This is a genomic window from Ruegeria sp. BI7, assembly GCF_056537925.1.
On the sequence record NZ_JBQFSK010000004.1, the window covers coordinates 1 to 113416 of the forward strand.

The window sequence follows — 113416 nt, forward strand, 5'->3', positions numbered from 1 at the left end:
CTCTCCTGAGCGTCTCCGCCGTCTCCAGCGTCCCAACACCGCCTCAGCAGCGCCGGTGAAGGGGGTTCTAAGGTTTACCCAAACAACCCGCAAGTGGAAAATTGCATCTTGCGTGATTTTTTTGCGGATTGATTTTTTTCACTTATATTTCAAATGATTAAGATGCACCCAACGAAGCCACATACACCGCTCACGCAGTAGGCACACGCAGTTGCCCCACCATGAGCAATCGGTCAACCACCCGCATACCCTATATATAGTGAGTTCCTAGCCGACATCCACAAGACCCAACCGAGTCGCATCATCTGATCCGAGCCAATTTTGAGCCCGTTTCCCCGACTCGCCACCAAACAGGGCACTGAAAAAGGCACAACGCGCGCGCCGGGTCTTGCGCATTAACCTCGGATACTGTCACCTCGCCGGAAAGAGACAGCCAAACGCACAGTAATATGACAGCTACACACGCGCATCCCTTTCCTTGCATACGGACGGTTGGTCAGGACGGTCTATTGGTCTCGTTTGCTGACACGATGGCTGAATCCTCGAACCGGGCGGCGCTTGCATTTCGCAATGCGGTCGACCTTCTTGGATGGGAAGGTGTAATTGAGACATCGGCGTCTCTGGCCTCGGCCTATGTTCGGTTCGATCCCCTTGCCCTGCCGCACACAGAAATCCACGGGCGGATCGAAGAGATGCTGCATCAGCAAGACTGGTATCGGGCACCGCTTCCTGCAGGTCGCCGCTTGTGGCAGGTACCCACTGTGTACGGAGGTGAATTAGCACCGCAATTGGACGAAACCGCAGCGGCAGCTGGGCTGACACCAACCGAAGCCATACGACGCCTGAGTGAAACCCGTGTTCGCGTACTGACCATCGGCTTTGCGCCCGGCCTACCATATCTTGGACCGCTAGGGCCTGAGTTCAACATTCCACGCCTCAAGAAACTCACTCCTATGGTGCCGGAAGGAGCGCTGATCCTGGCGATATCGCAACTTGTGCTGTTTTCCAGACCCAACCCGACAGGATGGCGACATGTCGGCCAAACCGCTTTTCGCTGCTTCCGTCCCGAAGCCGAACAGAGCTTTGTCCTGCGCCCCGGCGACGAGATGCAATTTCTGCCGGTCTCACGCGCAGAACTGGAACAGATACGCGAAACCAATGATGGTCTAGGCGGGGCGACCCGAGAGGAGATCCCGGCATGAGCCTGCTGGTACATCAGATTGGCCCGGCCTGCACCATTCAGGATCAGGGGCGTTCGGGATATCTGGATCAGGGACTTTCACGGTCAGGGGCGGCAGATCAACTCGCGTTACATGAGGGTGCCGCGCTGCTGGGTCAAAGCCCGGACTGCGCAGCCCTGGAAATGGCGGGAATGGGCGGCACGTTCGAGGCCACGCAACCGGTCAGCATCGCCCTGACCGGCGCGCCAATGCAGGCCAGTATCGATGGCGTCCCGATTGTCTGGAATGCCTCTTTCTCTTTGGAGGCAGGTCAGAAGCTGACGATCGGCGCCGCCAATCAGGGCAACTATGGCTATTTGCATGTTGGTGGCGGATTTGAATTACCGCTGTTTCTGGGTTCACGTTCCGCCCACCTGACAGCGAATGTCGGGCGTGCCGTGCAGGCCGGCGACCGACTGCCCGTCGGTCCCTATTCAGGCAACACCGGTATGAAACTGCGCCCCGATGACCGATTTTCCGGGGGCACCCTGCGCGTGTTGGCAAGCTTCCAGACCCCGCTGTTCGATCCAGAAACGCTGGACCGTTTTACCGAAACCGCGTTTCGGCGCGGTGCGCGGGCCAACCGAATGGGCATGCAATTGGAAAACGATGGCGAAGGCTTTGCCGCAAAGGGTCAATTGAACATTCTGTCAGATGTGATCACCCCGGGCGACATCCAGATGACCGGCACCGGAAACCCCTTTATCCTGCTGCCCGAGTGCCAGACGACCGGTGGTTACCCTCGTATCGCCACTGTCCTGCCCTGCGATCTGCCCCGGGCGGCGCAAACCCCGGCCGGCGGGCAGATAAAGTTTACATTTGTGTCCATGGACGAGGCCGTCGCCCTGCACGCCACTTACCTGTCCGATCTGTCGCGATTGCGCGCGCGGGTCGAGCCCTTGGTCCGCGATCCGCACGACATCCCCGACCTGTTATCCTATCAATTGATCAGCGGAATGATCTCTGGCACCGAATAAGGAGTTTGCCGATGCCCAGCGTCGATTTGAATGCCGATATGGGGGAAAGCTTTGGCCCTTGGAATATGGGCGATGATGAAAGCCTGCTGAAGATCATCACCTCGGCCAATATCGCGTGTGGTTTTCATGCGGGCGATCCCGATGTCATGGCGAAAACGATGACGTCGGCTGCCCAGAACGATGTCGGCATCGGCGCGCATCCCGGCTTTCCCGATCTGCAGGGATTTGGCCGCCGCAATATGAAGGTGCCCCACGAAACCCTGCGCAATCTGGTCCGTTTTCAACTTGGCGCGGCGATGGGCATGGCCAAGGCGGTTGGTACGAAGGTCCGGCATCTGAAGCTGCACGGTGCTTTGGCCAATATGTGTTCGGTCGATATCGACATGGCACGAGCTTGTTATCAGGGCGCGCTGGACGTGGACCCGGACATTATTGTCATGGTGCTAGCTGTTACCAAGCAGGAAGAGGCCGTGCGCGAATTGGGTTGCAAATGGGTGGGAGAAATTTTTGCCGACCGCGCCTATAACGATGACGGTACGCTTGTTGATCGCAGCCTGCCCGGCGCGGTCATCCACGACCCCGAACTGGCAGGACCACGCATGCTGAACATGGTCCGCGAAGGTGCAATCATCACCGAATCCGGCAAGCGGTTGGAAACCTCAATCGACACGATCTGCCTGCATGGGGATGGGCCGACCGCGGTGCAGATCGCCCGGTCCGTTCGCGAAAACCTGATCGCAGGTGGTGTCGAGGTGACAAAATTCACCCGATAGACATCCGGGCGTAAGGTCTGCGCCCCACCTTCTTACTGTTGCCCAGTTGGATTTCTGACCCTAGCATGCCTGCAAGTGCATGTTCTGATTATTGGAAATCCAGGCAACGCCGGGTCCGGAGCTCTCTGGGCCCTCGCAAGGAGGGAAATTTATGTCTTTCGATTTGATGTCTTATGAACCGCGCGGGGACAAGAAGAACTCGGACTTCTTCGGTGAGTATCTACCCAAAATTTATGAGCGGCGCAGCAGCTCTGGTGTTGCCGATCAGGTCGGGCCGATGCGGGCGATTGTCCAGCAAGTGGAAACCACAGCGCTGTTCGATACGCTGATCGAATTGTATGTGATGACCCCTTATCGCCACACGGCCACCTATTTGGGGCAAACGCATAAGTTTTCGGTCCTGCATTCGCACGCCGACTACCCGGCGTTGGTCGTGACGGCGCCGCTCAGCCCAAGCTTTGAGGATTTCATTCCCCGCATCAATCGCATGTACCCGCTGGCGCGCAATACCCCGCAAACCCGCTATGTCGGCGAGATTTACGGCGCGATCGACTTGCAGGCCCTCACCAAGACGCTTGAGGATCAGAATATCCGCTTTGAATATGAAGGCGATACCGAAAACCCGTTCTACACGCTGGATGGGTTCCGGTTCACCACCCCGTCGGATTTCACTTGCAACCGGGTCGGTTATTCCGCACTGGATTTCAATGACCCCGACAGCCTGGGTCTGGGTGACCGCGTGTTGCTGAGTGATGCAGAGCAGGCGCAGTTGGATCAAGCTGCGGCTTTTGGCTCTGACAGCAAAATCTCACCCTTGATGCTGGGGGTCGACCACCTTGCCACACGTATTCTGGCTGGTGAGCGCGAGGACGCGATCCTCGAGTTTCTGACCATGGTGCCTTATTACTTCTGGGGTGCGTACAACATCTTTGACATGAATTCGTCGACCAACGTGAACCGAAACCCGAATGTGGATGATGACAAGAAATCGCCCGCCAAGGTCTTCACCGCCAACAACACCCCTTCCTTCATCAATTCATTTGAGCAACTGCCGATGCCGACCGAGGATTTCGTCCGAAATTTTGGCCGTCGCCTGCATCACATGGCCATCGAAATTCAGGACGGTGATCACAACGCCGGTGAGAAAAACGTCGATTTCGTGGTTAATACGCTCAAGGATAAAGGCGTGCCGTTTCTGGCCCATGTGGTGGGTGAATGCAAAGACGATCCGAACCTCAAGCAGATTTTCTCGAAACACTCGAAGAATACGCTGCTGATCACGGAATATATCGAACGCTGCCACCACTATGACGGGTTCTTCACCAAGGACAACGTGGCGGCCCTGACAGCCGCCGCCGGGCAGGACGAACAATACCAGCATGGCCACGTGTTCGACTAAAACGCCCTGACAAAAAAGGGCTGCGAGTTTCCTCGCAGCCCAGATCCATCCAGGAGAGTATATGTCGGATCTTATGACGGCCCGATCATGAAACAGGTGACATTCCGGGCCTGAAGCCTGCGGCAGGCCAAATCGGCCTGTTCGCGGGTCATGCCCTGGAATGTCGCGTCAAAGCCGCGCGAGCTTTGGTTCACCTTGCGCAGCGTGCCTTCCAGAGTGGTCATTTCCGACAGGGCGGTTTTCAGCAAAACCTTTTCCGCCTCGTATCGGGTGGTATAGCGGCCCACGTTGACGCCCCACAGGTGCCCGCCGGACGTGGACAGACGGGTGACAATTTCCGGTTCGGGTTCCGGCTGCACGGCCGGATCGGTCGACGCCAGAACCAGATCATCCGGACGCGCAGCGGGGCGCGCTGTGTCGCCGGTAGGGGTTTGGATATCCGCAGCGGCCATGGCGGCTGCAATACCGTCCTGAATACGCGCGCCGTTCTTGGCCGCTGTCGCAGCAACCGTGCCCGCAACCTGTACTGCAGACCCTGCCGTTGGACGCAGTACCGGACGGAGGCTGGAATTTGGTGCACCGGTCAGAGCTGCAACCGTCGCGCCCAATCCGGCATTCCCGGCATAGGCCGGGCGCGCCGGTTTACGGATCGGTGCCCGAGACGGGGCGCGGCGGAAGCCCATGTCCAACAGCTCGGCCACTTTGGCGTTGCGCGATGCGCCCGACTTGCCGCCAAAGACGGTGGCGATGATACGTTCATCTTTGCGCTTGGCCGAGGCCACAAGATTGAAGCCCGCAGCCCGGGTGTAGCCTGTCTTGATCCCATCAGCGCCCTTATAGGCGGCCAGCAGGCGGCGGTTGGTGTTGGGAACGGTCTTGATCCCCGCATGTGTCGATTGGCGCGAGAACAGATTGTAGTATTGCGGGTAATCATACAGCAGATGACGGCCCAAAGTGGTCATATCGCGCGCGGTCGACAGGTGGCCTGATTCCGTCAAACCATGCGCGTTCTTGAAGGTTGTGCGGCTCATGCCCATCGCCTTGGCAGTACGGGTCATGCGGCGGGCAAAGGCGGCCTCGGACCCGCTGATCGCAATACCGATGGCGGTAGCTGCGTCGTTCGCCGATTTAACCGCCGCGGCACGGATCAGATAGCGGAATGCAATTCGCTGACCGGATCGCAAGCCCAGCTTTGACGGCGGCTCGGACGCGGCCTTTTTGGTGATGCGCACCTGGGTATCCAGATCGATCTCACCGTTCCGCACCGCTTCGAACGCAATATAAAGCGTCATCATCTTTGTCAGCGAAGCCGGATGCAGCCGTGTGTCGGCATTGCGCGAATGCAGCACCTCGCCGGTGCGTGCATCGATCACCATCGCCGCATAAGGAGCAGCCACCCCTTGCAACGGCGCAAAGGAGAGCAGCCACAAGAATGCTATAAGGAATAAGCCCATTCGGGCCGGAACTGTCCGCCGAACCTGCACGATCTTTGCCTCTGTCTACCTCGGGCCGCCGGGTTTTCCCGGTCGGCTAAATAATTATTTTATTATTGATCAGGCTAACACAGAGACCCAGTGAAAGAAACAAAAAGCTCGTGAATTCGCGGTTTCTTGAGCTTGCCACGGACACACCACATGTGGTCAGGCGCACCCTTGTCACCACCAAATCCATGAATATGACCAGAACTTGCCGACGCTGGGCGTCGATTTTTCAGGACTGAGACCATTCGGCCACATCAGCTGAGTCGCTGAACAAGATTGGCAAGCTGACCCAAATCCTGAAGCTCGCGGTATCGCGGGTTATCCGCCGGGGTTTCGGCCTGTTCGATTTCCCAAACCAGACCGTGCGGCACATACACGCCCCAGCACCCGGCCTGTATCGGGGCCACCACGTCCGAGCGCATCGAATTGCCAACCATCATCGCCGATGCAGGCCCGTCACCGTATTGGCCAAAGATGAGCCGATAGGTCTGGGGCGTTTTCTCGGACACAATCTCGACCCCGTCGAACAGCTCACCCAACCCCGACTGGGCCAGTTTCCTCTCTTGATCAATCAGATCGCCCTTGGTGATCAGCACCACTTGATGAGTCGCCGCCACGCTTTCAATCGCCGCGCGTGCATGGGGCAACAGCTCGATCGGATGGGCCAGCATCTCTTGCCCGGCTTCTATCAATTGCCGAATGACCGAGGCGGGAACCCGGTCATCCGTCACCTCAATCGCAGTTTCGATCATCGATAGGGTGAAACCTTTGATTCCATATCCATAGTGCCGGATATTGCGTTTTTCTGCGGCCAGCAGACGCTCCATCAGGTGACCCCTTTCGGCGTGATCCGCCAGAAGATCGGCGAAATAAGCCTGCGTCAGCTGAAAAAACCGCTCATTGTGCCACAATGTATCATCCGCATCGAAGCCGATTGTGGTAAGATTTTGGCCCATGGCTATTACGTCCTGCTGGCTCTTTTCTCTGGCTGGTTCGACGTTATATAAGCGCAAAGACAAACCGAAGCCTGAATCGGACAGTAGAACGCGATGCTTGAACACCAATGGATGATGTCTGACAAATCGGACGACGACGATGCAGATGCGTCTGTCCTGGTACAGACGCGCACCAAGACCAAGCGTCCGCCGCTGTACAAGGTTCTGCTGCTGAATGACGATTACACGCCGATGGAATTCGTTGTGCATGTACTGGAACGGTTCTTTGGCATGACCCACGCGCAGGCGTTCGAGATCATGCTGACGGTGCATAAAAAAGGCGTGGCCGTCGTTGGCGTGTTCAGCCACGAGATCGCCGAGACCAAAGTGGGCCAGGTCATGGATTTCGCCCGCAGGCACCAGCACCCCTTGCAATGCACCATGGAACGGGAAGAGTAAGACCAGACCGGTCTTACGGAATCGCTTATGTCCCCTCGCCTTGATCTTGCGCTGCAAAGCGGTCTGACCTTGTTGCAACCACTGACTGTACTGGGGCCAACAACGGCCAGTGACCTGTCTGATTTGCCGCGTGAAACGCAAGTGGTGCAGCCGTTTAAACCCTTTCACGACCATTTCACCCAACAGGGCTTCGCGGTTGTACCTGTGGCGCAAGATCCCTGTCAGGACGCCATCGTAATCCTACCTCGCGCTAAGGCATTGGCCCGGTCGATGGTGCAGCAGGCCTGCACCCGCGCGAATGGCGTGATTGTCGTTGACGGCGCCAAGACCGACGGTGTGGACAGTTTGCTGAAGGACATCCGCAAGCGGGTCGCGGTTGAGGGGCCGATTTCAAAGGCGCATGGCAAGATCTTCTGGTTCCAGTCCGATCCGCATGCTTTTGCGGATTGGGCCGCGCCCGCCCATCAGACCGCGGACGGTTTTAAAACCGCGCCAGGCGTATTCTCGGCCGACGGCATTGATCCGGCCTCGGCCCTGTTGCGGGCCGCGCTGCCGGACAAGCTGGGCGCTCGGGTCGCCGATCTGGGGGCTGGTTGGGGGTATCTTTCCGCCGGGCTGCTGCAGGCGCCGGGCCTGAAATCCTTGCACCTGGTCGAGGCCAACCATATTGCGCTGACCTGTGCCCGCACCAATGTGACTGATCCCCGCGCTCAGTTTCACTGGGCCGATGCGGTGACATGGCGTGCCGACGAACCCATCGACACCGTGGTGATGAACCCACCGTTTCACACTACGCGCAACGCCGATCCGGCACTGGGGCAAGGCTTTATCACATCCGCCGCAAAGAACCTGACCCGCAATGGCACATTGTGGATGGTGGCCAACCGCCACCTACCCTATGAGCTTACATTGACCGACACGTTTGCGCATGTCGAAGAAGTGACCGGCGACAATCGGTTCAAGGTGTTCCATGCCTCTCGCCCTCGGCGGTGATCCCAGTTAACCTGCGCCGAAATTCAGGAGGAAGCGCATGTCCTTTTCCATAGCAGGCAAAACCGCAATCGTGACCGGCGGCGCCAACGGAGTCGGCCTGGCCATCGGGCGCCACTTTGCCGATGCCGGGGCAAATGTGATGTTCGCCGACATGGACGAAAAGCGGCTGGCCGAAGAACTGGGCGAGCAGGCCGATGACAGCAATATCCGTTTCTTTGCTGGCGACCTGCGGGAAAAGCTGACAATTGCCAACCTGCTGTCGGCCACAATCGACGCCTTCGATCAGGTGGATATCCTGATCAACGGCGCCCGTCAGGTGATCCCTTCTGATCCGCTGGATGCCGAAGACGATTCAGTCCGCACCCTTCTGAATCAGAACCTAATGCCCGCCCTGCGGTTAAGCCAGTTGGTCGCCAAACGCATGATCAAACAAGCCGGAGATGACGAGGAAAACATTGCAGGCTCGATCATCAATCTGTCTTCGATTGCAGCGCGACGAACCCACCCTGACCTGATGGCCTATTCCGTCTCGACCGCCGCGCTGGATCAGATGACCCGATCCTTGGCTGTCGCGCTGGCCCCCAACCGTATTCGGGTAAATTCCATCGCATTGGGATCCGTGATGAGCGCCTCATTGCGCTCCACCCTGAAAGAGAACCGCGACTTTCGGGACGATATTGAAAAACACACTCCGCTGGCCCGCATTGCTGCGCCGACCGAACTGACCGAAACAGCACAGTTTCTGGCCTCGGACGCCGCAGGTTTCATCACCGGACAAATTCTAACCATTGACGGCGGCCGCACCCTGCTGGACCCCGTTGCAGCCCCAGCGCACTGACACATATGTTCGACACCGAAAAATCCACCGCTTCTGCATGGTTCCGCCAATTGCGGGACCAAATCGTCACCGCCTTTGAGGCTCTTGAAGACAGCCACGACACCGGGCCGTTTTCGGACGCCAGACCTGGACGGTTCGAAATCAAGGAAACCACGCGCCAGTCCGAAGATGGCACGGATGCGGGCGGCGGATTGATGTCGGTGATGCGCGGTGGCCGCGTGTTCGAAAAGGTCGGCGTCAATATCTCAACCGTCTACGGGACACTTGGCGCACGCGCGCAGCAGGCGATGGCAGCGCGCAAAGGCATTCCGGGCATGACCGAAGACCCGCGCTTTTGGGCCTCGGGCATTTCGCTGGTCGCGCATATGCAAAATCCGCATGTTCCGGCGGTGCATATGAACACTCGCATGTTCTGGACCCCACATGCATGGTGGTTCGGCGGTGGGTCCGACCTGAACCCTTGCATAGAATATGACGAGGACACGGCCCATTTCCACGCCACGCAAAAGGCGCATCTGGACCCGCACGGGCCAGGTCATTACCCACGCCTGAAAGAATGGGCGGACGAATATTTCTATATCCCGCACCGCAAACGCGCCCGCGGGGTTGGCGGTATCTTCATGGATGATTACTGCACCGGCGATTGGGCTGCGGATTTTGCGCTGACACAAGATATCGGCCGTGCCTTTCTTCCGGCCTTTTTACCCCTGGTCGAACAGCGCCGCGTGCAAGGATTCAACGATGCTGACAAGAATACCCAGCTTGTGCATCGGGGCCTCTATGCCGAATACAACCTGGTTTACGACCGGGGCACCAAGTTCGGGCTGGAAACCGGCCACGATCCGGATGCTGTGCTAATGAGCCTGCCGCCGATGGCCAAATGGGTTTGATCTGCCCTCAGAAGTCGAAATCCATAAAGTTGTCGTAGCAACGGCTTTGCGCCCCGGATGCCGACATACTTTCGCCCACGCGGCTGACGGTGATCGAATAACTCTTTTTGGTGCTGCCACCTTCAGGCTCAGCAAACGAAAACTGCACCGTCCGTGTCTGCTTTTCATAAGCTCTCGAGACATAAATCTGCTGCGTTGTCGGCAAGCCGAGGGTGCGGATGGCGAAGTCACCGATACCGCACCAATAGGCCACCGCCGCTGACGATCCATGCGTGGCCACTTGATAGTTGCCATTGTCCAATGGCGTCACTGTCGTGCGAAAGCCGGGATTGAAGCCATACCTAAACCCAAACCCGGTCGCTTGCGCCAGGGCTGGCACCAACACCAGAACGCTTACGCTCAATAATTTGAATAATTGCATGGCAAAACTCCTCTAACCAAAATACGGCTTTGCTTGAAATGATAGGGATTAGGCTCGATGAGTAAAGTTAACGATAGGCGGCGCAATTCTCACCATTCCGCAACGGAAGCGCGCCTATGTGACCAAAATGGTATCATTTCAGGACTTTAGAGGGTAACCTCTGATCGTCGGTCATTTGCATGAGGCACGGGTTGAGCAAGGCATTCCCAAAGGACTGGTTCGACATTCCGCCCGAAAAATATGCGGATTTCGGCGCGCTGTTCTATCTGGCGTCGCTGACAACACCGCATAGGGATCGCAGTCTGGCGCAGGTGCTTTATGCCTTTGAAACACCATTCCGGTTGGGCCAGTATCACATCTTTCGGCAAAACAGTTTTCCACGCGGATTTGTGACTTTCGCTGGCCTCAGCCCCGAGGCCGAACACCGATACGCCATTCAGGAAACTCCGTTGACCGAGGCCGATTTCACCAGCGGGTCGTCGTTCTGGATCGTCGATCTTGTCGCCCGGTTCGGGCAGACCAATCAGATTGTAGAGATGCTGAAAAAGAGCATCCCCCATCCTAGGGTTCGTACGAACCGCATGGAAAGTGATATGTCTCAAAACCGGATCGTGGAATGGACGCGTGATGACACGGGCGCGATTCATATGCAGCTGTACCGCAAGCAGGAGTTCGCACAGGTTCTGGCGGCAGAGGGCACGTGACATGGTTTCGATAGCAATTACGGGTGAAATAGCTGGCGATGTGACCGGCAACCCTCCGAACCAGGCTATGGGCGATCTGGATCTGGACAGCAACGTCCCCATTTTGTCGGAAACATGGGTTATCACTTCGCCTCCGGCTTTTGGAACAGCCAGCGTCGACCCGAATACTGGGGAATGGACTTATACAGTTGACCCGGCGTTTTTTGACAGTCTGGACGACAACCAAATCGTCACCGATACCTTCACCATTCAAGTGACCGGTGAGTTCGGCACTTTTCTTGGGCCTTTCCCTTTCGACCTGCAGCAAGAGATCACGATCACCATCGAAGGGGTGTGTTTTACCGCTGGCACGCTGATCGAAACCCCGGGTGGTGCGCAACTAATCGAGGCCTTATCAGTTGGCGATAGGGTGCTGACCGCAGATCACGGCCCGCAACCGATCCGATGGATCGAAAGCAGCGTACTGCCACCCGAGCGATTACGGGAAAATCCCGCCATGCGGCCTGTCAGGATCAGCGCGGGCAGCCTTGGCCCAAATACGCCCAGCCGGGATTTGCTGGTGTCGCAGCAGCACCGCGTTCTGATCCGCGGTCCCAAGGTCGATTTGCTGTTCGGCACGCCCGAGGCGCTGGTCGCGGCCAAACATCTGTGTTCCTGGCCAGGGATCGATATTGAAACCTCTGACGCGGCCGTCAAGTATTTCCACATTCTGCTGGACGAACATGAAATCCTGACCGCCGAAGGCGCATCGGCTGAAAGCCTGTTTCTGGGTGAGGAATCCTTGTACACGCTGTCATCCGAGGCATTGCAGGAATTGGCGGCGATATTCCCCGATACCGCGACCCCTGATGGGAATGGCTTCGGTCGCGCCGCCCGTTTGGTTCTGCGTGAATTCGAAGCGCGCGCGCTGGTTTAAGACGGGGTCAGCCTGCCGCCCACATCCTGCGGCGCCAGGGCAACGGTCTTGATTACCGCAAAACAGGACTTGCCCGGTTCCAACCCCAAAGCCGCAACAGAACGGCGGGTCACGCGCGCCAAGATCGGCCCTGCGGACGTTTGCAATGAGACGATGGCGCCCGGCCCGCCGCCCGCGCGGATGGTGTCAACCGTCCCTTCCAACATGTTCAACGCCGACAATCCATCAGGCCGTTTGCTGGACAGGATCACCTCTTGCGCGGGAATACGGATGCGAAGGTCTTCCCCTACCTGATGCGGGATACGTGGCAGGAACAGGCGTGCACCGCCGGCCTCCAGCTCGGTCAACCCATCCGCATGATGTTCCTGAACCCGCACTCTCAGCACCGCGCCCACAGCGCGAACCCCGGCTGGAGCCACGGACGGGTCAGCCATAACTTCTGAGGCAGGGCCATGCCGCACTACTTTGCCATCCTGCAAAGCGACGACGGAGGTGGCCAGCCGTGCGACCTCGGCCGCGGAATGGGTGACGTACAGAATGGGCACTGAAACCTCATCCCGCAGCCGTTCGAAATAGGGCAGGATCTCAGCCTTGCGCGCATCGTCCAGCGCGGCCAGCGGCTCGTCGGCAAGGATCAGGCGCGGGCTGGCCAATAGTGCACGCCCAATGGCGACTCGCTGCTTTTCTCCGCCCGACAAGCCCGCTGGACGGCGATCCAGCAGATGCCCGATGCCCAGCATTTCGATCACCTTGTCCGGGTTCTCGCGGCGCGCGCGCTTTGGTGCGAACCAGCGACCGTAGGCCAGATTTTGGCGCACAGTCAGATGCGGGAACAGGCGACCTTCCTGAAAGATGTAACCCAATCGCCTACGATGCGGCGGTAACCAGAGGTCCTGTTCGGTATCAAACAGTTCCCACCCATCAACGGCAACACGCCCGGCTTTGGGCCGCAGAAGTCCCGCCACGGCATTGACCACGGTGGTCTTGCCCGACCCCGACCGCCCGAACAGAACCGTCACTCCCAAGGGCGCGTCAAAGCTGAGGTCCAGCTTGATATCGGGCAGGTCATGCTGCAGGCGGACAGACAGCCTCATGACCCCGACACCCGAGCGGCGGCGCGGCGACCAATATATTCCGACAGTAGTAGCGCGCCCATGGCAATGATGATCGAAATCACAACCAGTCGGGTCGCTGCCCCCTCACCGCCGGGCACCTGCAGGAAGGCATAGACGGCTGACGGCAGGGTCTGTGTCTGGCCTGGGATGTTTGAGACAAAGGTGATCGTGGCGCCAAATTCGCCCATTGCCTTGGCGAAAGCGAGAATACTTCCGGCGATCACACCCGGCAGGATCATCGGCAGGGTCACGGTCGCAAAAACAAAGGGCCGCGACGCGCCCAAGGTCGCCCCAGCCTGTTCCAGCTTGGGGTCTACCGCCTCGATTGACAGACGAATGGCGCGCACCATCAGTGGAAAGGCCATGATCCCCGCCGCCAGCGCCGCCCCGGTCCAGCGGAAGGCGACCACGATGCCGAACTCCCCCAGTAGCCTGCCCATCGGCCCCTGAATCCCGAATGTCAGCAGCAGCAGATACCCGGTTACAACCGGCGGCAGGATCAGCGGCAGATGCACCAACCCGTTCAGCAACTGACGACCGGGAAACCGCCAACGCGCCAGCGCATAGGCCACGAAGATGCCAAAGGGCAATGTCACCAGCGTCGCCCAAAAGGAAACGCGCAGCGACAATCTCAGCGCTTCAATCTCTGCAGGTCCCAACCATCCCATGCGTCAGTTGCCCGGCAGGGCAAAGCCCTGTTCTGTAAAGATGGTTTGGGCCGTGTCCGATTGCAGGTGGTCTAGAAACAAACGCGCCTCAGGCGGTGCTGATGTAGTTACAGCAGCGGGATAAATGATCGGAGGGTGAAGCTCTGACGGGAACGAGGCTACGACCTTCACCCGATCTTCAACCTGCGCATCGGATTGGTAAACGATCCCCAGTGGCGCCGCCCCTGCCGCGACCAGCGCGAGCGCCGCGCGCACGTTGTCAGTCTGGGCGATCCGAGGTTGCACGCCCTCCCACAGCCCCAGGTTTTGCAGGGCCGCCTTGCCGTAGATACCCGCAGGCACCGCATCGACCAGCGCCATGGCCAGATGCCCGCTGCCCAGCCTTGCAATCAAATCGGTGTCCGCCTGAATATGCCCGATCTGCGCCTGATCCGACCCACCGATCAGAACCAGCCCATTGCCCAGCAGATCCACGCGCGAGGCCACGTCGATCAATCCCTGATCCTGCAGAACATCCATCCAATCCACATTGGCGAAAATGAACACATCTGCGGGCGCGCCCAACTGAATCTGCCGCGCCAACACTGACGAGGCCGCATAGGACACCGTCACCTGATGCCCTGTTTGCTGCTCGAATATCGGTGCGATCTCATCCAACGCGGTTTTCAGACTGGCAGCCGCAAACACCAAAACTTCTGCCGCGCTGACCCGGAGCGGTGCCAGCGTTACAGTGCCAAGCACCAGGGCCGCGATTGCGCATCGGCGGGCAAGGGACAGGATCATATGCTCTCGCGTCAGGAAGGTTGCGTCCCTTCGGAGATATCTGAGGCAACCGGGGACACGCAAGCGTCTTTCCCATACGATCAGGGCCAGCCTGCGGAAAATGAACAAGACTACCGGGGCCTGCGATGCACTGGGGCGGATTATCCGGTATTGAGGTAAAGAAATTGTGCCGGACCCTCTTGCACCCGCGCGCAGGCTTGGCTACATGCAGCATCACGGGTGATTAGCTCAGTTGGTAGAGCGCTTCGTTTACACCGAAGATGTCGGGAGTTCGAGTCTCTCATCACCCACCATTCTCCCTCTGCTTCCACAAATACCACGGACACGGTGTTATTTGACTCTCGGCCTTGCAACCGATTGCAAAATATAGCTGTTGGCGCATACTATCTGTTTCATGAAATTGCTGATCAGCTTCCCCCCTAACCGTGGGCGCCAGTCATGAGTGTCACCTTGAAAGATGTTGCTGCCCTAGCGGGTGTGTCACGCTCGGCCGTGTCGCGGACCTTTACCGAAGGTGCCTCGGTTTCGGCAAAGACCCGCAGCAAGGTCGAAAAAGCCGCCAAAGAATTGGGCTACAGCCCGAACGCACTGGCGTCGTCGCTGACAACCGGGCGGACCAAGCTAATCGGGCTGATTTCCAATAACTTTCACAACCCGATCTTCCTTGAGGTTTTCGACCAGTTCACCCGCGCCCTGCAGGAGCGCGGGCTACGACCCCTGATCGTCAACCTGACGGACGAGACTGAACCGGCCAATTCGGTGCGGATGCTGCGGCAGTATTCTGTGGATGCCGCCATCGTCGCCTCATCGACCCTGCCGCCCAGTTTTGCCAAGGCGTTCCATGATGCTGGCGTGCCGGTGGTGCATACGTTTGGCCGCTCAGCCACGTCGCCCGAAGTGCATGTGGTCGGAATCGACAACGTCGAATGCGGGCGCATGGCGGCGCGGGAATTGCTGGCGCGCGGGTATCGGCGCGTGGGGTATCTGGGGGGGCCAAAAGATGCGACCTCGGCCATGGACCGATATCGCGGCTTTATGGAAGAGGTCGAAAAGCACCCCGAGCTTGATGTGTCCCACTCATTCGCGGGGGCCTATTCGTTCGAGGCCGGACGTGCCGAGATGTTGCGACTGCTGGCAGGTGCCCCGGCTGATGGGTATTTTTGCGGTGACGACATTCTGTCGGTTGGGGCGCTGTCCGCCCTGCGCGACCACGGGCTGAAACCCGGCGAAGATATCGGCATCATTGGCCTGAACGACATGGAAATGTCGCGTTGGGAGAACATTGACCTGACCACCATTCATCAGCCGATCAAGCAGATCATCACCTCGTCCGTCGATCTGGTTGAAGAGATGCTGAAAGATCCCAAACGCTATCCCGAAGCGCGGATTTTCCCCTGCCGGGTGATCGAGCGGGGCACATTGCGGCCCCGCCCCTGATTATCGGAACATCGGCGGGCGCGCATCTTTCCACGCGCCGTCTTCTTTGCCTGATGCGACTGCCGCGTGGACGGCAGCAATCGAGCGGACCCCGTCTGAAGCGCCGGGCAGGCCGTCACGGGTTTCTCCGCGGATCGCATCGGCCAGATCGCAATAGATATTGGCGACGGCCAGGGGGAACCCTTCGGGATGCGCAATCGCCACGCGGGACAGGCGCTGCACCTCATCGTGCAATCCACCCTCACCCTTTTCAATGATCTGAGTACGCCCCCCCACGGGTGTATAAATCAGCTGATTGGGCTGTTCCGAGTGCCACCGCACTCCCCCGGTTTCGCCAAACACCTGAATGTCGAACCCGTGCTGCCGCCCGATTGCCACGGATGAGGTCCACAGGCGGCCGACTGTGCCGCCCTCCATTCGGAAATTCACCATGGCATCGTCCTCCAGTTCCCGGCTTGGGATGGTCGAGGCCATATCGGCGGACAGTGTTTTGACCTCGTCATCGCAGATGAAACTGGCCATATGCAGCGCGTGGATACCGCAATCGGCGAATTGGCCGGACACCCCCGCCATGGCCGGATCATACCGCCAACGGACGCGCGGGTTGTCGGCATCGGTGGCGTCTCCGTGGTGGCCGTGGCTGAAATTGGTCACCACTAGGCGCACTTTCCCAATGTCGCCGGCCCGCACCATTGCACGGGCCTGCCGCACCATCGGATAGGCGGAATAGCAATAATTCACTGCACAGATCTTGCCCGAAGCCTCGGCCACGTGGACAATCTCTTCGCCCTCTTCCACGGTCATGGTCATCGGCTTTTCGCACAGCACATTGAATCCGGCTTCAAGAAACGCCTTGGCAATCTCGAAATGGGTTGAGTTTGGCGTGGCAATTGTCACCAGATCAATCCGGTCCTCGCGTCCTTTTTCACCCGCCAGCATTTCCTGCCAATCGCCATAGGCGCGGTCCGCAGCAACACCCAGCCGTTGCGCATATTCCCGACCCACATCGGGGCGGTGATCCAGCGCGCCCGCGGCGAGTTCGAACATCCCGTCCGCCAGCGCTCCCAAACGGTGCGCAGGCCCAATCTGGCTGCCTTCGCCACCACCGATCATGCCCCATCTCAGCTTTGCCATGGTTCTTGTCTCTCTTCAGGTTTTACGGTTGCGCGATCAGAAATCGCTTATGTCTTGCCATTGCCGCCGCTCGGACGAGGCCAGCGCTGCAGCCAGCACCCGGTTGACCTCATGCCCGTCTCGGAATGTGGGCCAGATCGGTTGGCCGGCATGAATGGCTTCAAGGAAATCCTTGGCCTCAATGATAATCTGATCCTGATATCCAGTGCCATGGCCAGGGCCCTGACAGAAGGGTTCGTAATCCGGATGTGCAGGACCGGTCAGGATCTTTGTGAAACCGCGATGCGCTTCGGGGCCTTCGCGACGATAGAACCACAGGGCGTTTTGGTCTTCCTGATCGAAACGCAGCGCGCCTTTGGTGCCCGAAATCTCATACGCATAGCCCATTTTACGCCCGGTTGAGATGCGGCTGACATAGATATTGCCCATCGCGCCATTTTCGAATCGGCACATGATCTGAGCATGGTCGTCATTGGTGACTTTTCCGCCGGGACGGGTTTCGTGGACGGTTTCAACCTCGGCCATCACTTCGGCAATCGGCCCCATCAAGGCCAGCGCCCCATTGACCATATGTGGCGCTAAATCGCCAATGGTGCCGTTGGCCATACCCGTTGTGCGCCACGTGGCCGGGGCATCGGGGTCGGCGTAGAAATCCTCGGTATGTTCACCCCGAAACCAGGTGACCTCGCCCAATTCACCGTCGGCAATCAGTTTCCTTGCAAATTGAGTGGCAGGCGTGCGGACGTAGTTGAAACCAACCATGTTTGTGACACCAGCCGCTTCGGCCGCGGCAACCATGGCATCTCCATCAGCCATCGACGCGCCAAGGGGTTTTTCGCACAGAACCGGCTTGCCCAATGCAAAGGCCGCCTCGGCAATCTGACGGTGGGTTTCCTGAGGCGAGGCGATGACCACGGCCTCGACCGCCGGGTCCTTGACCAGCGCCTGCCAATCCCCAGTCGCGCGCTTGAATCCATAGGCCGCCCGATAGCGTTCGGCGCTTTCAGGGCTTGAGGCACAGATCATTTCCAGACGCGGACGCAATGCGGTGTTGAACACCGCACCTACTGCTGACATCGCGACGGAATGAGCCTTGCCCATATAGCCGCCACCCACAATTCCAATTCCGATTTCAGGCATCTGTCACGGCTCCGAACATACTATTTGCAACCGGTTGCAAAATGAGTATCGTGTGAATCGATTCAACGCAAGGTCCAAACTTTGCCGACCCCACTTTGCCGGAGGACATGACGTGAGCGCTTTGATAGACGGTATCAAAGGTAACCGCTTTGCCGTATTGGGGCGTGCAGGCATGGACCTGTACGCAGATCCCATCGGTGTCAAAAGCGAAGATGCTGATAACTTTCACGCCGATCTGGGCGGGTCTTCCGCAAATATCTGCGCCGGTCTGGTCAAGCTGGGCAGTCAGGCCTCGCTGATCACATCAGTCTCGGATGATGCGGTGGGGCGGTTCTGCCTTAACAAGCTGCGCGATTACGGCGTGGACACATCCTATATCCGCGTTCTGGGCGGTGAATACCGCATGTCGCTGGCCGTCTATGAAAGCCGAATCGAGAATTTCCAGAACGTTATATATCGCAATGGCGCAGTCGATTTTCAGGTCACCGACGAAGATATGGACAGGGTTGATTTCTCGGCTTTCTCTGCTGTGATTTCGGCTGGAACCGTCTTTGCCGCCGAACCTTCGCGCAGCGCCACGTTCCGCGCTTTTGACAATGCCCGCGCGGCTGGTCTGCCGATCATCTTCGACATCGACTATCGCCCATACAGCTGGCCTTCGGCTGAGGTTGCCGCGGATGTGCTGTCGCGCGCGGGAGACGCCAGCGACCTAATCGTCGGCAATGACGAAGAATTCGGCTTCATGGCTGGCGGTATCGAAAAAGGGCTCGCAAAAGCCAAGGAACTGGCCGAAAAACCCGGCCGGATCGTCATCTTCAAGATGGGCGAGAAAGGTGCCGTCACGCTGGTAGACGGTCAGGAAATTGCCACCGGCATATACCCCGTCACCGCCGTCAAACCCAACGGCGCGGGCGACAGTTTTATGGCTGGCCTGCTGGCCTCGATCGCGGCGGGGCATTCACTGAAAGACGCCGTGATGCGCGGCTCGGCTTGCGCATCAATCGTGGTTTCGCAACCCGGTTGCGCCCCCGCCATGCCCACAACACCCGAGCTGGAGGCATTCCTTGCCGCCCATCCCGGCCCGACCACATAGGAGACCCCAATGCATATCGCGCCCTATGACAATCAGAACAAACCCATCGTCGATGCCGACGACCCTACGGTGCCTTTGAACTATTTCAACATCGTCAAACTGAAAAAAGGTGAGGTGTTCGAATATCAGGTGCCGGGGTATGAAACCTGCATCGCCCCCGCCACCGGCAGCGTGGATGTCGACGTTGAAGGCGTACAGTTCCCCAAGCTCGGCAACCGGGGTGAAGACGTCTGGGATGGCGAGCCCGAGGGCGTCTATGTCCCCGTCGGCACCAAGGCTCAGATGGTCTGCGTCTCGGACGAGGCCGAAATATTCATCGCCGGGGCCAAATACGACAAGGTACTGGACCCGTTCGATGTGCGCGAGCATGACCTTGTGCAATACGGCAGCGATGACACCAAAACCCATCGCAAGATCAAGCACATCCTCGGTCAAAAACAGCACGACAAAGTAGGTCGTCTGTTGGTCAGTGAGCTGTTCACTGTGGGTCAAGGCGGTTGGTCCGGATTCCCCAGTCACAAGCACGACACCAACCGCCTGCCGGAAGAGTCGCGCCATGACGAGACCTATAACTTCCGCTTCAAGCCCAATTGGGGCTCGGGCCTGCAGATGTTGCAACGCGAAGATAACAAACCCGGCGATGCTTATCACATCGTCGACGGGTCCACGATTTGCATCGACAAGGGCTATCACCCTTGCTGCGTCCTGCCGGGGTATGAGATGTACTATTTCACCATTCTCGGCGGTCTCAGCCAGAGGTCTCTGGTGCAGTACTTCCAACCAACCCATGCCTACCAGATCGAGACTATTCCGGGCATCAAAGACATGATTGCAAAGTTCAAATGACCCTTGTCACGCTGAAAGACGTTCTGTCCCCTGCTTATGAACAAGGTTATGCCGTGGGTGGCCTGGTTACGCTGGGCTGGGAAGACATGCGCGCCTATGTGGCCGCGGCCGAGGCTGAAAATGCGCCGGTAATCCTGCAAGCGGGCCCCAGCTGCCGCGAACACACGCCGTTGCCTGTGCTGGGCAAGATGTTCCGCCATCTGGCCGAAAACGCCTCGGTCCCCGTCGTCGCGCATCTGGACCACGGCTATACGTATGAGGACTGCAAAATCGCGCTGGACAGCGGGTTTACATCGCTGATGTTCGACGGGTCGCGCAAGCCACTGCGGCAGAATATCGACGAGACCGCCGCGATTGCCGAAATGGCCCACGCGGCGGGGATTTCATGCGAAGGTGAGATCGGCTTTGTCGGCTATTCCGGTGGCGAAGGGTCAAATGGTACCGACCCGGCCGAGGCCGCGCAGTTCGCACGTGAAAGCGGTGTGGATGCGATAGCGATTTCTGTCGGTAACGTCCATCTGCAGCAGAACAAGGAAGGCGGCCTAGACGAAGACCGCATCCACCAAATCGACGCCGTGACAGACGTGCCCTTGGTCATTCATGGTGGTTCCGGCGTGCCGGTTGAACAGCGCACCCGCCTGGCCCGCGGGACCTCGATCTGCAAATTCAATATCGGGACCGAGCTGCGCATGGCCTTTGGCGCCGCCCTGCGCGAAGCCGTAAACAGCGACCCCGAAAGGTTCGACCGCGTCACCATTCTAAAAGAAACCCACGACCCGGTCGAAGCCGCCGCACGGCTCGTGATCCGGGCCTTCGGAGCGCCGCCGCAAAGTTAATACCAGAGCATCTAACATATTACTTCAAAAAGAGAATTTTACACTCCATGAATAATCCTGTTATTCGTGAGGTATGCAGCAAAACGCCGAACGCTTCCTCAATAAGCTCTTGCGGGGCATTTCAACTGACCACATAGAAACTGTTAGGGATGCATGGCGGGCATTACTCTCTGATCAGGAAGAGGCCGTCCCGGTCATAAAGAAAAAACTCAACTCCAATGCCTGGAAAAACAATCCTCCGGGTCCTTTACCAAAGTACTTTGGTATCCTGTTGGCGCTGCTAAGCGAGATGGACGGCGACGCGTTCCGGCAGGAAGTCATGCGGCTGGGACCGATCAAACTGTATCCAGTTCATCGCAGAACGCTGAACCTTTTGGCAAAACGGCTGGAAGATGCACCTTCAACCTATTTGGCCGAAACCGTTCCAGTATTCATTGCCGATGACGTCGCAAATTCGCGTCGCGTCATTCGTAACCTTCAGCGTTGGAGCAAAACCAAAGGATTGTCGTTAAAGGACGTAACCCGTATCGACGTTATCGCCGAGCGGCCTGAGCTTGACTATCTGGGCAGGTACAACCTGTTCTTCTCTGGCATTGTGCTGACCCAACCAACAATCCAACTCAAAGGTTTGATTAGTTGGATTGAAACACTCAACAATGAAGTCACCTTTTACCACGAGGTCGGCCATCACGTTCTTGGGCACAGTGAGGGTGGACAGGTGGCCGAGCAAGAAGAGGAAGCCAACGCCTATGCCCGGTCCATGATCCGCGTGTCGAGACCGGTTTTCTTTTTCGTTGTGGACGTGTTCAAAAAGCCACTGAAGCTGGTCCTCAAACCCTTATTTCCGCAAAGCAAACGTAACTCAAAGCGCGCCACGTAGACCGATCGGACCTACCCGTCGCGCTCCATGATCCATTCAACTTCGGGAGCGGGTACAAAACGCCACTTGCGTAAAGGTCCGGCCATGACGTTCAGATAGTACATCTCAAACCCATAAGGTGCGCCGCACGGGTGATGGCCGCGCGGGACGGTCACGACGTCGCCGTCTGAGACTGCCATCGTCTCATCCAATTGACCGTCATCGGTATAGACCCGCTGAATGCCAAAGCCGTTGGCCGGGTTCAGGCGGTGGTAGTAGGTCTCTTCCAAATAGGTGATCCGCGGGTAATCATCTTCGTCATGTCGGTGGCTAGGATAAGATGACCAGTGCCCGTTCGGCGTAAACACCTCGGTCACCAGCAGACTGTCAGCATAATCCTCGGCTTCCATCGCGATGTTGTTGATATAGCGCGTGTTCACCCCTTTGCCGCGTTCGGTCAGAGTGATGCCGTCGGGCCCGATCCGCCGCGCCGCGTGCCCGCCCTGGCCGGGGGCGGTGCAGACGGCGATGACGCAATCGGTTTCGGCGATGGCCTGCCACTCAGTTCCGTTTGGCAGATACAGGCAGTGCGGCGGGGTCTTCTCAAAGACATTCATCCGGTCTCCCAGAACACCCCAATCCTGGCCGCCACCAGTGATCTGCGCCTTGCCCTCGACCATGACCAAAATGACCTCGCGCTCACCAGTGGCCTCAGCCGCCTTATCCCCTGCGCGCAGATGATAGAGGCCGAACCCGACATACTGCCAACTCGCACTGGCCGGGGTGATGTCATGGACCTTGCCACGGGTACCGAAGGGTTTCTTAAGCAGGTCTGCCATTTTAGCCTCCTTGATGTTCTTGCTTCAGGCAGCTTGCCTTGTGTGCAGGGCGGATAGCGCCTCGGCCAGAATTGTTTCGGTCCAGCCCTCGACCACGGCCCTTCGCAGGATATCGGCCTGACTTTCCGGCGCGTTGCCTCCGATCGGAGGATCCGTGTCCAGATTTGTCGGAAACGGGTAGCCTTCCGCTGTGGCGGCGATGGCGGCGTCCAGTTCTGCTCCTGCCAGCTCGCCGCGCTGTTTCAGGGCAACAAGAGACGGGAAAACCTCCAGCGCCATGGCGCGGCGATCCACCGCCTCCATCGCACGCCCGAACGCGGATGAGATTTGCAGCAGGTTGGCCATCCTGTGGATGTCGGCGCTGCTGTTTTCACCCGCCGCGTGAAACAGCGCCGGGTTGAAAAACACTGCATCACCTTTTGCCAGTGGCAGTTGAACATAATTGTCTTCGAAATGATCCTGATGGGCAGTATCGTGAAACGCCAGATATCCTGATGGGTAAAGCTGTGAGAACGGCAACAGCTTTGTCGGCCCACTTTCCACTGGCATATCACAATGGGCAATCGCCCCCTGTAACGTCAGCGACGCAGTCACAAGATGGGCATGGGCCGGGTACTGGGCGGCACTGTCCGCGCTTTGAAACCCAAGGTGGTAATCCCGATGCGCCTGCTGCGCCTTACCGCCGGGACGCACCTGATTGACCTGCGCGGTGAGCTGATAGTTCGGGCCTAACCATGCCTCGCACGCTGCCGCAATCGCGGTATTCCCGAAATACAGCGCAAAGCCTTCGGGGTCGCGAAGGCACTGTTTTTGCAGCGCGTTCCAGATCCGATCATTCGCGCCCGAGACCGCAAAGTGATCGCCCTCGCCCGCCCCGCTTTGGCGTTCCTCGTCAATAAGCTCTCGGAAGATTTCGGTGGCGCGGTCGATGATAGAAGTATCCGCATACGCCCCCTTGAGGGCGATCACGCCAGCGGACTTGTCCAGCACCCAAGCCCATTCCGCCAGCACTGCCCGGCGTGTATCGGGCCGTTCCAATGCCGGGCGCAACGCCTGCATGTCATAGACAGGAATGTTCTTTTCAACCGACGCGGCAAGGGGCACCGCGTCGGCCAAAAGACTTTGCGAGGTCAACACCTTAAATTCATCCAGATCGCAGGATTCCCGGTCGAAATAGCCGACATATCCGAGGTCTTGATTTACCATGACTTTTTCCTTTCTCATGGCTTTTGGTGTTGCTCTCTTGGGCGGCGTGTTACGCCTTGATCTTCAACCCTGCCGTTCCGCACACGTCCACAATGTGGTCGTAACCCATCTTGGAGTATTCATAGGGTGGCGCCTTGGCTGGGTCCTGTTCCGCCTCGACCACGATCCAGCCGTCGTAGTCCATCGCCTTCAGCGCGTTTGCAATCGCCTGGAAATCAATGCAGCCGTCGCTGGGCACGGTAAAAGCCCCGGCGATAACGGCATCCAGAAAACTGCGGTTTTTTTCGCGCGTATCCTGTACCACGGCGGGCCGGATATCCTTGAAATGCACATGATGCACCCGGTCGCCCCAGCGGTTCAGGGTGGCCAGCACATCGCCGCCGCCAAACAGCAGGTGGCCGGTGTCAAAGCACAGCTTCACTTCGGGGCCCGACCCCTCCATCAGCCAGTTCACCTCATCTTCGGTTTCGATGATCGTGCCCATGTGATGGTGATAGGCCATCGTCATGCCCTGATCGCCCATCCACTTGGCCAGATCGGTGATCTTAGCCGCATAGGCCATAACCTCATCTTTCGACAGTTTGGGGCGGTGGTTGACCGGCGTTCCAATCTGCCCCTGCACGGTGTTCGAACACTCGGCGTAAACGATGCACGGACTGTTCAGGGCTACGAATTGCTCGACCTGCGCGCGCACAGCGTCGCGTTCAGTTGCAAAGTCATTGACCAGCGACGCGCCCGAGCACCAGCCACCGCACAGCGCAATGTCGTTGCCGTCGAGATAGGCGCGCAAACCTTCGGTATCGCTGGGCATTCGCTGGCCCCGTTCGACGCCTGTATAGCCGATCTCACGCGCCTCTTTCAGCGCCTGCTCCATGGTGAAGGCCGCAGTAATGTCCGGCAGGTCATCATTCTGCCAGGCGATCGGAGAGATTCCGATTTTCACGCTCATTTCGTGTTTCTTTCCTTGATAGCAACCTCGTAGGCCGCCCGTTTTTCATTCACTTCGGGGCGGATGCTGACCTCGGGAACGGCCACTTCCCACCATGTTCCGCCATGTTCGGTCGAGGGGTACGGATCAGTGTCGATAACCACCACATACGGCCCTTTGATCTCGCCGCGTTTAGCCAGCGCGTCCTCAAGCTCGGCAATCGAGCTGACCTTGACCGAAGTCGCCCCCATCGCCGCCGCATGGGCGGCAAAGTCGATGGCAGATGGCGTTTCGTGCACTGCATGATCCAGCAGGTTGTTAAACTCGGCCCCGCCCGTGCCCATCTGCAGCCGGTTGATACAACCAAACCCGCGATTGTCGGTGATGACGACCGTGAACGAAATTCCCATCATCGCTGCCGTCGCCATTTCCGAATTCGCCATCATATAGGTGCCGTCGCCGGTAAAGCAGATCACATCACGTTCCGGCTGAGCCATCTTGATCCCCATTGCACCAGCGATTTCATAGCCCATACAGCTGAACCCGTATTCCATGTGATACGAACCCGGGCGCGGCGCTTTCCACAGCTTGTGCAACTCACCCGGCATGGTGCCCGCCGCACACATTACAACGGTGTCGTTGTGCGAGGCGCGTTGAACCGCACCCACCACCTGCATGTCGGTCGGCAGAGCGTTGCCTTCCCCCGGCGCATCGGTCAGCTTATCGACCTTGCCAAACCATTCAGCCTTCAGCGTGTCGGCCACCGGATCGACACGGTATCCTTGCAAGGCCGTGCCCAGCTCTTGCAGCCCGACTTGCGCGTCGGATTGCAGTGGCATGGCGCCGTGTTTTTCGGCGTCATAGGCAGCTGTGTTCAGGCAAATCGTCTCACGTTCGGGATTCGAGAACAGGCCCCATGAACCTGTGGTGAAATCCTGCAACCGCGTGCCGACTGCCAGAACCAGATCGGCGGCGGCACAAACGTCATTGGCGGGCTCACCGCCAGTGACGCCAACCGGCCCTAGATTCAAAGGGTGATCCCAGGCCAGGGCCGATTTACCAGCCTGCGTCTCGGCAACGGGGACGTTGTGCGTCTCAGCAAAGCTTTGCAGTGCATCGGTCGCGCCCGAGTAATGCACCCCACCCCCGGCAACGATAACCGGACGCTTCGCCGCTTTGATGGCCGCGACGGCACGGGCCAGTTCGCCTTCATCCGGGCGGATACGGCGCTGGTACCAGACCCGCGGCTCAAAAAAGCTTTCGGGATAGTCATAAGCTTCGGCCTGCACATCCTGACAAAAGGCCAATGTTGCCGGTCCGCAATCGGCCGGGTCCGTCATGGTGCGGAAGGCGCGCGGCAGTGCGGTCAGCAGATGTTCGGGGCGCGAGATACGGTCATAATAGCGGCTGACCGGGCGGAAACAGTCATTGGCGCTGACGGTGCCGTCGCCAAAGCTTTCGATCTGTTGCAATACCGGATCGGGTCCACGCGTGGCGAATACATCACCGGGGACGATCAGAACCGGCAGGCGGTTCACATGCGCCAGCGCGGCCGCTGTCACCATATTGGTCGCGCCCGGCCCGATCGACGAGGTCACCGCCATCGCCTGGGTACGCCGCATCTGCTTGGCATAGGCAATCGCGCAATGCGCCATGGTCTGCTCGTTATGGCCGCGATAAGTGGGAAGGGTGTCTTTGACAGCGTGCAGCGCCTCACCCAGACCTGCCACATTGCCGTGGCCGAAAATGGCCCAGACACCAGCGATGAACGGCTCTCCGGCCTCGTTCATCTGCGCACCCAGATAGCGCACCAAAGCTTGCGCTGCGGTCAGTCGGACTGTTTTGCCCATTGTGATCCCTTTCAACACAAGGCCGATTTGGCCAAGCCTGCAATTTTGTTTGATGTCGGGCCTTGGGCCCAATATGGGGGAACGGAGTTAAACCGTTCCGCCCAAGGACCCTTCCAGTTCGGCCAGTTCCTGACCGCCTGCCATCAGGTCCTGCAACTCTTCTGGCGTGATTTCCCCGCGCCGTGCAGTGCCCAGCGTCTTGCCCCGGTTCAACACGGTAAAGCGGTCGCCCACAGCCAGCGCGTGACGCACGTTGTGGCTGATGAAAACAACGCCTACGCCTTGACTGCGCACCTTGTCGATGGTCGCCAACACGTTCGAAGTCTGCCGCACACCAAGGGCCGAGGTCGGTTCGTCCAGGATCAGAATCTTGGCGCCGAAATGAACCGCCCGAGCAATGGCCACCGTCTGACGTTCACCGCCCGACAAGGTACCCACGGCCTGATCGGGACCACGCAAGTTGATGCCCATTTTTCGCATCTCTTCCATAGTGATTTCATCGGCCAGTTTCTTGTCGAAGAAATTGATCCCCGCGACTTTGCGCGTTGGTTCATTCCCCATAAAGAAGTTCCGGCTGACGCTCATTAGTGGGATCATCGCCAGATGCTGGTGTACGGTGGCAATTCCCGCTGCAATCGCATCACGCGGATCTTCGAAATGCATCGGCTTATCTTCAAAGAAGATCTCGCCGGCGGTGGGCTTGTGTACGCCCGACATGGTCTTGATGAAGGTCGACTTGCCCGCGCCATTGTCGCCCAGCAAACAGTGGCATTCGCCGGAACACAGATCAAAGCTGACACCGGCCAGCGCAATCACCGAACCGAAATGCTTTTGAATGTCGACCATCCGAATAATCGGTTTCTTGGCCTGCGCGTCGCCGTGGTGGAACTTGGTGTCTTCGGTCATCTCAGCGTTCTCCTGTGATGATGCGACGGATGTAGGTGTTCAGGATCACAGCACCCAGAAGGATGACGCCCAGGAACACCCGGAATAGCGAGCTTTCGACACCGGCAAAGAACAGACCCTGCTGCACGACGCCAAAGATCAACGCGCCCAACGCCGCCCCAAGGACCGAGCCATAGCCACCGGTTAGCAATGCGCCGCCAATGACCACGGCGATGATCGCCTCGAATTCTTTCAGCAACCCGCGATCCGCACCGGCCGAACCAAACTCCATCACCTGACAGGTGGCGAAAACCGTGGCGCAAAAGGCAGTGAACATGAACATCAGCACCTTGACCCGATTCACCGGCACGCCTGAGTTCCGGGCCGCTTCGGCGTCACCACCGGCAGCAAAAATCCAGTTCCCGAATTTAGTCTTGGTCAACAGCACATGGCCAAAGATGATCAGCCCGATTGCCCAGATCAGCAACATGGGAATTCCATCGACGACCGGCTGCCCTTCACGTGTACCACGTGAGAACGTTTCGATCAGGCCATTGTTGCCCAGCCAGACAAAGAAGCCTTGAAACACCTTGCCGCCAAACACCCACGCCAACCAATCGCCCTCGGCCACGTCCTTGATGCCGCCAATGATGGTTTTGCGTTCGATAGTCTGCGGCAGGTAGATCGTGAAACCGCGCAAGATGAACAGAAATGCCAGCGTGACGATAAAACTAGGCAGCCCCGTTCGTATGACGATGTAGCCGTTCAGCGCGCCGATAGAGACACACAGGGCAAATGTCACCAGGATCGCCATCCAGACCGGCCAGCTGAGCGTGACCGAAAAGATTGCGATCATCATGCCCGCGAAACCAATCATCGAACCGACGGACAGGTCAAATTCACCCGCGATCATCAGCAGGCAGGCCCCTACCGCGATGATCATGAATTGCGCCGAGACAATGGACCAGTTCATGATGCCCTGGCTATTGAACATGCCGCTGTCAAAAGCAAAAAGCAGGAAAAAGGTGAAAACAGCAACTGTCCCGACCATGCCGCCCAATTCGGGGCGGATCAGGGCGCGACGCAGTGGCGAGATCTCTTTGATCCGTTCGTCACCGCCTGCCGTGGATTGAACTGTCTCAGACATTGTGGTTCTCCCTCGCGCGGGTTTCCGAGTGTTGGAGTGGGCGGCGGGCGCACTCCTCTTGCGCCCGCCGCATTGTTAAATCAGCGGTATTCGCCCGCGAACTCTTCGATTTTTGTCAGGCCGTCCGCTGTTACAAAACCGGGACCCGAGTTGATATTGTTGCCCGGCAGGACGCCATAGCGGTGGTAATTGGCCAGAACCACAACCGGCAGATAGGCCTGCAGGAACGGCTGCTGGTCGATACCCCACTGGATGGTGCCGTCCTTGATGCCTTTGACGATTTCACCGCCCAGATCGAACGTGCCGAAATAAATGTCACCGGCCATTCCATTTTCCTGCAGCGCCAGAATGGTCGGGTCGGCCGATGTCGGACCAAGCGTCAGAACAGCGTCGGTTTCAGGGTTGGCGGAAAGATAGGCCAGAACCCGGTTCTTGATTTCAGCGGGGTCCTGACCGGCGTCGATCATCTGCTCGCCCAGTTCCACACCCAGACCATCGGCAAAACCTTGGCACCGCTCTTGGCTTGAGGGTTGAACGATATAGTGGTTCACACACAAGAAGGACCCGATCCCGTCCGCCTTGGCCCGCTGACCGGCAGCCAGACCCGCATCATATTCAGGCTGCCCCACATACATCAAAGCGCCAACTTCACGCGCCTTTTCGGGCGTGCCGGTGTTCATGATGATCACGTCGATGCCGGAATCCACCGCTGCCTTGATTGGACCTTCCAGAATGTCCGGGTCGGCCAGCGTGGTAATGATGCCATTGGGGCCAGACGCCGCTGCCTGGTCGATGATCCGTGCCATGTCAGCCAGGTCACCTGTGGGCGGATTGCGGTATTCAACCTCGACACCCATCTGTTCGCCCGCCAAGGCGATGCCATTTTTGATTGTGTTCCACCAGCTGTCGCTGTCAGGGGCGTGGCTGACTAGAATGTATTTCTCACCCTCAGCCGCAACGCCGGTAGCGGTGACCAGCGCCAGCGCGCTGGCAGCCAGGGCGCTTTTTACGAACTTATTCATTTGGTTTCCTCCCATAAAAACAGTTTGTCTTTATTGCCGGGGCAGCAGCCCCAGTCATTCGGACCGGCCGAATCTCCTCCGCTCCGGGAATCTGGCGGAGCTTTCCCCAGTTTCCGGATATCCGCTCATTTTGCAACCGGTTTCAAAACATCGGCCATTGCAACAGGCTGCCCTGATTGGGCCGAACGGTTCGCAGCTTCGGCCATGGCCAGGGCAGCAACCCCGTCTTCCAGCGTCACTGGCATTGACGAACCGGACTGCACCGCCTGCACAAACGCATCCCATTCTGCGCGGTAGGCAGGCATATAGCGTTCCAGGAAAAAATAGGTCGGCTTCGCCCCAGTGATGCCGTCGGCTGTTGACTTGACCACCGCGTTTTCCAGAATGTTATGGGCCTGCAACAGCCCGCCCGACCCAAGCATTTCGATCCGCTGGTCATAACCGTAGACAGCACGCCGCGAATTCTTGATCACCGCAATCTGACCGCTTGCATAAGTCATTGTTACAACAGCTGTATCCACATCGCCCGCCCGTCCGATTTCGGGATCGACAATCGAGGTGCCGAAGGCCGAAATCTGCGCTGGCAACTGCCCCATCAGATAGTTCGCCATGTCGAAATCATGGATCATCATGTCCCGGAACAGACCACCCGAGACCTTGATGTAGCTGACGGGTGGAGGGGCCGGATCGAAAGACGTAATCGACAACAACTCGGGCGCGCCAATTTCACCCTGATCGGCTGCGGATTTCAGAGCTGAAAAGCTGGGATCGAACCGGCGGTTGAACCCAACCATCACCGGTCGGCCGGTTTCCGCCGCAACGGCTTGACAGGCAAGTGCCCGTTCTAGGCTGAGATCGACGGGTTTTTCACACAGAACGGCCTTGCCCGCCAGCGTAGCGGCCTCGATCAGGTCAGAATGGGTGTCAGTCGGCGTCGCGATCAGGACCGCATCAATAGACGGGTCCGCTATGATCTCCATCGAGTCGCGCGCCGTCGCCCCCTGTTCAGTGGCAAGGCTTTCAGCCGCATCGGAAATCGCGTCAGAGACAGCGCACAGCTGGCTTTGCGAATGCGCAGCGATGGCCTGTGCATGTACGCGACCAATGCGTCCGGCACCAAGCAATCCGATTCTGAGCATGCAGGCCTCCCGATTCTTTAATTCGAGGATACCATGATTTTCTTTGCAACCGGTTGCAAGATATTTTTCAACTTACTTGATACGATGAGGCTTAAAGGGCTCCGCCCCACGTGAGCGGGCCCCAGTAAACCGCCGTCCATTTCAAGTGGTGCGATCTTTGCCCTACCCGCGCTCTTGCGCTGCCACCAGAGCCAGCCCCTCGGCCACGGCGGTAAAGACAGAGGCAAAGGAATGCTCGGCCGAAGGGAAAACGCCACGCATCGTTTCGGGCACGACGCCCATCAGGCTAGAACCCCCTACATAGACGACGCGGTCGATCTGCTGTGCAGTCAGATCAGCCTGGCGCAGAACTTCGCGTGCCCCCGTGTCCAACTGCGCGGCATACGCGGCAAGGCTTTCGGCCACCAACACATCACTGAGTTGCGCGGTCAACCCCGTCTCGAGCATGTTCAGCGTGATGGCCGGATCATTCGCCCCTGAGTTCACGGCTATTTTTCCGCGCTCCACCGCAAAGGCCAGTTCGTGACCCAATTCGTGTTCAAGCACTGTTGCAAGCCGCGCTAACCGATTGGGGGACTCGGCCAGCTTCAGCATATCGCCCACCATGCGGCGGTTCTGGGCCGTGTACAGAAAGGGGATCATTTCCCAAGTCGCAAGGTCATTGAAGATCGCGTTGGGCGTCTGCGACATGCCTTTGCCAAAAACATCTCGAACCATCGACCCTTTGCCCAACAGGGGCATGACCTGATTGATGCTTATTGTACGATCAAAATCCGTACCGCCAATTCGTACCCCGTGGTTGGCCAGAATCTCGACCTCTGCGGACCTAGTGCGGAAAACCGAAAAATCTGACGTTCCGCCACCGATATCCACAACCAATCCAACCGTGTCATCTGGCCCGGCCGCACCGTTCGCAATGGCAGCCGCGGCGGGCTCGGGACAGAACCGGATGTCGGTAAATCCGGCGGTCTCATAACACGCGTACAAATCAGCCTCGGCCTGCGCCTCGCGCGGATCGCCCGAGCCATGAAATACCACGGGCCGTCCCGAGACCACGCGGGTGCAAGACACGCCACGCTCGGCCTCGGCCCGCTCTCGAAGCCTGCGCAAGAAAGATCCGATAATCTCGACGAAAGTCACCCTCTGGTTCAGGATCTGGCGCTTTTCATGCATCAACGTGGTGCCCAGCACGCGTTTGAGGGCGCGCATAAATCGCCCCTCCAACCCTTCAAGCAATGCCTGATTAGCAGGCTCGCCGATCAGGGTTTCGCGGGTTTCGAAATCAAAGAAAAAGGTTGTGGGAAGGGTCGTGGCGGCGGCGTCGAACCGCACCAAACGGGGTGCACCCGCGTCCACATATGCCACCGCCGAGTTCGACGTGCCAAAATCAATGCCAATCCACGGGCTGCTGGGGGCCATGGCGCATGTCTCCGAGATGTCTGAGCAAAGACGACAGGGCCTAGAGCGTTCGCAGCCCAGGGTCAAGGGACAAACTTGACCGGCTGGATCGACTGAAACTGGCGGATATTATTCGCGCTTTTCCGACCATCCTCGTCTGAAGGACGTTGGCGCCTCGCCATAACGCTTTTTGAAACGCACCGTAAGCTGGGTCGCACTGCCAAACCCCGTGGCCGCAGCGATTTCGGTAACGGGCAATTCGGTTTCGCTGAGCAGTGCATAAGCGCGCGCAACTCGCAATTCGATGTAAAACTGCACAGGTGAAACTTCGACATATTTCTGGAACAGGCGCTCCAACTGGCGGCGTGATATCTGAACAGCCTCTGCTATTTCCGAGATATCCAACGGATCCTCCAGGTTCTCATGCATGATCTGCATGGCGTTGATCAGGTACTGGTTGCGGCTACCCAAAGCCACCGAAAAGGCTGATTTCTGGAGGGTTTTGCGGTTGTTCGACCGAAAATGGATGCACATGTCGGAAACGATGACGGCCAAATCCTTTCCGAAATCAGACTCGATCATATCCAGCATCATATCGGTCGCGGCATTGCCGCCGCCGCATGTCATAAGCTCATTGTCGATTTCATACAGGTTTGCAGAAGGTTCCAGCCCTTCAAAATGCTCGATAAAGGCTGGGTGGTTTTCCCAGTGTAAGGTGAACCGCTTTCCGGTTAGCGCTCCGGCTTTGGCAAGTGCAAATGCACCGGTGCAAATACCACCAAGCTTGCAGCCAAAGGCCTTCTGGCGACTGATCCACGACAGTACCTTGGGATTGGTGCTTTCTGCCGGTTCTATGCCAGAGCAGACGAACATCCTTGATAGGCGCGGTAGGTTTTGCAGTGCAGTGTCTGGGGTGATTTCAATTCCGTTTGAGCATTGAACCGGGTTTCCATCTTCGGTGATCAGATACCATTTGTAGAGCTCTCTGTTCGTGACCTGATTGGCGATCCTCAACGGCTCGACAGCTGCGCTAAAGGCCAGCATTGTTAGTTTCGGCAGAAGCAGGAAGTAGATCTCTTTGGCTGGCCCGTCATGGTCTATGCGAAAACTGGCCGCCCCTTTTGGGATGAAGTTCTTGGGGCTCATTCTATTTCCTCCCAATACCAACCGAGATGGGTGAAACGCACCAACACCCAAAGGTGTTGGTGCAGGTTGATCAGGCGTGCCACTCAGCAACCGGCTCGCCGCTGGCTTCCCAAGCGTGGATTTCCTCGTCACTGGCTTTGGGCGAGAAAAGCCCAGTCATAGCATAAAAGATACCGATGACAGGTGACAGCCAGCAAGCAAACGCAAGGGGAATGTATAGCAGGTTTTCAAAATTCCCGTCTGCGATCCCAAGACCAAGTGCGGTGATCACAAAGGCGCCTCCGGCGTTCCAGGGGATCAGGGGCGAGACCAAGGTACCGCCTTCTTCGACAGCGCGTGACAGGTTCAACGGTGAATACCCCATGGCCCGATAGACAGGCGCATACATGCGGCCCGGCAGGGCGATGGAAAGATAAGGGTCACCCGCAACGGTGTTTGTCGCCACCGAAGTCAAAATGGCCGAGGTCTGAATGCCCGCGAAGGTCTTCACCTTCGAGATGACCACATTGATGATCGCCTGAAGGCAGCCAACGCGCTCCAACGCGCCGCCAAACCCCAAGGCAAGCAGCACCAGCGAGATGGTCCACATCATCGACTGAATACCGCCACGGTTCAGCAGCGGGTCGATTTCGGGAACGCCGGTATCAATGGAATATCCGCTGTTGGCGAAGGTGAACGTTTCGTGCAGACCCGCACCCTGGCAAAAGATGGCCATGATGCCACCAACGACGGCCCCTGCAAACAGCGACGGGATCGGAGGCTGTTTCATAACCGCCAGAACGATGACCAGAACCGCCGGGAACAACATGATCGGGGAAATCCAGAATGCCTCATCCAGTGCGGTTGTGATGGCATGGATGCGATCAAACGACACTTGCGATGTGTCGATCAACGTAAAACCGACAACAAAGTAGATCACCAGCGCAATCAACATGGACGGAACCGTGGTGGGTAACATGTTCCGGATATGATCGAACAGATTGGTGCCTGTCACGGCGGGTGCCAGGTTCGTCGTGTCTGACAAAGGTGAGATCTTGTCGCCGAAGAAAGCACCTGAGACGACCGCGCCAGCCGTCCAATACATCGGGATACCAAACCCGGCGCCGATGCCCATCAGGGCCAGCCCGACAGTGCCCGTCGTTCCCCAGGAGGTGCCCAGCGAGACAGAGACGATGGAACACAACACCATACCCGCAGCCAGAAACAGCTCAGGCGACAGTATCTTCAGACCATAATAGATCAGTGTCGGAACCGTGCCGCTTGCGATCCACACACCAATGATCATGCCAACCGTGATCAGAATCGAAACAGACGGTAGTGAAATATTGATGACGTGGAATACGCCCTCTTCGATGCTGGGCCATTTGTGCCCAAGCATAAGACCGACGATCCCAGTAATCGCGATCCCGAAGGCCAGCGGAATATGCGGGGTAAAGTCGCCAAAATAGAAAAGCTGCAGGCCAAGCACGAAAAGGGTCAGCACAATTGGTACAAGCGCCAGCCCCAGACTTGGCTGTCTTATGTGTTCTTCATTCGCAGACATTTGGGTCTCCTCCGTTGGAATGATCCAGAACCGTGATGATCCGCGGAAGAAACCAAGTTTTAGGGAACCGCACCGTCGGTCAAAGCGCACATCCTATAGAAATTTGCGACACGGTTGCGTCGATTTTCGGCCCAGGCCCGACGCGGCGATGCACATGTAAGCACGCATAGTGCAATCAAACATATCCACTGCCGCACGGTTGGGGTCCTTTCGATTCAAGGAGATATGGCTGGATATCGGCGGACCTTTTGGTAACGTGCAGACACATTGATTTGCATCTGCAATAGTTTTTGCGGGACAGATACCGGAGCGTACTTTTGATAATTCCGTTTCACGTTCGTGAGATGCTTCATCGCATCAAGGCTCGATTTGATGCCGATCAGATACCGCAGCAGATGGCGTCAAACGACGCCGAATTTGCGACCTTGCGACCATCGCGCAAGACAACCCCTGAAATGGTTGTGCGGTTTTGGGAAAAGCTGAAACCAACCGCAGGTGATGAAGATCAGGCGCAGATTGCGGACCCTGCAACGCTTGACGCCGCAGAAATTTACAGTGCCAATATCGAAAATTTCATTGGGACGGTTAAGCTTCCTGTTGGAGTTATTGGGCCGTTGCGTTTGAACGGAATGAACGCAAACGGGGATTTCCACGTTCCCCTCGCCACAACCGAGGCGGCGTTGGTCGCCTCATATGCCCGGGGTGCCTATGCCGCCACCCGGTCTGGTGGTATCAGCACGGCTGTTTTGTACGAAGGGGTGCTGCGCACTCCGGCTTTTGTGTTTGAAAGCCTGCTAAAGGCCGGGCAATTCGTGGATTGGGTGGTTTCAAATGTCGAAATGCTCAAATCCGCGGCCGAGGCGACCACCGGCCACGGCAAGCTAGTTTCGCTGGAGCCGTTCATAGACACCAACGTCGTGTTCCTGATCTGCCGATACACCACCGGCGATGCAGCCGGACAGAACATGGTGACCATTGCCACCGACGCGATGTGCCATGAAATTGCAGATAACTGTCCGGTCGAGTTCGAGAACTGGTATGTCGAAGGGAATTTCTCAGGTGACAAGAAAGCTTCGGCGCTTGGGCTGGTGACAGGGCGCGGACGAAAGGTTAGCGCCTCGGTCACACTTCCTGCTGAAATTGTCGAAAAGACGCTGGGCACAACGGTCGAGGCGATGTTGGCCTATGGGCGTGTCGCCAATCTGGGTGCGCATCTGTCGGGTCAGTTTGGCGCACAGGCGCATTATGCCAACGGGCTGGCCGCGTTTTACATAGCAACCGGCCAGGACGCGGCTTGCGTGGCCGAAAGTGCGATGGGCGTCACAAGAATGGAGCCAAGGGGTGATGATCTATTCTGTTCGGTGACGTTGCCAAACATTTTGGTTGGATCAGTAGGGGGCGGCACCGGGTTGCCAAGCCAGATTGCGGCCCTGAATATACTCGGCCTTAAGGGCAACGGGTGTGGCACAGCGTTGGCTGAGGTGGCCGCGGCAACCTGCCTGTGTGGGGAAATATCCATCGTCGCGGCGATCGCGGCAGGGCATTTTACCCGCGCTCATGAAAGTCTGGCCCGCCAAAGATGAGCTTTCAAAGCCGCTTCTGGATTTATCAGACTGAGCGATTTCCGCTGAAGAAAACCGTGCCCCTGCTGCTTGTGTTTTCTGCGGCCAGTATATGTGTGTCCGCCCGTCTGGCGGATAGCCCCCTGCCGGAATGGCCTGCATTTGCCGCCGGTTTTGTCCTTGCCATGGCGCTGTTTTTCCAGATGCGGGTCTGTGACGAATTCAAAGACGCTGAGGATGACCGACGTTACCGGCCCGGCAGGCCAATTCCACGTGGTCTGGTATCCAAGCGAGAAGTATTGGGCTGGGGCCTGTTGACCGTGCCTTTGTCTGTTGCCGCCGCCTGGCTGTGGTACCCGCCGGTCTTGTGGCTATTGGGTTTAGTCTGGATCTGGCTTGGGGCAATGACCGTCGAATTTGGCGCGCCCGCCTGGTTGAAGGCACGACCGGTCCTGTACCTGCTAAGCCATATGGCAATCATGCCTCTGATCGATTTGCTGCTGACCGGCATCGAATGGCTGCCAAAAGGTCAGGCGGCACCCTTCCTGTGGTTGTTTCTGGCGCTGTCCTTCGTGAACGGGTGTGTGCTTGAGATTGGCCGCAAATTGTGGGCACCCGAAAATGAGATCACCGGCGTCGACACCTATTCCGGGTTATGGGGCCCGCCTCAGGCAGGGCGCATCTGGGTGGGTTGCGTTTTAATATCCTATGCGCTGCTTGTGGGCACAGGTGCTGCAACCGGCGTTGGTTGGTTAAGCGCCGTGATCGGCGGGTTGGCCCTGATCCCCTGTTGTCTGGCAGCAAAACGCTATGTTCAGGCGCCGACAGTGAAAGCCCAGGACCGGATGGACACAATCGCCGGCCTATGGGTGTTTTTCTGCTACGCCACAGCTGGTTTCCTTCCGTACCTGATCGGAGCGCTTACATGACCTTCATCGTCGCCCAATCGGATGCAAACGGTGTTTCCGTTGTAGGGGGCAAGGCAGCTGCTTTATCGCATCTTACGCAGCATGGTTTTGCCCCGCCCGCATTTTTTGTCATTACCAGCGATGCATTCCGTATGGGGAAGTCCGGTCCCATTGCTCAAAACGGTCTGCAATCGGCTTTGACTGCCGCGATGAAAACACTCGGAACCGGGCCTTACGCGGTTCGTAGCTCTGGTAAGGCCGAAGATGGTGTGGAACACAGCCATGCGGGACAATATGAAACGGTTCTGAACGTTTCGGGCGGCTCTGTTTTGAAAGCGGCCAAAAAGGTCTGGCATTCCGGCTTCTCTGAGACGGTCGAGACATACCGCGCGGTCAAATCCGGGGGCGAGGCCGAAGGACCCGCGATCATCGTACAGCGCATGATTAATCCAAAATCTGCAGGTGTCGCATTTTCCGCCGACCCGGTTAGCGGTCGTCGCGGTGTGGTCGTAATTTCGGCAATTGATGGTCTGGCTGAGCAGTTGGTTTCTGGTGAGACGGACGGGGAAGATTGGATCATAGGCGCGGATGACGCACCTGAAAGCGCACCGGATAAGCCTGAGTATTTAACGGTGAGTGACGCGCAGTCCATTGCCGCCCTCGCGCGTAAAGCCGAAGAGCTTTTCGGATCGCCCCAGGATATTGAATGGGCCATTGATGCACAGGGGCTTCATATTCTGCAGGCCCGACCAATCACAACGCCATTGCGCCCCGCGGCCTTGGCCGACACAACGCTGACGATTTTCGACAACTCGAACATTGTCGAAAGCTATCCCGGTATCGTTAGCCCGCTGACCTATTCCTTTGCTCTGCACGTGTATGCTCAAGTCTACCGCGCGTTTGTCAGGTTGTTGGGCGTCTCCAAGCGTACGGTCGACCAGAATCCAACGGTGTTCGACAATTTGCTCGGGCGCGTGGATGGGCGTGCCTATTACAACCTGATCAACTGGTATCGGGCCTTGGCCCTGTTGCCGGGGTTTTCGCTGAACCGCAACTATATGGAAACGATGATGGGCGTGTCGGAACCCATGCCGCGCGAGGTCACGGATGCCCTTGCCCCACCACCCTCGGTTGGTTGGCGCAGGATTGTGGAATACGCAAAGCTGGGCAAGGTCGCGGCCGGGCTGATCTGGCAGGCCATCTGCCTGCCACGGACGCGGCGAAGCTTTTATGACAGGCTGAACGGGGTATTGCAGGCGGGGCTGGACGTAGATGCGTCTAATGCGACCCAGCTTGCAGCCGAATACCGCCGCATCGAAAGCACCCTGCTGGATCGGTGGGATGCCCCATTGATCAATGATTTTCTGTGCATGATTGCATTTGGCGGGTCGCGCAACCTGCTGCAAAGGTGGCTTGGTGAAGACGGCCTGACGCTGCATAATGACCTGATGATTGGCCAGGGTGACATCGTGTCAGCCGAACCTGCGCAGCGCATTGCCCGGATCGGTCATCTGGTGCGCACCGCCGGTATCACGGAACAGTTGAAAGCTGACGCGCGGCTGTCCGTTTTGTCCGCGCACCCACAGATCGAGGCTGAAGTTGAATCCTATCTTGAGAAATTCGGAGACCGATGCACCGAAGAGCTAAAGCTGGAAAGCATCCCTCTGCAAGACGACCCGACAAGCCTGTTGCTGGCAATTGCCGCCTGCGCCGATCATCCTCCCGGCGGGCGTCAGGAAGGCCGTGAACCGGATTGGAAGGCACTGTTCCCAGCGAGCCCGATCAAGCGACATGTTGCGAAATGGATTTTGGGTTGGACCAAGGCGCGTGTGCGCGACCGCGAAAACCTGCGCTTTGAACGCACGCGCATCTTTGGCTATGCGCGCCGTGTGTTTTTGGGGATCGGTCGGGAATTTGCCGCGCGCGACTTGCTTGAAACACCAAGAGATGTGTTCTTTCTAACAACGCATGAAGTCCTTGGCGCGGTCGAGGGGTTCAACCTGTCGCCTGACCTGAAAGGCATCGTTGCACGACGCAAAGCCGAAGATGCGGCCTCATCCCAACGCCCCGATCCACCCGAACGGATTGAAATCCAAGGTCCTGCCATCGCGCCTGTCTGGTCTGATTCGATTGAGGCCGAAGCAGATGCCACACGGACAAAGTACGGAACGGGCTGTTCCGCGGGTCAGGTCAAAGCACGTGCGCGGGTGATCCGCGATCCTCGGACCGAGGCGCTGAACCCCGGCGAAGTACTGGTCGCCCGCCACACCGATCCAGGCTGGATCGCCGTTTTCTCGAACGCCTCTGCCATCGTTGTCGAACGTGGCAGCTTGTTGTCCCACTCGGCCATTGTGGCGCGCGAATTGGGTATCCCCTGCGTTGTTGGCCTAAAAGGGGCCACACAATGGATTAAAGACGGAGAAGTACTGTCTGTCGACGGGGCAAGCGGCGCAGTGGAGCGGTGCGATGCGTAGCAGTGAAATCGAAGAAAAGGCGGATTTCGACCATATCCGGTACGCCCAACTGTGGGAGGATGCGGGCGTCCTGACCGCCGCATTGGGTGATTGCACGGGGCGGACACTGGTGTCGATATGTTCGGCCGGAGACAATGCGCTGGCCATGCTGACACTCGATCCCGCGCGTGTTGTGGTGCTGGATTTGTCCCCGGCTCAGATCGCCTGCCTCAAGCTCAGGATCGCGGCGTATAAGGTGCTGACGCATTCAGAGTTCATTGAGTTGACAGGCTCACGCCCAAGCAAGCGGCGACTTGCTTTGCTGAACCGGGTGTTAGAAGAAACCGATGCGGAAACACACGCCTTCTGGCAGACCCTTGCGTCCGAAGTAGACAGACACGGCATCGGCGGCGTCGGTAAGTTCGAGCGGTATTTTCGCATCTTTCGAACCTGGCTGTTACCGCTGGTCCATTCGCGCCGCACCGTCGACGACGTGTTCACCCCCCGAACCCCCGACGCACGCGAGGTTTTTTTCGACACGCGGTTCAACACATTCCGATGGCGGTTGTTGCTGAACACTTTCTTCTCGCGATTCGTGATGGGGCGGATGGGGCGGGACAGCGCTTTTTTCGACCACGTGGATGGAAGCCCGGCCCAACATGTTGCTCGCCGACTGCGCCATGCCGGGGTCGCGACCGATCCATCGCAAAACCCCTATCTGCACTGGATTCTAAAGGGCACCCATGGCGACGCATTGCCGATGGCGTGGCGTCCGGAACATTATGAAACTGTCCGGTCCCGATTGGATCGCCTGGATATTCGCCTTGGCTCGCTCGAGGCCTTCATCTCGACGGGCGAAAAGGCCAGCGGGTTCAACCTGTCCGACATTTTCGAATACATGTCCCCTGAAACGTTCAAGCAGGTCTATGGGGCGATCCTGAGTGCGGCAGAGCCAAATGCACGATTGGTCTATTGGAACATGATGGCGCCGCGCCGTGTACCAGCGGATTACCGGGACAGGATTGAAACCCTGACCGAAATCGAAACACAGCAGAAGGCCCTCGATCTGGCCTTCTTCTATTCGGATTTCGTGGTCGAAGAGGTTCGGCCTTGACCGTTCTCATGCAGATATTGCTGGCGGCAGGGTCGGTTTTGGCATTGCTCGGCGTGATGATGGTCGTCCGCCACCTGGCCAAAGCTGCAGGGCTGAACGCCGAAGTGCAGCGGAAACTGATGCATGTAAGCACGGGGCTCTTTGCGTTGCTGCTGCCCTGGATCTTTCCCGACCGCTGGCCGGTTTACATGCTGATCGCCGCCACAATGCTTGTGATGCTTGTCTTGCGTCTTCCTCGTTTTTCGAAAGGTCTTGGCGCGACCCTGCATGGGGTGGAGCGAACATCCTATGGTGACTTCCTGCTCGCGTTGTCGGTGGGGCTTTGCTTCCTGCTGGCCGGAGACAACCTGTTGTTCTACATCTTGCCGATTGCGGTTCTGACCTTGGCAGACGCCGCCGCCGCGCTGGCCGGAACCGCGTATGGAACGCAGCGGTTCATTGTCGAGGATGGTGAGAAAAGCGTCGAGGGATCGGTCGTTTTTTTCGTGGTTACGATGCTGATCGCGATCGTCTGTTTTCTGTTCATGGCCGCCTTGCCACCGGCGAACACCCTTATGCTCTGCGTTATGGTTGCTGCGTTTGGAACCCTGGTCGAGGCCCAAAGCTGGCGGGGTTTTGACAACCTGTTCCTCCCACTTGGCCTCCTGATTTTTCTGAGCGTACACTTCGACAGTTCCTTGATTGAGTTGGCGACCATAGCCTTGGTTTTTCTGGCCTCGCTCGGCAGTTTCAGCATCCTGGGCGCAAGGCTGGGTCTTACCAAACATGCCACACGGGTTTACGTCATCACCGTTTTCCTCTTGCTGGCGGTCACTGCACTTCAAAATGCGGTCCTGCCTATTTTGGTACTAGCGACGCATCTTTGGGCACGGATATCGACCCCCTGTGACAGCAAATACCCGGATCTAGATGTCGTGGCGTCTCTGGGGTTGTTCAGTTTCGGATGGCTGGCGCTTGGCAATGCGACCGGGTGGAATGCCGTATCATTTTATGGCCTAAGTGCGATGGGGCTGGCCATGGGGTTCAGCGTTCTGGCGCTGCGAGGCAAAATCCTTGCGATCCTTGTGGTGGCCACAACATTATTCTTAGTCAGACACTTTGCTACTGCGCTGAACCCGGAACCTGCACGCTGGGCCGAACCGCTGACAATTCTGGCGCTGCTTTCTTTAATCTGCGTGACGGCCGTACCGTGGATCAGACCGCAGTGGTTTGAAAAAGATCGGGTGCTGAGGTTAACAGTATTGGCCCTTGCCCTTCCGTTGATCTATTACGCGTACTCCGTTGCGGGATCGATCGGTGCTGGTTTTTTTGCCGGAGTCGCGTCATGATCAAAGAGACAATCAAAACCGCTGATGCGAAGCTGACCGTTTACCTGAACGGCCCCAATTGGGAGGGCGTACAAGCGGCAACATTCGGTGACTTTTCATGCAAATCACCCGAAGCCGGTGCCGAAATTCTGGATACGGGTATAGAACTGGTCAGAAACGCAGGCATCGACCGGGTCATTGGGCCGATGTCGGGGGACACCTGGCACAGTTACCGTTTCGTCTCCTACAGCGACGGTTCCTCTCCGTTCCTGATGGAACCGACCAACAAAGCGCATGAACCTGAAGTCTTCCGGTCCGCGGGTTTTTGCGAAATCAGCCGGTATTTCTCGGCCCGTGTAGAGTTGGAGGATACCGACACAGTGGCACCGCCTGAAAACGATGGTTTTGAGGTGGAAGCGTGGGATGGAAATGATCCCGAGGGCTTGTTTCGCCAGGTGTTCGCGCTGTCTGCACAGGCGTTTTCAGAAAACGCGTTTTACAAACCGATTTCCGAGTCCGAGTTCCTAGCCATGTACCTGCCTGTCGTGCCGATGATGAAGCGTGAACTGATCCTGTTTGCGCGTCGCCACGATGGCAATTTGGCGGGTTTTCTGTTCGGCATTCCCAACTATGCCGAAGGGCCCACCCCCAGTTCCGCGATCCTCAAAACCTATGCAAGCCTGGAACCGGGCGCAGGGCGGCATCTGGCCCACAGGTTTCACAAAGCGGCTGCAGAGATGGGGTGCAACACTGCCATCCATGCCCTGATTCACGACGACAATAAGTCCGCTGATCGCAGTGCGGCAGAAGGGGCGACTATATTCCGGCGATACTCTCTGCTTGGACGTAAGCTGAATGGCTGATTTGATAGCACATTTTGCTGCTGCGGTTGAACGGTTTCCGAACAGAACCGCCATAGTGGACGGCAAAGGCCGCCAGATCAGTTTTCAGCAACTGCACTTTCGCATGCAGAAACTGGCGGGCCGATGGCACGCAAAAGGTATCAGGCCAGGAGACCGCGTATTGCTGGCAATGCCCGTCGACGCAGACCTATATGCAAGCCTGGCGGCCCTGTGGTCGTTGGGTGCAACCGTCGTGCTGCCGGAACCGGCAATAGGACTGGCCGGTTTGCGCCACGCTGCACGGGCCACTTCGCCCAAGGCGTTCTGCGCAGCGGGCGCGTACTTTTTGCTCAAGTTTCTAATTCCAGAGCTTTGGAGGCTGCGTCTTCTGACACCCAATAAAGGCCCTGGCTCGCCGCCCAATCATCAGATTCGGGCGGATGACACAGCCTTGATCTCATTCACCTCCGGAACGACAGGCCAGCCCAAGGCCATCCCGCGCTCGCATGCGTTTTTAATGGCGCAACACGACGCCATTGCGCCCCTTCTAGAAAGCGACAAGGCCGAAAGGGATTTGGTGTCCTTTCCGGTGTTCACCCTGATCAACCTGGCCGCAGGGCGCACCACCGTTATGCCAAACTGGCGGCTGAGCAAGCTTGACCGCCTTGCGCCCACCCACTTGGCGGGCTGGATTCAAAAGCAGCAGGTCACCCGTGCCCTCATTCCACCCTCTATTTGCGAAAAACTGACCCAAACCCAAAATACCGGACAATTGAACACGGTCTTCACCGGTGGCGGTCCCGTTTTTCCGGACCTTGTCGACACGTTGCGAACCCGAAAGGGGCTTTCCGTGGTTTGTGTCTATGGATCGACCGAGGCTGAGCCGATTGCCCACCTTGATGCCACAGATATCTCGGAACACGATCACCGACAGATGGCCGAAGGGAAAGGTCTACTTGTGGGGTATCCGGTTCCTGAAATCATACTCCGCATCTGCGACAACGAGATACAGGTCGCCGGGGCGCACGTGAATGACGGCTATCTTGATCCCGCACATTCGGACGAAAACAAAATCAAAGAAGGCGCCGTCATCTGGCATCGCACCGGAGACGCCGGCACGTTGGATGAAGAGGGACGCTTGTGGTTGTGGGGTCGGGTGGGGTCTGAAATAGAAGTGAAATCGGGCCTGCTCTTTCCCTTTGCGATTGAAGTCGCGGCAAGACAATGGCCGGGTGTTGCGCGCTGTGCGTTGATCAACACTGGGACCGGACCGACGCTATGCGTCGAAGGGCGGCGTGATCACCTTCAGGATTGGCGTAAATTCGCGTCTGAATTTGGCGTGCCCAATGTGATTTCAGTTCACAAAATCCCCATGGACAAACGCCACGCATCTAAAGTTGACCGCTCGGAACTTGAACGTATCGTTGCCCGCTAGTGCAACACGGGTCGAAATCATGGCAAAGCACCTTCCCACTGAAATCCAAGTAATCTCCAACAATTGCGACCGACCTTGGTACAGCGACAACGGACGTGTTCAAGATTTCTTTCTTTGGTATTTCGATGATTTGGTGAAATGGCGATCCCTGAAGGACTCGAACCCTCAACCTGCTGATTAGAAGTCAGCTGCTCTATCCAGTTGAGCTAAGGGACCGCTGCGCCCTTCTTGCGGTTTTTACGGGCGGGGTTCAAGACCCAAGCGCATGAAGGCGCTGTTCGGGTCGGCCTCATACCCAAATATCGGTCCGCAATAGGTATATCCCAGCGCCTCATAGAGTTTGCGCGCGGCATCATATTCCGTCAGATGTTCCGCCCCAGTTTCCAGCACCAGGGCCGTCACACCTTCTGAACGGGCAAGGTCAGCCAGGTAGGTCATGATCACTCGCGCCAGACCACGGCCACGGGCGGCGGTCACGACATGCACTGATTTCACCTCAGAGGTGCCATCGGGCAAGGCTTTAAGCGCTCCGCATCCCAGCGGTTTACCCGCTTCATACAATGCCCAGAATCGAATGCCGGGCTCTCGCAATGCATCGACGTCCAGGGTGTGGTTCGAGGTCTGGGGCGTGGCATCCCAGCTATGGGCCAAATGCGCTTGAATGATCGGGCGCATGTCCTGCGCTCCGGGATCCACTTCGCGGATGTCGATCATTCCAAGGGTTTCGGTCAATGGGTCCAGGGTGCCCGACGACCCGGGGCGAAGTTTTCACCATACCCACCCGCGCGTACGTTGGGCTTGCGCTTATGCGGTTCGCTGACCTGCGCATCAATCCCGTTGTCCTTGGCGTAATCCAACGCCTCTTCCTTGGTGTCGAACTTCAGGCGCACCTGGGTCTGCGTGTCGTTGGACGAGGTCCAGCCCATCAGCGGATCAACCTCGCGCGATGACGCGGGGGCGTATTCCAAAACCCACTTGCGGGTCTTGGCCATTCCCGAGGTCATTGCATTTCTTGCGGGCTGGTAAATCCGTGCGCGCATGTCGCCTCTCCGTACTCATTTGGATAGGGATGTTTATGCGTCAGGCAGGCGGCGCGGACAAGTCCGCAATTGTCGCAATTTCGGCATTTGGAAATGCCCCCTTGAACAAGAACAAAAACAGATCAAAATCAGGCGCGAAAGGAATCTCCCCCTATGGCCTATGCTCATTCCGACAAGACCCAGATGAATGCCGAGGATGTCCGCGCCCGCCTGAAGCTGGAAGGCGGCAAGGAATTCGTTATGCATACCGAGTTCGCACCAGCGGGTGACCAACCAACGGCCATCAAGGAGCTGGCCGGGGGTGTGATGGACGGTGAACGCGATCAGGTTCTGCTGGGCGCGACGGGGACGGGCAAGACCTTTACCATGGCCAAGGTGATCGAGGAGACCCAGCGCCCGGCTATCATCCTTGCACCCAATAAGACGCTGGCAGCGCAGTTGTATGGCGAATTCAAAGGCTTCTTCCCCGAGAACTCGGTCGAGTATTTCGTGTCCTACTATGACTACTACCAGCCCGAGGCCTACGTGGCGCGATCGGACACCTACATCGAGAAAGAATCCCAGATTAACGAACAGATCGACAGGATGCGCCACTCAGCCACGCGGGCACTGTTAGAGCGGGACGATGTGATCATCGTCGCCTCGGTTTCCTGCATCTATGGTATTGGTTCGGTCGAAACCTATGGGGCGATGACGCAAGACCTAAAGGTCGGCAACGAATACGACCAACGGCAGGTGATGGCCGATCTGGTCGCCCAGCAATACCGCCGCAACGATCAAGCGTTTCAGCGCGGGTCTTTCCGGGTACGCGGCGATTCCTTGGAAATCTGGCCCGCCCACCTTGAGGATCGCGCCTGGAAATTCTCGTTCTTTGGCGAGGAACTGGAGACCATTACCGAATTCGACCCGCTGACCGGCGAACGCGCCGCTACGATGGAACAGGTGCGTGTCTATGCGAACTCGCATTATGTGACGCCGAAACCGACCATGCAGCAGGCCATCATTGGCATCAAAAAAGAACTCCGCATCCGTCTGGATCAACTGGTGGGCGAGGGCAAATTGCTGGAAGCGCAGCGGCTGGAACAGCGCACCAATTTCGATCTGGAGATGCTTGAGGCCACCGGCGTCTGCAACGGAATCGAGAACTATTCACGCTATCTGACCGGTCGCGCACCGGGCGAGCCGCCCCCAACCCTGTTCGAATTCATCCCCGACAACGCGATCGTCTTTGCCGACGAATCCCACGTCAGCGTTCCGCAGATCGGCGGCATGTACCGGGGTGACTATCGCCGCAAGTTCACGCTGGCCGAACACGGGTTCCGGCTGCCCTCCTGCATGGACAACCGACCGCTGAAGTTCGAGGAATGGGACGCCATGCGCCCCCAATCCGTGTTTGTCTCGGCCACCCCGGCAAAATGGGAGATTGAACAGACCGGCGGCGTCTTCACCGAACAGGTGATCCGCCCCACCGGCCTGCTGGACCCTGAGGTCGAAGTCCGCCCTGTATCTATGCAGGTGGACGACCTGCTGGACGAGGTGCGCAAGGTGGCCGCCGATGGCTACCGCACGCTGGTCACGACCCTGACCAAACGCATGGCAGAGGATCTGACCGAATACCTGCATGAACAGGGCATCAAGGTCCGCTACATGCACTCGGACATCGACACGCTGGAACGTATCGAGATTCTGCGTGACCTGCGGCTGGGGGCGTTCGACGTGCTGATCGGCATCAACCTGCTGCGAGAAGGCCTCGACATCCCCGAATGCGGGCTGGTCGCCATTCTGGACGCGGATAAAGAGGGTTTCTTGCGGTCCGAGACCTCTCTGGTTCAAACCATCGGCCGCGCCGCGCGGAACGCCGATGGCCGGGTGATCATGTATGCCGACAAGGTCACCGGTTCCATGGAACGCGCCCTGAACGAGACCAACCGCCGCCGCGCCAAGCAACTCGCGTATAACGAGGAACACGGCATCACCCCTGAAACGGTGAAGAAGAATGTCGAAGACGTTCTGGCCGGTCTCTACGAAGGCGACGTCGACATGAACCGCGTCACCGCCACCATCGACAAACCGATGCACGGCGCCAACCTCGAGGCCCATCTGGACGGTCTGCGCGAACAAATGCGCAAGGCCGCCGAGAACCTGGAATTCGAAGAGGCCGCCAATATCCGGGATGAGATCAAACGTCTGGAAGCGGTCGATCTGGCCGTTGCCGACGACCCGATGGCGCGTCAATGGGCAGTTGAGAAAGCCTCGGAAGACGCGGTGAAATCGCGCGGACGCTCAACGGCAGGACGGCCTGGGCAGCGGGGCGGGAATGTGAAGAGAAGGAAGCGATGAATGACAACTATAGATGATTTCTCTCAGCAGAAGCCTCTGGTGAGATTTTCAATCTATACGTTAATACAAGCGGATAGCCTTCAAAGAGTAGGACAAAAGCTTTGCAGCTTAAGTCAAGGTTGGCCAGAAGACATTAAAGGCGGCGACTTGAGTGAATACTATGATTTGTTTTGGCTATGGGTCCTAGGCTCTTACGAAGTTTTAAGAACAATGGATCAACACTCGAGTTGCTTCTCAGTAGAAAAGCAAACAGAGATTAAGGATCTGAAGAAAAAGCTGCACAAAATTCGAATACCTTTTGCGAAGCAAGAGCTTCGGGGCCGCGGCGGACCGATTGATAACGAAAACTCAATCGCCAATGTTTCCAGCGGCCTACGCTTTGTAATTGAGGGGCAGCGATTTGAGAGTTGCGACCTTATCCACGAAGTAACCTCATTTTTGAGGTCATTCGCTCCAATGGACATCCGATCATCCATACCAACTCGGTAGTGTTGAGATGCACTAGGCTTTGGCCCTATGCTATTGCTTGTGAGCAAGGCTGGTGAATTGCCACTGCCTCCCACACTCCACCCTTGCAGCCCAGCGCGCACTCCTCCACGTTTGAAATCACAAATTGTGATTCCAAACGGTTGCCATGACGAACCCCAAAAGCCTGCCCAGCACCCATGAGGTCCAAAACGCCATTCACCGGGTGCGCGGCACTCGCGTGGTGCTGGCCGAGGATCTGGCGCAGTTCTATGGAAAGTCCGTCAGCGCCTTCAATCAGGCCGTCTCGCGCAACAAGGACCTGTTCGAGGGCTACCGCTTTCAGCTGACCGATGCCGAGGTCGCCGATTTGCAATCACAGAATGTGATCTCAAAACCCAAGGGCCGTGGCGGACGGCGGGTCAATCCGTGGGTCTATACCGATTACGGTGTGGCCATCGCCTCGGCCCTGTTCAAGGACCCGCGCGCGATCAAGATCACCCGTATGATCACCGAGGCCTTCGTTGACGGCGCAAATGCGCTGGCAGAGACCCCGCGCAGCGTGCCGGAAATCCTGCCGCCCGAGAACGCCCCGACCCCGCTGTTGCCCAATGGTGAGCAGTTGCGCGATCTGGCCGAAAACATCCTCGATTCCGGGCAGCAGAGCCTTGTCGATTACATCGCCAACCCCACCACCAAGCGCCAGCAGGCCGTAGCGGCGATTATGAAAACTCTGGCAGAAACCGCCGGAGAAGAAGTGCGTACCCAGCACGAACGCCTGCGCCTGAACATCGCCCAGCGTCTGGCGATCGGAGATTACGCCGATGATGACGACCGAAAACGTCTGCTGGAATTGCTGCACGCGATGAAAGGTTAGACGCCCAATTCGGCCCGCGCCTTCTTGGTCAGCTTGGCCACGACCAGATCATAGGACGTCACGATATGCTCGCGCAGGGAAGCATCGCTCATTCCGCGTTCCTCATAGACCTGCAGCCACTTCATCCCCCGCGAGGCCAGATAAGGCGCTGGGCGGATGCCGGGCTCATCACCCAGCACCTCAAAAGCCAGATCGGTGGCCTTGAAGGTAAACGCATCACGCCCGTCGTTCCAACCGCAGATCGCAAAGACCTTGCCGCCCACCTTCCACACATCCGCATTGCCCCATTGCACCACATGGCTGGTGGCTTTGAGGCTGGCGCAAAAGCTGTTGAATTCATTACGGGTCATGGCCCGATCTTGGCTTGCAGGATCAACTGAAAGCAAGCGAGAAGATCAATCCTCTCGCTTACTTTCTTGCCATGCGTTTAGTAGCTGACCCACCAATCATGCAAATTGCGTTTGCCGTCAGTGAATCTCAGGTCACGGCCCATAAAATAGACCTTCGAACAGAGTTCACCCTTACCAGAGGTATCAGATTCCCGGCAGAGTTCATTGCCTTTCACCGACCACGTGCCTTTGTCTGTCCATGATCCGTCATTTGCCGTTGAAGACTGTTTTCCGTCTTTTTAAAACGTTAAGGTCCAGTTGGAACTCTTGAGAGTTTTCCCCGAGACGATCTTTTCTATCGACGCCCCGTCCATTTGCTGTGCGCCCATATCCTTAATCTGGGACACCTTGGTCGCCGTCAGGAAATCTTTGGATGTGTCGGCAATGGCCGCACCGGAAAACAGGTTTGCGATCAAAGCCATAGCTGCGCATTTCGAAAAGTTCATTGAACATTCCTCCTGAAAAAGTCTGGTACTAGAGTTGAGAAATTTGGCCCTGAATACGCGGACCTATCCTTTATCCCAATGGACAACCACGTCGAACCCGGCCGGTGATGGCGGGCCTTCTAGGAATTCGGCAAAATGTCCCCAAAGCGCCGCCACTTTGGGGGCGTTGGCGTTCGAGGTTTCCTCGCTTTGAACCACGGCCACAACAAAACCGGTACCGTCCTCATTCATGACATTGGTAAAGCTGTGCATGCCTTCCATGCCCATAATCTGATCTTTAAGCTCGTTCATCTTTGCCTCGGCCGCATCCCGCATTCCGGGCTTCATCTTGAACTGAGTAATACGTGCAAACATGATTTTCCTCGCTATCTGGGCGAAATCCCCCAATGACGGCCAAAACGGCGCGTCCGGCGGAGTGTACCACAGTCACGGGGATTCTGTTAGAATTGGGGTCAAGGCCGCAGGAATTTGGCGTTGCCGACTGTCCGCGATCTGGGCGTTTCAGCTGGTTGCGGCACTGCGCTCTGCCCGGAAATCGACCTTTGCGTTCCGCAGGCCACACCATCGCCATCGGGGTCATTGCGCGGGTGATACCCAGGACCGCCCTCAACGAATGGCCCCGGCACAATGGTTTCAATCGCGCCGCACCCGGCCAGGGCAATCAGGTGAAGCAAAGCTTCTTCGTGCCTATACTCAGACGTCCGCAGATAAACCCCCACGACGATACCCATAATCGTCACCGGCAGCATCAGGACCATGAGGAAAATTCGAACCGGGGATAATGCGCGTTTCCGCTGCGCCTCTGCCCGTTTTTGACGCCGCGAAACCTTCGGGGCAGAAGATTCCGTTTCAGGGGTGGGTTTTCTAAACTGCATGTCCCTCTGTTACCCTCGATTTGTGGCGAAACCGAGACCCCAATTGACCCGTAAACCAGCCCTCGCACAGGGAGGGCATAGGGGGTATCTTTTGCGTGTTTCAAACAGCTAGAAGCACGCACATCATGAGCCAATCCAGCCCATTTCACCCGGTCGATGAGACCGCCCGATGTTTGACTCGTGATCTGATCGAGGGCGCAACCTGTGGTGCGCTTGCCACTTTGCGACCGGACTTAGGGGTGCCTTCGGTGTCGCGCATCGCCCTGGCCACGGATGACGCGGGCAGCCCTATGACCCTGATTTCGACATTGGCGGATCATACAGCCGCCTTGCGTGCCAATCCGGTCTGCGCGTTGCTAATCGGAGAACCCGGTAACACTGGCGACCCGCTGACCCATCCCCGATTGACATTGCATGCCACAGCCACGTTCGTTGCCCGTGAAAACGCCGAACATGCCAGCTTGCGGTCGCGGTATCTGACCTTGCGACCCAAATCGAAACTCTATGTCGATTTCACCGATTTCAGCTTTGTGCGTTTCGCCATTTCAGACGCCGTTCTGAACGGAGGTTTCGGCAAGGCCTGGCGCCTTGCCCCCAGCGATTTGCGGCCTGATCAGCGCACCACGTGAACCGCACAGGCGGCGTGACGAACCACGTGGTTTGTGGTTGAGCCCAACAAGAGATCCTGCATGCCAGGCCGGTGTGAGGCCATGATGATCAGGTCAGGCTTGTGGGATTCCGCCCAGTCCAGAATGGTGCGCCCGGAATGCCCTTCGATCACCACACCCGTCGCATTGGACAGCTTGGCCGCCAACTCATCCAGCTCGCCCTGGACCGCCTTGCGGGCCGCGGTCAGATATTCCGGCGGCATGTAGGAAATCGCGTAGTTCGGAATATGCTCGACCACATGCAGCAGTGTCACCTGAGCATCTGGTGTTGCCAAAATCTCGGCCAGTTTCAGCGGGCCGGAGATATCCCGATCGGCATCAAATGAAATTGGAACAAGAATGTTGTGATACATGGTGAGCCTCTACTTTCTCCAGCCACCATACCCAATTTTACCGATTAAGGCTTTGATGCAGGTCAGGAACTGCCAAAAGTCTCGGCCACGTCATACATCACCGGCTCAAAGCTTTTACACATCTCGTTGATCTTGCGATTGCGATCGCGCATTTCCGGCGTTCGCAACATTGCCAGAAAATCCTCACGACGGTTCCATTGGGAATAGTTGGCAATCCGCGTCTGCGCATCGTTCACATGCAGCCCTGCGGAAACAAATCCCGGCTGTTTCGAGATAAACTCGGCGTAGGCGTCGGTCAACGCATCCAACAGATCGTGGCAGGTACCCGGTGTCATCTCAAAAGTGGTGATGACAGTCTGGACGCTCGCGGTCTTGGAAATCTTCGGCATCTGGAATCTCCCTTTTCTTTTGCAAGCTTAACACATGATTTGGAAAGGTCTTGTGTTTCCTTAAACGACACGCCGCCTTGGATTGGTTTCCAGAAAACAAACAAAACACTAACCAACCGTTAACCATGCTTGCGGAAACTGCGTGCATGTTCCGGATTCTCGCTTTTCTGGTATTGCTGCTTGCCGCAGCCCCGGCTTGGTCCGGCGCATGGCTGCGTGAGAAGGACGCAGCGTTCACCGCGGCCTCGGTCACTGCATTCAAAGACCGTGACGGCAGCTATGATTACAAAACGGCGCTTTATGCTGAATTCGGATACAGGCCGAACCTCACAATCGGGGTAGATTTCGAACAAAGCCGGGATTTCTACGGACACGCCCTGTTGTTTGCCCGGGTTCCCGTGGCCGATTTCAACAAATGGGGGCGTTTCGCGGCCGAGTTCGGGGCCGGTGCCCACCACAGGCAACTGGACGCCTGGGCGATGTACAAACTGACCCTGTCCTATGGCAAAGGGTTTCAAACCGGTTGGGGCAACGGTTGGGTTGCGGTCGACACGGCCCTGGAAATTCGCACACATGACGCGGTTTATCGCAAACTGGATATCACGGCGGGCCTTTCGTCAGATCGATTGCTCAATCCTCTGATCCAGGTGGAAACGGCTTATACCTCTGGACACTCGTTATTTTGGAGGGCCAGGCCCTCGGTCATGATCCGTGCGCGCGACAAAGGGCCCACCTGGGTGCTGGGCCTTGAACGCAACGATGCCCGCAACGATACGGGTTTGAAAATCGCGCTTTGGGAAGAGTTTTGAGACCGGTGAAATGGCCACCCTGCAAAAGGGTGGCCATCCCAGTTGTCAGCTTTCCATACGAATGAGGGTCGAGACTTTTCCGCGGACCGCCTCGGGCCAGCGCAGGTTGATCGCGTTTCTCGACGCACCTTGTTCTAACTGCACATAGGGGGTGGCATAGGTCACCGCGCCGAATGTATTTCTCAAAGCTCCCAATGCCGTAACCGCGTCGCAACTACGCGCATAGCCCCCGAAGGGCAGCTCTCCGGCTGTCTGAACGGACCAGGCTTGCGCTGCGGTTCCTTGCGTATGCTTGACCCGCAATGGGTTCGCAACTTTTTGGTCAACGCCGTGAAAGGTATTGCTTTCAAACATCACATTGCGATGCGCATAGTTGTTCATACTGGCAAATGAGGTATCCACCCGTTCCACCCGCGTGATACCACCGCTTGTTGCGCGGAACTTATTTCCGGTCACGATCACACCGTTCAGGAAGTGTCCTGCACCATGGGGACGAACAATGAGGTAAGTGAACCAGGGCGGGGCCTCGCTGGAATAGAAGATATTGTCGGTAATGGCCATCGAGCTGAAGGAAAACCCGGTTGTGTAAACCGGATCTGCGTCCCGTTCGTTGGTCCACAGGATCGAGCAATTGTCGATATAGTTCCCCGAGATTGTCGAGCTGTTGTAAGTGCCGATCATGACCAGTCCAGGGCTGCGTACACCTTGTGGAATGCTGTCGCCCTGAAAAAAGTGATTGCCGAGGATCATGTTGTTGGTGCCACCCAGAACCGCAAAATGGCGGAACCGTACGGCCCGGTTGTGGCGCAGTTTGACGTCGTTGGCCGTCGCGTTTAGCGCGATCGACGAACGGTCTGGGACGTTAAAGGATTCTTCGGTGGACAGGAATTGACACGTATCGATCAACATGCCCTGACAACCGTTACCGATAGACGTGATTCCGCGATCTTTGGGGCGGCTGACAAAACAGTTCGCCAATGCAAAGGTGCTGCCTGACGGGGCCAGACGGATCGCGCTGCTGCGGCCGTTACATTGGAATTCGATCTGTTCCATTCCAAATTTGCGCAGCGTGCTGAAACCGCTGAAATCCAGCAGATACTTGAAAGACAGGAACGTGAATGTCTGCGTACCAGACGCATCGTAGAGCGGCGCGCTGAGCGTGATTTCACCCGCGCCGTCGTTCTTCGAACGCACGTAAATCTCGCGACCGACCCCGCTCCCCTGTACCAGACAACCAACCGGAATATTGGCCACATTCGCCACGTTCACCAACCGGGTGGGATCGTTCGGGTTGTAGGTCGCGACCGATGTAAAGGTTTCGGTGTCCCAGGCCGTACTGCTTTTGACGTCGAACTGTCCGTTGCGGATCACACGGCGCGTCGAGAATCCGGTTTGCCGGTTCGGAACAGCAGCGGCCATATCGATGGGCTCGGTTACCGATACCTTGCGCCCACCCATATCCAGCGATTCATGGTCAGAATTGTTCAGCAACGCCTGAAACGCCTTTTTAAAGGCCCGCATTTCATCACCAAACGCATTGATATAGGTCGGCAGATCAAAATTCTTGGTCAGCAGCAGCATCTTGTCATCCGGCATCGTTACGGTGCCTTCAAATTCGATCTCGGATGCCACCGACGTGTTTTGCGCCAGCAGATAGGTCCCCTCGGGCACGAAAATACGACGACCATTCGCAGCCTGATCCGCGGTCTCGAACGCAGCTGAGTCATCCGCCACGCCATCCCCGACCGCGCCGAAATCGCGGACATCGACCAGACTGATCAGATTGCGCAGGAACACGCCGGTGACATCCGAAATCTCGATATCATCTACTCGGATCACAGCCCCGTTCGCACCGTCGATGTCCAAGCCGAAATGCCCGTACAGCGCCTCCACACCCCACGGCATGTCTACACCAGGACGCTGGCCGGTGCCGACTATGGCCGTGATCTCGTGCACAGTGCCATAGCCCGAAAGCTGCGTGGCCGGGCCTTGCTCGACCACACCGGTAACCTGAACATCCCCGGCACCGCCAGCCCATCCGGCGATACGTACCTCGGGCAGCGGGCCGCTGATGGCTTTGACCCGAGCCTTGATTTGCAGGTAACAGCCCGGCATCAACGGCGTCTGCCCCATGTAACGCAGGCGCTGGGTGGTGCTGACTTTCAGGATTTCCAGACAGCCCGCAAAATCCGCATCCGCCGGAACAAATGCGCCGGTGCCCGATCCCTCATAGGTAGGCGAGCCGGGCGTCCCGTCGCCGCTGGACCACACGTTCAAACCATTTGCGAAAGCAGGCGGCGTGAACACGATACCGTCGGTGATTGCCTTGTTCATAGAAATCCCTTTCCCAATCGCGCCGCATCAGCGCGCATAAACCCAGTGCCCGGAGACACACGCCCCGAACGCAAAAGCCTGAGTACCGAAAAGGGATTAACCGCCGCTCATATCACCGTGACGGTGGTGTTGCATCAAGCTGCCGGATCAGAATTGCCCAGCAATTGCACGCCATTGATCTTCCAACCGTTGTCCATCTGCACCATCTGATAGTCCAGGATATGCACCCTGCCAGCGTCATCAGTGATCATGACTTTTTGCCACAGCGCCCCGGCCACCTCGCGCAATTCCAGAAAACGAACCTCCGCCGGACGCCAGACCATCGGATAGCCGCGCCTAACCATGACGCCGAAATTCTCGGGCGTTTGAAACAGTTGCTGGATATTGGGGCTGGCAAAGGTAAAGGCGGTGGCAAAATCATCAGCCTCAAACGCCTTAATCTGCGCCGCGATGTTTTTCTCGATCTCGGCGCTTTGGGCAAACGCGCCCGAGGCCAATCCGGCACTTATGCAAAGGGCAAGCAATAAACGGCGCATGGGACCACCTCCTGTTGAAAGAGTAGCCCCAAGCGGTATCAGGTCAAATCAGACCAGCTCTCCGGCCAGCGCCTTATCGATTAGCGCGATGGTTTCCGGTACGCCGTACAGCGCGATGAAGCCGCCAAAACGTGGGCCCTGCGAGGCGCCCAGCAACACCTCATACAGCGCAGTAAACCAACCGCGCATGGGATCGAACCGCTCTCGCCCGATCGAATAAACCACCGATTGCAGCGCTTCATCCTCAATGGGGCCGTCATAAGCTTCCAACGCAGTTTTCAGTGCCTCCAACGCTTCGCGTTCCTGATCCGTCGGGGCGCGGTGCTGACGTGTAGGTTTGACGAAATCGTTGAAATAGCGCACGGCAAAGCCAGCCGCCTGATCCAAATCCGGATGCGTTTCAGCCGTCGCCTCAGGTGCATAGCGGCGGATAAAGCCCCACAGTGCCTCTTTATCCTCAGCCCCCGAAACGGACGCGAGGTTCAACAACATCGCAAACGGCACCATCAGTGTGGATGCAGGAACATCACCACCATGGATATGCCAGACGGGGTTGTTCAACTGCGCCTTCAGCTCCTGCCCCGGATAGGCTCGCAGCTGCTGATGATATTCGTCTACTGCCTTTGGGATCACGTCAAAATACAGGCGCTTTGCCGTCTTGGGCTTTTGATACATGAAATACGACAGGCTTTCAGGCGCGGCATAGGTCAGCCATTCCTCCATCGACAAGCCATTGCCCTTCGATTTGGAAATCTTCTGACCCTGCTCGTCGTTGAACAGCTCATAGCTCAGCGCCTCGGGTGGCTTTTGGCCCAGCGCTCGGCAAATCTTGGACGACTGCGTGACCGAGTCGATCAGGTCCTTGCCCGACATCTCATAGTCCACACCCAGCGCAGCCCAGCGCATCGCCCAATCCGGCTTCCACTGCATCTTGACGTTACCGCCAGTGACCGGAATTTCGACCTTCTCGCCGTCGGGTTCCTGATAGACGATCGTGCCCTTAGCGACATTGCGCTCCAGCGTCGGCACTTGCAGCACGTGCCCGGTTTTCGGGCTGATCGGCAGGAAGCACGAATAGGTCTCGCGCCGTTCCGGCCCAAGCGTCGGCAGCATGATCTCTTGAATTTTGTCGAAGCGCTCCAACGCGATCAACAGCATCTCATCAAACCGACCGCTGGTGTAATAATCCGTGGCCGAGGCGAACTCGTACTCAAACCCGAAACTGTCCAGGAAATCGCACAGCATCGCATTGTTGTGCTGGGCAAACCCGGCATGGGTGCCAAACGGATCGCGCACCTTGGTCAGCGGCAGATGCAGGTCTTCTTTCAGCTCTTCCTGCATCGGCACGTTGGTCGGCACCTTGCGGAAACCGTCCATGTCGTCCGAGAAACAGATCAGCTTGGTCGGGATGTCACTGATTTGTTCAAAGGCGTGACGGACCATCGAGGTCCGTGCAACCTCGCCAAATGTACCAATATGCGGCAGACCCGACGGGCCATAGCCGGTCTGAAACAGCACGTATCCCTTTTCCGGAGCCGCTTTCTGATAGCGTTTGAGCACCCGGCGCGCCTCTTCGAAAGGCCAGGCCTTGGACGCAATCGCGGTTTCACGCAGTTCAGACATTTTTAGACAAGCTCCATCGGGAAAAACAGCGCCGGTCACCCCATGCAACCGACCGGACCCTCCTATTGTGCCGGTGCAGCATGAGTCAATAAAGCGCTGGTTATTTCCTGTATGGAAGGCTGATCTATATGGTCAACTGGTCCAGTTTGGCCGCCCAGATGAAATCATTCTCGCTTAGACCACCAATTTCATGCGTGGTCAGTCTGACATCCACATAACCCCAGCCAAAGGTGACATCCGGGTGGTGCCCCTGCTGATCGGCGAGCCACGCGCAAAGATTGGCCAGATAGGTGGCCTTGGCGAACCCTTTAAACTTGTAGTGACGGCTCAGTTCTTTCGCATCAGCGTCCAGATTCCAATCGGACGAAAGCTCCGCCATGTGCGTGTTCGCCTCATCCCGCGTCAAAGCTGGAACGCCACCTGAACAGGGCACACAGGTTCGGTCCGATAGGCTGCAGGTTTCTCCTGTTAGAGTCATGATCCGTTCACTCCGCTGCGGTTGCCTTTTCCGGGAACTTGTTTGGCAACAATCCCAGGGATTGTGCCTGCCGCACGTCTGCCAGCAAATCGCGGTCGGCGGCGGCAAAAAGTTCCTCGGGTGAGTTTAACACGAAATAGCCCATCTGGTGCATATCGATCCGATAAGGCGTGCGCAGGATCGTCAGCACATCGAACGGATCCCGATCAGGAATGCCGCTTTCGACGGCATAGACAAGTTCTGTCGGCGAGGACGCCAACCCCGACCCCAACGCCTTGATCACACCATCCTGACGACGCAACCCAAATTCGATCGAAAACCAATACAGTCGGATCAGCCAGGCATAGTCCTTGTCATCAGCCTGCACGCCTGCCTTGCCGATGGCATGGCTGAACGCCGCAAAGCGTGGATCGCTCAGCAGCGGGGTATGACCGAAAATTTCATGAAAAATATCCGGTTCCTCAATGTAATCGAAATCCTCGCGTGACCGAATAAAGGACGCAGCGGGAAACACCTTATCTGCCAGCATGCCAAAGAATGTCTTGAACCCGATAAGCGCTGGCACAGGCTGAACCCGCCAGCCGGTCATGTCCAACAGCCGTTCCGAGATATCCGCGCAAGAAGGCACGCGGGTCTTTGGCAAGTCCAGCCTTTCCAACCCTTCAAGATAGTCTCGCGCCATAAAACGCTGCACGTTCTCTGCTTGCGCAGCATAGAGGTCAGCCCAAACGGCGTCCTCTTCTTCTGTATAGGCGATATGGCCGCGTTCATCAGCCACTTTGGCGATGTATTTGGTCGACTTTGGCATCTGCATTCCCTCCGCAGGAAAAGTATAGCCACGCGACTTGAAGGTTTTGATTTGGACAATCGATGGTTTCTAATTATTTTGGCAAATATATATCGAAAGGTGACAATTTGTGAAACAAACCCTCCAACCCGCTGATATCGCCATCCTGCAAGAGCTGCAGACCAATGGCCGCCTGTCTATGCAAGAGCTTGCCGACCGAACCGGTCTTTCCGCCTCGCAATGTTGGCGGCGCGTACGCGATCTTGAGGCATCCGGGGTGGTATCAGGCTACATTGCGCAGGTGCGGGCCAAATCGGTCGGGCTGGACGCCATTGCCTATGTTCACGTCGCATTGCGCGATCATCAAGAGGACAGCATCACCTCATTCCTGCGGTTGGTCGCAACCGAGCCGCAAATCGTCGAATGCGCCTCAATCACCGGGGACCACGACTTTATCCTAAAGGTTTATGCCAAGACGCCCGAGGACCTTGAACATTTCATTATGCAACGGCTGCTGAAATCCGGCCTTGTCCGCGACACGCGCAGCAATTTTGTGCTGCGCCAGACCAAAACACGCGGCCCGTTGCCCATTCTCTGATCGGTCAGGGGCAAAATCCGTTGAACCTGCCCGCCAGCCCTCCTATCGTGCGAGCGCAAAAAGCCCAATCAGGACGACACCATGACCGAACAAGTACCCCACCCGATGTCCCCACAGGATTGCCTGGTTGCGATCATGGTCGCGGTCTCTGCATCGGATGAAACCATTCGCACGGCCGAGCTGGTCAAGATCGAAGGCGCAGTCAACATGTTACCTGTCTTTGCCGAATACGATATCGACCGTACGCGCCGAGTATCTCAGACGGTGTTCGACCTGTTCGAGCAAGAGGACGGGCTGGATGCACTTTTCGGCCTGATCCGCGATAACCTTCCCGAGCGGCTGAATGAAACGGCCTATGCGCTGGCTTGCGATGTGGCCGCTGCGGACGGGTCGCTTGCGGAAACCGAACTGCGCCTGCTGGAAGAAATCCGCTACGAGCTGAGCATTGACCGTCTGCACGCCGCAGCGATCGAGCGCGGCGCACGGGCGCGCCACACGACCTGATCCTAGCTGCCCTGTAACGTTCCCCAACGTTCGATCAATGCGCGTTGCAGCTTGCGCGACCTGTTGTTCCAGCTGCGCGCGCCTTCCGGACGCTCGCGCAGCGCACGGGGAATGGTCGCGCGGTGATCAACGTCAGCGGTAAAGATGGCAAAGGCCAATTCGGAGCCATCCGGTGCAGTTATGAAGCCGCCCAATCCCGACACGAAATTCAGCGTCCCGGTCTTTGCGTCTACTTTGATCGGGTGATCCTTGACCGGCCGTCCCTGACGGTCCGCCAGGGTAAATTTCTTGAGCAAGGGCCGCAGCGCGCCATCTTTGCGCGCCACCACCAGCGCGGTAACCAAATCCGCGGGTGCAACGCGCGACGCATCGCCAAGCCCCGAATGATCCACCATCGCAATCCCGTTCACACCATAGGTCTCGACCGCCCAGCGATTCATTTCAGCGGCGGAATCGGCGAGGCTTTGCATATTTGCTCCGCGGGCTTTCGAAGCCGTCATACCGACCAATTCGGCCGTTATGTTGGTCGAATATTTGAGCATACCGCGCAGAATACTTTCCAGCGGATCACTCTGATGCACCACCAAAACAGTGCCCTGCGGGGTCTGCCGCGTGATCTGTACGCGCCCCAGCACAATGCCATTTGCCCGCGCCAGAGTACGGAAAACATCCCCTGCATAAAGCGCAGGTTTGCGAACGGGCAGCCAACGCGCGCCACCATTGCCCAGCGCACCGCGGGCAACGGTCCAGCGATCCTGCCGCGCACTTGGCTGATAGGTGTATATCGGCAAACTTCGCTTTTCGACCTGCATCGACGCCATATCCACAGAAGGAGTATATCGGGCGGTGCGCGCATCCATACTCACGTCATAACTGGCACCAGCGCGCTTCCATTCGAAATGGACGCGATTGAAATTGAGTGAGATGCCGCTGATTGCCGGGCTGTAACCCAGGTGATCCGGCTGCCCGGGGTCAATGCTAAACACATAGGGCAAAGCTCCATCATAGACCTTGAAGGCCCCGCGCACCTCGGTGATTCCGGCCTCGCGCAGATTGGCGGCCATCGTGGCCAGATCATCTGTGTCCAGCAACGGGTCGCCGCCCCCGACAAGGATCAGGTCACCATTCAACACGCCATTCTCAATCGGCCCGTCCGCCATCAACGAGGTTTCAAACCGATAATCCGCGCCCAGAACATCCAGCGCATAAAGCGCGGTCAGCGCTTTGGCGACACTGGCGGGCGGCAAGCCTTGATCGCCGCCAAACGCCTCAACCTGCGTACCGGTCTCTGCATCAGCGACTGCAAACACAACCTCTCCGCGCAACCCGGCGGACTGGATAAGGCGCTCGGCCCCGCTGGGCAGGTCCCCCCGCAGCTGCGGTCGCAAGGATTGGACAGGAGCATCGGCCAGCGCTGAGCCCGATGCAATCGAGGCCCCAAGGCCCGCAAGAAACAAACGACGCGAAATACGATCAACCATGGGTCAATTAAAATCCCAGAGATCACAGGCAAACAACCACTGAATGTGATTATGCCCGCATGGGGGCTATTCAGGCAACACCCCTCCATCCCAGCCACCGCGTGTGCGAATCTCGGTCGAGCTGACATCGACCATCGGTACATTCACGAAACACCACGCCGGTGCCTGCGCCCGCCCCAGCAAATGCCGCGCTTGGCCGTCAATGCGATATTGAGCGTAAAGCCGCGCCGCAGGCGACATCCGTGCCGAGATCCGATCCCCCGGCCGTGCGACAACCCCCACCGGCACGCTGTCCATGATCAGCCGCCAATCCTTCCAGCGATGAAACTGCGCCAGATTGTCCGCGCCCATCAGCCAGACAAACCGCACCTGCGGATAAAGTTTTTGCAAGGCCGCCAGCGTATCCGCCGTCGCCCGCGTCCCGGTCAGCGCCTCGATATCCGTCACCTTGACCTTGGGGTGCTGCATGACGTCCCGCGCAGCCTTGATGCGCCGCTGTAGCGGGGCAGGTCCACGCGCCTTTAACGGATTGCCCGGAGACACCAGCCACCAAACCCGATCCAGCCCAAACGCCTTCATCGCTTCAAGCGAGACATGCACGTGGCCGCGATGCGGTGGATCAAAAGACCCGCCGAACAGACCAACGACCTGGCCAGGCCGTGCATATGGAATATCGCTTCGCAACATCCTTTGCTGATGTTCAGAACTGAAGCGGCTTGTCAATCAACCGGTTGCACCAGATCGCCCAGCCGGACCCGTCCGGACCTGATGACCTCGGCGCACCATCCCCCGTGCCCACGCACGGCGGAATAGCCGCCCTTGCCCAGCGCCTCCTCCATCCGGCTGCACGGCGCGCAGATGATTGTAAAGCGCAATATAGCCCCGCCAACCTGCACCTCACGCCCCTTGAGCGCCGCCAGATTGATCCCCGACACGACCAAGTTGCGCCGTAGGATGTCGGCGGCAATCGGCCCTTGCCCCAAGTAGGAACCAATCGCCGCCAGATGTTCTTGCTGGATCAGAGTCACAGCCCTTTTGCCAGCGCGACCCCGGTCGCCCTCTAGGCCGTCGGCTGAAATCATAATATTATCAACCGCGCGCATTTCTTTGCAGCGCTCAGGTCGCAATCCAATCCAATCGACACAACCCGGCTTGGCCCAGCCAGCTATCAATTCCGCCAAATTCGACATTTTAGCTCCCACTCAGCGAATAGATCTAACTAAATTCGAGGCCATTAGAAATTCACAAAACCACCAGCTTGCCCCGCCCGCCCCGCTTAGATATCTAGCGTTTCAACCCAATTTCCCCGACCCAAAGGACGCGACATGGCCGCCTATCAATATGTCTACCACATGCAGGGAGTCTCAAAGACCTATCCCGGTGGCAAGAAGTGCTTTGAAAACATCCACCTGAGCTTTCTGCCTGGCGTGAAAATCGGTGTTGTCGGCGTCAATGGCGCGGGTAAATCGACGCTGATGAAGATCATGGCCGGCCTCGACACCGATTTCACTGGTGAGGCTTGGGCGGCTGAGGGCGCCAAGGTTGGCTACCTGCCGCAGGAACCGCAGTTGGATGAATCGCTGTCAGTCCGCGAAAATGTCATGCTGGGCGTGGCTGCGAAAAAGGCCAAAGTCGACCGGTTTAACGAGATCGCCATGGAGATCGCCGAGAATTACTCGGACGAGCTGATGGAGGAAATGACCACCCTGCAAGACGCGATCGATGCGGAAAACTTGTGGGATCTCGACAGCCAGATCGACGTGTCGATGGAGGCGCTGCGCTGCCCGCCGGACGACGCCAACATCGCCAACCTCTCGGGCGGTGAGAAACGCCGCGTGGCGCTGTGCAAACTGCTGCTCGAAGCGCCCGACATGCTGCTGCTCGACGAACCGACCAACCACCTGGACGCCGAGACAATCGCATGGCTGCAACAGCACCTGATCGACTACAAGGGCACCATTCTGATCGTCACCCACGACCGGTATTTTCTGGATGATATCACCGGCTGGATCCTCGAACTCGACCGTGGCCGCGGCATTCCTTACGAAGGCAACTATTCCGCGTGGCTGGAACAAAAGGCCAAACGGTTGGAGCAAGAAGCGCGCGAAGACAAGTCCAAGCAGAAAACCCTGCAGCGCGAGCTGGAATGGATGCGTCAGGGCCAGAAGGCCCGTCAGGCCAAATCCAAGGCCCGGATCAACGCCTATAACGAGCTGGCCGAACAGTCCGAACGCGAAAAGCTGACCCGCGCCCAGATCGTCATACCCAACGGCCAGCGCCTTGGTGGCAAGGTTATCGAGGTAGAAGGCCTGTCGAAACACATGGGCGACAAGCAACTGATCGAAGGTCTGGACTTTGCCCTGCCCCCCGGCGGCATCGTCGGTGTCATCGGCCCCAACGGTGCCGGTAAATCGACCCTGTTCAAGATGCTCACCGGTCAGGAACAGCCCGACAGCGGCACCATCACGCTGGGCGACACGGTTGAATTGTCATACGTCGACCAGTCCCGCGACGACCTGAAAGACAACGACACCGTGTGGGAGGCGATCACCGGCGGTGCCGAGATCATCCAGTTGGGCGACGCGCAGGTCAATTCCCGCGCCTATTGCTCGTCCTTCAACTTCAAGGGCGGCGACCAGCAGAAGAAAGTCTCGCTGCTGTCCGGGGGTGAGCGAAACCGCGTCCACATGGCCCGTCTGTTGAAAGAGGGTGGCAACGTCCTGCTGCTGGACGAACCGACCAACGATCTGGATGTCGAAACCCTGCGAGCGCTAGAAGACGCCCTGGTCGATTTCGCCGGCTGCGCGGTGGTCATCAGCCACGACCGTTTTTTCCTGGACCGTATCTGTACGCATATACTGGCCTTCGAAGGTGATGCCCATGTGGAATGGTTCGAGGGCAACTTCGAAGATTACGAAGAGGACAAGAAGCGTCGTTTGGGACCAGATGCGCTGGAGCCCAAGCGGTTGAAGCACAAAAAGTTTGCGCGATGAACGGTTTCATCGAAGCACGTATAGAAAAATGGATGCGCAGCGTACGCAAAAGGCTGGCCCCCCGGCGTTTGAAGCGCATCCCGCAAAACGCGCCGGAAAATTGCGTCATCGTCGCCAGCAATGGCCGGTCAGGTAGCACAATGACCTTTCTGGCCCTTGCGGATTCGCTAAGAGACGTTGATAGGGAAGCTGCGAAAAAATCGAACTTCATCGCCCGGCTGGACGACGCAACATTTCACGCGCCTTGCGTGTACAAGACACACGATTACCCTCAGCCCCTCTCTTCATGGCCCGAGAACACTCGGGTCGTTTTTTGTTTTGGGTCTGCTAAGGATTCCGCGTTTTCCGTCTATTCCGCGCTGGACAGATACGGCGCAGATTGGATCGACCTGCATTTTCATCACCTGCATGCCACCGGCACCTATGACGAACTGTTTCAGCGCGATGTGCTGCAGCAGGCGCGGCAGATCAAGGAATGGGTGACATATGAAGACGTCCCTGTTCTGTGCGTTCACTATGACGCGCTTTGGGAATATCAGGAAACCATCTCGCGCTTTACTGGATTGGACTTCAGGCCCCCTGAACGGCGCGAGCGTGTGCCAAAAGACATTCCGGCAGAACTCAAAGCTGCAGCCGATCTTGTTTACGATCCGATCGACGAAGTGATCGAACACCTGCCACGGTGTTTTGTTGCGTCAAAACAATACCGAATGACTGTCGAAGAGCTACCGATTTCCAACTGAAGACCGCAGATCAAAGCACCCTGACTGGATGTTCGACGATGCATCACCCAGGTCAGACCAGCTTGGCAATTGGAAAAAAGTGGGTCAGGTTGCAACTGTTGGTCACATCACAGCCGCAGCAGACGAGTAACAAAAGGACAATATTTGTGAGAGTGCTTTTCTCAAAGGGGCTTGTTTTCATATCCAAGCCACGCTGTGGTTCCACATCAATCCGCAGACATCTGGGCCCTTTTCTTTCAAAGGATGACGGTGATTTTGCTGTCGATGTGGCCAAAACGGTCGAGCATTTTCACCCGCATGATACGGCGCCCTATGTCAAAGCAAAGCTGGCAGAGTTGTACCCGGATCACCCAAAGCTGACCTATTTCATGACCATCCGTAATCCGGTTGATATGCTCTGGTCATATTATCGGTTTTTTCGACCTGATGCTGATTGTCTCTACAATTATCAATCCGATTGGAATGAAAACTCGACAATCGACTTTGAAGAATGGATTCAATTCGGCAAAGTTGGCATGAACCCTGCCTGGCAGGAACTTGCGCCCAAATGGATCTCGACCCAGAACCTTTCCCCGCTCAGCCTAGAAGCACATGCCATCGACCGCGCAGGCGTCAACCACGTCAAAAACGTGTTTCAGCTTGAAAACACTGAGAAACTGAACAGGTGGCTAACCAGCAAGCTTGAAAATCGTAGATTCCCAGCTTTGTCCGAGGCTTGGCGGTCTCGCAGACTTAAGCCACTTTCCAGCGCCAAGAACAAACAAAAGGCGCTTCCACACGTTAATCAATCGGATGGGGTTGGAAAGGCCGCAAGTGATCAAAGACCCGCTGTTCTGTCAGACCAAAGTCTGAAGGCGATCCGAACAATGTTTCCTGAGGAAAGCAAGATTTACAAGATTTGACTCGCCCTTAACCGAACGGCCAATTGCCTACTGAAGGATATCGCCTTCAGCACTCTCTTGCCCTGCGCTTGTGCAAATGCCATATCTGACGGGCACACGTTTTTCTATTTCGACCTACTGTCTCCTTCTACGGCGCTCAGTCTATCGATACAGACAACGACGCCGGGCTGCCGCAACACCGTGGGCAGCACTAAACAGGAGACAACGGATATGCCCGCAGGCACCGTAAAATGGTTCAACACCACCAAAGGCTATGGCTTTATCGCACCCGAAGATGGCGGCAAAGACATCTTCGTACACATCTCAGCTGTCGAGCGTTCGGGTCTGACCGGCCTGGCCGACAATCAGAAAGTCACGTACGAGCTGCGCTCGGGTCGTGACGGCCGCGAAAGCGCCGACGACATTCAGTTGGCGTAAGTCAATGAAAGGGCAGAGCATTTCTCTGCCCTTTTCCTTACTGGACGACCACTTTTGCGTTTGACCACCGTCCGCAAGTGTGTCCCGGCGAATACATCACAAACAGGTTACTTCTCTCCGGCGATTGACCAGATCGGCTATCATTCCGACATTAGGGTCAAGATTTTTGTGTTTTGTTGAAGAGAGCTGCCATGTTCACGCGCCGTACTTTCCTGACAGCAACTGCTGCCACCAGCCTTTTGCCCGGTGTTGCAATCGCAAAGCAAAAAGCTGTCGAATACGATCCCACGCCGCAATACGTGCGGATCAAGAAAGAGTTTTTGCCGGGTCAGTTGCTTGTCGTTCCCCGGTCCTTCTACCTCTACTACGTTACCGAACCGCGCAAGGCGGTCCGCTATGGGTGCGGGGTGGGTAAAGCGGGGTTGGAATTCACCGGCACCGCCACGATCGACGTCAAAAAGGAGTGGCCGACCTGGCGCCCGACTGATGAGATGATCGAACGCGAGCCCGTCACCTATGCCAAGTTCAAGGACAATGACTATGTCCAGCCCGGCGGGGGCGACAATCCATTGGGGGCGCGGGCGCTGTATTTGTTCCAGAACGGTGTCGATACCTATTTCCGCATTCACGGCACCACGCAGCCGCAAACCATTGGGCGGGCAGCATCCAACGGCTGTATTCGCATGCTAAATTCACATGTGGTCGATCTGTATGAACGTGTGCCCATCGGCACCGTGGTCACTGTCGTCTGATCACTGACGGGTGGCGTTCACAAGCTCCAACACGTATGGACCTAGGTTCTCAACGATCAAGGTCACACCTGCGGCGTTCGGATGAATACCATCTGATTGCATGTAGTTGCGGGCGGCATCCGGATCGCCCCCGGCTGTCAGCCCGGCAAAGAAACTGGGCGCATAACCCGTTTCATATGCTGTCGCGAGGTCGGGATAGATCGCGTCAAACGCTTCTTTGTAGTCCGCCCCATAATTCCCCGGCGCTTGCATGCCGACCAGCAGGATATCGACCTCCGAGCTGTCTGCCACTTTTACAATTGCCTCAAGATTACTGCGCGACACTGCCGGATCGATCCCCCGCAGCAGATCATTACCGCCTAGCGCCACGATGATACCATCCACGTCCGGCGTCAAAGTCCAGCCCACGCGCGCGGCGCCTCCGGCTGTGGTATCGCCGGATACACCGGCGTTGATCAGGCGTACATCCGCGCCTTGTGCCCTCAACCACCGGTCCAACTGCGGTACAAACCCGTCCTCTTCCGGCAACCCATAGCCTTGTGTCAGGGAATCGCCTAAGGCTGCGATTACGACCTGTTCGGCTGTGGCCCCAAAACCGCAGCAAACAAATATCACCGACATCAAAGCCTTGCGCACCATCAGAACCGCTCCATATCCCATTTGACCGCCTTCATTTGGAAAGACCTATGACGACACCTGTTCTTTCGCTCCAAAATGCCGCTTTGTCGCTGGATGGCAATGCCGGGCGGGTCAATATCCTACATGACATATCCCTGACCGTAGCCAAAGGTGAGACACTGGGGCTGGTGGGGCCGTCCGGGTCGGGCAAATCCTCGTTGTTGATGCTGATGGGCGGGCTGGAATTGGCGACGGCGGGCAAGATCACCGCCCTTGGCAACGATCTGACAGAAATGGACGAAGACGCCTTGGCCCGTTTCCGGCGGGACACGATGGGGGTGGTGTTTCAGAACTTCCACCTTATCCCGACCATGACCGCGCTGGAAAACGTGGCCACGCCGCTGGAACTGGCCGGCCACAGGGATGCGTTCGACAGCGCCGAGGCCGAACTGGAAGCGGTCGGCCTGTCCCATCGGCGCGATCATTACCCGGCGCAATTGTCGGGGGGTGAACAACAACGGGTGGCGCTAGCCCGGGCATCGGCCCCGCGACCGCAGATATTGCTGGCGGATGAACCCACGGGAAATCTGGACGATGCAACTGGTGCCGCCATTGTCGATCTTCTGTTTGGTCTGCGTGACAAACACGGCGCAACACTGGTTCTGGTCACGCACAGCCACAGTCTGGCGCGCAAGTGCGACAGGGTCGTGCGGTTGCGAGACGGAACGATTGCCGAAGACATTCAGCAAGAGGCCGCGGAATGAGCCTGCGGCTGGCTGGCCGTCTGGCCCGGCGCGAGCTGCGCGGCGGCCTGCGCGGTTTTCGGGTGTTTCTGGCCTGTCTTGCGCTGGGTGTTGCCGCCATCGCCGCCGTTGGATCGGTGCGTCAGGCCATCCAGACGGGACTTGCCCAGGAAGGCGCTGCGCTTCTGGGTGGAGACGCCCAATTGGAATTCACCTACCGCTTCGCCAATGAGGATGAGCGTGACTGGATGGAACAGACCGCAACGACTGTGTCTGAGGTGGTCGACTTCCGCTCGATGGCCGTAGTCCAGCAAGGCGAGGAAGCCCAGCGCGCGCTGACCCAGGTGAAATCGGTGGATGCAGCTTATCCGTTGTTGGGCACACCCGTGCTGGACCCTGACCAAACGCTATCCGCCGCTCTGGATGGTGATCAGAACCTGCCCGGAGCGGTCATGGATCCGGTGCTGATGGATCGGTTAGGTCTGTCCGTCGGAGACCGCTTTGCCCTTGGTACGCAAGAGTTTGCCCTGACCGCCGCCCTGATTCACGAGCCGGACGGGGCTGCCGACGGGTTCGGATTGGGGCCGCGTACTTTGGTACGAACCGAAGATTTACAGGCGTCGGGCCTTTTGGCGCCGGGGACGTTGTTTTCCACCAAATACCGGCTGGCTTTGCCACCCGATACTGACCTTGCGGCCTTGTCCACCACAGCACAGCAAAGTTTCGACAGTACCGGTATGCGCTGGACCGATGCCCGCAATGGCGCTCCGGGGATCGCGGAATTCGTCGCCCGCCTCAGCGCCTTTCTGGTTCTTGTGGGACTGTCGGGTCTGGCGGTTGGCGGTATCGGCGTCTCTGCCGCCGTCAGGGCCTATCTGAGGCAAAAGACCGAAACCATCGCCACGCTGCGCACTTTAGGGGCGGATCGCGCGACGATTTTACAAACCTACATGATCCAGATCGGTGTATTGTCCGGTATTGGCATCCTTATAGGCATAACATTGGGTGGGCTACTTCCCCTGCTACTGGCCCCGCTGATCGAAAGCCAATTACCTGTCCCGGCGGTCTTCTCGCTTTATACCCGTCCGCTGGCCGAGGCCGCGCTATACGGGGTTCTGACAGCCTTCCTGTTCACCCTCTGGCCGCTGGCCCGCACCGAAGAAGTGCGTGCCGCGACCCTGTTCCGCGATGCGTTGTCTTCGGCCCGCGCCCTCCCGCGCCCGGTATTCATCCTGGCGACTGGCATCGGGCTGGTCCTGCTGGTCGCATCAGCATCCTGGTTCAGCGGTTCGGCACGTCTGACACTCTGGACCAGCGGAGGGCTGGTCGGCGCGCTGCTTGTGCTGTCTCTGTCGGCTTTGGCAATCCGCAAGTTTGCCCGTTTCGGTGCCAAACCAGCACGTGGTCGCCCGGCCCTGCGATGGGCCTTATCGGCCATATCGGACCCGCGCGAAGGGGCTGCGTCGGTCGTGCTGTCCTTGGGGCTGGGGCTTTCGGTACTGGCCGCCGTTGGCCAGATTGACGGAACCCTGCGCAATGCAATCGCAGGCAATTTGCCGGACGTGGCGCCATCCTATTTCTTCGTCGACATTCAAAAAGACCAGATGCCCGGTTTTACCGAACGGCTGAACGCTGACCCGGCTGTCACCCGTGTTGAAAGCGCACCGATGCTGCGGGGGATCATCACCCAGATCAACGGCCGCCCTGCCCGTGAGGTAGCTGGCGACCACTGGGTTCTAGACGGTGATCGGGGCGTGACCTATTCCGCCGCTCGGCCACAAAAAACCCGCGTCAAGGCAGGCGAATGGTGGCCGGATGACTATTCCGGTTCACCGCAGGTCAGTTTCGCGGCAGAAGAGGCCGAGGAAATGGGCCTGTCCCTAGGCGACGAGTTGACCGTAAATATCCTTGGCCGGGACATCACTGCCGAAGTCACCTCACTACGCGAGGTCGATTTTTCAACCGCCGGCATCGGCTTTATCATGTCGATGAACCCTTCGGCGCTGGCCGGAGCCCCACACAGCTTTATCGCCACCGTCTATGCCGAAGAACAGGCCGAGGCTGCCATTCTGCGCGATCTGGCCGGGCAATATCCGAACATCACCGCGATCCGGGTGCGGGACGCGATTGATCGTGTCTCAGGCCTGCTGGCCGGGCTGGCGGCGGCGACCTCCTATGGAGCGGGTGTGTCTTTGCTGACCGGTTTCTTGGTCCTGATCGGGGCCGCTGCAGCAGGCGAAACCGCGCGCCGCTACGAATCTGCGATCCTCAAGACATTGGGCGCAGACCGGCGGCGCATCTTGCTCAGCTTTGCGCTGCGTTCGATCTTGCTGGGCGCGGCCGCCGGATGTGTCGCCCTGCTGACCGGGATATTAGGGGGTTGGGCCGTGGCCACATACATCTTTGACACCGGGTTCACGGTCATCTGGAGTTCAGCCCTGGGTATCGTGCTGGCTGGAATCCTTGTGACACTGGGCGCAGGTCTGGTCTTTGCCCTGCGCCCACTGGCGGTACGCCCGGCCAGCATTCTGCGCGCCGCTGACTAGGATCAGCGCACGCAGGCCACCGGTTGCAGAATTTGCAACAGCTGTTCGTTGTCACAGACCAGCGCATCCAGCGTGATCTCGTCCAGCGAGGCATAGAAAACCTCGGCAGCGTCGCTAAGCGCCACCCGCAAGCGACACGCATCGGTCAGTGGACAAGTATTGTCGGCATCGGCAAAACACTCGGCGATCGGCAAAGCGCCCTCGACATGGCGAAAAACCGACCCGACGCGAATTTCGTCAGCTGGGCGCGCCAGAGACATACCGCCATTGCGACCGCGCTGGGTGCTCAGATAATTTAGCTGGCTCAATTGATTGATCACCTGTGCCAGATGGTTTTCCGAGATATTGCACACATCCGCAATCTCGGCCTTTGTCACCAATCGATCCTGATGCGCCGCACAATACATCAAAAGGCGCACTGCTATGTTTGTCCGTTTGGTAATCCGCATGTTGGCCTCCCAAATTTCAAGGTGGGACCTTATTGCATGTCTGGCAAAAAAGCGGTTTGACATACATCAATCGCTTCAAAGGACATGACGGCGCATGGCGGACCCTTATTTCTTTGGCTATGGCAGCCTTGTGAACCTTTCGACCCATGATTTCCCCGATCCGCACCCGGCCCGGTTAAAGGGATGGCGGCGCGTCTGGCGGCACACAGACCTACGCCCGGTGGCCTTTCTGACCGCAGTACCGGACCCGGAATGCGAGATTGAGGGGATGATCGCCCATGTGCCGAAAGACGACTGGGCAGCACTGGATGAACGGGAGTGGGCCTATGATCGGGTTCCAGCCACGCAGGCGGTGACACACCCCCTGACCCATGACGTTGAAATTGCCGTCTATGCAGTGCCGCATGACCGTCATACCGCACCCAGCAACCACCACCCGCTGCTGCTCAGTTATATAGACGTGGTTGTGCAGGGTTATCTGCGTGCCTTCGGACCCGATGGAGTGGATCGGTTTTTTGCAACCACCGATGGTTGGGACGCGCCAATCCTGAATGATCGCGCAGAACCTCGGTATCCGCGCCATCAGCAACTAAAACCGGCAGAGACCGAATTGGTGGATGATCGTTTGCAACAGGTTTCGGCACAAGTGCTGCAGACCGGCCAACAAAAAAAGGCAGGCGGTTTGCCTGCCTCATTCGTGTTCTAGGCTGATTAATACCGGATCAGGTACATTCATCCGCGCGCGCGGATCACCTGCAGCAACGGCAGCAAGGTCGCCATTTCCGGACCCCGCTCCATGCCGGTCAGCGCCTTGCGCAGCGGCATGAAAAGGCCCTTGCCCTTGCGGCCGGTGGCCTCTTTCACCGCCTTGGTCCATGCGCCCCATGTTTCACCATCGAAAGGCCCTTCGGGTAGCAGCGCAACGGCTTCGGCGATAAACTCACGGTCCTCATCCGCGATCAAGGGTTCAGCCCCGTCGCGGCACAGCTCCCACCAGCCTTTCAGATCGGCCAGGGTGGTGATGTTTTCGCGCGCCATCGACCAGAACGGCTCGGCCAAATCGGCTGGAACGCCTGCGTCGGCAACGGCGTCGGCCACATCGGCCAGCGGCAGCGATTGCAGATGCTTCGCCGTCAGCGGGAACAGGTCCTGCACGTCGAACTTGGTTGGTGCAGCCCCGAAACGGTTTACATCGAATCCTTCGATCAGTTCAGCCATGTCCGAACGCAACTCAACCGGATCGGACGAGCCCAGACGCGCCATCAGGCTCAGCAGAGCCATTGGTTGCACACCCTGTTCACGCAGATCGCGCAGGGCCAGCGTACCCAGACGCTTGGACAAAGCTTCACCCTGCGGGCCGGTCAGCAGCGAGTGGTGCGCAAAGCGCGGGCAAGTGCCGCCCAGTGCCTTGATGATCTGAATCTGCGTCGCGGTGTTGGTCACGTGGTCCGAGCCGCGCACAACGTCAGTAACGCCCATCTCAGTGTCATCCACCACTGACGCGATCGTATACAGAACCTGACCATCCCCCCGGATCAGCACCGGGTCAGACACCGAGGCCGCATCGATTGAGATGTCGCCCAGAATCCCATCGGTCCATTCGATCCGCTCATGATCCAGCTTGAACCGCCAGACACCATTACCACGCTCAGCCCGCAACGCGTCTTTCTCAGCCTCAGAAAGGTTCAGCGCGGCGCGGTCATAAACTGGCGGCTTGCCCATGTTCAGCTGTTTCTTGCGCTTCAGGTCAAGCTCGGTCGGCGTTTCAAATGCCTCATAAAACCGGCCCATCTCACGCAGTTTGTCCGCAGCTTCGGCATAGCGGTCCAGCCGTTCGGACTGACGCTCGACCCGGTCCCAATGCAGGCCCAACCATTCCAGATCCTGCTTGATCGCATCGACATATTCTTCTTTCGAACGCTCGGGATCGGTGTCGTCGATACGTAGGATAAACGTACCGCCTGCCTTGCGGGCGATCAGATAGTTCATCAGGGCGGTGCGCAGGTTGCCCACATGGATATAACCGGTGGGCGACGGGGCAAAACGGGTGGTGGTCATGGAGTTCTCCTGTTGGCGCGGCTCATGTCACAAAGGCGCGTTTTTGTCCAGCAGGGGTTTCAGGTCGGCTGCACCGGCCAGTGCCGATCCAGGTCTTTCAACCCGGCGCGGATCAGCTCGGAGAGCACATCCAGATCAATATCCGCCAGCTTGTTCACATAGAGGCAGGATTTGCCCAGTTTGTGTTTGCCCAGGCGCGTCAGGATATCCCCGAAATCCGCATAACCGGGCATGATATAGATCGACAGCGCAGATTTACGTGGGGAAAACCCGGTGGCCAGAAAATCACCCTCGCGCCCGGATTTATATCGGTAGTGGTATCGCCCGTACCCGATCATCGACGCCCCCCACATAACAGGTGCAAATCCCGTCGCGTTGCGGAATACTGCATCCAGTACCCGTGCCTCCTCGGCTTTTCGCGTTGGCTGTACCGCCGAAAGGAAACTCTCAACGCTTTGCCCTGTGGGGACGGTTTTGTTTACAGATCGCGCCATGAACAAAATTTAACACGTAATGTTCAACCACACAGCCCATGTCTTGGGTGTATAGAGTGGCAAGTGACCCTCTCCGCCCTACCTAACATCCTGATATTCTGACAGGGAGATCGAAAATGACCATCAAATTGACTCGCCGCGCGGCCCTAGGAGCCGCAGCAGCATTGCCATTCGCATCCGCCGCCGCCCCGGTTCTGGCCGCCGGGACCGAGACCAAGGCCAATTCAACCATCGCCAAATCCTTTAAGTTGGGCGACTTCACCGTCACCACACTGTTGGACGGTAGCCTGCCCCGTGACGGCGCCAAGGATATCTTTGGCGGCGGCGCTTCGGACGAGGATTTCGCCAAGGTCTCAGCCGACAACTTCATCTCGCCCGAGGTGGCGCAGTTCTTTTTTACCCCAACACTGGTCAATACCGGGTCTGAGCTGGTTCTGTTCGACACTGGTCTGGGTCAGGGCGGCATTCAGGCCGCGCTGGCGGATGCGGGCGTGACGCCAGATCAGATCAATACCGTTGTGATCACCCATATGCATCCCGACCATATCGGCGGCATGACCACGAACGACGCGCCGACCTTCCCCAATGCGCGCTATGTCACCGCATCGCCTGAATATGATTTCTGGGCCGCGCAAGACGCAGGCAACCGCGTCGGCGATCTGGTCGCTACCAAAGTGACACCGTTGGCCGAAAAGATGACCTTTGTCGAAGACGGGGGCGAGGTCGCGTCGGGCATCACTGCAGTCGCAGCCTATGGGCATACTCCGGGTCACACGGTTTACCACTTGGAAAGCAACGGGCAACGTCTGGTGCTGACCGCTGATTTGGCCAATCACTATGTCTGGTCTTTTGCCCACCCGGAATGGGAGGTGCGCTTTGACATGGACAAGGCGGCAGCCACTGCATCCCGGCGCAATGTGCTAGGCATGCTGGCCGCCGACAAGGTGCCTATGATCGGCTATCACATGCCGTTCCCGGCGGCTGGCTTTGTCGAAACGCGCGGTGACGGGTTCCGCTTTGTCCCGGTCAGCTATCAGATGATGGGCTAAGCCCTAGTATCCAGGGTCCGGCCATACTATTGAGCCATCCGTGAAACGGGACAGGCGAAAAGCGGCCGGATCGACGCAAGGCGTGGTTTCGGCGACCAGGTCAGCCATCAGACGGCCTGCTGCGGGGGCGATACCAAACCCGTGACCGGAAAAACCGGTTGCAATATACATTCCCGCCATCTCATCCACCCCCGAAATTACCGGCACCGCATCCGGTGTCACATCGATCATCGCCGCCCAGCTTTGTACAATCTCGGCCTGTTCAAGCGCCGGAAACGCATTGCGTGCTTTGGCCCATGCCTTGCGCAACACTTTTGACGACGGCTCGGGGTCCAGCACACGGCATTTTTCGAACGGCGTCACATCGGTTGGCAGCCAGGTCTGATCCTGCTGCGCCTCGGTGCGCCAGCGGCCCGACAATCGAAAGCGCAAAGACCGCCATTCCTGTTTAAAGGCAGGCAGGAACTGTCGGCCCAGACGAAAGCTGTCGGGAACGATATCAACCGTATTCTCGCGACCGGACGCGATGCTATAGCCCCCATCAGCGCGCTTTCGCATGGCAAATTCATCCGCCCAAAGCGCTGATTCAGGACCCTCGACAGATGACGTGCGCAGAACCGTGTTCAGTACCTTCAGTTGCGGCAGATCAATCCCGGCATTCCCGGCAAACAGACGAGACCACGCACCACCGGCCAGAACCACATAGTTACATGCCACCCGACCACGCTCGGTGAACACACCAGAAACGCGGCCATCCCTAAGATCGACACTGCGCGCTGCGCAATTGGTCATCAGCACCGCCCCACGGTCCCGCGCCGCCTCTGCGATGGCGGGTGCGGCCCATTGCGGCTCGGCCCGACCGTCCTGCGGCATAAAAAGGGCGCAATCAAAATCCGCTGCAGTACCGGGCAGCATCGCGTCCAACTCACCCCCGGCCACCAATCTGGCACCGGTTTGCAACCCGTCGACATGGCGTAGCCAGCGTTCCAGATTTCCGCTGCTGCGTTTGCCCGAGGCGCCAAACAGGATGCCTGCACGGGTATAACCTGTCTTGCGGCCGGTCCGCTGATCCAGCCCTTGCCACAGGTGCAGCGCCTCGACCATCAACGGGATTTCCCGCGGGTCGCGCATACCCAGACGCACCCATCCCCAGTTGCGCGAGCTTTGCTCGCCCGCGATCTGCCCCTTTTCACACAGCAGCACCGAAGCACCGCGTTCAGACAGTTCCAACGCGGTGGACGCGCCGATTATGCCGCCGCCAATGACAACGACATCCACGGTTTTGGGCAAGTGCAAATCAGGTTCGACGGGGGTTGGCTTGGGGCCGGGCATCAACCGCTCTTATTTCATGGCTCGAACCGCCATGAAGGCCCAGAGCGAGCGCACAGGCAACGTGCCTTGTGCCGCAGGGGTGATGATTTTCAAAAGCTGTGGCGAACACGCCAATAGACGCGAGAATTTACGCGCCATTCCGTCAGGATTCACCTAGAAATTATGCTGCGCCGCGCAACTCTGCCAATTTCTGGCGCAGGGTCGCCCCCAACCCGCTGTCTTTCGTCTCGACCTCTTCATCCATCTCGGCCTGTTGAGGCAGTTCAGGAAAGACGGTCGGCGCTTTTGTGGATTTCACCTCAGGCTCGGGGTCTTCGGGCTCATCCTCGCGAAGAAGATCCGCGATGGCAGAATCCAACTTAGCTTCGTCCAGAACCCGCGCCTCGGACTCCATTGATTTGTACCTCAACGGCGGGTGAAGCGGTTTGTCATATCCCTCATACATAATAACACCAAATCGTTAACTCAGACATCCAACACCAAGTGCGCCACAATTCGATACTTTCGAAATAAGGTCACACCGCCCCAGATGGGGCGTGAATTAAGCTAAAATGTGGCAAAAAAATGTCTCAATTTCAAGCCATCTATTCCAAGAGAGGCTGGAAAATTAGAGTGTTATCGGAAAATTTGAAACAATGCTCACCTCTCTGGACAAACTAGCCTAGCGAAGGAGACAATCATTTATTCCTTAATTGGTTCCAGAGCAGTTCAGCCTTTGTCCCGCCAGCGATTCACAATCGGATAGCGGCGATCCAGCCAGAAAGCCCGATGTGTCAACCGAGTTCCGGGGGCGGACTGAAAGCGTTTGTATTCGCTAATATAGATCAGATGCTCGACCCGCCGCGCATCAGCCTCGTCAAATCCGGCAGCGACACAATCGGCGATCGAGCCCTCACGATCGACCAGAATATCCAGAATGGCATCCAAAACCGGATAGTCGGGCAGGCTGTCGCTGTCCTTTTGGTCCTCACGCAGCTCGGCACTGGGCGGTTTGTCGATGACCGAAGGGCGGATCACCACACCTGCGGGCCCCATCATCCAGTCGCGGTGGTTTGCATTGCGCCAGCGGCAGGTCTCGAACACACGGGTTTTGTACAAATCCTTGATCGGGTTATAGCCGCCGTTCATGTCGCCGTAGATGGTGGCATATCCCACCGCGACCTCGGATTTGTTTCCTGTGGTCAAAAGCATCTCACCAAACTTGTTCGAGATCGCCATCAACAGCAATCCGCGCAAGCGGGATTGGATGTTCTCTTCGGTCAAATCCGCATCACGCCCAGCAAACAGCGGGGCCAAGGTCTGGGTCACGGCTGCCCTGCTGTCCGAGATCGGCACATAGTCATAGTGAACGCCCAACGCCTTGGCGACGGCTTCGGCATCGTCCAATGACGCCTGACTGGTGTATTCCGAAGGCAGCATCACACAGCGAACATTCTCAGCGCCAATGGCATCCACTGCGATAGCCGCGACCAAGGCAGAATCAACGCCGCCCGACAAACCCAGCAGCGCTTTTTTGAACCCGGTCTTGCCCATATAGTCGCGCAAGGATTGCACCATGGTGCGATAGTCCTGCTCCCATTCGTCGGGCTGCGGCACGATTTCAGCGGGCACGATGCGCCAGCCATCATCGCCACGCTCCAGATCGATCTGCGTCACGGCCTCGTCAAAGACAGGCATCCGAAACGCCAGCTCTCCGCCCGGGTTCAGGCCAAACGTGGCCCCGTCGAAAACCTGATCGTCCTGACCGCCAACCATGTTCAGATAGATCAGCGGCAGGCCAGTCTCGACCACGCGGGCCACCATATGGTTCAGGCGCACGTCGTATTTGTTGCGGAAATACGGCGAACCATTGGGGATCAGCAGAAACTCGGCCCCGGTTTCCTCAAGCGTTTCGGCCACGTCCGGATGCCAGCTGTCTTCGCAGATCGGGCTGCCGATGCGGGTGTTGCCAACCGCATAAGGCCCGCCCAAAGGCCCGGCATCGTACAGGCGCACTTCGTCGAATACGGTTTCATTGGGCAAATGATGTTTCAACGACTTGCTGCTGATCCGCCCGTTCTTGAGGATCAGGTACGCATTGAAAAGATTGCCATCTTCTGCCCAAGGTCCGCCAATCGCCACCGCAGGGCCATCGACGCATTGTTTGGCCAGATCCACGACCGCCGCCATCGCCGCCCGGTGGAACGCAGGCTTCATCACGAGGTCCTGCGTGTTGTAGCCGGTGATGAACATCTCGGGGAACGCCACCAGATCGGCCCCGGCCTCGCGCCCCTGCTTCCACGCGGCCAACGCCTTGGCAGCGTTACCGTCGATATCCCCCACGGTGGGATTGAGTTGCGCCAGAGTGATACGGAAACGGTCGGCCATTGTGCCCTCTTGCCCTCGTCAGTCTTACAGCCATTTAGCAGATCATTGCGCAAGTAAAAGGCAAATGCGGCAAAACCCGTTGCTCTGCCCCCACCGGTACCTTAGTTTTGCGCAAAAGGATGAACACTGGGCAGGCAGGACAGATTATGAACGCTTTTCGCATTTCCATTGCCGCATCAACAATCGCTCTGATCGCTGCTGGCGCCGCCGCGCAGAACGGTCAGGTAATCACCACGGACGATGAAGTTGGCGGCGTCTATGAAGGCACGTTCGAAAACGGCCTGCGCCACGGGACCGGCACGTATCGCCTGCCTAACGGGTTCGAATATAGCGGCGAATGGGCCGAAGGTGAGATTCAGGGCAAAGGGATTGCCCGTTATGTCAACGGCTCGATCTACGAAGGCATGTTTGTCAAAGGGCAACCCGAAGGGCGCGGCAAGATCATCTATGCCGACGGCGGCAGCTATGATGGTGAATGGGCCGACGGGTCGCTCAATGGCGCTGGCATCGCGATCTATGCCAATGGCGCGCGCTACGAGGGCAATTTCAAAAACGCGCGTTATCACGGCAAGGGCGTGATGACGGACCCCAGCGGCTTTAGCTATGACGGGGACTGGGTTGATGGTGTCAAACAGGGCAGTGGCAAGATTACCTATGCCGAAGGCGGTATCTACGAGGGCGAAATCAAGGATGGTCAGCGCCACGGTCAAGGCAGCCTGACCCTGCCCGACGGGATGACTTACGTCGGCGATTGGGTCGAAGACCGCATAACAGGCTCCGGGCGCATGACCCTTGTCAACGGTGACGTCTACGAAGGCGAACTGATCGAGGGTCGGCGGCAAGGCAAGGGCAAGATGATTTATGCCAATGGCGACGTCTACGAAGGCGACTATGCCAACGATCTGCGCCATGGTCAGGGGGCCTATACCGGCACTGACGGATTTGCATACACCGGCGAATGGACCGACGGGCTGCTTGAGGGTTTAGGTGAGATGACCTATCCGGATGGCTCGGTCCATGTCGGCGATTTCAAGGCTGATCTGGCCGAGGGTAAGGGCCTGATCACCTACCCCGACGGCTCGACCTATGATGGCGATTGGATCGCTGGTGTGATTGAAGGTCAGGGTATTTCCACCTATCCCAACGGCACGGTCTACAAAGGACAGTTCAAAAACGCCAAACCGAGTGGCAAGGGCATTCTGACTTCTGCTGACGGGTCCAGCTATGACGGGGATTGGGCCGATGGTCTGCGTCAGGGCAAGGGCTTGTCCACGTATCCCGATGGCACCACCTATTCCGGCGAGTTCAACGCAGGCAAACGCCACGGGCAAGGTGAAATCGTCATGGCCAACGGGTTCAGCTATTCTGGCCAATGGACCGAAGGCAAGATCACCGGTGACGGGATCGCCACATACCCAAGCGGCGATGTTTACGAGGGCAGCTTTGTCGACGCCAAACGGCACGGCAACGGCACAGTGCGCTATGCCAACGGCGAAGAGGAAACCGGTGTTTGGGAAAACGGTGCATTGGCGACATCGAACAGTGCGACCCCTGAGGCGGATGCCACGGACTCAACTGATTCGGACGGCTGAACCTTCACCACGGCACGGGTTTGCCGGCCCAATCGAAAAACCCTCCAGTTTCGGCTGGGGTTAAATGCGCCATCACGGTCAACAGGTTCTCGGCGGCTTCATCCGGTGCAACAGCGGGATGACGCCCCAGGTATTTTCGGGTGAATTCAGTTTTCACGGTGCCGGGATGCAGGGCAACGCAGATCGCTTGCTGGTGGGTACGATGCAGTTCGATCGCCCCCGTATGTACGATCTGGTTCACCGCTGCTTTTGCTGCGCGATAGCTGACCCAACCGCCCAGCCTATTGTCCCCGATGGACCCGACGCGTGCCGATAGCACAGCAAAAATCGCCCGGCGATCCCGCGGCAGCAGGCGTGATGCATGGCCCAGAATCAGCGCAGGTCCGACAGCGTTCAACGCAAACTGGCCCATCATTGTCTGTGCTGTGACCGCACGCATTGTCTTTTCCGGTGCCGCCCCGTTGATTTCTAACGCGCCCGAGGCGACGAGGATCAAATCGAAGGGGCCGGACAACTTGCCCAATACGCTCTCAATACCGGCGGGATCGGTTAAATCAAATCCGTCCGTAGATCGCGACAAGGTGGTCACCGTCACGCCCTGCTGCCTCAGGCGGTGACATACCGCCTGACCGATTCCTCCTGACGCGCCTATGATCAACGCTGTTTTCATCACTAACCACCTAGACGTCCTGTTACGCGGATCAATACGCCACTGTAGAAAGAAACCCCTGCAACAGCTGTTAAGGCGCAAATGGGTCTTTTCATTCTGGGCGGGCTCTGTATAAATTCCGCCCTATGATCAACCGCGCAGATATCCCTTTTGCCGACACCGCCCTGCGCGGTGCGTTTCTGCGTGGCCTACTGATCCTAATCCGCCTCTGAGCGTGCCATCCGGCGCGCCCGCTCAGAGGAGGACGCCCGCGCGCCATAGGCTTTAGGACAGAAGAAGAAAGAGAATCCCATGACCAACGTGACCGACCAAGACCGCGTCTTGATCTTTGACACCACTTTGCGCGACGGCGAGCAAAGCCCCGGCGCAACCATGACCCATGACGAAAAGCTGGAAATCGCAGAATTGCTGGATGAAATGGGCGTCGACATCATCGAGGCCGGTTTCCCCATCGCGTCCGAGGGCGATTTCAAAGCGGTATCCGAGATCGCCGAGCGATCCAAAAACAGCCGCATCTGCGGCCTGGCGCGTGCCAATTTCGCGGATATCGACCGCTGTTGGGAAGCCGTCAAGCACGCCGGAAAGAACCGAATTCACACGTTTATCGGCACCTCACCACTGCACCGCGCCATTCCGAATCTGACACAGGACGAAATGGCCGAGAAAATCCACGAGACTGTCAGCCACGCGCGCAACCTGTGTGAAAACGTGCAGTGGTCGCCGATGGATGCAACGCGGACCGAGTGGGACTATCTGTGCCGCGTGATCGAGATTGCGATCAAGGCCGGCGCTACGACGATCAATATCCCAGACACTGTGGGCTATACGGCCCCGATGGAATCGGCTGACCTGATCAAGCGCCTGATCGAGACGGTGCCGGGTGCAGATGAGGTGGTATTTGCCACCCACTGCCACAACGATCTTGGCATGGCGACGGCGAACTCGCTTGCCGCTGTCGCGGGCGGGGCACGTCAGATTGAATGCACAATCAACGGCCTTGGCGAACGCGCAGGCAACACGGCGTTGGAAGAGGTCGTTATGGCGCTGCGCACCCGCAACGACATTATGCCGTGGAACACCGGCATTGATACGACCAAGATCATGCATATCTCGCGCCGCGTTGCGACCGTGTCGGGCTTCAACGTGCAGTTCAACAAGGCCATCGTCGGCAAGAACGCCTTTGCCCATGAAAGCGGCATCCACCAGGATGGCATGCTGAAGAACCGCGAAAACTTTGAGATCATGCGCCCCGAAGATATCGGCCTCTCGGGCACGTCATTGCCTTTGGGAAAACACTCGGGCCGTGCGGCGTTGCGCGACAAGCTGGAAACGCTGGGCTATGAGGTTGGTGACAACCAGCTCAAGGATATCTTCGTGCGGTTCAAGGATTTGGCTGACCGCAAGAAAGAGGTGTTTGACGACGATCTTATCGCATTGATGACGCTGGATGACGAAGACGATCATCTGCAATTGGTGTCGATGAAAGTGACCTGCGGCACCGGCGGACAGGCAGAGTCGACGGTCGAGTTGGAAGTGGACGGCAAGGATACGATCGCAACCGAACACGGCGACGGCCCGGTGGATGCGACCTTCAAGGCAATCCGCGCGATCTTTCCGAACAAAGCCCATCTTCAGCTGTATCAGGTGCATGCAGTAACAGCGGGCACCGATGCCCAGGCCACGGTGTCAGTCCGTCTGGAAGAAGACGGCATGATCGCAACGGGTCAATCGGCCAACACGGATACGGTTGTGGCTTCGGCCAAAGCCTATCTTCACGCCTTGAACCGCCTGATCGTACGCCGTGAAAAAACCGGCCCCGGGACCGATGCGCGCGAGATCAGCTACAAAGACCTGACCTAGGGGCAAAGGCTCCCGCACCCGCGGCGGCCCGGCTTCGCCGAACCTTCTTGGGTTTTGGGCCCGGCAGCGCGCCAAAGGCGCGCTGCCGGGCCCAACTCGGTTGTCTGCATCTTTGATGCGGGCAAGCGAGGCGGGAGCATTCTGGAATTGACTGCAGACTGTGTTCAGAGCGCCTTGAACAACTTGGTCAACCGGGCGGCTTCGTTTTCCAGACCGAATGGTGCATTGACGATAAACATACCTGAACCGACCATGCGGTGCCCTTCTCGCACCGGATCAAACCGAACCTCGTGGCAAAACGCCTTGGGCAGATTCTGCGCCTGCAGCGCCGAAACCATGGCCCGGTGACGGTCATCCGTTAGAAGCGGATACCACAGGGCAATCACGCCAACATTCCACTTGCGATGCAGTTTGGCGATGATGCCGGGCAGACGATCATATTCCGATTTCACCTCGTAGCTTGGGTCGATCAGCAACATCCCGCGCCGCGGCGTCGGCGGCAGCAGGGATTGCGCCAATTCGTATCCATCCTGCTGATACACTTTGGCTCCATAGGGTGACATCGCCATAACCAAAGCCGCGTGTTCCTGCGGGTGTAGCTCCGCAAAGTGCAAACTGTCCTGATCGCGCAGCAAACTGGCCGCAATCATCGGAGACCCTGGATAGGCCACGCTCCCCTGTCGCTGCTGAACCGCCGCAATTGCCCGGCTCAGTGGATGATCCGCATCGAACCAGTCGGCCTTTTGGGCTCGCCCGATACCCGCCGCCGCCTCGCCCGTGCGCAGTGCCTCAACCGTATCCAGCTTATACAGTCCCCGTCCAGAGTGGGTTTCAAGGTATGTCAGCGGCTTGTCTTTGCGGGTCAAATAATTCAGCACCCATGCCAATAATGCGTGCTTTTGCACATCAGCCAGATTCCCGGCGTGGTAAATGTGTTGATATGAGAGCATATTGCCTTCTAAAGTCCCTCTCAATAAGGCGGAAAGGTGCTGATTGTCGCGGAATCAGCCCTTTAACCGGGCGTATTGGCACCCTATAAGTCATCCGTCCCGGAACCGTCGAGTCGCGGGCAGTAGAAAACCGACATACAGGATCAGGGGAATCATGGGGATCTTTGGCAATCTAGGCGGCCTGTTCACAGCGGACATGGCCATCGACCTTGGGACAGCGAACACGCTGGTTTATGTCAAAGGACGCGGCGTGATCCTGTCGGAACCGTCCGTTGTCGCCTACCACGTGAAAGACGGTGTGAAAAAAGTGCTGGCCGTGGGCGAGGATGCCAAGCTGATGTTGGGCCGGACGCCGGGTTCGATTGAAGCCATCCGCCCGATGCGTGAAGGCGTCATTGCCGATTTCGACACCGCCGAAGAGATGATCAAACATTTCATCCGCAAGGTGCATAAGCGCTCGACCTTTTCGAAACCCAAAATCATCGTCTGCGTTCCACACGGCGCAACTCCGGTTGAAAAGCGTGCGATCCGTCAGTCGGTTCTGTCCGCAGGTGCGCGTCGCGCCGGATTGATTGCGGAACCTATTGCTGCCGCGATCGGCGCTGGCATGCCAATTACTGACCCGACCGGCAACATGGTCGTTGATATCGGCGGCGGCACCACCGAGGTGGCCGTTCTGTCGCTGGGCGACATCGTCTATGCCCGTTCAGTCCGTGTGGGCGGAGACCGGATGGATGAAGCCATCATCTCGTATCTGCGGCGCCAGCAGAACCTGCTGGTCGGTGAATCGACCGCCGAGCGGATCAAGACCACCATTGGCACCGCCCGTATGCCCGATGACGGCCGCGGTCAGTCGATGCATATCCGTGGCCGCGACCTGCTGAACGGCGTGCCGAAGGAAATCGAAATCAGCCAGGCGCAAGTGGCCGAGGCATTGTCGGAGCCAGTTCAGGCGATCTGCGAAGCCGTCATGACCGCACTGGAAACCACTCCGCCCGATCTGGCTGCGGACATCGTGGACCGAGGCGTCATGCTGACCGGAGGTGGCGCGCTACTGGGCGATCTGGATCTGGCCCTGCGCGAACAAACCGGGCTGGCCGTGTCGATTGCAGATGAAAGCCTGAATTGTGTGGCTTTGGGCACCGGCAAGGCGTTGGAATATGAAAAACAGCTGCGCCACGCGATTGACTACGAAAGCTAAGGCGCGCACCCTTTAAGGGACAACACTCGGGCAAGAGCAGCACGGGAAGGTAACCTGTGGCAAAGGACCGATCACAGCGCGACGAATACACCACCCCCCTGCGCCGTCTGCTGTTGGGGATTGTGGTGCTGTGCCTGCTTGCCATCTTTCTGGTCTGGCGGATCGACAGCCCGCGCGTGGAACGGTTCCGCGCGCAGGTCGTGGACCGGGTGGTGCCCTCGATGGAGTGGGCAATGGTCCCGGTCACCGCCGTGGTCAACCTGGCCCGCGATTTCCAAAGTTACCAACGCCTCAGCGAACAGAACCAGGAACTGCGCAGCGAGCTGCGCCTGATGCGCGCCTGGAAAGAAGCCGCGCTGCAACTTGAACAGGAAAACGCCCGGCTGTTGGATTTGAACAACGTGCGTCTCGATCCCCGTCTGACCTATATAACCGGGGTCGTGATGGCCGATAGCGGGTCACCCTTCCGGCAGTCGGTTCTGCTGAATGTTGGGGAACGCGACGGTATCACCGATGGCTGGGCCACAATGGATGGGATTGGTGTGGTCGGGCGCATTTCCGGCGTGGGGCCGGACACGGCACGGGTGATCCTGATGACCGATGCCTCCAGCGCGATCCCTGCCACAATCCAGCCCTCTGGCCAGACCGCCCTGATCACCGGCGACAACACATCCGCGCCCGCAGTCGAGTTTCTGGAGAACCGAGAGCTGGTCCGCCCCGGCGACCGGGTCGTAACCTCGGGCGATGGTGGCGTGTTTCCCGGCGGTTTGCTGATCGGTCAGATCACTGCTGATCCCGGCGGTCGCCTGCGGGTGCGCCTGTCAGCAGATTTTGAACGGCTCGAATTTCTGCGGGTGCTGCGCTATCAATCAGCGCCTCAGATCCGCGATACGGGTGATATCGTCGGTCCACGAAACCCCGAGGCCGCCCTGACCCCGTCCGAGGTCGGCGATGGATAACGCAACCTCACAGCTTTGGTCCAAGCGTGGGCTGTATCTTATACTGGCCGCCCTTGTGCTATTTCTGCACTTGCTGCCACTAGACACGAAACCGGACCGCTGGCCATTTCCCGACTTTTTGATCGCACTGACTTTTGCCTGGGTACTGCGGCGGCCCGAATATGTTCCGACCCTGCTGATCGCCTTCGTCATGCTGATGGCTGATCTGTTGTTTCAACGCCCGCCCGGCTTGTTGGCCGCGCTCGTAGTGTTGGGCTCGGCTTATCTGCGCTCGGCTGCATTTGGAATGCGGGATTCAGGTTTTGTTAGCGAATGGTCCACCGTTGCGGTGGCGATCACGGTAGTTTTCATGCTGAACCGTGTCATTCTTGCTATTGTTTCTGTACAACAAGCGGCATTGGGGCCTGTAGTGATACAAGTGGTTCTGACAATTGCGGTTTATCCTTTGATCGTTCTGCTTAGCCAGAACGCGCTTGGCGTGCGGCGCGCAACCGTGGCCAATACCAATGCCGTAGGGGCACGGGGATGAAACAGCGCAAACCCAAAGCCCCGGGCCTTGCCTATAAACGCCTGCCTCGTCGAGCATTGCTTTTGGGTGGGTTACAGGCCGCCTTCATAGGCGGGCTCGCCGCCCGGATGCGCTATATGCAGGTGGATCAGGCCGATGAATACCGCCTGCTGGCCGAGGAAAACCGGATCAATATCCGCCTAATCCCGCCAACCCGTGGACGGATTTACGACCGGAACGGCGAGATCATCGGCCAGAACTCGCCCTCATACCGTATCGTCATGGTGCGCGAAGATGCCGGTGACGTCGATCAGGTTATCGCCAAGCTTTCAGAGCTGATCCCCCTGACGGCAGATGAGATTGAACGCGCCAAGACCGAAATGCGCCGCTCGGCCCCGTTCCTGCCGGTCACGCTGGCCGATCAGGTCACGTGGGAGGATATCTCGAAGGTTGCCGTCAACGCACCCGCCTTGCCCGGTGTGATCCCCGAAGTGGGACAGACAAGGCAGTACCCGCGCTATGAGGATTTTGCCCATGTCGTCGGCTATGTCGGCCCGGTCAGCGATTATGACTTGAGCCAGATCGAAGACCCTGAGCCGGTCCTACGAATTCCGCGGTTCCAGATCGGCAAGGTCGGGCTAGAGGCCAAGCAAGAGATTGCCCTGCGCGGCAAAGCCGGGGCGAAACGGGTCGAGGTCAACGCCACCGGCCGCGTGATGCGCGAACTGGACCGGCAGGAAGGTGAGACCGGGGCCGACTTGCAGCTTTCTGTCGATGCGGATCTGCAGCAATACGCGCAGGCACGTCTGGCCGGGGAAAGCGCCGCCGCCGTGGTGATCGATTGCGAGACCGGCGATATCCGTGCCATCAGCTCGGCCCCCAGCTTTGATCCGAACCTGTTCGTGCGCGGTATCTCCGTCGGCGACTACCGGACACTGACACAGGACAATTACCGCCCGCTGGCCAACAAGACGGTTCAGGGCACCTATCCGCCGGGCTCGACCTTCAAGATGATCACCGCCATGGCCGCGCTTGAGGCCGGGGTGATCGGGCCATCGAACACAGTCTACTGCCCCGGTCACCTGAAGGTGGGCAGCCGCCGCTTTCACTGCTGGAAACGCGGTGGGCATGGGACCGTTGATCTCAATCTATCGCTGAAACGCAGCTGCGATGTCTATTACTATGACGTAGCTCTGCGCACCGGCATCGACAATATATCAGAGATGGCCCGCATCTTCGGACTGGGCGTCAAGCACGATATCCCGATGTCGGCCGTAGCTGCCGGACTGGCCCCGAACCAAGAATGGAAAGAACGTGTTCACGGTGAAAGCTGGTTGGTTGGTGACACCGCGAACGCGTCTATTGGTCAGGGCTTCATGCTGGCCTCCCCCCTGCAACTTGCCGTGATGACAGCGCGAATTGCGACAGGGCGTGCGGTCAAGCCGCGTTTGGTGCGGTCCGTGAACGGGATTGAGCAGCCTTCCGGCGCTGGTGAGCCGCTGGCCGTCAATCCGAACAATCTGGAACGGATCCGCAAGGCCATGTTCTCGGTTTCGAATGAACGAGGCGGCACCGCCTATCGCAGCCGTATCATCGCGGATGACCTGCGCATGGCGGGTAAAACCGGCACCAGCCAAGTGCGCAACATCACCAAGGCGGAGCGCGCAGCCGGTGTGATCCGCAACGAAGACCTGCCATGGGAACGCCGCGACCACGCGCTGTTTGTTAGCTTTGCGCCTTATGACAATCCGAAATACGCCATAGCCGTGGTGGTGGAACATGGCGGCGGTGGCTCCAAGGCAGCGGCCCCGGTCGCACGGGACATCATGTTGCAAGCGCTCTACAACGGCACACCACCGCTGGAAGCCTATCCGGCTGGCGATCGCGACCGCATCAAGGAACAGCAAAAACGGCTTGAGGGCGATCGCCGCCCCAAAGCGCGTCCAACCGAGAAGGACCGCGCATGAGCTATCTTGAATATGCCGTCAAATCCACACCGTCGGGGTTCCGCAAATTCCTGTATATGAACTGGCCACTGACCCTGTTGCTGATCAGCACGGCAAGTGCCGGATTCCTGATGCTGTATTCAGTTGCGGGGGGATCGTGGATGCCCTGGGCGGAACCGCAGATGGAACGCTTTGGGCTGGGTCTGACAGCGATGTTCATCATCGCACTGGTACCGATCTGGTTCTGGCGAAACATGTCTGTCGTGGCCTATCTCGGGTCAATCGTATTGCTTGTTTTCGTTGAGCTTTTTGGCACCATTGGCATGGGCGCGCAGCGCTGGATCGACCTGGGATTCATGCGACTGCAGCCGTCCGAAGTTATGAAAGTTGCGCTGGTTATGGTTTTGGCCGCCTATTACGACTGGCTGCCGTCTCATAAAACGTCACGCCCGCTGTGGGTGCTGATCCCAGTGGCGTTGATCCTGGTCCCCACGTTCATGGTTCTGAAACAGCCCGATCTGGGCACCTCAATCCTGCTGTTGGCGGCAGGTGGCGGGCTGATGTTTTTGGCTGGAGTCCACTGGGCCTATTTCGCCGCCGTCATCGCCGCTGTGGTTGGCCTGATTGCCACCGTGTTCAACAGCCGCGGGACCGAGTGGCAGTTGCTCAAGGATTATCAGTTCCGACGGATCGACACGTTTCTGGACCCGTCTACCGATCCGCTGGGCGCAGGGTATCACATCACCCAGTCCAAGATCGCTTTGGGATCGGGGGGATGGAACGGACGCGGGTTTATGCAGGGTACGCAGTCGCGTCTGAACTTTTTACCCGAAAAACACACCGACTTCATCTTTACCACGCTGGCCGAAGAGTTCGGCTTTGTCGGTGGCATCACCCTACTGACTCTGTATGGCCTGATCCTGGTGTTCTGCCTAATCACCGCGCTCTCGACAAAAGATCGATTCTCATCACTGGTGACGCTGGGCATCGCGCTGAATTTCTTCCTGTTCTTTGCTGTCAACATGTCGATGGTGATGGGCCTTGCCCCGGTGGTGGGAGTGCCGTTGCCGATGGTCAGCTATGGCGGTTCCGCCATGCTGGTTCTGATGGCCGCCTTCGGCATCGTCCAAAGCGCCCATATCCACCGCCCCCGCTGATCCGAAAGGCCCCTTATGCCCGTGAACGTCCTGTTTTCCGCGCGCCCAGCCCAATGGCCGATCTATAAGCCTCTATTGACCAAAGGCCTGACCGAGGCCGAGGTAGACTTTCACCTGGCAACCGAGTTTGAGCCGGATCAAGTCGACTATATTGTCTATGCCCCAAGCGGTGGGTTACTGGATTTCACCCCATACACCCGGCTGAAGGCTGTGCTTAGCCTGTGGGCCGGGGTAGAAAAAATCGCGGGGAATGCGACCCTGACTGTGCCGCTGGCGCGGATGGTGGATTATGGCCTGACACAAGGCATGACCGAATGGGTGGTGGGTCACGTGCTGCGCCATCACCTCGGCATGGATCGACACATCACCGTGCAGGACGGTGTCTGGACCCCTGCACCGCCCCCTCTGGCAACCGGACGTCAGGTCTGTGTTCTGGGCCTTGGCGCGTTGGGCGAGGCCGCGGCGCGTGCGCTGGCGGCGCTGAATTTCGATGTCACCGGCTGGAGCCGCACAGCCAAGGATATCCCCGGTATCACCTGCCTGCATGGTCCCGACGGGCTGCGTACAGCCTTGTCGCGGGCCGAGATCGTGGTTCTGTTGCTGCCCGACACACCCGCCACCGTAAATATATTGAACGCCGACACTCTGGCCCTGCTGCCAAAGGGCGCTTGCGTTATCAATCCCGGTCGGGGCCCGTTGATCGACGACGATGCCCTGCTGGCGGCACTGAATGCGGGTCAGGTTGGCCACGCGACGCTGGACGTGTTTCGGGTTGAGCCCCTGCCTGCAGATCACCCCTATTGGGCGCATCCGAATGTGACGGTGACCCCGCATATCGCCTCGGAAACCCGGCCCGAAACAGCAGCGCAGGTGATCTGCGAGAACATCCGTCGGGGTGAGGAAGGTGAACCCTTCCTGCACCTCGTTGACCGGTCTCTGGGGTACTAAGCCGCGATCAGACCGCGCCCTTTCAGCAAGGCCTCAACCCCCGGCAACCGACCACGGAAGGCTAGGTACAGCTCTTCGGCCTCGCGTGAGCCGCCTGTGGACAGGATGTTTTCTTCCAACGCTTTAGCGCGTTCCGGGTCAAAGGCCCCTCCGGCCTCTTCAAACGCGGCAAAGGCATCGGCGTCCATGACCTCGGACCACATATAGCTGTAATAGCCCGCGCTATAGCCATCGCCCGCAAAGACATGCGCGAAATGCGGGGTGGCGTGGCGCATCCCAATGGCTTGCGGCATGCCGATCTGGGACAAAACCTCAGCCTGTTTCGCCATTGGATCAGCCGGGGCATCACCATCGTGGAACGCCAGATCGACCAGCGCCGAGGCAACATATTCCACCGTCTGAAACCCCTGATCGAAATTGGCGGCCTTGAGCACTTTTTCCAACATCTCCTGTGGCATCACTTCGCCGGTTTCGGCGTGAGTGGCAAATTCGGCCAGAACCTCGGGCACTTCCAGCCAGTGTTCATATAGCTGGCTGGGCAACTCTACAAAGTCCCGCGCCACGCTGGTGCCCGAAATGCTTTCGTAGGTCACATCGGACAGCATCTGATGCAGCGCGTGACCGAACTCGTGGAATAGGGTCCGGGCATCGTCGTAAGACAACAACGCAGGATCGCCCTTGGCAAAGTTGCAGACGTTGATCACGACCGGCGCCTGCACTTTGGGGAACTTGGCCTGCGACCGCATCGCACTGCACCATGCCCCTGACCGTTTAGACCCCCGTGCGAAGTAGTCGCCTATGAATACGGCTATATGTTGCCCGTTGCGCGAGACTTCCCACGCCCGGCAATCAGCGTGATAAAGCGGCACGTCCAGTGGCGTAAACTCCAACCCGAACAGCCGGTTGGCGCAGGCAAATGACGCCTCGATCATTCGATCCAGCTGCAGGTAGGGCTTAAGCGCAGCCTCATCCAGATCATGCTCGGCCTTGCGGCGTTTCTCGGCATAATAGCGCCAGTCCCACGCTTCCAGCGGGCCGTTGACGCCGTCCTCCTGCATCATCTGCGTCAGGATTTCAGCATCGGCATCGGCGCGTGACTTGGCGGGGCCCCAAACTTGCATCAGCAGGTCGCGCACCTTGTCAGGCGTGCGGGCCATTTCAGTTTCCAGCTTGAAATCGGCAAAACTGTCATAGCCCAGCAGTTTGGCGCGTTCTTCGCGCAGTTGCAGGATTTCAGCTGAGATATTGCGATTGTCGGTCTCACCGCCATTGGCACCACGCGCCGCCCAGGCCCGATAAGCCTTTTCCCGCAGGTCGCGCCGGGGCGAGAATTGCAAAAACGGCACAATCAGCGAGCGCGACAGGGTGACCACCGGACCCTTTGCTACCTTTTCCTGCCCCGCAGCGCGGGCGGTATCCACCACGAATGCAGGCAACCCCTCAAGATCGTTTTCGGAAAGCTCCATGTACCAATCACGCTCGTCGGCCAAAAGGTTTTGCGTGAAAGAGGTTCCCAACGAGGCCAGCCGTGCCTTGATGTCCTGCATCCGGGCGTCCTTTTCGCCCTCAAGCGCCGCACCCGCACGGACAAAACCGCGATGGGTCAGCATGAGAACGCGGGCCTGTTCATCCGTCAGGTTCAGATCCTCCTTGCGAGACCACAGATCGGCCAGCCGTTGAAAAAGAACCTTATTCGAAGAAATACCCGAGAAATGCGCCGCAAGTTTGGGCGAGAAGTCTCGTTGCAGTTCCTCTCGTGCCGGGTTGCTGTCTGCCCCAGCGACCGTAAAAAAGACTGACAACACCTTGTCCATCTGCTCTCCGGCAGCTTCCAGCGCTTCGACCGTATTGGCAAAGGTGGGCGCATCGGGGTTGTCGGCAATCGCGTCGATCTCGGCGTTATGCGCCTGCATGGCCTGCTCAAGCGCGGGGGCGAAATCGTCGTCTGAGATTGCGTTGAACGGAGCGATTTCAAACGGCGTGGTCCAGTTGGACAGGATCGGGTTGGTCATGCAAATCTCCTTTGCTGGTCAAGCTAGGGAGGCGGGCTGGAATGGTCCAGAGGTGGCGTATCAAATTCCGCGACAATCCAGTTTCGCGCGCCAGAAGCAGGGTGCGGTTTCAGGGGCTCCCGCCCCCGCAGCGCGCATCAAAGATGCGCCTTGGCGGCGTTGGGCCGGACCGCGCGCTGACGCGCGCGGCGGTTGCATTTAGTTTTCGGAACCTGCGCAAATGGGGCAATCTTCCCGGCGTGACAGGGTGATTTTGCGACTTTCACCAAATAGCGCGTCGTAGATCAACATCTCACCGCGCAGAGCTTGCCCAGCCCCGGTGATTACCTTGATCGCCTCAACCGCCATCATCGAGCCTACCACGCCGGGCAACGGGCCAATCACACCAGCCTCGGCGCAGGAGGGGGCCAGACCGGGGGCCGGAGCCTGGGGGAAGATACATTGATAGCAGGGCGCACTATTGGCCGGGTCGAAGACGCTGAGCTGGCCTTCCCATTGTGACAGCGCGCCCGAGATCAGCGGCTTGCCCAGCGCGACAGCAGTGCGGTTTGCCAAATAACGGGTGTCAAAGTTATCGGTGCCATCAAGGATCAGGTCAAAATCGGCAAACAGTTCAGTGGCGATTTCATCCGTCAGGCGGCGGTGATATGGCAGAACAACCACATTGGGGTTCTGCGCCAGCATCGCCTGTTGCGCCGAAAAGACCTTGGGCATGCCGATATCTGCGTCGCGATGGATAACCTGCCGTTGCAGATTGGCGTTTTCAACCTCGTCATCATCAATCACGCCGATAGTCCCCACCCCGGCGGCAGCCAGATATTGCAACGCAGGTGCTCCAAGACCGCCAGCACCGATGACCAGAACCCGTGCCTGTTTCATCTTTTTCTGTCCCGGCCCGCCCAGCTCACGCAGGACGATATGGCGGGCATAGCGCTCAAGTTCGGTCTCAGAAAACTGGTCAGATGGCATTGCGGGCTCCTTGGCTGAGGCTGGCGCGGCGCGGTTTCGCAACGCCTTCAGAACACGTCCGTAAACCAGTACCAGCAGCACCGTACCCGCCAGTATCAGCCACATCGCCGCAGAACCGCCGGTCGCCTGACGCAACGGATGCCCATCAGGAAGCAGCAATTGAGCCGTAATCACACCCAGAAGCAGCACGGCCACCGAAGTCGTGCGGGCCGTCCGCGATACACCAGCCAGATAACCGATGCCCCACAGACCAGCCGCTAAAATCCCGACCAGAAGCATCAGCCGCGCCCGGTCGAGCCGAAACCACCCGCCCCGCGCGCCGTGTCGCTGAGCATATCAACCGCTTCGAACGCGGCTTGCACGACCGGGGCTACGACCAGTTGCGCGATGCGTTCGCCATGAGTGATCTCGAACGCCTCTTGACCTGCGTTCAAGACGATCACACCCAATGGGCCGCGATAGTCGCTGTCGATCGTACCGGGCGTATTGGGCAGAGTGATCCCGTGTTTCAGCGCCAGACCCGAACGGGGGCGCACCTGAACTTCGAACCCCTGCGGAATTTCGATCCTTAGACCAGTGGGCACCAGGGCGCGTTGGCCCGGTTCAAGCGTGATTGACGCACCGCCGGGCAGGTTTGCCCGCACATCCGCACCAGCCGCCCCCGCGGTTTCATAAGACGGCAAGGGTACTGAGGGGTCAGCGCCTTGTTCGCGGATCACACGAATTGCAACCATCACTGTTCCTCTTGTCTAGCTCGTCAAAGCGTCGGCGATCTTGGTCGCCAAACGCTCGGCCACTGCATCTTTGCCCATGCGCGGCCATTCCTCGGCCCCGTCATCCGAGATTAGGATCACCGCATTCTCGGACCCGCCCATGATCCCGGTTGCCGGGCTGACATCATTGGCCACGATCCAGTCACAGCCCTTACGCCCCCGTTTGGCGGTGGCATGTTCGATCACATTGTCCGTCTCGGCGGCAAATCCCACAACCAGCGCCGGGCGACCGGTTTTCATATGCGATACGCGTTTTAGGATGTCGGGATTTTCGGCAAACTCCAGCGCTGGCATCCCATCGCGGCTTTTCTTCAGCTTTTTGTCCGAGGCACTGGCGACCCGCCAATCCGCGACAGCTGCAGCGAACACGCCTGCATCCACCGGCAGTGCGGCATTGACGGCGTCCGACATTTGCAGCGCGGTTTCGACCTGCACGACCTGCACCCCTGGGGGCGGCGGAACATCCGCTGGGCCCGTGACAAAGACCACGTCAGCGCCCAGTGCAGCAAGCGCCCGGGCCACCGCCGTACCCTGCGCCCCAGACGAGCGATTGGCGATATAACGCACCGGGTCAATCGGTTCATGCGTCGGCCCCGAGGTCACAAGCACGCGCTTACCGCTAAGCGGGCCCTGACCCAGTTCCGCCTCAATCGCTGCGACGATCTCAAGCGGTTCGGACATACGGCCGGGGCCGTATTCGCCGCAAGCCATATCACCCTCGTTCGGGCCGACAAAACGGACGCCGTCGGCCTGTAATTGTTTTAAATTGCGCTGCGTCGCCGGATGGTCCCACATGCGCACATTCATCGCAGGGGCACACAGAACCGGCGTGTCGGTGGCCATCAACAGGGTCGAGGCCAGATCGTTTGCCAGCCCGGTAGCCATCTTTCCCATCAAATCCGCCGTCGCGGGGGCCACAACGATCAAATCCGCCGAGCGCGACAATTGGATATGCCCCATCTCGGCCTCATCTGTTAGATCGAACAGATCGCGATAGGCTTTCTCTCCGGCCAGAGCCGCCACGGACAGGGGTGTCACGAATTCCTCAGCCGCGCGCGTCAACACGGGCGTCACGGCCGCGCCGCGTTCTTGTAGGCGCCGGATCAGGTCCAGCGACTTATAGGCCGCGATCCCACCGCCGATAATCAGCAGAACGCGTTTCGATGCCAGCATGTTGAGCCCTTCCTGTCCCGGTCGGCCCCGACATTAGGCAAGGGGGCCTGACAGTTCCAGCGGTTAATTCTGCTTTTGAAACGCCAGACATGGGTCCTCGCGTTCAACGCTGGGGCTGTCGATCACTGCATCGAAGGTGCCGTTTACCACGCCATCCTCGGATTGACCCAGCACAAAGACCTTCAGCCCCGGGCGCAGTCGGGACAAATAGGTAGGAATGCCACGATCCTTACGCGCATGGCCATTCCCGGTAATCACCGCCACCGGTCCGCCGGTTTCATCGGTGGCGCGCAAGATGGCGCGCGTTAGCACCGCATCGCGCAAGCGCTGAATGGCCACTAGTTGCGGCAAGGCGCTTTCGGGGATCGCATCGCAATGGGCGGCCAGTTGATCGGCTTCGCGCGCAGCCTGTTCGTCGGCTGGCAAAGGCACGGTCAACCCGTAACGGGCTGCATCTGCGCCCAAAGCAGTGGCTGCCCCTCGCTCCATCGCTGCACGGGCTGCGGCACGTGGAACCATGGCCCCGTAGACGGGCGCGTCTGACGCTTGAAACACCGGGTAATACATGCTGAGCGGCGGCCAGCCCGATTCAAGCCATTCCAGAATGCGCGCAAGCTCTTCGGGGTCGGACACAGCCTTATCCGCCAGTCGTTGCGCACCTTCTTCGGTTACCATCTCCCACACAACAGCCGAGGGGGTGATGGCCTTCAATGCTTCGGCCTGAATGACATGGTGTTGCGGGTTGTCGTGTATCTCGCCCAAAATGACTACATCCGCCGAGGTCATCGCGGCCAGAATATCATCGGGGATCAAATCTTCGGCCTGGCCGGGCGCGGACATAACCATCAGTGTACAAACAAGAATCGCAAGCTGTCTCATGCGATGAAGTGTTGCACCTCGCGCGACTGGGCTTCAAGGTTCTTACGCATTTTCACAAAAGCCGCAGCCTCAAGCTGACGCACGCGTTCCTTGGACAGGCCAAGCTCTTGCCCCAGACTTTCCAGCGTGCGGGCCGGATCGCGCAGCTTGCGTTCGCGCACGATAAAGCGTTCGCGGTCGTTCAACGCCTGCATCGCCGTCACCAGCCATTCGCGCAGCTGTTCAGTATCGTGGCTGTTTTCAACCGTCTCGGCAGCTTGCTCGCGTTCATCCTCTAGCGCGTCGATCCATTCGCGACCGTCTTCATCGGTCGATTGCACCGCGTTCAGTGAGAAATCCGAGCCCGAAAGGCGCCCTTCCATCATCTCAACATCACGCAAGGGCACGCCGATTTCAGCTGCAATCATCTGGTGCAACTGATGACGGTCCAGATCCATCCCTTCGGTTGCGGCCTCGCGTTCCAAACGCGCCTGAACCCGCCGCATGTTGAAAAACAGGGATTTCTGCGATGAGGTCGACCCCGTGCGCACCATCGACCAATTGCGCATCACGTAATCCTGAATGCTCGCCTTAATCCACCAGACCGCATAGGTTGAAAAGCGCACGCCTCGGTCGGGATCAAATTTGTCGGCCGCTTTCATAAGGCCCAATCCGGCCTCTTGAATCAGATCATTCATCGGCGCGCCGTATCGTTTGAACTTGGCCGCCATCGAAATCGCCAGCCGCATATAGGCCGTGATCAACCGATGCAACGCTTGTTCGTCACGGTCGTCACGCCACGCATAAGCCAGCTTTAATTCAGTTTCTGCGTCCAGCAATTCGGCTTTCATCGCCTGCCGGGACATCGAAAAATCGGTTCCATTATCCAGTGCCATGGAAATCTCCCCTTTTCACAGGCGCGGGTCGGGCTTGCCTTACCGACTTAGGGTCGATACGCAGAACAAAACCGGGTGGATCACCAGAAAGGTAATAATAGTGTATCCGGATTTAACCTTTGTGTTGGGTGGCGCGGCCTCTGGTAAATCCGTTTTTGCCGAGCAACTTGTTGTTTCATCGGGGAAAAACCGCGTTTATCTCGCCACATCACAAGTGTTTGATGATGAGATGCGCGACAAGGTTCAGCGCCATATCGCCCAACGCGGTGCAGGATGGGCGACGATCGAAGCCCCATTTGATCTTGGCCCGGCCCTGTCCGATTTGACCCCCGATCATATCTGTCTGATCGACTGCGCCACCATGTGGCTGACCAATCATCTGTTGGTTGAAAACGATCTGGAACAAGCCCAATCTGTGTTGTTGCAGGCCCTTCAATCGTGCCGGGCGCCGGTTATCATCGTCTCGAACGAAGTCGGCCATGGCATCGTCCCGGACAACGCGCTGTCCCGCCGCTTCCGCGAAGCACAGGGGCGGTTGAACATCGCGCTGGCCGATCTGGCCGATCTGGCCGTACAGGTCACAGCAGGGCTTCCGCTGGTGCTGAAAGGACAATTGCCGTGACCCGGCTGCATCTTGTTCGTCACGGGCCGACCCATGCGAAAACTATGGTCGGGTGGTCAGATCTGCCTGCCGACCTTAGCGATCACGCCGCTATCGCACGGTTGCACGACCATCTGCCAGACAAGGCGCTGGTGGTATCATCTGACTTGCTGCGGGCCACCGATACGGCATCGGCCATTCAGGGTGAACGCCAGCGTCTGCCGCACCATAGAGACCTGCGCGAGATTCACTTCGGCACATGGGAATTGCGCAATTTCAAAGAGATTGAGGCCGAAAACCCCGATCTGGCTTTTGCCTATTGGGACAATCCCGGCGACGTGCGCCCGCCCAAAGGTGAAAGCTGGAACGAGGTTCGCGCCCGCGTCGATGCCGTGATCGACCAGTTGATTGTCGATCACACGGGTCACGACCTGATCATTGTGGCCCATTTCGGCGTGATCCTGACGCAGGTGCAGCGCGCCCTTGGCGTTGACGCACAAGAGGCGTTCAGCCATCGCATCGACAACCTCTCGGTCACCGACATCACCCATCACGGCGATCGCTGGTCGGTTGGGCGGATCAATCACTGTCCGTGATCACACCCCGCACAAAACACTGATTTACTGAACGATCGCGGCGCGCCATCGTAGTCGTATGACCTATGATTTATTTATCGGAGACCGCCTGTTTTCCAGCTGGTCCTTGCGCGGTTGGCTGATGCTGGAAAAGTTCGGCCTGCCTTACCGAAACCACATGATCGGTCTCTATTCCGGCACCATGGCCGAGGATATGAAGCCACTGGCTCCGGCGCGCCTTGTCCCTGCCCTGCGCCTGCCGGATGGGACCATAGTGGGCGAAAGTCTTGCCATGGCCGAGACCTTGGCCGAACGGCATCCAGAGGCCGGGATGTGGCCCGAAGACGTAGCCGCCCGCGCGACGGCCCGGTGGCTATGCGCCGAGATGACTGCCGGGTTCGCCGCGTTGCGCGCGGAATGTTCGATGCAGCTGTTGCACTGCTGGCAGGGATTTGAACCATCGCCTGAAACGCTGGTTGATCTGAACCGGATCGAAACCCTCTGGGCACATGCCCGCACTACATCCGGTGCAGCCTCCGGGCCGCTTTTCGGCAGGTATTCTCTAGTGGATGTATTTTACACCCCCGTGGCCGCGCGGATCATTGGCTATGGTTTGCCTGTGTCCGTGGCTAATCGGGAATATTGCCTGGATTTGCTATCCGACCCTTCGGTCCGACAATGGCGCGCAATGGGATTGACCGTGACCTATGATCCGTTCCCCTACGCATTCGACCTGCCGTCACAGGCATGGCCCATCGGCGCGCAAACCGATGCCCAATCTGTAGATAACGGACCATCGATCAACGATATCTGTCCTTATTCCGGCAAAGCGGTCACCCATTTTCTGGAACTGGACGGTCAGCGCTGGGGATTCTGTAACCAATTCTGCCGCGACAAAACGGTTGCGGACCCCGGTGCCTGGCCAAAATTCTTAGCAATGACCGACACCGTTAACCATTCGTAAACCGCATCCATGGCAGCAACGACCTGTTAACCAAACAGGTCGTTCATGGTCGCCCGTTCTCATACCGTCGCTTTCCAAGGGGTTGATGCCCGCCCGGTCGAGGTGCAATGCGCCGTCTCGCCGGGCCTGCCCGCTTTTTCCATCGTAGGCCTGCCCGACAAGGCCGTGTCCGAGGCCCGCGACCGCGTCCGTAGCGCGCTGAGTTCGATGGCCATCGCGCTGCCTTCGAAACGGATCACCATCAACCTGTCTCCCGCTGACCTGCCCAAAGAAGGCAGCCATTTCGACCTGCCCATCGCCGTCGCGCTGCTTTCGGCGTTGGAAATCATCCCGCCCGACGCCGCCGAAGGCGCGGTTTCGCTGGGCGAGCTGTCTCTGGACGGCTCGCTGGTTCCGGTCGTCGGTGCGCTGCCTGCCGCCATGACCGCCGCAGCCGAGGATCGCACGCTGCTGTGTCCTCGAGCCTCCAGCGCCGAGGCCGCTTGGGTGGATGCCACACAGGTCATCGGCGCGGGGTCACTCGGCGATGTCGTACGCCATTTTTCGGGCCAGTCGCCCTTGCCTGCGGCCCAACCCGGCGAAGTGAACTTGGCACCCAGCGCCCGCGATCTACGCGATGTAAAAGGGCAGGAACGGGCCAAGCGCGCGCTGGAGATCGCCGCCGCAGGCCGCCACCACCTGATCATGATCGGCACACCCGGATCGGGCAAATCCATGCTGGCTGCGCGCCTGCCCGGTATTCTGCCGCCTCTGACCCCAACCGAGGCGTTGGAAACTTCGATGATCCAATCCCTGTGCGGGTTGCTGGACGAAGGCGGCATCAGCCGCAGCCGTCCCTTTCGCGAACCCCACCATACCGCCTCTATGGCGGCGATCGTTGGGGGTGGCAAGGGCGCCAAGCCGGGCGAGATTTCCTTGGCTCATAATGGCGTTCTGTTCATGGACGAATTTCCCGAATTCCCGCGCACCGTGCTGGAAACCCTGCGCCAACCTATCGAGACTGGCGAGGTTATGGTCGCGCGCGCAATTGCCCATGTGAAATACCCCTGCCGGTTCATGCTGGTGGCTGCAGCCAACCCTTGCAAGTGTGGATATCTGACCGATCCCGCCCGCGCCTGTTCTCGCGCGCCTGTCTGCGGAGAGGACTATCTGGGCCGCATATCAGGCCCGCTGATGGATCGGTTTGATCTGCGGATCGAGGTGCCCCCAGTCGGGTTCACCGATCTGGACCTGCCACCTTCCGGCGACAGTTCGGCGACAGTTGCAGCGCGCGTCGACCAGGCCCGCGCCATTCAGGCCGAACGGTTCCGGGACACGCCCGCTACGCGGCAGAATGCCGATGTTGAGGGTTCGATATTGGAAGAAATTGCCGCTCCGGATGTTGAAGGCAAAGAGTTGCTGCTTAAAGCCGCTGAACGGTTTGGCCTGTCAGCGCGCGCCTTTCACCGTATTTTACGGGTCGCGCGCACGATTGCCGATCTCGATGGCGCACCAGATGTCCGGCGTCCGCACGTGGCCGAGGCGCTGAGCTTTCGCATCAGCGCCAAGGTTGCCTCTTAAAGCTTGGCTTCAATGGCCTGCCAGATCTTTTCGGCGATGTTCACACCGTCGAACCGCTCAAGCTCCTGAATGCCGGTGGGCGAGGTCACGTTGATCTCGGTCAGATAGTCTCCGATCACGTCGATCCCGACGAAAATCTGGCCTTTTTCTTTCAGCAACGGGCCGATCGCCACGCAAATCTCCTGATCACGCTCGGACAGGCCGATCTTTTCGGGCCGCCCCCCCACATGCATGTTTGACCGTGTCTCACCCTTCGCCGGAACACGATTGATCGCGCCTACGGCCTCGCCATCCACAAGGATCACGCGCTTGTCGCCGTTGCTGACATCGGGCAGGAATTTCTGCACGATCAACGGCTCGCGCGAGAAGCCTGTAAACAGCTCGTGCAGAGAGGTCAAGTTGCGGTCATTCGCATCCAGCCGGAACACGCCCGCGCCACCGTTGCCATAGAGCGGCTTCAGAATGACATCGCCGTGCTTTTCCTTGAACGCTTTGATGGTTTGCAGATCACGCGCGATCGTGGTTGGCGGGGTCAGGTCAGGGAAATCCAGAACCAGCAGCTTTTCGGGGTAATTCCGCACCCAAAACGGATCATTGACCACCAACACCTGCCCTTTGAGACGATCCAGCAGATGAGTCGAGGTGATATAATGCATATCGAACGGAGGGTCCTGACGCAGCCAGATCACGTCGAACTCGGCCAAATCCACCTCGCGTTCCGGGCCCAGCTCGGCCGGGTTGCCTGCCACACGCTGCACTTTCATGTCCTGACCGCGCGCGGTGATCCGCCCCTCTTGATAGGCCAACTGGTCCGGGCCGTAGAAAAACAGCGTATGCCCGCGCGCCTGTGCTTCTTCGGCCAGACGGAAGGAGCTGTCTGCGTTGATATCCACGGCCCCGATCGGGTCCATCTGAAAGGCGATTTTCATGGCGTGTCCCTCAGTTTCACGCCAGATACATGGCCCAGAGGGGCCGAGGGTTCAATGGGTGTCAGGCCTGACCAAACGCGTTTTCGATGATTTGAACAGCCCCCGTGGCATCCACCAACGCCGCGTCAAACCGAACATTTGTCAGCTGCCCGCCCGGTTCCGTTTCCAGAAATTGCGCTGCCGAGGTGAAAATCCGGTCAATCTGCCGCTGGCTAATCCGCGCCGCGGCCATGTCGAAACTGGTGCTTTTCTTGACCTCGATGAACACAAGCCCGTCGCTGCCCCGGGCGATCAGATCGATCTCACCGCCTGCGCCGCGCCAGCGATGATGCGCGATTTTGAAACCCCTACGTTCATAGTCGGCTGCGACCTGCAACTCTGCCGCCTGTCCGGCATGGTAGGAAACCGAACTTCGGACAGATCGCGAGGTCATGTCATCCCTTTCCCAATTTCAACGCCTTTTGATAAATCGGACGGCGCGGTAGTTTGTACATCTGCGACACCAGGTCCGCCGCATCACGCACCGAATGGGTTTCCAAGGCGCGCGTCAAAGCCTCTTCTATGTCGGATTCGTTAACAGATTCCGAATGACCCCGGTCAACCAGAAGAACAATTTCACCTTTGACCGTCTGTCCTTGCAGGGCAGTGGCCAGTTCACCCAACGAGCCGCGCCGGATCTCTTCGAACTTTTTCGTCAACTCACGGCACATCGCGGCTTGGCGGTCTTCACCCAACACCTCGGCCAAATCCGACAGGCAAACCGCCACGCGCTTGGGCGACTCGTAGAACACCAGGGTGCCGGGAATGTCGCGCAGCGCCTCGATCCGCGTCCGGCGCGCGCCGGTTGCGTTGGGCAAGAAACCCGCGAAAAAGAACGCGTCCGTCGGCAACCCCGCCAGCGTCAGGGCCATCAATGCCGCCGACGGCCCCGGCGCGCAGGTCACCATATGCCCGGCCTCGGCCGCCTGCCGCCCCAGATCATAACCCGGATCGGCAATCAGCGGCATTCCGGCCTCGGACGCATAAGCAACCGATTTCCCTTCGGCCAGAGCATCCAGAATTTTGCCGCGTGCCCCCGCGCCGCTGTGGTCGTGATAAGCCAGAATGCGCCGCCCTTCGAGCGGGACGCCATGAATCTCCATCAACCGCCGCAGGCTGCGAGTGTCTTCGGCGGCAATCACATCGGCCGAGGCCAGCACGTCCAGCGCCCTGAGCGTGATATCGCGCGCTGTTCCAATCGGAGTGGCAACAAAATACAGGCCGGTGCCCAATCTGACTTTTTGGAAATTCAAAGCTGGACCCTCACAGCGTGACGTTTATTATCGCGACCCAATAGATTGGCGGCATCTCAAGCCGCCGGGACAGGGAGTTTTCATTCAGATGTTTACCGTTTGCAAGCCCGTTCGCAAACTGGCGCGCACCGCCGCCGTACTGGCAACCGCCACATTTCTGGCCGCCTGCGACGTCAGCACCATCGGCGGAGGTCCGTCGATCAACACATCCGACCCCGTGCCTGTTGCCCTCTTGGTCCCTGCCGGATCGGGGCAGGCCGGTGATGCGGCGCTGGCACGCAGCTTGGAAAACGCAGCCCGGCTGGCCATGTCGGATTTGCAAAATGTTCAAATCGATCTGCGCGTTTATGACACGCGGGGCAGTTCGAATACGGCTGCGGCGGTTGCGCAGCAGGCGGTGGCAGACGGGGCGAAGATCATCCTAGGTCCGGTCTATGCGCAGGCTGCAAACTCTGCAGGCATTGCGGCGCTGAGCAGCAACGTCAACGTGTTGTCCTTCTCGAACAACACCAGCATTGCAGGTGGCAATGTCTTTGTTCTGGGATACACATTCGAAAATACAGCCAACCGCCTGGTCAATTTTGCCGGATCGCAAGGCAAATCGAACATGGTCATCGTTCACAGCAACGATGCTGCGGGCCAGTTGGGTCAAACCGCCATTGCCAATGCGCTAGCTGGCAGCCGCGTGAACAATGCAGGATCGGTGGGGTATGACCGTTCGCAGCAGGGCGTCATCAATTCGGTTCCCTCAGTTAAAGCAACCGTCGATGCGTCCGGCGCAGATTCCTTATTCCTGACCTCGACCACAGTTGGCGCATTGCCGCTATTCTCACAGTTGCTGCCCGAAGCCGGCGTTTCTACAACAAACACACAGTTTATTGGTTTGACGCGCTGGAATATCCCACCGCAAACATTGGACTTGCCCGGTGTACAAGGTGGTTGGTTTGCACTGCCGGACCAATCAAAAGCCCAAGCTTACCGGCAGCGGTACAACAATACCTATGGTGAGGCTCCACACCCCAACAGCGGGTTGGCCTATGACGGTATTGCCGCAATCGCCGCACTTGTCAGCCAGGGTAAATCCAACGCTCTGACCGCTTCGGCGCTGACGCAAAACGCCGGTTTCCAGGGCGTTGGCGGTATCTTCCGCCTGCGGCCGAACGGTACGAATGAACGCGGTCTGGCTGTCGCCACGATCCAAAATAAACAGGTAGTAGTGATTGACCCTGCCCCACAAAGCTTCACAGGCGCCGGTTTCTGAGCAAACGGGTTTGAAGCTCACCCCCAGGGGTGAGCTGATCTGCCCGGCGGATGAAATTTTCGACAGCGCCTCCGTCATGGCACAGCTGTCGGAGGCCTTTGACAAGACTTCGGACAACGCAGCGCGGCGCAATGAGACCGTTCGCATCTTGCGTGATGCCCAGAAAGGCGGGCGTCAGGCCATTGCCGATGCCTTTGCCGAACGCCCGTTTGATGCACGGCCGCTGACCCATTCCTACACCTATCTGACCGATGGGCTGGTCTGTACCGCCATGAAGGTATCCAGCGAGGATCTGCACCCTCTGGCCACCCCGACACAGGGGGAAAGGATCGCAGTGCTGGCGGTGGGCGGCTATGGGCGCGGGGAAATGGCACCGTCCTCTGATGTCGACCTGCTGTTCCTGACGCCCTACAAAATCACCGCCTGGGCCGAGAGCGTGATTGAATCCATGCTGTATATCCTGTGGGATTTGCGGCTGAAGGTTGGCCATTCGTCCCGCACGATCAAGGATTGCCTGCGGCTTGGGGCCGAGGATTTCACCATCCGAACCTCGATGCTGGAACAGCGCTATCTGGCGGGGGACAGCAAACTGGCCGCCGAGCTGGACAACCGCCTGAAGGCTGACCTGTTCAAAGGCAGCGAGCGAGAGTTCATCGAAGCCAAATTGCAGGAACGCGATGAGCGTCACCAAAAGCAGGGTGAGCGCTATATGGTCGAGCCCAATGTCAAAGAGGGCAAGGGCGGGTTGCGCGATCTGCAATCGCTCTACTGGATCGCGAAATACATCTATGGCGTTCAGGATGTGGCTGAACTGGTGCCTCTGGGCCTGTTCACGCCCGAAGAGTTTAAAACATTCGTAAAGGCCGAGGATTTCCTGTGGGCCGTCCGTTCGCATCTGCATCTGATCACCAGACGCCCGACCGAACAACTGACCTTTGACCTGCAAGTCGAGGTGGCCGACCGGATGGGTTATGAAGACCGGGCCGGGCGCCGCGCGGTCGAAGTGTTCATGCAGCGCTATTTCCGCGAGGCCACTTATGTCGGGGAATTGACGCGTATTTTCCTGACCAAGCTGGAAGCCTCGCATATGAAAGGTGAGGCCCTGCTTGAACGCATCTTCCGTCGCCGACCGCGGGTCAAGGCGGGCTATAGGGTGGTGCATGGTCGTCTGGACGTGGCCGATCCCGAGAAATTCCTTGCCGACAAAGTGAACCTGCTGCGTCTGTTCGAAGAAGGTTTGCGCACCGGCATGCTGATCCACCCAGACGCGATGCGGTTGGTGACCGCGAACCTGGACCTGATCGACGAAGATATGCGCGAAAACCGCGAGGCGCGGCGCATCTTCCTTGATCTGATGCTGAAACACGGCAACCCCGAACGCGCGCTGCGGCGGATGAACGAACTGGGGGTGCTGTCCGCCTTTCTGCCCGAGTTCGAGCCCATCGTGGCGATGATGCAGTTCAACATGTATCACAGCTATACGGTGGACGAGCACACCATCCAATGTATCGTCAACCTCGCCCAGATCGAACGCGGAGAACTAATTGAACCGCTGCCGCTGGTGTCGTCCATTCTGAAAGGCGGTGTGAACCGCAAGGTGCTGTATGTTGCGTTGTTGTTGCATGACATCGCCAAGGGACGACCCGAAGATCACTCGATCCTCGGCGCGCAAATCGCCCGTAAGGTTGCGCCCCGGCTTGGGCTGAACAAAGCGGACTCGGAAACCGTGGAATGGCTGGTCCGCTATCATCTGCTGATGTCGGACATGGCGCAAAAGCGCGACATCTCAGACCCGCGCACTGTGCGCGATTTTGCCAAAGCGGTGAAAACGGTCAAACGGCTGGACCTGCTGACGGTTCTGACAGTCTGCGATATTCGCGGGGTCGGGCCGAACACGTGGAACAACTGGAAAGCCACCCTTTTGCGCGCCCTGCACGCCGAAACCAAGCGCGCGCTTGAAACCGGGATGGAGGACCTCAACCGCGCCAATCGCGGGACCGAGGCCAAAAAAGCCCTGCGTGCCGCGTTGTCGAATTGGTCCAAGGCGGACCTAAAGGTCGAAACCGGGCGGCACTATGCGCCGTACTGGCAGGGCCTGAACCTGCACACCCAAGTCGAGTTTGCCGAGATGCTGCGGGCGCTAGAACACAGCGGTGATCCGGGTGAGGTAGAAATCCGCATGCAACCGGACGAAGACCGGGACGCCACGCGGGCCTGTTTCGCAATGGGCGATCACCCCGGTATCTTTGCGCGAATTGCGGGTGCTCTGGCGCTGGTCGGGGCCAACGTGGTGGATGCGCGCAGCTACACCACCAAAGACGGTTATGTAACCGATGCCTTCTGGATTCAGGACACCGAAGGCCACCCGTTCGAGGCCAGCCGCCTGCCACGCCTGGCCCAGATGATCCGAAAGACGCTCAAGGGTGAGGTCGTTGCCCGCGATGCGCTGAAATCGCGCGACAAGATCAAGAAACGCGAACGCGCCTTCAACGTGCCGACCCATATCACCTTTGATAATGATGGGTCCGAGATTTACACGATCATCGAGGTCGATACCCGCGACCGTCCGGGTCTGCTCTATGACCTGACCCGAACGTTGGCCGCGGCCAATGTCTATATCGCCAACGCAGTGATCGCGACCTATGGCGAACAGGTGGTCGACACCTTTTACGTCAAGGACATGTTTGGTCTAAAATACCATGCGGAAGGCAAACAGCGCACGCTTGAAACCAAACTGCGCAAAGCCATCACCGAAGGCGCCGAGCGCGCGGCCTCATGAAGCAGATCCGGTTGTTTTCAGGCCTGTTCACGGTCGGGTTCTGGACGCTGGCCAGCCGGATTCTGGGCTTTTTGCGGGAAATCCTGCTGACGGCTTATATCGGTCCGGGTCCGGTGATGGATGCTTTTGTCGCGGCCTTCCGTCTGCCAAACATGTTCCGCCGTTTCTTTGCCGAAGGCGCGTTCAACGCTGCCTTTGTGCCGATGTTTTCCAAGCGGCTGGAAGGCGAGGAAAACGCCCAAGGCTTTGCGCAGGACGCCTTCAATCTGTTGGCCGTGGCGGTACTGGCGCTGGTCGGGCTGGCAATGGTGTTCATGCCCGCGCTGGTCTGGATCACGGCCGAAGGGTTTCACGGTGATGAACGGTTCGATCTGGCCGTGGACTATGGATATGTGGTGTTCCCTTACATCCTGTTCATGTCGCTGGCGGCGCTGTTCTCGGGTGTTTTGAACGCGACGGGTCGCTTTGCCGCCGCCGCCGCCGCACCCGTATTGCTGAACATCTTTGCCTGCACGGCCCTGATCGCCGGGACAGCCGCTGGAGGCGAGGTGATCCGTTGGCTGATCGCCGTCATTCCCGTGGCCGGGGTCGCACAGCTGGCGCTGGTCTGGGTGGCGACCGAGCGTGCAGGCATTCGTATCCGGCCCGGTCTGCCGAAACTCAGCCCCGAGATGCGCCGCATGGTGCGCATCGCCGTTCCGGCGGCACTGGCAATGGGCGTCACTCAGATCAATCTGGTGGTGGGGCAATTGGTAGCCTCGAAAACCGAAAAGGCGATCAGTTGGCTGTTCGCGGCTGACCGGTTGTATCAACTGCCGTTGGGCGTGGTGGGCATTGCCGTCGGCATTGTGCTGCTGCCCGATCTGTCCCGCCGCTTGCGCGCCGGGGACGGGGACGGCGCCCGCAACGCGTTTTCCCGCGCAGGTGAATTCACGCTGTTGCTGACCATACCGTCGACCGTGGCGTTTGTGATCCTGCCAAACCCGATGGTCTCGGTCCTGTTCGAACGTGGCCAATTCAGCGCCGAGGACACCGCGGCGACAGCGCTGGCAGTGGCAATTTACGGAATCGGCCTTCCTGCCTTTATGCTGCAAAAGCTGCTGCAACCGCTGTATTTCGCACGTGAGGATACGCGGTCCCCGTTCCGCTATGCCGTGGTTGCGATGATCGTGAACGCCGGGCTGGCCTTTGGACTTTACCCGTTGGTGGGATGGATCGCACCGGCCATTGCGGCGTCGGCTGCCGGGTGGGCTATGGTCGGTCTGCTGATCCTCGGTGCGCGACGCATGGGTGAAGAGGCGCGGTTCGACGACCGCTTCAAACACCGGGCATGGCGCATCGTGGCCTCGTCGCTGGGGATGGGTGTCGTTCTATACGCCGCCATTCATCTATTCGGCTGGGCGTTCGAGCTGTCCGGCTGGCGTTATCTGGCGCTGATCATCCTGATCAAGATTGCCGCGGCCACCTATTTCTTCCTAGGCCACCTGTTTGGCGCCTTCAAGGTGTCAGAGTTCCGCAAAGCCTTGCGTCGGTCGTGATCAGTCGCGGCGAATGCGCCGCACGATCCGCGCCCAGCCACCCGGGGCAAGCAGGAACGAAAGGCCAAAGCCTGTGGCAAACCCGCCCAGATCAGCCACCCAGTCGGACGTGCCGCCGAACAACAGGCCGAACACCAGTTGAATCCCCATCAGGGCCGCGATCAAACCAAAGGCACGGTGCTGGTTTTCGCCAACCAATGACAGTTTGCGCCACAGCAACCACGTGAATGCGCCGATCAGGCCATAGACAGGCGGGAACCCTCCGACCAGCGGGTATTGGGGGTCCAGCAGCAGTGCATAGGCCAGTGCCCCGCCCACGCCAGACAGCACGAAGATCACCAACATCTGAAACCCGCCAAAGACCTCGGCCACCATCTTGCCCATGGCCATCAGGAAGACGCAGACAAAAACGGCCTGAGTGAAAGAGCCCGACACGAAGGGGTAGGTCACGAAACGCATGACATGTTCGAACGGCCAACGCCCGTTCTCGACCATCCAATCAAAGATATCAGGCGAAAACGAATAGCTCTGCAGCGCATCCAGCCGCCATCCCACCGCCGACGGACCGCCGATCAGCCCGCGTGTTCCCAGGGTAAAGGCCAGTTCCACCCCCATAATGAACAGCACCAAGGCCACCACAACGGGCGGCAAAGGGTTCACGGCGGGTGTATAATTCTCACTGCTCATTGGGCTGGCCTTTCGCGGCGGTTGACGTCCCTTAGCCTCATGGGTAAGCGACGGGGGCTGATTTTTCCAGACGGGAGTTCCCTTCGATGACCGAGACCCAGTTCACACCGCGCGTGTTTTCCGGCATCCAGCCGTCGGGAAACCTGCATCTTGGCAACTATCTGGGTGCGCTCAAGCGATTTGTGGATATGCAGCAGCCGGATATGGAGACCATCTATTGCATGGTCGATCTGCACGCGATCACCGTCTGGCAGGACCCCAAGGAACTGGCCCATTCGACGCGCGAACTGTGCGCTGGGTTTATCGCCGCCGGGCTCGACCCGGATAAATCGATCCTGTTCAACCAAAGCCAGGTGCCTGAGCATGCGCAATTGGCGTGGATCTTCAACTGCGTCGCCCGCATGGGCTGGATGCAGCGGATGACTCAATGGAAGGACAAGGCCGGAAAGAACCAGCAAAACGCCTCGTTGGGTCTGTTCGCCTATCCGTCGCTGATGGCCGCCGACATCCTGACCTATCACGCAACGCATGTGCCGGTTGGCGACGACCAGAAACAGCATCTTGAGCTGACGCGCGATATCGCGATCAAGTTTAACCATGATTACGGCATCGATTTCTTTCCGATTACTGAGCCGGTGATCGAAGGGGCCGCGACCCGTGTCATGAGTCTGCGCGACGGGTCCAAAAAGATGTCCAAATCCGACCCCTCGGACATGAGCCGCATCAACATGACGGACGACGCCGACACGATCGCCAAGAAGATTCGCAAAGCCAAGACCGACCCGGATGCGCTGCCATCCGAGATCGATGGTCTGGAAGACCGCCCCGAGGCGCGCAATCTGGTGAACATCTATGCCGCGCTCAGCGATCAGACGGTCGATCAGGTGCTGGCCGATGTTGGCGGTAAACAGTTCGGTGAATTCAAACCGATGCTTGCAGAACTGGCGGTGGAAAAACTGGCACCGATTTCGTCCGAAATGGCCCGCCTGATGGGCGAAGAAGCCGAGATTGACCGGATTCTGGGCAAAGGTGCGGAAAAGGCCCGCGCGATTGCCGCGCCGATCCTGCAGCAGACTTACGAAATTGTGGGCATGGTCAGCTTAAAACAAGGCTGATTGCGCTGGACGTTACCGCAGCGCCTTCCTAGGTTTGCGCAAAGCGTGGGAGGGCGTCATGGCAGTCGGCAAGAACATCCGCACCTATTTCGAGGGTCAGTGGCATGACGGGGATGCCCCGATCATGCGCGCGGCCGATCACGGTGCTTGGCTGGGATCGTCAGTCTTCGACGGTGCGCGCTATTTCGACGGCATGGCCCCGGATCTTGAGGCACATTGTGCCCGCGTGAATCGCTCAGCCGAGGCACTGATGCTGACCCCGTTTGTCTCAACCCAGCAGATGGTCGAGATCATCCGCGAGGGGTTGGCTTCTTACGGACCGAACTCAGCCGTCTATATCCGCCCGATGTATTGGGGCATCGACGGCGACGCGACCGCCATTGTCCCACAGGAAAACAGCACTGGTTTTGCCATCTGCCTGGAAGAGATCCCGATGGCGCCCGAGACCGCCTCGGTCACGCTGGGTACCACAAAATTCCGCCGTCCGGTTCTGGAATCGTCGGTGGTGAATGCCAAGGCCGGGTGCCTGTACCCCAACAATGCGCGCATGCTGCAAGAGGTTCGCGCCAAGGGGTTCTCGAATGCGCTGGTCGCGGACGCACTGGGCCACGTGGCCGAGACCGCAACCGCCAACATCTTCATGGTCCGTGACGGAGAGGTGTTTACCCCAACCCCCAACGGCACCTTTCTGGCTGGCATCACCCGCGCGCGTCACATTGAAAACCTGCGCGCCGACGGGGCGGTCGTTCACGAAGCCATCCTTGGCTTTGACGATTTCCACAAGGCGGATGAGGTCTTTATGACCGGCAACATGAACAAGATCACCCCGGTCACCGCGCTGGAGGATACGCAATATCAAATCGGCCCCATAGCCCGCCGTGCGCGCGAGCTGTATTGGGACTGGGCACTAAGCACCCGCTAAACAGCCGCTTATTGCCAGCACGCAAATGGTCGGGCATGATCGCCTGAAATATACGAGGACACTTCATGCGCAAATTCTTGGTCGTTCTGGATGACAGTCGCGAATGCCTGAACGCGATGCGTTTTGCCGCTATGCGCGCAGCCCACACCGGCGGTGGCGTTACAATCCTATCGGTCATTCCGCCGGATGAGTTCAACCATTGGATCGGCGTGGCCGAGGTAATGCGCGAGGAAGCACGCGAGCGTATTCACGCCCATTACGAGGTGTTCGCCAAGTGGATGCGCGACAAACAAAACATCGACCCCGAACTGGCCATCCGCGAAGGTGAGCCGGTCGCCGAGATCATCGAACATGTGCAATCAGACCCCGAGATCGGGGTGCTGGTGCTAGGCGCAGGCGTTGAAAAGAAAGGCCCCGGGCCGCTGGTGACGCAACTGACCAAGAATTCGGGCAACCTGCCAATTCCGATCACCATCGTTCCTGGTGATCTGAGCAAGGAAAAGCTGGAAGAAATCACCTAAAAGGGCACCCATGCAGCGCAGCATCCAGTTCTGGTTCGAATTCGCATCCACATACTCTTACCTAAGTGCGATGCGAATCGAGGATCTGGCTGCGCAGAACGGGGTGTCAGTTGAATGGCATCCCTTTTTGCTAGGTCCGATTTTCGCCGCGCAGGGCTGGGACAATTCGCCGTTCAACATCTATCCCGCCAAAGGGCGCTATATGTGGCGCGATATGGAGAGGTTGTCGGCCCGTCGGGGGTTGCGATTTGCCCGGCCTGACCCCTTTCCCCAAAATGGTCTGAAGGCTGCGCGGCTAGTGATGACGATTGAAACCCACCCTCAACGGGCTGCCTTTGTTCGGGCCGTCTATGCCGCCGAATTCGTTGATGGCCTCAATATCTCGGACGACAAGGTGCTGATCGACTGCCTGTCCCAAGCCAGCCTGCCCCCAGAAACGCTGGCCGGTTGTCAAGACCCGGATATCAAGGCGGCCTTGATCCAACAGACTCAGACCGCGCAGGCCAAGGGGATTTTCGGGGCGCCAAGCTTTCTAGTGGGGGATGAACTGTTCTGGGGCGATGACCGGCTGGATGCGGCGATGCAACTGGCGGCAGAAATTTAGAATGGTTCCAAATCTTGACTTCCCCGGCCCGGACCCGCATATCAGGTACAACTGAAACGGAGCCGTGACATGTTCATCCAGACCGAATCCACGCCGAACCCTGCAACGCTGAAATTCCTGCCCGGTCAGCCGGTGCTGGAAGCGGGCACTGCAGACTTTCCTTCGGCGGAAGCCGGGGAAAAATCGCCCTTGGCGAAACGGATTTTTGCAGTGTCTGGTGTCACCGGCGTGTTCTTTGGCAATGATTTCGTCACCGTGACCAAATCGGATGACGTTCAGTGGGATCACATCAAACCGGCCATCCTGGGCGCTGTGATGGAGCATTTTCAGTCCGGTCAGCCGGTATTGGGTGAAGATGCTGTTGATGGGTCAGGTCACGCAGAACATTTCGGCGAGGATGCCGAAGTGGTCAATCAGATCAAGGACCTGCTGGATACGCGCGTGCGCCCGGCGGTGGCGCAGGATGGCGGTGACATCACGTTCCACGGGTTCGACCGGGG

112 protein-coding genes and 2 tRNA genes (1 of these 114 cut by a window edge) are annotated in these 113416 nt (G+C 58.3%); 59 read left to right on the forward strand and 55 right to left on the reverse strand.

Annotated elements, in window-relative coordinates; genetic code table 11:
- Positions 1-449 precede the first annotated feature (449 nt).
- The 4 genes from ACR0JB_RS11370 to ACR0JB_RS11385 all read left to right on the forward strand — a co-directional run bounded on the left by ACR0JB_RS11370 (position 450) and on the right by ACR0JB_RS11385 (position 4369).
- Positions 450-1202 carry a 5-oxoprolinase subunit B family protein gene (locus ACR0JB_RS11370; protein WP_170397355.1) on the forward strand — a complete coding sequence of 251 codons (753 nt, stop codon included), beginning with the start codon at positions 450-452 and terminating at the stop codon, positions 1200-1202.
- Positions 1199-2197, forward strand: coding sequence for a 5-oxoprolinase subunit C family protein (locus ACR0JB_RS11375; protein ID WP_170397354.1), 999 nt, complete (start codon positions 1199-1201; stop codon positions 2195-2197). Before ACR0JB_RS11370 ends, ACR0JB_RS11375 begins: the two co-directional genes overlap by 4 nt.
- Positions 2198-2208: 11 nt before the next feature.
- Positions 2209-2970, forward strand: coding sequence for a LamB/YcsF family protein (locus ACR0JB_RS11380; RefSeq protein ID WP_170397353.1), 762 nt, complete (start codon positions 2209-2211; stop codon positions 2968-2970).
- A 151-nt stretch (positions 2971-3121) separates the two neighbouring features.
- Positions 3122-4369 (forward strand): hypothetical protein, encoded by a 1248-nt coding sequence (locus ACR0JB_RS11385; protein ID WP_170397352.1) that lies wholly within the window; start codon positions 3122-3124, stop codon positions 4367-4369.
- A 71-nt stretch (positions 4370-4440) separates the two neighbouring features.
- Here ACR0JB_RS11385 and ACR0JB_RS11390 read toward each other — a convergent pair whose 3' ends face one another.
- A complete protein-coding gene (locus ACR0JB_RS11390; RefSeq protein ID WP_170397351.1) occupies positions 4441-5823 on the reverse strand; it encodes a D-alanyl-D-alanine carboxypeptidase family protein in 1383 nt (460 codons plus the stop codon).
- A gap of 281 nt (positions 5824-6104) precedes the next feature.
- Positions 6105-6806: an HAD family hydrolase gene (locus ACR0JB_RS11395; RefSeq protein WP_170397350.1), complete on the reverse strand. Its 702-nt coding sequence runs from the start codon at positions 6804-6806 to the stop codon at positions 6105-6107.
- Between the two features lie 93 nt (positions 6807-6899).
- On the opposite strand from ACR0JB_RS11395, the gene clpS reads away from it, so the two are divergent.
- Genes clpS through hemF form a run of 4 tightly spaced genes read left to right on the forward strand, consistent with a single transcriptional unit; the run spans position 6900 to position 9965 of the window.
- Complete coding sequence (clpS, locus tag ACR0JB_RS11400) at positions 6900-7244, forward strand: ATP-dependent Clp protease adapter ClpS (protein WP_170350453.1); 345 nt, start codon at positions 6900-6902, stop codon at positions 7242-7244.
- 27 nt (positions 7245-7271) lie between these two features.
- The gene (locus ACR0JB_RS11405; protein WP_170397348.1) at positions 7272-8237 is read left to right on the forward strand and encodes a class I SAM-dependent methyltransferase; all 966 of its coding nucleotides are present in this window, start codon (positions 7272-7274) and stop codon (positions 8235-8237) included.
- Positions 8238-8274: 37 nt separating this feature from the next.
- Positions 8275-9075: an SDR family NAD(P)-dependent oxidoreductase gene (locus ACR0JB_RS11410; RefSeq protein ID WP_170350457.1), complete on the forward strand. Its 801-nt coding sequence runs from the start codon at positions 8275-8277 to the stop codon at positions 9073-9075.
- Between the two features lie 5 nt (positions 9076-9080).
- Positions 9081-9965, forward strand: coding sequence for an oxygen-dependent coproporphyrinogen oxidase (hemF, locus tag ACR0JB_RS11415; protein ID WP_170397346.1), 885 nt, complete (start codon positions 9081-9083; stop codon positions 9963-9965).
- A 7-nt stretch (positions 9966-9972) separates the two neighbouring features.
- On the opposite strand, the gene ACR0JB_RS11420 is transcribed toward hemF, so the two are convergent.
- Positions 9973-10386, reverse strand: a complete 414-nt coding sequence (locus ACR0JB_RS11420) for a hypothetical protein (protein WP_170397344.1) — start codon at positions 10384-10386, stop codon at positions 9973-9975.
- A gap of 191 nt (positions 10387-10577) precedes the next feature.
- Between ACR0JB_RS11420 and ACR0JB_RS11425 the strand changes: the two genes are divergently transcribed.
- On the forward strand, positions 10578-11090 hold the full coding sequence (locus ACR0JB_RS11425; protein ID WP_170397342.1) for a toxin-activating lysine-acyltransferase: 513 nt from the start codon (positions 10578-10580) through the stop codon (positions 11088-11090).
- A 1-nt stretch (position 11091) separates the two neighbouring features.
- Positions 11092-12006: a Hint domain-containing protein gene (locus tag ACR0JB_RS11430; protein WP_170397340.1), complete on the forward strand. Its 915-nt coding sequence runs from the start codon at positions 11092-11094 to the stop codon at positions 12004-12006.
- Here ACR0JB_RS11430 and modC read toward each other — a convergent pair.
- The 3 genes from modC to modA are packed head-to-tail and all read right to left on the reverse strand — an operon-like array spanning position 12003 to position 14572.
- Entirely contained in the window at positions 12003-13100 is a 1098-nt protein-coding gene (modC, locus tag ACR0JB_RS11435; protein WP_170350467.1) for a molybdenum ABC transporter ATP-binding protein, read from the reverse strand. The genes ACR0JB_RS11430 and modC overlap by 4 nt on opposite strands.
- Entirely contained in the window at positions 13097-13789 is a 693-nt protein-coding gene (gene modB, locus ACR0JB_RS11440) for a molybdate ABC transporter permease subunit (protein ID WP_170350469.1), read from the reverse strand. Before modB ends, modC begins: the two co-directional genes overlap by 4 nt.
- 3 nt (positions 13790-13792) lie before the next feature.
- Complete coding sequence (modA, locus tag ACR0JB_RS11445) at positions 13793-14572, reverse strand: molybdate ABC transporter substrate-binding protein (RefSeq protein WP_170397336.1); 780 nt, start codon at positions 14570-14572, stop codon at positions 13793-13795.
- A gap of 217 nt (positions 14573-14789) precedes the next feature.
- On the opposite strand from modA, the gene ACR0JB_RS11450 reads away from it, so the two are divergent.
- A tRNA-Val gene (locus tag ACR0JB_RS11450) sits at positions 14790-14865 on the forward strand.
- Positions 14866-15010: 145 nt separating this feature from the next.
- On the forward strand, positions 15011-16009 hold the full coding sequence (locus tag ACR0JB_RS11455; RefSeq protein WP_170350473.1) for a LacI family DNA-binding transcriptional regulator: 999 nt from the start codon (positions 15011-15013) through the stop codon (positions 16007-16009).
- Here the strand turns inward: ACR0JB_RS11455 and ACR0JB_RS11460 are convergent, their stop codons facing one another.
- Together ACR0JB_RS11460 and ACR0JB_RS11465 are read right to left on the reverse strand one after the other, a co-directional pair.
- Positions 16010-17143, reverse strand: a complete 1134-nt coding sequence (locus ACR0JB_RS11460; protein ID WP_170397334.1) for a Gfo/Idh/MocA family protein — start codon at positions 17141-17143, stop codon at positions 16010-16012.
- A gap of 36 nt (positions 17144-17179) precedes the next feature.
- Positions 17180-18283, reverse strand: coding sequence for a Gfo/Idh/MocA family protein (locus tag ACR0JB_RS11465; RefSeq protein ID WP_170397332.1), 1104 nt, complete (start codon positions 18281-18283; stop codon positions 17180-17182).
- A gap of 112 nt (positions 18284-18395) precedes the next feature.
- On the opposite strand from ACR0JB_RS11465, the gene iolC reads away from it, so the two are divergent.
- The 4 genes from iolC (at position 18396) to ACR0JB_RS11485 (ending at position 21938) form a co-directional block, all read left to right on the forward strand.
- Entirely contained in the window at positions 18396-19376 is a 981-nt protein-coding gene (gene iolC, locus ACR0JB_RS11470; protein WP_170397329.1) for a 5-dehydro-2-deoxygluconokinase, read from the forward strand.
- A gap of 9 nt (positions 19377-19385) precedes the next feature.
- Positions 19386-20222 (forward strand): 5-deoxy-glucuronate isomerase, encoded by an 837-nt coding sequence (locus tag ACR0JB_RS11475; RefSeq protein ID WP_170397327.1) that lies wholly within the window; start codon positions 19386-19388, stop codon positions 20220-20222.
- A complete protein-coding gene (locus ACR0JB_RS11480; RefSeq protein WP_480789934.1) occupies positions 20219-21058 on the forward strand; it encodes a class II fructose-bisphosphate aldolase in 840 nt (279 codons plus the stop codon). The genes ACR0JB_RS11475 and ACR0JB_RS11480 overlap by 4 nt, the downstream gene beginning before the upstream one ends.
- Before the next feature lie 73 nt (positions 21059-21131).
- Complete coding sequence (locus tag ACR0JB_RS11485; protein WP_170397323.1) at positions 21132-21938, forward strand: hypothetical protein; 807 nt, start codon at positions 21132-21134, stop codon at positions 21936-21938.
- 11 nt (positions 21939-21949) lie between these two features.
- Here ACR0JB_RS11485 and iolB read toward each other — a convergent pair whose 3' ends face one another.
- The 11 genes from iolB to nhaC form a co-directional block, all read right to left on the reverse strand.
- Positions 21950-22756, reverse strand: coding sequence for a 5-deoxy-glucuronate isomerase (gene iolB, locus ACR0JB_RS11490; RefSeq protein ID WP_170377608.1), 807 nt, complete (start codon positions 22754-22756; stop codon positions 21950-21952).
- A 24-nt stretch (positions 22757-22780) separates the two neighbouring features.
- On the reverse strand, positions 22781-23962 hold the full coding sequence (locus tag ACR0JB_RS11495; protein ID WP_226689373.1) for a phytanoyl-CoA dioxygenase family protein: 1182 nt from the start codon (positions 23960-23962) through the stop codon (positions 22781-22783).
- Positions 23963-24011: 49 nt separating this feature from the next.
- Positions 24012-24911 carry a myo-inosose-2 dehydratase gene (gene iolE, locus ACR0JB_RS11500; protein ID WP_480663413.1) on the reverse strand — a complete coding sequence of 300 codons (900 nt, stop codon included), beginning with the start codon at positions 24909-24911 and terminating at the stop codon, positions 24012-24014.
- Entirely contained in the window at positions 24908-26740 is a 1833-nt protein-coding gene (iolD, locus tag ACR0JB_RS11505; protein ID WP_170397317.1) for a 3D-(3,5/4)-trihydroxycyclohexane-1,2-dione acylhydrolase (decyclizing), read from the reverse strand. Before iolD ends, iolE begins: the two co-directional genes overlap by 4 nt.
- A gap of 87 nt (positions 26741-26827) precedes the next feature.
- On the reverse strand, positions 26828-27646 hold the full coding sequence (locus tag ACR0JB_RS11510; protein ID WP_170350493.1) for an ATP-binding cassette domain-containing protein: 819 nt from the start codon (positions 27644-27646) through the stop codon (positions 26828-26830).
- A 1-nt stretch (position 27647) separates the two neighbouring features.
- Positions 27648-28772 (reverse strand): ABC transporter permease, encoded by a 1125-nt coding sequence (locus ACR0JB_RS11515; RefSeq protein WP_170350495.1) that lies wholly within the window; start codon positions 28770-28772, stop codon positions 27648-27650.
- An 80-nt stretch (positions 28773-28852) separates the two neighbouring features.
- A complete protein-coding gene (locus tag ACR0JB_RS11520; protein ID WP_170350497.1) occupies positions 28853-29794 on the reverse strand; it encodes a sugar ABC transporter substrate-binding protein in 942 nt (313 codons plus the stop codon).
- Positions 29795-29919: 125 nt separating this feature from the next.
- Complete coding sequence (iolG, locus tag ACR0JB_RS11525) at positions 29920-30933, reverse strand: inositol 2-dehydrogenase (protein ID WP_170397313.1); 1014 nt, start codon at positions 30931-30933, stop codon at positions 29920-29922.
- 162 nt (positions 30934-31095) lie between these two features.
- On the reverse strand, positions 31096-32352 hold the full coding sequence (locus tag ACR0JB_RS11530) for an Hsp70 family protein (RefSeq protein WP_170397311.1): 1257 nt from the start codon (positions 32350-32352) through the stop codon (positions 31096-31098).
- Between the two features lie 108 nt (positions 32353-32460).
- Positions 32461-33477 (reverse strand): GlxA family transcriptional regulator, encoded by a 1017-nt coding sequence (locus ACR0JB_RS11535; protein WP_170361543.1) that lies wholly within the window; start codon positions 33475-33477, stop codon positions 32461-32463.
- Positions 33478-33547: 70 nt separating this feature from the next.
- Entirely contained in the window at positions 33548-35020 is a 1473-nt protein-coding gene (gene nhaC / locus ACR0JB_RS11540) for a Na+/H+ antiporter NhaC (RefSeq protein WP_170397309.1), read from the reverse strand.
- A gap of 344 nt (positions 35021-35364) precedes the next feature.
- On the opposite strand from nhaC, the gene ACR0JB_RS11545 reads away from it, so the two are divergent.
- Genes ACR0JB_RS11545 through ACR0JB_RS11575 form a run of 7 tightly spaced genes read left to right on the forward strand, consistent with a single transcriptional unit; the run spans position 35365 to position 44641 of the window.
- The gene (locus ACR0JB_RS11545) at positions 35365-36603 is read left to right on the forward strand and encodes a hydroxymethylglutaryl-CoA reductase (protein ID WP_254437420.1); all 1239 of its coding nucleotides are present in this window, start codon (positions 35365-35367) and stop codon (positions 36601-36603) included.
- 56 nt (positions 36604-36659) lie between these two features.
- Positions 36660-37511 carry a UbiA family prenyltransferase gene (locus ACR0JB_RS11550; RefSeq protein ID WP_367648494.1) on the forward strand — a complete coding sequence of 284 codons (852 nt, stop codon included), beginning with the start codon at positions 36660-36662 and terminating at the stop codon, positions 37509-37511.
- Positions 37508-39964 (forward strand): PEP/pyruvate-binding domain-containing protein, encoded by a 2457-nt coding sequence (locus ACR0JB_RS11555; RefSeq protein ID WP_170397304.1) that lies wholly within the window; start codon positions 37508-37510, stop codon positions 39962-39964. Before ACR0JB_RS11550 ends, ACR0JB_RS11555 begins: the two co-directional genes overlap by 4 nt.
- Positions 39957-41057 carry a BtaA family protein gene (locus ACR0JB_RS11560; protein ID WP_480789935.1) on the forward strand — a complete coding sequence of 367 codons (1101 nt, stop codon included), beginning with the start codon at positions 39957-39959 and terminating at the stop codon, positions 41055-41057. The genes ACR0JB_RS11555 and ACR0JB_RS11560 overlap by 8 nt, the downstream gene beginning before the upstream one ends.
- Entirely contained in the window at positions 41054-42385 is a 1332-nt protein-coding gene (locus tag ACR0JB_RS11565; RefSeq protein ID WP_480789936.1) for a hypothetical protein, read from the forward strand. Before ACR0JB_RS11560 ends, ACR0JB_RS11565 begins: the two co-directional genes overlap by 4 nt.
- Entirely contained in the window at positions 42382-43227 is an 846-nt protein-coding gene (locus tag ACR0JB_RS11570) for a hypothetical protein (RefSeq protein ID WP_170578066.1), read from the forward strand. The genes ACR0JB_RS11565 and ACR0JB_RS11570 overlap by 4 nt, the downstream gene beginning before the upstream one ends.
- On the forward strand, positions 43220-44641 hold the full coding sequence (locus ACR0JB_RS11575) for an AMP-binding protein (protein WP_170578064.1): 1422 nt from the start codon (positions 43220-43222) through the stop codon (positions 44639-44641). Before ACR0JB_RS11570 ends, ACR0JB_RS11575 begins: the two co-directional genes overlap by 8 nt.
- A 139-nt stretch (positions 44642-44780) precedes the next feature.
- On the opposite strand, the gene ACR0JB_RS11580 is transcribed toward ACR0JB_RS11575, so the two are convergent.
- The 3 genes from ACR0JB_RS11580 to ACR0JB_RS11590 all read right to left on the reverse strand — a co-directional run bounded on the left by ACR0JB_RS11580 (position 44781) and on the right by ACR0JB_RS11590 (position 45681).
- Positions 44781-44857, reverse strand: a tRNA-Arg gene (locus tag ACR0JB_RS11580).
- Positions 44858-44878: 21 nt separating this feature from the next.
- Positions 44879-45355, reverse strand: a complete 477-nt coding sequence (locus tag ACR0JB_RS11585) for a GNAT family N-acetyltransferase (protein ID WP_170350519.1) — start codon at positions 45353-45355, stop codon at positions 44879-44881.
- 14 nt (positions 45356-45369) lie between these two features.
- On the reverse strand, positions 45370-45681 hold the full coding sequence (locus ACR0JB_RS11590) for an ETC complex I subunit (RefSeq protein WP_170361525.1): 312 nt from the start codon (positions 45679-45681) through the stop codon (positions 45370-45372).
- 153 nt (positions 45682-45834) lie between these two features.
- On the opposite strand from ACR0JB_RS11590, the gene uvrB reads away from it, so the two are divergent.
- The 3 genes from uvrB to ACR0JB_RS11605 all read left to right on the forward strand — a co-directional run bounded on the left by uvrB (position 45835) and on the right by ACR0JB_RS11605 (position 49363).
- Entirely contained in the window at positions 45835-48021 is a 2187-nt protein-coding gene (gene uvrB, locus ACR0JB_RS11595; RefSeq protein ID WP_480789937.1) for an excinuclease ABC subunit UvrB, read from the forward strand.
- Positions 48022-48510: a ubiquitin-like domain-containing protein gene (locus tag ACR0JB_RS11600; RefSeq protein ID WP_170506845.1), complete on the forward strand. Its 489-nt coding sequence runs from the start codon at positions 48022-48024 to the stop codon at positions 48508-48510.
- Positions 48511-48655: 145 nt separating this feature from the next.
- Positions 48656-49363, forward strand: coding sequence for an ORF6N domain-containing protein (locus ACR0JB_RS11605; RefSeq protein ID WP_170506848.1), 708 nt, complete (start codon positions 48656-48658; stop codon positions 49361-49363).
- Here the strand turns inward: ACR0JB_RS11605 and ACR0JB_RS11610 are convergent.
- The 4 genes from ACR0JB_RS11610 to ACR0JB_RS11625 form a co-directional block, all read right to left on the reverse strand.
- Positions 49360-49713, reverse strand: coding sequence for an MmcQ/YjbR family DNA-binding protein (locus ACR0JB_RS11610; RefSeq protein ID WP_170397290.1), 354 nt, complete (start codon positions 49711-49713; stop codon positions 49360-49362). The genes ACR0JB_RS11605 and ACR0JB_RS11610 overlap by 4 nt on opposite strands.
- Positions 49714-49991: 278 nt before the next feature.
- Positions 49992-50198, reverse strand: a complete 207-nt coding sequence (locus tag ACR0JB_RS11615) for a hypothetical protein (protein ID WP_480789938.1) — start codon at positions 50196-50198, stop codon at positions 49992-49994.
- 63 nt (positions 50199-50261) lie between these two features.
- Positions 50262-50552, reverse strand: a complete 291-nt coding sequence (locus ACR0JB_RS11620) for an antibiotic biosynthesis monooxygenase family protein (protein WP_170350529.1) — start codon at positions 50550-50552, stop codon at positions 50262-50264.
- Positions 50553-50650: 98 nt separating this feature from the next.
- A complete protein-coding gene (locus ACR0JB_RS11625) occupies positions 50651-50956 on the reverse strand; it encodes an excalibur calcium-binding domain-containing protein (protein ID WP_226689361.1) in 306 nt (101 codons plus the stop codon).
- Between the two features lie 242 nt (positions 50957-51198).
- On the opposite strand from ACR0JB_RS11625, the gene ACR0JB_RS11630 reads away from it, so the two are divergent.
- Positions 51199-51702, forward strand: a complete 504-nt coding sequence (locus ACR0JB_RS11630; RefSeq protein ID WP_480789939.1) for a HugZ family pyridoxamine 5'-phosphate oxidase — start codon at positions 51199-51201, stop codon at positions 51700-51702.
- On the opposite strand, the gene ACR0JB_RS11635 is transcribed toward ACR0JB_RS11630, so the two are convergent.
- Positions 51687-52094, reverse strand: coding sequence for a universal stress protein (locus tag ACR0JB_RS11635; protein WP_170350532.1), 408 nt, complete (start codon positions 52092-52094; stop codon positions 51687-51689). The genes ACR0JB_RS11630 and ACR0JB_RS11635 overlap by 16 nt on opposite strands.
- Before the next feature lie 62 nt (positions 52095-52156).
- A complete protein-coding gene (locus ACR0JB_RS11640) occupies positions 52157-52483 on the reverse strand; it encodes an antibiotic biosynthesis monooxygenase family protein (RefSeq protein WP_170350533.1) in 327 nt (108 codons plus the stop codon).
- 146 nt (positions 52484-52629) lie between these two features.
- On the opposite strand from ACR0JB_RS11640, the gene ACR0JB_RS11645 reads away from it, so the two are divergent.
- Positions 52630-53292 (forward strand): hypothetical protein, encoded by a 663-nt coding sequence (locus ACR0JB_RS11645; RefSeq protein ID WP_480789940.1) that lies wholly within the window; start codon positions 52630-52632, stop codon positions 53290-53292.
- 45 nt (positions 53293-53337) lie between these two features.
- On the opposite strand, the gene ACR0JB_RS11650 is transcribed toward ACR0JB_RS11645, so the two are convergent.
- From ACR0JB_RS11650 to phhA, 5 genes are all read right to left on the reverse strand, one after another.
- Positions 53338-55626, reverse strand: a complete 2289-nt coding sequence (locus ACR0JB_RS11650; protein ID WP_170397278.1) for a glycosyl hydrolase family 28-related protein — start codon at positions 55624-55626, stop codon at positions 53338-53340.
- A gap of 134 nt (positions 55627-55760) precedes the next feature.
- A complete protein-coding gene (locus tag ACR0JB_RS11655; protein WP_170397276.1) occupies positions 55761-56162 on the reverse strand; it encodes a DUF4864 domain-containing protein in 402 nt (133 codons plus the stop codon).
- Between the two features lie 48 nt (positions 56163-56210).
- Positions 56211-57785: a lysine--tRNA ligase gene (locus tag ACR0JB_RS11660; protein WP_170397274.1), complete on the reverse strand. Its 1575-nt coding sequence runs from the start codon at positions 57783-57785 to the stop codon at positions 56211-56213.
- A 124-nt stretch (positions 57786-57909) separates the two neighbouring features.
- On the reverse strand, positions 57910-58263 hold the full coding sequence (locus ACR0JB_RS11665) for a 4a-hydroxytetrahydrobiopterin dehydratase (protein ID WP_170361502.1): 354 nt from the start codon (positions 58261-58263) through the stop codon (positions 57910-57912).
- Positions 58264-58270: 7 nt separating this feature from the next.
- Positions 58271-59071, reverse strand: coding sequence for a phenylalanine 4-monooxygenase (gene phhA / locus ACR0JB_RS11670; protein WP_170506853.1), 801 nt, complete (start codon positions 59069-59071; stop codon positions 58271-58273).
- A 109-nt stretch (positions 59072-59180) separates the two neighbouring features.
- Between phhA and ACR0JB_RS11675 the strand changes: the two genes are divergently transcribed.
- Both ACR0JB_RS11675 and ACR0JB_RS11680 read left to right on the forward strand, forming a co-directional pair.
- Entirely contained in the window at positions 59181-59648 is a 468-nt protein-coding gene (locus ACR0JB_RS11675) for an Lrp/AsnC family transcriptional regulator (RefSeq protein WP_367648190.1), read from the forward strand.
- A gap of 81 nt (positions 59649-59729) precedes the next feature.
- Positions 59730-60152: a tellurite resistance TerB family protein gene (locus ACR0JB_RS11680; protein ID WP_170350540.1), complete on the forward strand. Its 423-nt coding sequence runs from the start codon at positions 59730-59732 to the stop codon at positions 60150-60152.
- 2 nt (positions 60153-60154) lie between these two features.
- Here the strand turns inward: ACR0JB_RS11680 and dacB are convergent, their stop codons facing one another.
- The 3 genes from dacB to ACR0JB_RS11695 form a co-directional block, all read right to left on the reverse strand.
- Entirely contained in the window at positions 60155-61633 is a 1479-nt protein-coding gene (gene dacB / locus ACR0JB_RS11685; RefSeq protein ID WP_170397270.1) for a D-alanyl-D-alanine carboxypeptidase/D-alanyl-D-alanine endopeptidase, read from the reverse strand.
- A 66-nt stretch (positions 61634-61699) separates the two neighbouring features.
- A complete protein-coding gene (locus ACR0JB_RS11690; RefSeq protein ID WP_170397268.1) occupies positions 61700-62320 on the reverse strand; it encodes a nicotinate-nucleotide adenylyltransferase in 621 nt (206 codons plus the stop codon).
- A gap of 32 nt (positions 62321-62352) precedes the next feature.
- Complete coding sequence (locus tag ACR0JB_RS11695) at positions 62353-62823, reverse strand: MOSC domain-containing protein (RefSeq protein WP_170397262.1); 471 nt, start codon at positions 62821-62823, stop codon at positions 62353-62355.
- A 135-nt stretch (positions 62824-62958) separates the two neighbouring features.
- Here ACR0JB_RS11695 and ettA point away from each other — a divergent pair, with 135 nt between their 5' ends.
- The 5 genes from ettA (at position 62959) to ACR0JB_RS11720 (ending at position 67440) form a co-directional block, all read left to right on the forward strand.
- The gene (gene ettA, locus ACR0JB_RS11700) at positions 62959-64626 is read left to right on the forward strand and encodes an energy-dependent translational throttle protein EttA (protein WP_170327107.1); all 1668 of its coding nucleotides are present in this window, start codon (positions 62959-62961) and stop codon (positions 64624-64626) included.
- Positions 64623-65369 carry a hypothetical protein gene (locus ACR0JB_RS11705; protein WP_480789941.1) on the forward strand — a complete coding sequence of 249 codons (747 nt, stop codon included), beginning with the start codon at positions 64623-64625 and terminating at the stop codon, positions 65367-65369. Before ettA ends, ACR0JB_RS11705 begins: the two co-directional genes overlap by 4 nt.
- 38 nt (positions 65370-65407) lie before the next feature.
- Positions 65408-66271, forward strand: coding sequence for a sulfotransferase family protein (locus ACR0JB_RS11710; protein WP_480789942.1), 864 nt, complete (start codon positions 65408-65410; stop codon positions 66269-66271).
- A 210-nt stretch (positions 66272-66481) separates the two neighbouring features.
- Complete coding sequence (locus tag ACR0JB_RS11715; protein WP_170350547.1) at positions 66482-66688, forward strand: cold-shock protein; 207 nt, start codon at positions 66482-66484, stop codon at positions 66686-66688.
- Positions 66689-66879: 191 nt separating this feature from the next.
- Positions 66880-67440: a L,D-transpeptidase gene (locus tag ACR0JB_RS11720; RefSeq protein ID WP_170350548.1), complete on the forward strand. Its 561-nt coding sequence runs from the start codon at positions 66880-66882 to the stop codon at positions 67438-67440.
- Here the strand turns inward: ACR0JB_RS11720 and ACR0JB_RS11725 are convergent, their stop codons facing one another.
- Complete coding sequence (locus tag ACR0JB_RS11725; protein WP_480789943.1) at positions 67441-68100, reverse strand: arylesterase; 660 nt, start codon at positions 68098-68100, stop codon at positions 67441-67443. It lies immediately after the preceding gene.
- 26 nt (positions 68101-68126) lie between these two features.
- On the opposite strand from ACR0JB_RS11725, the gene ACR0JB_RS11730 reads away from it, so the two are divergent.
- Positions 68127-68822, forward strand: coding sequence for an ABC transporter ATP-binding protein (locus tag ACR0JB_RS11730; protein ID WP_170397259.1), 696 nt, complete (start codon positions 68127-68129; stop codon positions 68820-68822).
- Positions 68819-71347 carry an ABC transporter permease gene (locus ACR0JB_RS11735; RefSeq protein ID WP_480789944.1) on the forward strand — a complete coding sequence of 843 codons (2529 nt, stop codon included), beginning with the start codon at positions 68819-68821 and terminating at the stop codon, positions 71345-71347. The genes ACR0JB_RS11730 and ACR0JB_RS11735 overlap by 4 nt, the downstream gene beginning before the upstream one ends.
- Positions 71348-71349: 2 nt before the next feature.
- Here ACR0JB_RS11735 and ACR0JB_RS11740 read toward each other — a convergent pair whose 3' ends face one another.
- Positions 71350-71796: an RrF2 family transcriptional regulator gene (locus ACR0JB_RS11740; protein ID WP_170350551.1), complete on the reverse strand. Its 447-nt coding sequence runs from the start codon at positions 71794-71796 to the stop codon at positions 71350-71352.
- Between the two features lie 94 nt (positions 71797-71890).
- On the opposite strand from ACR0JB_RS11740, the gene ACR0JB_RS11745 reads away from it, so the two are divergent.
- Positions 71891-72502: a gamma-glutamylcyclotransferase family protein gene (locus ACR0JB_RS11745; protein ID WP_170397256.1), complete on the forward strand. Its 612-nt coding sequence runs from the start codon at positions 71891-71893 to the stop codon at positions 72500-72502.
- Between the two features lie 26 nt (positions 72503-72528).
- On the opposite strand, the gene gltX is transcribed toward ACR0JB_RS11745, so the two are convergent.
- Both gltX and ACR0JB_RS11755 read right to left on the reverse strand, forming a co-directional pair.
- Positions 72529-73854: a glutamate--tRNA ligase gene (gene gltX / locus ACR0JB_RS11750; protein ID WP_170397255.1), complete on the reverse strand. Its 1326-nt coding sequence runs from the start codon at positions 73852-73854 to the stop codon at positions 72529-72531.
- A gap of 59 nt (positions 73855-73913) precedes the next feature.
- Positions 73914-74348, reverse strand: a complete 435-nt coding sequence (locus tag ACR0JB_RS11755) for a DUF1801 domain-containing protein (RefSeq protein ID WP_170397254.1) — start codon at positions 74346-74348, stop codon at positions 73914-73916.
- A 116-nt stretch (positions 74349-74464) separates the two neighbouring features.
- Between ACR0JB_RS11755 and ACR0JB_RS11760 the strand changes: the two genes are divergently transcribed.
- A complete protein-coding gene (locus tag ACR0JB_RS11760; RefSeq protein WP_170397253.1) occupies positions 74465-75397 on the forward strand; it encodes an MBL fold metallo-hydrolase in 933 nt (310 codons plus the stop codon).
- Positions 75398-75400: 3 nt separating this feature from the next.
- On the opposite strand, the gene ACR0JB_RS11765 is transcribed toward ACR0JB_RS11760, so the two are convergent.
- From ACR0JB_RS11765 to ACR0JB_RS11775, 3 genes are all read right to left on the reverse strand, one after another.
- Complete coding sequence (locus ACR0JB_RS11765) at positions 75401-76729, reverse strand: NAD(P)/FAD-dependent oxidoreductase (protein WP_480789945.1); 1329 nt, start codon at positions 76727-76729, stop codon at positions 75401-75403.
- A gap of 160 nt (positions 76730-76889) precedes the next feature.
- Positions 76890-77123 (reverse strand): hypothetical protein, encoded by a 234-nt coding sequence (locus tag ACR0JB_RS11770; protein ID WP_170361474.1) that lies wholly within the window; start codon positions 77121-77123, stop codon positions 76890-76892.
- Between the two features lie 314 nt (positions 77124-77437).
- The gene (locus ACR0JB_RS11775) at positions 77438-79096 is read right to left on the reverse strand and encodes an NAD+ synthase (RefSeq protein WP_480789946.1); all 1659 of its coding nucleotides are present in this window, start codon (positions 79094-79096) and stop codon (positions 77438-77440) included.
- Between the two features lie 146 nt (positions 79097-79242).
- On the opposite strand from ACR0JB_RS11775, the gene ACR0JB_RS11780 reads away from it, so the two are divergent.
- A complete protein-coding gene (locus ACR0JB_RS11780) occupies positions 79243-80688 on the forward strand; it encodes an MORN repeat-containing protein (protein ID WP_170397250.1) in 1446 nt (481 codons plus the stop codon).
- Positions 80689-80692: 4 nt separating this feature from the next.
- Here the strand turns inward: ACR0JB_RS11780 and ACR0JB_RS11785 are convergent, their stop codons facing one another.
- Positions 80693-81358, reverse strand: coding sequence for an SDR family NAD(P)-dependent oxidoreductase (locus tag ACR0JB_RS11785; RefSeq protein WP_170397249.1), 666 nt, complete (start codon positions 81356-81358; stop codon positions 80693-80695).
- A 291-nt stretch (positions 81359-81649) separates the two neighbouring features.
- On the opposite strand from ACR0JB_RS11785, the gene ACR0JB_RS11790 reads away from it, so the two are divergent.
- On the forward strand, positions 81650-83218 hold the full coding sequence (locus ACR0JB_RS11790; RefSeq protein WP_170397247.1) for a 2-isopropylmalate synthase: 1569 nt from the start codon (positions 81650-81652) through the stop codon (positions 83216-83218).
- A 164-nt stretch (positions 83219-83382) separates the two neighbouring features.
- Here ACR0JB_RS11790 and ACR0JB_RS11795 read toward each other — a convergent pair whose 3' ends face one another.
- On the reverse strand, positions 83383-84168 hold the full coding sequence (locus ACR0JB_RS11795; protein WP_170506865.1) for a 23S rRNA (adenine(2030)-N(6))-methyltransferase RlmJ: 786 nt from the start codon (positions 84166-84168) through the stop codon (positions 83383-83385).
- 154 nt (positions 84169-84322) lie between these two features.
- Between ACR0JB_RS11795 and ACR0JB_RS11800 the strand changes: the two genes are divergently transcribed.
- Genes ACR0JB_RS11800 through ACR0JB_RS11825 form a run of 6 tightly spaced genes read left to right on the forward strand, consistent with a single transcriptional unit; the run spans position 84323 to position 90887 of the window.
- Positions 84323-85369: a rod shape-determining protein gene (locus ACR0JB_RS11800; protein ID WP_008756832.1), complete on the forward strand. Its 1047-nt coding sequence runs from the start codon at positions 84323-84325 to the stop codon at positions 85367-85369.
- A gap of 56 nt (positions 85370-85425) precedes the next feature.
- Positions 85426-86328: a rod shape-determining protein MreC gene (mreC, locus tag ACR0JB_RS11805; RefSeq protein ID WP_170350563.1), complete on the forward strand. Its 903-nt coding sequence runs from the start codon at positions 85426-85428 to the stop codon at positions 86326-86328.
- Positions 86321-86857, forward strand: a complete 537-nt coding sequence (locus ACR0JB_RS11810; RefSeq protein ID WP_170397243.1) for a rod shape-determining protein MreD — start codon at positions 86321-86323, stop codon at positions 86855-86857. The genes mreC and ACR0JB_RS11810 overlap by 8 nt, the downstream gene beginning before the upstream one ends.
- Complete coding sequence (mrdA, locus tag ACR0JB_RS11815) at positions 86854-88803, forward strand: penicillin-binding protein 2 (RefSeq protein WP_170397241.1); 1950 nt, start codon at positions 86854-86856, stop codon at positions 88801-88803. The genes ACR0JB_RS11810 and mrdA overlap by 4 nt, the downstream gene beginning before the upstream one ends.
- Complete coding sequence (gene rodA / locus ACR0JB_RS11820; RefSeq protein ID WP_170397239.1) at positions 88800-89939, forward strand: rod shape-determining protein RodA; 1140 nt, start codon at positions 88800-88802, stop codon at positions 89937-89939. The genes mrdA and rodA overlap by 4 nt, the downstream gene beginning before the upstream one ends.
- 15 nt (positions 89940-89954) lie before the next feature.
- Complete coding sequence (locus ACR0JB_RS11825) at positions 89955-90887, forward strand: 2-hydroxyacid dehydrogenase (RefSeq protein ID WP_170397237.1); 933 nt, start codon at positions 89955-89957, stop codon at positions 90885-90887.
- On the opposite strand, the gene ACR0JB_RS11830 is transcribed toward ACR0JB_RS11825, so the two are convergent.
- The 6 genes from ACR0JB_RS11830 to ACR0JB_RS11855 form a co-directional block, all read right to left on the reverse strand.
- On the reverse strand, positions 90884-92899 hold the full coding sequence (locus tag ACR0JB_RS11830) for a M3 family metallopeptidase (protein WP_480789947.1): 2016 nt from the start codon (positions 92897-92899) through the stop codon (positions 90884-90886). The genes ACR0JB_RS11825 and ACR0JB_RS11830 overlap by 4 nt on opposite strands.
- A 198-nt stretch (positions 92900-93097) precedes the next feature.
- Complete coding sequence (locus tag ACR0JB_RS11835; protein WP_170516783.1) at positions 93098-94147, reverse strand: HesA/MoeB/ThiF family protein; 1050 nt, start codon at positions 94145-94147, stop codon at positions 93098-93100.
- The gene (gene dut / locus ACR0JB_RS11840) at positions 94147-94602 is read right to left on the reverse strand and encodes a dUTP diphosphatase (RefSeq protein ID WP_170350570.1); all 456 of its coding nucleotides are present in this window, start codon (positions 94600-94602) and stop codon (positions 94147-94149) included. Before dut ends, ACR0JB_RS11835 begins: the two co-directional genes overlap by 1 nt.
- A 15-nt stretch (positions 94603-94617) precedes the next feature.
- The gene (gene coaBC / locus ACR0JB_RS11845; protein ID WP_170506878.1) at positions 94618-95814 is read right to left on the reverse strand and encodes a bifunctional phosphopantothenoylcysteine decarboxylase/phosphopantothenate--cysteine ligase CoaBC; all 1197 of its coding nucleotides are present in this window, start codon (positions 95812-95814) and stop codon (positions 94618-94620) included.
- Positions 95815-95877: 63 nt separating this feature from the next.
- Positions 95878-96693 (reverse strand): ChaN family lipoprotein, encoded by an 816-nt coding sequence (locus ACR0JB_RS11850; RefSeq protein WP_170397227.1) that lies wholly within the window; start codon positions 96691-96693, stop codon positions 95878-95880.
- The gene (locus ACR0JB_RS11855) at positions 96690-97568 is read right to left on the reverse strand and encodes an RNA polymerase factor sigma-32 (RefSeq protein ID WP_170377693.1); all 879 of its coding nucleotides are present in this window, start codon (positions 97566-97568) and stop codon (positions 96690-96692) included. The genes ACR0JB_RS11850 and ACR0JB_RS11855 overlap by 4 nt, the downstream gene beginning before the upstream one ends.
- A gap of 100 nt (positions 97569-97668) precedes the next feature.
- Here ACR0JB_RS11855 and cobU point away from each other — a divergent pair, with 100 nt between their 5' ends.
- From cobU to ACR0JB_RS11875, 4 genes are read left to right on the forward strand one after another with little or no spacing between them, the layout of a single operon-like run.
- Positions 97669-98190, forward strand: coding sequence for a bifunctional adenosylcobinamide kinase/adenosylcobinamide-phosphate guanylyltransferase (gene cobU / locus ACR0JB_RS11860; RefSeq protein ID WP_170397226.1), 522 nt, complete (start codon positions 97669-97671; stop codon positions 98188-98190).
- Complete coding sequence (locus tag ACR0JB_RS11865; RefSeq protein ID WP_170412756.1) at positions 98187-98765, forward strand: histidine phosphatase family protein; 579 nt, start codon at positions 98187-98189, stop codon at positions 98763-98765. The genes cobU and ACR0JB_RS11865 overlap by 4 nt, the downstream gene beginning before the upstream one ends.
- Before the next feature lie 58 nt (positions 98766-98823).
- Positions 98824-99708 carry a glutathione S-transferase gene (locus ACR0JB_RS11870; protein WP_170412754.1) on the forward strand — a complete coding sequence of 295 codons (885 nt, stop codon included), beginning with the start codon at positions 98824-98826 and terminating at the stop codon, positions 99706-99708.
- Positions 99709-99753: 45 nt separating this feature from the next.
- Entirely contained in the window at positions 99754-101268 is a 1515-nt protein-coding gene (locus tag ACR0JB_RS11875) for a YifB family Mg chelatase-like AAA ATPase (protein WP_170506881.1), read from the forward strand.
- Here ACR0JB_RS11875 and gshB read toward each other — a convergent pair.
- From gshB to rsmI, 3 genes are all read right to left on the reverse strand, one after another.
- Positions 101265-102197 carry a glutathione synthase gene (gene gshB, locus ACR0JB_RS11880; protein WP_170397219.1) on the reverse strand — a complete coding sequence of 311 codons (933 nt, stop codon included), beginning with the start codon at positions 102195-102197 and terminating at the stop codon, positions 101265-101267. The genes ACR0JB_RS11875 and gshB overlap by 4 nt on opposite strands.
- A gap of 61 nt (positions 102198-102258) precedes the next feature.
- Positions 102259-102630 carry a YraN family protein gene (locus ACR0JB_RS11885; protein ID WP_170397216.1) on the reverse strand — a complete coding sequence of 124 codons (372 nt, stop codon included), beginning with the start codon at positions 102628-102630 and terminating at the stop codon, positions 102259-102261.
- Position 102631: 1 nt separating this feature from the next.
- Positions 102632-103489: a 16S rRNA (cytidine(1402)-2'-O)-methyltransferase gene (rsmI, locus tag ACR0JB_RS11890; RefSeq protein ID WP_170397214.1), complete on the reverse strand. Its 858-nt coding sequence runs from the start codon at positions 103487-103489 to the stop codon at positions 102632-102634.
- 88 nt (positions 103490-103577) lie between these two features.
- Between rsmI and ACR0JB_RS11895 the strand changes: the two genes are divergently transcribed.
- Genes ACR0JB_RS11895 through murJ form a run of 3 tightly spaced genes read left to right on the forward strand, consistent with a single transcriptional unit; the run spans position 103578 to position 109067 of the window.
- On the forward strand, positions 103578-104750 hold the full coding sequence (locus ACR0JB_RS11895) for a penicillin-binding protein activator (protein WP_170377707.1): 1173 nt from the start codon (positions 103578-103580) through the stop codon (positions 104748-104750).
- Positions 104710-107529: a [protein-PII] uridylyltransferase gene (locus ACR0JB_RS11900; protein WP_170397213.1), complete on the forward strand. Its 2820-nt coding sequence runs from the start codon at positions 104710-104712 to the stop codon at positions 107527-107529. The genes ACR0JB_RS11895 and ACR0JB_RS11900 overlap by 41 nt, the downstream gene beginning before the upstream one ends.
- Positions 107526-109067, forward strand: a complete 1542-nt coding sequence (gene murJ, locus ACR0JB_RS11905; protein WP_480789948.1) for a murein biosynthesis integral membrane protein MurJ — start codon at positions 107526-107528, stop codon at positions 109065-109067. The genes ACR0JB_RS11900 and murJ overlap by 4 nt, the downstream gene beginning before the upstream one ends.
- Here the strand turns inward: murJ and ACR0JB_RS11910 are convergent, their stop codons facing one another.
- Positions 109068-109754 carry a rhomboid family intramembrane serine protease gene (locus ACR0JB_RS11910; RefSeq protein ID WP_170397209.1) on the reverse strand — a complete coding sequence of 229 codons (687 nt, stop codon included), beginning with the start codon at positions 109752-109754 and terminating at the stop codon, positions 109068-109070.
- A gap of 86 nt (positions 109755-109840) precedes the next feature.
- Between ACR0JB_RS11910 and trpS the strand changes: the two genes are divergently transcribed.
- The 5 genes from trpS to ACR0JB_RS11935 all read left to right on the forward strand — a co-directional run.
- Positions 109841-110869, forward strand: coding sequence for a tryptophan--tRNA ligase (gene trpS / locus ACR0JB_RS11915; protein ID WP_170397207.1), 1029 nt, complete (start codon positions 109841-109843; stop codon positions 110867-110869).
- Positions 110870-110927: 58 nt separating this feature from the next.
- Positions 110928-111791, forward strand: a complete 864-nt coding sequence (locus ACR0JB_RS11920; RefSeq protein WP_170397204.1) for a branched-chain amino acid aminotransferase — start codon at positions 110928-110930, stop codon at positions 111789-111791.
- Between the two features lie 65 nt (positions 111792-111856).
- Complete coding sequence (locus ACR0JB_RS11925; protein WP_170350587.1) at positions 111857-112312, forward strand: universal stress protein; 456 nt, start codon at positions 111857-111859, stop codon at positions 112310-112312.
- A 10-nt stretch (positions 112313-112322) separates the two neighbouring features.
- Positions 112323-112916, forward strand: coding sequence for a 2-hydroxychromene-2-carboxylate isomerase (locus ACR0JB_RS11930; RefSeq protein ID WP_170350588.1), 594 nt, complete (start codon positions 112323-112325; stop codon positions 112914-112916).
- A gap of 69 nt (positions 112917-112985) precedes the next feature.
- On the forward strand, positions 112986-113416 hold the 5' portion of the coding sequence (locus ACR0JB_RS11935; RefSeq protein ID WP_170350589.1) for a NifU family protein. 133 nt of this gene lie beyond the right edge of the window; 431 of the gene's 564 nt are visible here — the first part of the coding sequence; it begins with the start codon at positions 112986-112988; its stop codon lies beyond the right edge, outside the window.

Coding starts and splice junctions, on each gene's coding strand:
- ACR0JB_RS11510 (WP_170350493.1), bottom strand. CDS start 27,646: ATGACCGAAGACACCAAGTTCCACCACGGCGACGCGCAGGCCAAGAAA.
- ACR0JB_RS11775 (WP_480789946.1), bottom strand. CDS start 79,096: ATGGCCGACCGTTTCCGTATCACTCTGGCGCAACTCAATCCCACCGTG.
- phhA (WP_170506853.1), bottom strand. CDS start 59,071: ATGCCAAAGTCGACCAAATACATCGCCAAAGTGGCTGATGAACGCGGC.
- iolD (WP_170397317.1), bottom strand. CDS start 26,740: ATGGGCAAAACAGTCCGACTGACCGCAGCGCAAGCTTTGGTGCGCTAT.
- ACR0JB_RS11655 (WP_170397276.1), bottom strand. CDS start 56,162: ATGCGCCGTTTATTGCTTGCCCTTTGCATAAGTGCCGGATTGGCCTCG.
- trpS (WP_170397207.1), top strand. CDS start 109,841: ATGACCGAGACCCAGTTCACACCGCGCGTGTTTTCCGGCATCCAGCCG.
- ACR0JB_RS11695 (WP_170397262.1), bottom strand. CDS start 62,823: ATGTCGAATTTGGCGGAATTGATAGCTGGCTGGGCCAAGCCGGGTTGT.
- ACR0JB_RS11835 (WP_170516783.1), bottom strand. CDS start 94,147: ATGCTTCTGGTCGGGATTTTAGCGGCTGGTCTGTGGGGCATCGGTTAT.
- ACR0JB_RS11530 (WP_170397311.1), bottom strand. CDS start 32,352: ATGGCCCCCAGCAGCCCGTGGATTGGCATTGATTTTGGCACGTCGAAC.
- gltX (WP_170397255.1), bottom strand. CDS start 73,854: ATGACCACCACCCGTTTTGCCCCGTCGCCCACCGGTTATATCCATGTG.
- ACR0JB_RS11740 (WP_170350551.1), bottom strand. CDS start 71,796: ATGCGGATTACCAAACGGACAAACATAGCAGTGCGCCTTTTGATGTAT.
- ACR0JB_RS11660 (WP_170397274.1), bottom strand. CDS start 57,785: ATGTCTGAACTGCGTGAAACCGCGATTGCGTCCAAGGCCTGGCCTTTC.
- modB (WP_170350469.1), bottom strand. CDS start 13,789: ATGGGATGGTTGGGACCTGCAGAGATTGAAGCGCTGAGATTGTCGCTG.
- ACR0JB_RS11910 (WP_170397209.1), bottom strand. CDS start 109,754: ATGAGCAGTGAGAATTATACACCCGCCGTGAACCCTTTGCCGCCCGTT.
- ACR0JB_RS11555 (WP_170397304.1), top strand. CDS start 37,508: ATGACCTTCATCGTCGCCCAATCGGATGCAAACGGTGTTTCCGTTGTA.
- ACR0JB_RS11710 (WP_480789942.1), top strand. CDS start 65,408: ATGCATCACCCAGGTCAGACCAGCTTGGCAATTGGAAAAAAGTGGGTC.
- nhaC (WP_170397309.1), bottom strand. CDS start 35,020: ATGTCTGCGAATGAAGAACACATAAGACAGCCAAGTCTGGGGCTGGCG.
- ACR0JB_RS11645 (WP_480789940.1), top strand. CDS start 52,630: ATGTTCCGGATTCTCGCTTTTCTGGTATTGCTGCTTGCCGCAGCCCCG.
- rodA (WP_170397239.1), top strand. CDS start 88,800: ATGAGCTATCTTGAATATGCCGTCAAATCCACACCGTCGGGGTTCCGC.
- murJ (WP_480789948.1), top strand. CDS start 107,526: ATGAAGCAGATCCGGTTGTTTTCAGGCCTGTTCACGGTCGGGTTCTGG.
- modA (WP_170397336.1), bottom strand. CDS start 14,572: ATGATCCTGTCCCTTGCCCGCCGATGCGCAATCGCGGCCCTGGTGCTT.
- ACR0JB_RS11875 (WP_170506881.1), top strand. CDS start 99,754: ATGGTCGCCCGTTCTCATACCGTCGCTTTCCAAGGGGTTGATGCCCGC.
- ACR0JB_RS11745 (WP_170397256.1), top strand. CDS start 71,891: ATGGCGGACCCTTATTTCTTTGGCTATGGCAGCCTTGTGAACCTTTCG.
- ACR0JB_RS11605 (WP_170506848.1), top strand. CDS start 48,656: ATGACGAACCCCAAAAGCCTGCCCAGCACCCATGAGGTCCAAAACGCC.
- ACR0JB_RS11855 (WP_170377693.1), bottom strand. CDS start 97,568: ATGGCACTGGATAATGGAACCGATTTTTCGATGTCCCGGCAGGCGATG.
- ACR0JB_RS11760 (WP_170397253.1), top strand. CDS start 74,465: ATGACCATCAAATTGACTCGCCGCGCGGCCCTAGGAGCCGCAGCAGCA.
- ACR0JB_RS11475 (WP_170397327.1), top strand. CDS start 19,386: ATGCATATCGCGCCCTATGACAATCAGAACAAACCCATCGTCGATGCC.
- dut (WP_170350570.1), bottom strand. CDS start 94,602: ATGGTTGCAATTCGTGTGATCCGCGAACAAGGCGCTGACCCCTCAGTA.
- ACR0JB_RS11780 (WP_170397250.1), top strand. CDS start 79,243: ATGAACGCTTTTCGCATTTCCATTGCCGCATCAACAATCGCTCTGATC.
- ACR0JB_RS11895 (WP_170377707.1), top strand. CDS start 103,578: ATGTTTACCGTTTGCAAGCCCGTTCGCAAACTGGCGCGCACCGCCGCC.
- hemF (WP_170397346.1), top strand. CDS start 9,081: ATGTTCGACACCGAAAAATCCACCGCTTCTGCATGGTTCCGCCAATTG.
- ACR0JB_RS11925 (WP_170350587.1), top strand. CDS start 111,857: ATGCGCAAATTCTTGGTCGTTCTGGATGACAGTCGCGAATGCCTGAAC.
- ACR0JB_RS11870 (WP_170412754.1), top strand. CDS start 98,824: ATGACCTATGATTTATTTATCGGAGACCGCCTGTTTTCCAGCTGGTCC.
- ACR0JB_RS11375 (WP_170397354.1), top strand. CDS start 1,199: ATGAGCCTGCTGGTACATCAGATTGGCCCGGCCTGCACCATTCAGGAT.
- ACR0JB_RS11665 (WP_170361502.1), bottom strand. CDS start 58,263: ATGACTCTAACAGGAGAAACCTGCAGCCTATCGGACCGAACCTGTGTG.
- ACR0JB_RS11755 (WP_170397254.1), bottom strand. CDS start 74,348: ATGGCGCGATCTGTAAACAAAACCGTCCCCACAGGGCAAAGCGTTGAG.
- ACR0JB_RS11620 (WP_170350529.1), bottom strand. CDS start 50,552: ATGTTTGCACGTATTACTCAGTTCAAGATGAAGCCCGGAATGCGGGAT.
- ACR0JB_RS11455 (WP_170350473.1), top strand. CDS start 15,011: ATGAGTGTCACCTTGAAAGATGTTGCTGCCCTAGCGGGTGTGTCACGC.
- ACR0JB_RS11810 (WP_170397243.1), top strand. CDS start 86,321: ATGGATAACGCAACCTCACAGCTTTGGTCCAAGCGTGGGCTGTATCTT.
- iolG (WP_170397313.1), bottom strand. CDS start 30,933: ATGCTCAGAATCGGATTGCTTGGTGCCGGACGCATTGGTCGCGTACAT.
- ACR0JB_RS11730 (WP_170397259.1), top strand. CDS start 68,127: ATGACGACACCTGTTCTTTCGCTCCAAAATGCCGCTTTGTCGCTGGAT.
- gshB (WP_170397219.1), bottom strand. CDS start 102,197: ATGAAAATCGCCTTTCAGATGGACCCGATCGGGGCCGTGGATATCAAC.
- ACR0JB_RS11610 (WP_170397290.1), bottom strand. CDS start 49,713: ATGACCCGTAATGAATTCAACAGCTTTTGCGCCAGCCTCAAAGCCACC.
- ACR0JB_RS11690 (WP_170397268.1), bottom strand. CDS start 62,320: ATGTTGCGAAGCGATATTCCATATGCACGGCCTGGCCAGGTCGTTGGT.
- ACR0JB_RS11585 (WP_170350519.1), bottom strand. CDS start 45,355: ATGATCGACATCCGCGAAGTGGATCCCGGAGCGCAGGACATGCGCCCG.
- ACR0JB_RS11930 (WP_170350588.1), top strand. CDS start 112,323: ATGCAGCGCAGCATCCAGTTCTGGTTCGAATTCGCATCCACATACTCT.
- iolE (WP_480663413.1), bottom strand. CDS start 24,911: ATGAGCGTGAAAATCGGAATCTCTCCGATCGCCTGGCAGAATGATGAC.
- ACR0JB_RS11410 (WP_170350457.1), top strand. CDS start 8,275: ATGTCCTTTTCCATAGCAGGCAAAACCGCAATCGTGACCGGCGGCGCC.
- ACR0JB_RS11600 (WP_170506845.1), top strand. CDS start 48,022: ATGACAACTATAGATGATTTCTCTCAGCAGAAGCCTCTGGTGAGATTT.
- ACR0JB_RS11735 (WP_480789944.1), top strand. CDS start 68,819: ATGAGCCTGCGGCTGGCTGGCCGTCTGGCCCGGCGCGAGCTGCGCGGC.
- ACR0JB_RS11615 (WP_480789938.1), bottom strand. CDS start 50,198: ATGAACTTTTCGAAATGCGCAGCTATGGCTTTGATCGCAAACCTGTTT.
- coaBC (WP_170506878.1), bottom strand. CDS start 95,814: ATGCTGGCATCGAAACGCGTTCTGCTGATTATCGGCGGTGGGATCGCG.
- ACR0JB_RS11790 (WP_170397247.1), top strand. CDS start 81,650: ATGACCAACGTGACCGACCAAGACCGCGTCTTGATCTTTGACACCACT.
- ACR0JB_RS11485 (WP_170397323.1), top strand. CDS start 21,132: ATGCAGCAAAACGCCGAACGCTTCCTCAATAAGCTCTTGCGGGGCATT.
- ACR0JB_RS11650 (WP_170397278.1), bottom strand. CDS start 55,626: ATGAACAAGGCAATCACCGACGGTATCGTGTTCACGCCGCCTGCTTTC.
- ACR0JB_RS11385 (WP_170397352.1), top strand. CDS start 3,122: ATGTCTTTCGATTTGATGTCTTATGAACCGCGCGGGGACAAGAAGAAC.
- ACR0JB_RS11515 (WP_170350495.1), bottom strand. CDS start 28,772: ATGTCTGAGACAGTTCAATCCACGGCAGGCGGTGACGAACGGATCAAA.
- ACR0JB_RS11785 (WP_170397249.1), bottom strand. CDS start 81,358: ATGAAAACAGCGTTGATCATAGGCGCGTCAGGAGGAATCGGTCAGGCG.
- ACR0JB_RS11725 (WP_480789943.1), bottom strand. CDS start 68,100: ATGGGATATGGAGCGGTTCTGATGGTGCGCAAGGCTTTGATGTCGGTG.
- ACR0JB_RS11590 (WP_170361525.1), bottom strand. CDS start 45,681: ATGCGCGCACGGATTTACCAGCCCGCAAGAAATGCAATGACCTCGGGA.
- ACR0JB_RS11535 (WP_170361543.1), bottom strand. CDS start 33,477: ATGAGCCCCAAGAACTTCATCCCAAAAGGGGCGGCCAGTTTTCGCATA.
- ettA (WP_170327107.1), top strand. CDS start 62,959: ATGGCCGCCTATCAATATGTCTACCACATGCAGGGAGTCTCAAAGACC.
- ACR0JB_RS11420 (WP_170397344.1), bottom strand. CDS start 10,386: ATGCAATTATTCAAATTATTGAGCGTAAGCGTTCTGGTGTTGGTGCCA.
- ACR0JB_RS11625 (WP_226689361.1), bottom strand. CDS start 50,956: ATGGTCCTGATGCTGCCGGTGACGATTATGGGTATCGTCGTGGGGGTT.
- ACR0JB_RS11570 (WP_170578066.1), top strand. CDS start 42,382: ATGATCAAAGAGACAATCAAAACCGCTGATGCGAAGCTGACCGTTTAC.
- ACR0JB_RS11885 (WP_170397216.1), bottom strand. CDS start 102,630: ATGACCTCGCGATCTGTCCGAAGTTCGGTTTCCTACCATGCCGGACAG.
- ACR0JB_RS11640 (WP_170350533.1), bottom strand. CDS start 52,483: ATGCCGAAGATTTCCAAGACCGCGAGCGTCCAGACTGTCATCACCACT.
- ACR0JB_RS11395 (WP_170397350.1), bottom strand. CDS start 6,806: ATGGGCCAAAATCTTACCACAATCGGCTTCGATGCGGATGATACATTG.
- uvrB (WP_480789937.1), top strand. CDS start 45,835: ATGGCCTATGCTCATTCCGACAAGACCCAGATGAATGCCGAGGATGTC.
- ACR0JB_RS11545 (WP_254437420.1), top strand. CDS start 35,365: ATGCTTCATCGCATCAAGGCTCGATTTGATGCCGATCAGATACCGCAG.
- dacB (WP_170397270.1), bottom strand. CDS start 61,633: ATGGTTGATCGTATTTCGCGTCGTTTGTTTCTTGCGGGCCTTGGGGCC.
- ACR0JB_RS11770 (WP_170361474.1), bottom strand. CDS start 77,123: ATGGAGTCCGAGGCGCGGGTTCTGGACGAAGCTAAGTTGGATTCTGCC.
- ACR0JB_RS11630 (WP_480789939.1), top strand. CDS start 51,199: ATGAGCCAATCCAGCCCATTTCACCCGGTCGATGAGACCGCCCGATGT.
- ACR0JB_RS11830 (WP_480789947.1), bottom strand. CDS start 92,899: ATGACCAACCCGATCCTGTCCAACTGGACCACGCCGTTTGAAATCGCT.
- ACR0JB_RS11380 (WP_170397353.1), top strand. CDS start 2,209: ATGCCCAGCGTCGATTTGAATGCCGATATGGGGGAAAGCTTTGGCCCT.
- ACR0JB_RS11680 (WP_170350540.1), top strand. CDS start 59,730: ATGACCGAACAAGTACCCCACCCGATGTCCCCACAGGATTGCCTGGTT.
- ACR0JB_RS11480 (WP_480789934.1), top strand. CDS start 20,219: ATGACCCTTGTCACGCTGAAAGACGTTCTGTCCCCTGCTTATGAACAA.
- ACR0JB_RS11465 (WP_170397332.1), bottom strand. CDS start 18,283: ATGCCTGAAATCGGAATTGGAATTGTGGGTGGCGGCTATATGGGCAAG.
- mrdA (WP_170397241.1), top strand. CDS start 86,854: ATGAAACAGCGCAAACCCAAAGCCCCGGGCCTTGCCTATAAACGCCTG.
- ACR0JB_RS11850 (WP_170397227.1), bottom strand. CDS start 96,693: ATGAGACAGCTTGCGATTCTTGTTTGTACACTGATGGTTATGTCCGCG.
- ACR0JB_RS11460 (WP_170397334.1), bottom strand. CDS start 17,143: ATGGCAAAGCTGAGATGGGGCATGATCGGTGGTGGCGAAGGCAGCCAG.
- ACR0JB_RS11720 (WP_170350548.1), top strand. CDS start 66,880: ATGTTCACGCGCCGTACTTTCCTGACAGCAACTGCTGCCACCAGCCTT.
- ACR0JB_RS11795 (WP_170506865.1), bottom strand. CDS start 84,168: ATGCTCTCATATCAACACATTTACCACGCCGGGAATCTGGCTGATGTG.
- ACR0JB_RS11560 (WP_480789935.1), top strand. CDS start 39,957: ATGCGTAGCAGTGAAATCGAAGAAAAGGCGGATTTCGACCATATCCGG.
- ACR0JB_RS11825 (WP_170397237.1), top strand. CDS start 89,955: ATGCCCGTGAACGTCCTGTTTTCCGCGCGCCCAGCCCAATGGCCGATC.
- ACR0JB_RS11430 (WP_170397340.1), top strand. CDS start 11,092: ATGGTTTCGATAGCAATTACGGGTGAAATAGCTGGCGATGTGACCGGC.
- ACR0JB_RS11920 (WP_170397204.1), top strand. CDS start 110,928: ATGGCAGTCGGCAAGAACATCCGCACCTATTTCGAGGGTCAGTGGCAT.
- ACR0JB_RS11715 (WP_170350547.1), top strand. CDS start 66,482: ATGCCCGCAGGCACCGTAAAATGGTTCAACACCACCAAAGGCTATGGC.
- ACR0JB_RS11575 (WP_170578064.1), top strand. CDS start 43,220: ATGGCTGATTTGATAGCACATTTTGCTGCTGCGGTTGAACGGTTTCCG.
- ACR0JB_RS11765 (WP_480789945.1), bottom strand. CDS start 76,729: ATGCCCGGCCCCAAGCCAACCCCCGTCGAACCTGATTTGCACTTGCCC.
- ACR0JB_RS11495 (WP_226689373.1), bottom strand. CDS start 23,962: ATGGTAAATCAAGACCTCGGATATGTCGGCTATTTCGACCGGGAATCC.
- ACR0JB_RS11390 (WP_170397351.1), bottom strand. CDS start 5,823: ATGGGCTTATTCCTTATAGCATTCTTGTGGCTGCTCTCCTTTGCGCCG.
- ACR0JB_RS11705 (WP_480789941.1), top strand. CDS start 64,623: ATGAACGGTTTCATCGAAGCACGTATAGAAAAATGGATGCGCAGCGTA.
- ACR0JB_RS11520 (WP_170350497.1), bottom strand. CDS start 29,794: ATGAATAAGTTCGTAAAAAGCGCCCTGGCTGCCAGCGCGCTGGCGCTG.
- iolB (WP_170377608.1), bottom strand. CDS start 22,756: ATGGCAGACCTGCTTAAGAAACCCTTCGGTACCCGTGGCAAGGTCCAT.
- ACR0JB_RS11405 (WP_170397348.1), top strand. CDS start 7,272: ATGTCCCCTCGCCTTGATCTTGCGCTGCAAAGCGGTCTGACCTTGTTG.
- ACR0JB_RS11635 (WP_170350532.1), bottom strand. CDS start 52,094: ATGTATCACAACATTCTTGTTCCAATTTCATTTGATGCCGATCGGGAT.
- clpS (WP_170350453.1), top strand. CDS start 6,900: ATGCTTGAACACCAATGGATGATGTCTGACAAATCGGACGACGACGAT.
- ACR0JB_RS11800 (WP_008756832.1), top strand. CDS start 84,323: ATGGGGATCTTTGGCAATCTAGGCGGCCTGTTCACAGCGGACATGGCC.
- modC (WP_170350467.1), bottom strand. CDS start 13,100: ATGAGGCTGTCTGTCCGCCTGCAGCATGACCTGCCCGATATCAAGCTG.
- ACR0JB_RS11370 (WP_170397355.1), top strand. CDS start 450: ATGACAGCTACACACGCGCATCCCTTTCCTTGCATACGGACGGTTGGT.